Genomic DNA, 112,437 nt, shown 5'->3' with positions numbered 1-112,437 from the left:
GTGCCGGACATAGTTGTCGTAGTCCGGCACCCCGCAACACAGCCGCGCCGTCTGCACCAGCCGTCGCCACACGCGGCGGTAGTTCTGGTACTCGCTGGCAGGAACAAGCGCGGTGCCCATCAGAGGTTCATCTCATGCGGCTTGAGCGCCACGTATGGTGTTTCACGGTCTGTGCGTGCCTCACCGCGGCGCGCCGCCAGGATGGCCTTGACCGAGTACACCAGCACCGCCAGCACAACGAACAGGAACAGCGCCGTGAGGCCCGCATTGACGTAGTTGTTGATCATCACCTGCTGCATCGCCCCCATGCTCTTGGCCGGCGCGATGATCTCGCCCGCGGCGATCGCGGCCTTGTACTTGTTGGCCTGCGCAAGGAAGCCGATGGCCGGGGTCGGGTCGAAGATCTTGATGAAGCCCGCCGCGGTGGTGCAGATCAGCAGCCAGGTGGTCGGGATGATGGTGACCCATGCGTAGCGGTCCTTCTTCATCTTGAACAGCACCACCGTGCACAGCATCAGCGCAATGCCCGCCAGCATCTGGTTGGCAATGCCGAACAGCGGCCACAGCATGTTGATGCCGCCCAGAGGGTCGGTGACGCCTTGGTACAGGAAGTAGCCCCACAGTGTCACGCAGCCGGCGGTGGCCAGCACGTTCGGGCCCCAGGCGTCGGTCTTGCGTAGCGCCGGCACGAAGTTGCCCAGCAGGTCCTGCAGCATGAAACGGCCGGCACGCGTGCCCGCATCCACCGCGGTAAGGATGAAGAGCGCTTCGAACAGGATGGCGAAGTGGTACCAGAACGCCATCATCCCTTCGCCCGGCAGTACCGCGTGCAGGATCTGCGCGATGCCCACCGCCAGCGTCGGCGCACCGCCGGCACGCGACAGGATCGATGCCTCACCGATGTCACTGGCGGTCTGCGACAGCACCTCCGGCGTGACCACGAAGCCCCATTGGGTGATGGTCTGCGCCGCACCCACCGGATCGGTGCCGATCACCGCGGCCGGACTGTTCATGGCGAAGTACACACCCGGATCGATGACCGAGGCCGCCACCATCGCCATGATCGCCACGAACGACTCCATCAGCATGCCGCCGTAACCGATGTAGCGCGCGTGGCCTTCATTCGCCAGCAGCTTGGGCGTGGTGCCCGAGCTGATCAGCGCGTGGAAGCCCGACACCGCGCCGCAGGCGATGGTGATGAACAGGAACGGGAACATGCCGCCCTTCCACACAGGGCCGGTGCCGTCGGTGAATTGGGTCAGCGCCGGCATGCGCAGGTCCGGCATCACGATGAAGATGCCGATGGCCAAGCCGACGATGGTGCCGATCTTGAGGAAGGTGGACAGGTAGTCACGTGGCGCCAGCACCAGCCACACCGGCAGCACCGCGGCGACGAAGCCATAGCCGATCAGCATCCAGGTTATCTGGGTGCCGGTAAAGGTGAACGCCGGACCCCACTCCGGATGCGCGGCGACCTTGCCACCCAACCAGATCGACAGCAGCAGGAGCGCGATGCCGACCACCGAGATCTCACCGATCTTGCCAGGTCGGATGTAGCGCATGTAGACGCCCATCAACACCGCGATCGGAATGGTGGCCATCACGGTGAACATGCCCCATGGGCTTTCGGCCAGCGCCTTCACCACGATCATCGCCAGCACCGCGAGGATGATGATCATGATCAGGAACGCTCCGAAGAGCGCGATCGTGCCGGGCACCTGGCCCATCTCCTCGCGAACCAGGTCACCCAGCGAGCGGCCGTTGCGGCGGCTGGACACGAACAGCACCATGAAGTCCTGCACCGCACCGGCCAGCACCACGCCAGCAATCAGCCACAGCGTGCCGGGCAGGTAGCCCATCTGCGCCGCCAGCACCGGACCGACCAGCGGGCCCGCGCCTGCGATCGCCGCGAAGTGGTGGCCGAACAGCACGTGCTTGTTGGTGGGCACGTAGTCCAGGCCGTCGTTGTTGATCACCGCGGGCGTGGCCCGGGTGGGATCCAGGCCCAGCACCTTGTTGGCGATGAACAGGCTGTAATAGCGGTATGCGACCAGATAGATCGACACCGCCGCCACAACAATCCACAGCGCATTGATCTGTTCGCCGCGTCGCAGTGCGAGCACCCCCAGACACACGGCGCCCAGCACGGCCAAAGCCGCCCAGGCCAACCTGGTGATTCCACCCTTCATGAAAAAGTCTCCGAATTGACTTCGGAAGAGTCACCCCCGGGCCGCGGGGGGTCAATCCGCACTGCGGCATAAACCGTGCAACTTTGGTCTATGCGCCGACCAAGGTCGAAGCCGGCCGCGGGAGGGCACTTACAACCAGCGCGCGCGCTTGAACATCCGGTACAGGACCAGGCAGGTCACCGCCACCACGCCGATCAAGGCCGCGTAGCTCCATTTCCCGGCAAGTTCGGGCATGTGCGTGAAGTTCATGCCATACCAGCTGGCGATCAGCGTCGGCGCGGCCAGCAGCGCCGCCCATGCACCCAGCCGCTTCACCACCTCGCCCTGGTGCACGGTCACCAGCGACAGGTTCACGCTCACGGCCGCGGTCAGCATCTCGCGCAGGGTGTCGGTGCTCTCGTTGAGGCGCACCGCGTGGTCGAGCACGTCGCGCATGTACAACTGGATCTCGTCGTCGATCAGCCCGCCGCGCGAGCGCGCCAGTTGCCCCAGGATGTCCTGCAGCGGCGACACCGCCATGCGCAATCGGGTCAGCTCACGCTTGAGGTCGTAGAGCTCTCGCACCGTGTTGGGGCGGAACTCGTTGGCGAAGATGTCCTGCTCCAGTTCGTTCAGCTCATGGTTGAAGCCATCGACAATCGGCATGAAGTTGTCGACCACCATGTCCAGCACCGCGTACAGGGCCGCGCCAGGGCCGTGGCGGAGGAGCTCCGGCTCGCGCTCCATGCGTGCGCGGGCCGCCTCATAGCTGGACGAAGCGCCGTGGCGCACCGTTACCAGGTAGCGCGGGCCGACGAACAGATGGGTTTCACCGAAGCGGATGCGGCTGTCGACCGTCTGCGCCGTGTGGATGGCGATGAACAGCGAGCTGCCGTATGTCTCCAGCTTCGGCCGCTGGTGCGCCTTGTGCGCGTCCTCGACCGCCAGGTCGTGCAGGTCGAACTCTTCCTGCAGCTTGTCGAGGATGTCCTCGTTGGGTTCGTACATCCCTACCCAGACGAAACTGCCGTCATCGACCGCCAGCACGTCGCTGATTGCATCCAGGGTGATGTCGCGACGCACGCCTTCGCGGTCGTAGGCGACACAGTTGATGACGCACTTGGGCAGGTCGGCGCGGCTCATGAGGGCAGATCGTGATGCGTTAGGGGCGCGCGCACAAGGCGCTCAGGGTCGACGCAGGCCCGCCAGCAGGCCGAGCTGGATCGGCAGGAGCAGGGCGATCCAGTGGGCGTTGCGCTGGGGCGCCAAGGGCAGCCAATGGGCGAACAGGCCGACCACCGCCAGGGCCGCTACCGCCGTCAGCAGTCCATTGAACCAGCCGCCCGGAGCTCGCCCGCGCAGCAGCCGCACCCCGCCGGGCAGCAGCAACCACGCCAGTGGGCTCAGCAGGAACAGGTTGTGGTTGGCCCAAGCGAAGCGGTGCTCGGTGCCCCACCACAGGAAGAGCAGCAATGAGCCCACTGCGCCCGACAACGTCCAGAAGGGCAGGGCGAGCGCCGCCGTGCCCCGCGGGTAGCGACGCCCGGCCCAGGCCAGCGCGCCCCCCAGCCCCAAGCCCCACAGGGCCCACAGCCACCAGCGCTGGCCGCGTTCTTGCGGTTCCGGCGCCAGACGATGCGCGAGTATCTCGTGCTGGCTGCGTACCACTGGGCGACCGTCCGGATGCTTGACGTCCACCAGGGCTGCGGCCAGCCGCATCGGCACGAACGCCTCGTCCCACAATGGCAGCGGGCGGTCGGCCGCCGGACCCAGGCCGACATCGAAGCCCAGCCACATCCAGAACTCCGGCGAGGCCAGGCGCATGGCCTCGCTGCGGTAGGTGTTGCCCTGCGATCGGCCTTCCAGCTGGCTGCGCAAGCGTCCCTGCAGGGCGCGGTCCAACGCGTCGCGGACCCGCGTGGAGCAGTTGTCGAGGAAGTAGTCGTAGCGGTAGCGCGCGTTTTCCGGCCGGGCATTGTCGGCCAGCGTGGCGGCCAGCTGCCGCGCGTCCTCGGCATGCAGGTCGAGCCATTGGATGCTCACGCCCCGGCCCGCGGCGTCGTAGGCGGCCAGGTCCTGGTCAATGGGCAGGGCGACCAGCTGATAGCGCATGTCGCCCCGGACGAAGCGCGACGTGAAGTCCGGTTCGCTCAGGTCGAAGAAGCCGAAGTTGTACGACGTGGCGGCGCGCGTCTCCGGGTCCACGACGACGATCGCGTCGTGGCCGAACCGCTCCCAGAAGATCTCGCCCGGCAGCATGGTCATCACGCCGATGTCCGGTGCGGCGCCGGTGGCGGGCGGGGACGGCGGTCCGGCTTCAGTGGGCGCAGCGGGCGGAGCAGCAGGCGGTCGGGGGGCGGCCGGTCGCCCCGCGGTTCCCTCGCCGGCGGTGGATGCCCCGGGGATGGTCGCAGTGGTCGCGGCCGTGCCAGCGGCCGATGCAGGCGAAATGGCGAAGCTTGTCGCATGCGCCACCGGTGCCGCCGTCGCCGCGGCATGGGTCGCGAAGCCGATGAGCGCCCACCCGAGCGCGCCCCTCGCGCGGGCGAGCCAGCCCATCCGTCGCGCCTGGCCCGTCATGCGGGCGCCACCGTCAGGCGTCACCCAGCACGCCCACGTGGAAGGCATGGATGCGGCGTGCGTCGGCGCTGGCCACGCGGAACACGAAACGGCCCAACGTCAGCTCCTCGCCCGCTTCCGGCAGGTGGCCAATGGCCGCCACGACCAAGCCGCCGATCGTGTCGTATTCGTCGTCGTCGAAGTCGGCCTTGAAGCGCTCGTTGAAATCGTCGATAGGCGTCAGCGCATCGACGACGAACTGGCCATCGGCCTGTGCCGCGATCAGCGCATTGGGGTCTTCGGCGTCGTCATGTTCGTCATCGATTTCGCCCACGATCTGTTCCAGCACGTCTTCGATGGTCACCAGACCCGCCACGCCGCCGTGTTCGTCGATGACGATCGCCATGTGGTTGCGGGACTGGCGGAACTCGCGCAGCAGCACGTCCAGGCGCTTGGACTCGGGAATCAGCACCGCGGGGCGCAGCAACTCGTGGATGGTGCCGGGGCCATGGTCGGCCACCACGCCTCGCAGCAGGTCCTTGGCCAGCAGGATGCCGAGGATCTCGTCCTTTTCCTCGCCGTGGACCGGGAAGCGCGAGTGGCCGGATTCGACCACCAGCTTCATCAGGTCAAGGAACTTGGCCTCGGCGGGCAGGGCGACCATCTGCGAGCGCGGGATCATCACATCGCCCACGGTCAGGTCGGAGACCGCGATGGCGCCTTCCATCATCCGCAGGGTATCGGCGGCGATCAGGCCATCGGCCTGGGCATCGCGCAGCAGCTCGACCAGGTCTTCACGGGTGGTGGGCTCGCCGGACAGCGCGGAGCTGATGCGTTCGAGCCAGGAGCGCCGTTCCGGCGCGTGGGCGTTACTACTGTCGTCCTCGGACATGGGGCATGGTCAAGCGCCCCCTGGGGGATGGGGGCATTCAGGAAGTCTAACGCGGTTGGCGCGCGAAACGGTGAAACCGCAGCGGGGCTGGGGGAGGGGGAACGGCCGCCGGGGGCGCGGGTCAACCTTCGACCGCGTACGGGTCTTCGACACCGAGTGACGCCAGGATTTCGCGCTCCAGTTGCTCCATGCAGTCGGCTTCGCGCTCGTCCTCGTGGTCCCACCCCAACAGGTGCAGCACGCCATGCACCGTCATGTGCGCGTAGTGCGCGGCCAACGCCTTGCCCTGTTCATGCGCTTCGCGGGCGACCACGGGCGCGCAGATCACCAGATCGCCCAGCAGCGGCATCTTGACGCCTTCCGGCAGGCCTTCGGGCATCTCCGCCGGGAAGCTCAGCACATTGGTCGGGTAATCCTTGCCACGGTAGTGGTGGTTCATCGACTGGCCCTCCTTGGCGTCGACGATGCGGATCGCCAGGTCGGCTTCGCGGATGCGCCCCTCCAGTGCCGCGGCCACCCACTTGCGGAAACTCGTGGGCGACGGAATGCCGGCGCGCGGCAGGCCGTAGCTGATGGAGACGTCGAGACGGGTGGGGCCTACAGTCATGGCAAGGGACCGATGATCAGTGGGAGGGCGATTCAGGACGCGACGCCGGTTTGCGCGTTCTTCTCGTCGCGCGTGTCGTAGGCGTCGACGATGCGCGCCACCAGCGGGTGGCGCACCACGTCGCGCGCTTCGAAGAAGGTGAAGCTGATGCCGTTCACCTGGTGCAGCACCTCCAGCGCGTCCTTCAGGCCGGACTTCTGGTGGCGCGGCAGGTCGATCTGGGTCATGTCACCCGTCACCACGGCGGTGCTGCCGTAGCCGATGCGGGTCAGGAACATCTTCATCTGCTCGATCGTGGTGTTCTGCGCTTCGTCGAGGATGACAAACGCATCGTTAAGCGTGCGTCCGCGCATGTACGCCAGCGGCGCGATCTCGATGACGTTCTTCTCCAGCAACTTCACCACCTTCTCCACGCCGAGCATCTCGTACAGCGCGTCGTACAGCGGGCGCAGGTACGGGTCGACCTTCTGCGTGAGGTCGCCGGGCAGGAAGCCGAGCTTCTCGCCAGCTTCCACCGCCGGGCGCACCAGGATCAGGCGTTGCACGCGGCCTTCGTTCAGTGCTTCCACCGCGCTGGCTACGGCGAGGTAGGTTTTGCCCGTTCCGGCGGGGCCGATGCCGAAGTTGATGTCGTGCACCGCGATGGCATGCAGGTACTTCGCCTGGTTGGCGCCGCGCCCGCGGATCGTTCCGCGCTTGGTGCGGATAGACACTTCCTGCGGCTCGATGTCCTCCTCGGCCACGCGGTCGGCGTCGGCCTCGGCCAGGCGCAGGTGGATGGCGGGCTCGTCCAGGGTCTCGTTGGCCGCGTCGGTCCACAGGTCCCGGAGCAGGCGCTCGGCCTTGCCCACGGCGGACTTCGGACCCACGACGCGGAACACGTTGCCGCGGTTGGCGATTTCCACACCGAGGCGCAGCTCGATCATGCGCAGGTGGCCATCGAACGGACCACTGAGGTTGGCGAGGCGCTCGGCCTCGGGTGGGTCGAGGGTGAATTCGGAAGTTGTTCTCGAAGACATGGGGGACTGGGTCGGGGATGGGCGCAATGGGGGTGGGTGCGCAGATTGTCAGCTTGCGCCTGTCGCCGCTTTTTCGCAAAGTGCCGCGACAGTTCATTCAGCAGGATGCCGCAATGCGTGCATACAAGCCTTCACGGATCGTTCTGGTCGCCGCGTTGTCGCTGGTGGCCACGGCGATCCCGGCCCACGCGGCCAAGGTCACCGTGCTTACCGCAGCCCGGATCCACACGATGGACACCGCGCATCCGCGCGCGCAGGCAATGGCCTACGACGACAACGGTGCGATTCTTGCGCTGGGCGATAGCGCTACGTTGCTGGGGAAGTACCCGAATGCAGCTCGCATCGACGTGGGCTCGGCCACCGTAGTGCCTGGCCTGATCGACGCCCACGGCCACGTGGCAGGACTCGGCCTGACGAAGCTGCGTGCCAATCTCGTCGACACCCGCAGCAAGGCCGAGGTGCTGCAGCGGCTGCGCGAATTCGCGAAGGAGCTGCCGCCTGGTGCCTGGCTGCTCGGTCGCGGTTGGGACCAGAACGACTGGCCGGACAAGCAGTTCCCGACGGCTGCCGACCTGGATGCCGTATTCCCGGATCGCCCGGTGTGGCTGCGCCGCGTGGACGGCCACGCAGCCTGGGGCAATACCGCGGCTCTGCGCGTCGTGAAGCGCGACCTGAGGGGTGACTGGCAACCTGACGGCGGCCAGATCCTGCGCGACGCCCATGGTGCCCCGGCGGGCGTGTTCGTCGATGCCGCGATGGATCTCGTCGAGACGGCCATGCCGGCGATGGACGACGCCACCGCCGAGCGGGCGCTGGTCCTGGGGATGCAGTCCGCCGTCGAACACGGCTTGACCGGCGTGCACGACGCTGGCGTGTCGCTGTCTCAGTTGCGTGCCTACCAGCGCCTCGCCGACCGCCGTGCCATGCCGCTTCGTGTGTATGCGATGGCGGACGGCGATGGCGCCGCGCTCGACGCGCTGTGCACGCGCGGGCTGTACCGCCACGCCGGCGGCCGCCTTGAGATGCGTGCTCTGAAGCTCTATGCCGACGGTGCCCTCGGCAGCCGCGGCGCGGCCATGCTCGAACCATACAGCGACGATCACGCCAATCGCGGCCTGCTGCTGATGAAGCCGGAGGAACTGGCCCGCGTCACGGCCAAGGCCCGCGACTGCGGCGTGCAGGTGGCCACCCACGCCATCGGCGACCGCGGCAACCGCGAGGTGATCGATGCCTATGCCCGCGCACTCGGCAGCGTGCGCCCCGATGAGTACCGCTGGCGCATCGAGCATGCGCAGGTGCTGTCCCTCGAGGACCTGCCGCGATTGGCCCCCCTGGGCATCATCGCGTCCATGCAGCCCACGCACGCCACCAGTGACATGCCCTGGGCCGAGGATCGCGTGGGGCCCCAGCGTATCGTCGGCGCGTATGCATGGCGGCAGTTGCGCGACACGGGCACGCGGCTGGCCCTGGGTTCGGATTTTCCGGTCGAGTCGGTGGACCCGCGTTTGGGCCTGTATGCGGCCGCCACCCGCGCCGATACGGAAGGCACGCCCACCGGCGGCTGGCACCCGGAAGAGAAACTGACGGCCTACGAAGCCCTGCGCGGCTTCACCCTGGATGCGGCCTACGCCGGTTTCGCCGAGACGCGGGTGGGCAGCCTGGTGGCCGGTAAACGCGCGGACTTTGTCGTGCTGGCGCAGGACCCGCTGGCCATACCGCCCGCGCAGTTGCGCACGCTGCACGTGCAGGCGACCTATGTCGACGGCCGTTCCGTCTACACGGTCGGCGAGGGAGCGGGCGCGTCGCCCAGGTAAGGGTGGGCTCGTTGCGCGAGTAGGTTTGACGCCCGTTGCGCGCACCATGGGCAGTGCCGCTCGTCGGCTGTGTCTTGCAATTAATTATCTAATCAATTAATTAATCGGCATGGCCACGACCAAGAACCAGCCCAAATCCCGCCGCCGCGCGCCCGGGCGCCCGGCCGCCGACGGGGCGGACCTGCGCGAACGCCTGCTCGATGCGGCCATCGCTTGCTACGTGAGGCAAGGCATCGCCGGCGCGTCGCTGCGGATGATCGCCACCGAAGCCGGCACCACGCCAGCCCTGTTGCATTACTACTTTGGCGACAAGCAACAGCTGCAGGAAGCCGTCGCACACGAGCGCGTCCTGCCCACGCTCGGCATCGTCATTGCCGAAGTGACCGCAGCCGGCGACGACATCGCCGCGGTCATCGCCGCTTTCGTCAGGGGGCTGGGCAAGGCCGTCGCATCGTCACCCTGGCTGCCCCCGCTGTGGGTGCGAGAGGTGCTGTGCGAAGGCGGCGCCCTTCGCGGACTGCTGGTGGACACCATCGCGCCCAGGGTGCCGGCACTGCTGGTCCAGCGATTGGCACAGGCACAACGCCAAGGGGGACTGAATCCCGACCTGGATCCGCGCTTGCTGGTGGTCTCGCTCGTGGGATTGACCCTGTTCCCGGCGGCCAGCGCGGGAATATGGAAATCCGTGTTCGGCGCGGACGACGTGACCCCGGACATGCTCCACCAGCACACCATTGCCCTGCTGGACCGCGGGCTGGAGTTGCGTGATGCGAAGTGACTTGATGATTGCCCGGCTTGCTGGCGCCCTAGTCATGGCGGCGGTCGTCGGTTGCACGCCCACCCAGCCGCAGGCCCTGGGCACGTTGGAATACGACCGCATCACCGTGCCGTCGCCCGCCGCCGAGCGCATCGTCGCCATCGAGGTCAGGGAGGGCGAACGCGTCGCCGAGGGGCAACCCCTGCTACGGCTGGACCGCATCCGGGTGGCCGCCGTCACCGACGCCGCGCGTGCGGACGAGGACCGCGGACGCGCGGCATTGGCCGAACTGGAGGCGGGGCCGCGGCAAGAGGCGATCGACCGTGCTCGTGCCACCCTCGCCGCCGCGGAGGCCCAGGCGCGCGACTCCGAGGCCTACTACCGTCGCGTGCAGCCCTTGGGCGCGCGGCAGCTGGTCGCCGCCGCCGAGGTCGACCGCGCCCGCGCGGCCGCGAGCCAGACGATCGCCCAAGTGGCCGCCGCCCGCGCGGCGCTCGACGAACTGCGCCATGGCACGCGCGCCGAGCAGATTGCGCAGGGCGAAGCCGCCGCCCGTGCGGCCAGCGCGCAGGTCGTGGCGCAGCAGGCGACACTCGACAAACTGGTGGTGGTCGCGCCCCGCGCCGCACGGATCGACAGCCTGCCGTACCGGCTCGGCGACCAGGCTCCCGTGGGCGCGCCGCTCGCCATCCTGCTGGTAGGCGACGCACCGTACGCGCGCATCTACGTGCCCGAGCCGCTGCGTGCCGCCGTGGCCGTCGGCACCCACGTGCGCGTGCACGTTGATGGTCATGCCGAGGCGCTGTCTGGCACCGTCCGCATGATCCGCAGCGAGCCCACCTACACCCCGTACTACGCCCTCGTTGGCGACGACGCCGCGCGCCTGAGCTATCTGGCCGAAGTGGCCCTCGGCACCGATGCCGCCAACCTGCCGGCCGGGGTGCCCGTTCGGGTGTCGTTCGAAGAGTCGCCTCCCCGTGATTGAGACCGACGCCCAGGTCGTCATCCGCACCCGCGGCCTGACCAAGCGCTTCGGCGACCTGGTGGCCGTGGATGCGGTGGATCTGGACGTGCCGCGGGGTCATGTCTACGGCTTCCTCGGACCCAACGGCTCGGGCAAGTCCACCACGATCCGCATGCTGTGCGGCCTGCTGACGCCGTCGGCCGGCAACGTCCGCGTGCTCGGACTGGACATTCCGCGCGAAGCCGAGGCCCTCCGGCTGCGCATCGGCTACATGACCCAGCGGTTCTCGCTGTTCGAGGACCTGACCGTGCACGAGAACCTTGAGTTCATGGCCACCGTGCAGGGACTGTCGCGGCACGACGCGCGCCGCCGCATCGACGAGTTGCTGCAGCAATACCACTTCGGCGATCGCAGCCGGCAACTGGCCGGCACCATGAGTGGGGGCCAGAAGCAGCGCCTCGCACTGGCCTGTGCCGTGGTCCATCGGCCGGAGCTGCTTTTCCTTGACGAACCCACCAGCGCCGTCGACCCCGAGTCGCGCCGCGACTTCTGGGAAAAGCTCTTCGAGCTGGCCGACGCCGGAACCACGCTGCTGGTCTCCACCCACTACATGGACGAAGCCGAGCGCTGCCATCGCCTGGCCATCCTTGACCGCGGCGTGCTGGTGGCCGACGGCACGCCCGCCGCGCTCACTGCGGCACTGGCGGCGCGCGTACTGCGCGTGGACGCCGACCAGCCGCGTCGGGCGCAACAGGCGGTGATGGGTGTGCCGGGCGTCGTCAGTGCCGCCCAGATTGGGAACACGGTCCGCGTCCTGCTGTCCGGTGACGCGGTGGGGGAGGGCGCCGGCCGCGTCCGCCATGCACTGCACGGCGAAGGAGTACAGGCCAACGTCACGTCCGCCGAGCCCAACCTCGAGGACGTATTTGTCGCCGCAACGCAACGCGGCCCCACGCGGGAGCTGGCATGAACCTGCGTCGCCTGCTCGCGGTGATGACCAAGGAGCTGCGGCAGATGCGGCGCGACCGCATCACCCTGGCGATGATCATCCTCGTGCCCGTGCTGCAACTGGCGCTGTTCGGCTATGCGATCAACACCAACGTACGCGGGCTGTCCGCAGGCATCGTCGACGAGGCTGGCACCGCAGGCTCGCGGGCGCTGGTCATGGACATGCTCGCCACCGGCGTGGTCGCGCCCGTGGCCGACGCGACCACGCCCGCGCAACTGATGGCGTGGCTGCAGCGCGGCGAGATCGCCGTGGGCATCCACGTGCCACGGGACTTCGAGCGCCGGCGCATGGACGGGCGTGAGGTCGCGCAGGTGCTGGTCGATGGCAGCGACACCGCGGTGCAGGGCGCCGCGGCGCAACTGGCGCAATTGCCCGTGGACGGCATTGCGGTGATGGCCTTGCCGACCGGGGTGACTGGCCCACGAGCCTCCACGCCGCCGACGCGGCCCATCAGCGTGGTCAGCTTCTACAATCCCGAGCGCCGTTCGGCAGTGAACATCGTGCCCGGCCTGATCGGGGTGATTCTCACGATGACCATGGTGCTGTTCACCGGCGTGGCCATCGTGCGCGAACGCGAGCGGGGCAACATGGAACTGCTCATCGCCACGCCCATCACCAGCGCGGAACTGATGATCGGCAAGGTGCTGCCGTACGTGGCGATCGGCTTGGTGCAGACCACGGTCGTGCTCGCACTGGGCGTGTGGCTGTTCAAGGTGCCCGTGCGCGGCAGCCTGTTGGACGTCTACCTCGCGGCAGGCCTGCTGATCGTCGCCAACCTCACCCTGGGCCTGCTGATCTCGACCAAGGCCAGATCGCAGTTCCAGGCGATGCAGATGACGTTCTTCGTGTTCCTGCCTTCGATCCTGCTGTCGGGCTTCATGTTCCCGTTCAGTGGCATGCCGAAGGCGGTGCAGTGGTTGGCCGAGGTGCTGCCGCTGACCCATTTCCTGCGCCTGATCCGCGGTGTGATGCTGCGCGGCGCCGCCCTGCCGGACCTGTGGCCCGACGTACTCGCGCTGCTGGCCTTCACCGCCGTGATGATGACGCTCGCGATCGCACGTTTCCGCAAACGCCTGGATTGACCTCAGTCCGACCCCACCACCCGCCCACGCAGCGAATTGCTCAGCGCCTCGGTGATCACCACATCCACGAACTGCCCCACCAGCCGCGCCGGCGCCGGGAAGTTCACCGAGCGCATGTTCTCGGTCTTGCCGGTCAACTCATTCGGGTTCTTTTTCGACGGCCCTTCCACCAGCACCTTCTGCGTGCTGCCCACCATCGCTGCCGAGATCTTCGCGGCATTGGCGTTGATCGTCGCCTGCAGGCGCGACAGGCGCGCATGCTTCTCCTCGCTGGTCACCGTGTCTTCAAGGTCGGCGGCCGGCGTACCCGGGCGCCGTGAGTAGATGAACGAGAACGACTGATCGAAGCCCACGTCCTCGATCAGCTTCATCGTCTTCTCGAAGTCCGCGTCGGTCTCGCCCGGGAAGCCCACGATGAAGTCCGACGAGATCGAGATGTCCGGCCGCACCGCACGCAGCTTGCGGATCTTCTGCTTGAACTCCAGCGCCGTGTAGCCGCGCTTCATCGCCGACAGGATGCGGTCGCTGCCGGCCTGCACCGGCAGGTGCAGGAAGTTGGCCAGCTTGGACACGTCGCGGTAGGCCTCGATCAGCGAGTCGCTGAACTCCAGCGGGTGCGAAGTGGTGAAACGGATGCGGTCGATCCCGTCGATCTCGGCGATGGCGCGGATCAGCAGGCCCAGGTCGGCCAGCTCGGACTCGGCGCCTTCTTCGGTCGCGATGGGACCCCGGTAAGCGTTGACGTTCTGGCCCAGCAGCGTCACCTCGCGTACGCCCTGCGCGGCCAGCTCCGCCACTTCCACCAGCACATCCTCGAACGGCCGGCTGATCTCCTCGCCGCGGGTATACGGCACCACGCAGAACGAGCAGTACTTGCTGCAACCCTCCATGATCGACACGAACGCGCTCGGACCGTCGGCACGTGGCTCGGGCAGGCGGTCGAACTTCTCGATCTCGGGGAAGGAGATGTCCACCTGCGGCTTGCCGGTCTCGCGCTTGGCCTGGATCAGCTCCGGCAGGCGGTGCAGGGTCTGTGGGCCAAATACCAGGTCGACGTACGGCGCGCGCTTGACGATGGCCTCGCCTTCCTGCGACGCCACGCAGCCGCCCACGCCAATCAGCACCGGCTTGTCGCCCTGCTTGAGCTGCTTCCACCGGCCGAGCAGGCTGAACACCTTGTCCTGCGCCTTTTCGCGGATGGAGCAGGTGTTGACCAGCACCACGTCGGCCTCGGCCGGGTTGTCGGTCAGCTCCAGGCCCTCCGCGGCGGCCAGCACGTCGGCCATGCGCGCCGAGTCGTACTCGTTCATCTGGCAGCCGTGGGTTTCGATGAACAGCTTGCCGCGGGCCGGCAGGGCGGGAGCGGAAGCAGTCGTGGCGGCGGCAGCCGACGGCTGCGCGGGGAGGGCGGTATCGGTCATGATCGTGTCCGGGAGGGGCGGCGGTTAATCCGCGCCGGAGGGCCGCACAGTTTACCGGCTTGTCCTGATCGTTGCGGCAAGGCCGGAACCGGCTCTCCGTCCCGTTTCGGGATCAATGACTTGGCAAATGCCCTCGGGAAGGGAGACACTCGGGCCGATGAAGGGGAGCATCCTGACTCTGGGGGCCATCGCGCTGCTCGCCACCGCCTCCGCGGTGGCCGGGACCGTGTACCGCTGCGAGACCGCCGATGGGGGCCGCAGCTATGTCAGCAAGCGGGTTCCCGGGGCCAAGTGCACTGCGGTGAGCGCCTACTCTGGCGCGCCGCGAGGCCGTCGGGCGTCGACCCCGGCACCTGTCTCCGTGGGCTCTGCGACACCCGCCAATCCGGTGGTCGGTTCGCCCGCCAGTGGCTCCACCAAGGTCGAAACCGCCGCCGCCACGTCCAGCCTGTCGACCCCGGTGGCCCCGGCGGCCCCGCAGCGGACTCCGTCCGGTAGCGGCCGTGTGGTGCGCGGGCAGGTCTACTCCTACATGAAGGATGGCGTCCGCCACTACTCCAGTCGCCCCCCTAGTGGCGGCGCGCGCGCGATGGCGGTCCGCACCATCAAGTACAGCTATATCGAGACCTGCTTCGCCTGCAGCGCCAAGCCCGGAGTGAATTTCGGCTCGGTCCGGCTCAACACCCACGCCTATCGCGACGAAATCCGTGCGGCGGCCAGCAAGTTCGGGGTGGACGAGGCGATCGTCCGCGCGATCATCCATGCCGAGTCCGCGTACAACCCGAACGCCCTGTCGCGGGTGGGGGCCCAGGGGCTGATGCAACTGATGCCGGCGACCGCGCGCCGCTTTGGCGTGGGCAACGCCTTCGACGCGTCGCAGAACATCCACGGCGGCGTCCAGTACCTGGCGTGGCTGCTCAAGCGCTTCAAGGGGGACCTGACCCTGGCGGCCGCTGGCTACAACGCCGGCGAGGGCGCGGTCGACAAGTACCGCGGCGTGCCGCCGTACAGCGAGACCCAGCGCTATGTGCAGCGCGTTGGCGTCCTCGCCGATCGCTACCGCAGCGCTGCCGGCGGGATGCAGTAGCCACGCGCCCGGCGACCCGTCCGGGCTAGCGATGTGTGACGCGGTTCGCCTCCGGACCGCAACCGACGGATACCGCGGATTGTCCTGCCGTTCACCGTTCCGTTACACTTCCCCGTCTTTTGAGCCGCGAGCCGTCGCCAGTGGCGGCGGCTTTGTGGTGAAACTTCGTTACTAAGCTTTGCGGAGTGCCGAATGGCCAACCAAGGGGTCAACGATCCTGTAAACACGGGACGCCGCCGCTTCCTGACCGCGACCACGGCTGTGGTCGGTGCGGTCGGGGCCGGCTTTGCGGCTGTGCCGTTCATCAAGTCCTGGAATCCGAGTGCCCGTGCCAAGCTGGCCGGCGCCCCGGTGACCGCCGACATCAGCGCCCTGGCCGAAGGCCAGCGCCTGATCTTCGAATGGCGCGGCCAGCCGATCTGGATCGTCAAGCGCTCCAAGGCGGTCCTGGATGCGCTTCCGACCCTGGACGGCATGCTGCGCGATCCCAAGTCCGACAACCCGGAGCAGCAGCCGGCGTACATCAAGGGCGAGCTGCGCTCGATCAAGCCGGATATCTCCGTGCTGGTCGGCCTGTGCACGCACCTGGGCTGCTCGCCGGAAATGAAGGCCGAGATCCGGCCGGAACCGTTCGACACCGAGTGGAAGGGTGGTTACTTCTGCCCGTGCCACAAGTCGAAGTTCGACATGGCTGGCCGCGTCTACCAGGGCGTGCCCGCGCCGACCAACCTGGTCGTGCCGCCCCACCACTATGCCGACGACAACACCATCATCATCGGCGTCGATCCGCAGGGGGCTGCGTAAGCCATGGCGAACATCCTTACCCGTACCGCCAATGGCGTGATGGACTGGGTCAACGAGCGTGCACCGGGCATGATGCCGATGTACCGCAAGCACATGACCGAGTACTACGCGCCGAAGAACTTCAACCTCTGGTACTACTTCGGCTCGCTGGCGATGCTGGTGCTGGTCAACCAGATCGTCACCGGCATCTTCCTGACGATGCACTTCAAGCCGTCCGCGGCTGAGGCGTTCTCGTCGGTCGAATACATCATGCGTGACGTGGAGTGGGGCTGGCTGATCCGCTACATGCACAGCACCGGCGCCTCGATGTTCTTCATCGTGGTGTACCTGCACATGTTCCGCGGCCTGATGTACGGCTCGTACCAGAAGCCGCGCGAGCTGGTGTGGATCCTCGGCATGCTGATCTACCTGGTGCTGATGGCCGAAGCCTTCATGGGCTACGTGCTGCCGTGGGGCCAGATGTCGTTCTGGGGCGCCAAGGTGATCATCTCGCTGTTCGGCGCGATCCCGGTCATCGGCAACGGCCTGGTCGAGTGGATCATGGGCGACTACCTGCCCGGCGATGCCACCCTGAACCGCTTCTTCGCACTGCACGTCATCGCGCTGCCGCTGGTCCTGCTGCTGCTGGTCGTGCTCCACCTGGGCGCGCTGCACGAAGTGGGTTCCAACAACCCGGACGGCGTGGACATCAAGAAGGGTCCGAAGGGCAACCGTTGGGATGCCAACAAGCCCAAGGACGGCATTCCGTTCCACCCGTACTACACGGTGAAGGACCTGGTGGGCGTTGGCTTCTTCCTGATGCTGGCCGCGTTCGTCATCTTCTTCGCGCCGGCATTCGGCGGCTGGTTCCTGGAGCATGACAACTTCACCGAGGCCAACCGCCTCGTGACGCCAGCCCACATCAAGCCGGTGTGGTACTACACCCCGTACTACGCGATGCTCCGCGTGATCCCGGACAAGCTGGGCGGCGTGATCGTGATGTTCTCGGCGATCGCCATCCTGTTCGCGGTGCCGTGGCTGGACCGCTCCAAGGTCAAGTCCTACCGCTACCGTGGCCTGCTGTCGTGGGGCCTGCTGCTGGCCTTCGCCGCGAGCTTCATCTGGCTGGGCAAGATCGGCGCCGGCCCGGGTACCGACCCGGTGGAAACCCAGATCGGCCGCGTGCTGACCTTCTACTACTTCGCTTTCTTCATCACGATGCCGCTGTGGACCAAGCTCGACAAGACCAAGCCGGTGCCGGAACGGGTGACGATGCATGACTAACGCAACTGTTTCGAAGCGGGTGTCCCGCTTCCAGAAGCTGGCGGTGTTCGCCGCCGGCCTGCTGGTCTCGGTCTCGGCCTTCGCGGCCGCGGGCGGCGACGTGCAGCAGGCGGGGACCGACCTCAATGACCGTGCCTCGCTGCAGCGTGGCGCCCAGCTGTACATGAACTACTGCTCGGGCTGCCACTCGCTGAAGTACCTGCGCTACTCGCGCATGGCCGAGGACCTGGGCCTCACCGAAGACGAGGTGATGAAGAACCTCAACTTCACCGGCGCCAAGGTCGGCGAGCAGATCCAGGTCAGCATGACCGAGGCGCAGGGCAACCAGTGGTTCGGCAAGCAACCGCCGGACCTGAGCCTGATCAGCCGCGTGCGTGGCAGCGACTGGGTCTACACCTACCTGAAGTCGTTCTACCTGGACGAGACCCGTCCGCTGGGCTGGAACAACAAGCTGTTCCCCAACGCCTCCATGCCGAACGTGCTGTGGGAGCTGCAGGGCCTGCAGCACGCCGAATTCGGCAAGCCCGACGCCACCGGTGAGCGCCCCGTGCTGGGTCTGACCGTGACCCAGGCGGGCGTGCAGAACGCTGAGCAGTTCGACCAGACCGCCCGCGACATCAGCGCGTTCCTCGAGTACGCCGGTGAGCCGGCTGCCCTCAAGCGCGAGAAGATCGGCGTCTGGGTGATCCTGTTCCTGGCCTTCCTGACGTTCCTGGCCTGGTTGCTGAAGCAGGAATACTGGCGCGACGTCGAACACTGACACCGTCCCAGCGCAAAGGCCCGCCTCGAGCGGGCCTTTGCACATCTGGCCCCGGCTGAGGGGGGATGTGGCAAATGTGGAAAAAGCGTTAGGCTCGGATGTTGGTGACTGCCCACACGGGGTGGGTGGCGTCCAGCGGCCGGCGGAATCCGGTCCACAGCGAGGTCGATGATGGCGGCTAGCCCACGAATGCGTAATGCCCTCACCCTGTTCTCCGCGACGGATTGCGTGTTGTCCCACCGCGTCCGCCTGGTCCTGGCCGCCAAGGGCGTCAGCTACGATCTGGTGCCGGTCGACCCGCAGAACCCGCCCGAAGACCTCGTCGACCTGAACCCCTACCACTCGGTGCCCACGCTGGTGGAGCGCGAGCTGGTGCTGTACGCCGCCAGCGTGGTCAGCGAGTACCTGGACGAGCGTTACCCGCACCCCCCGCTGATGCCCGTCGATCCGCTGTCACGCGCGCGCCTGCGCCTGGCGATGCTGCGCCTGGAAATCGACTGGGTGCCGCAGGTTCAAGCCATCCAGCTGGGCAACAAGGCGCAGGCCGATGCCGGTCGCAAGCGTTTGAAGGAACTGCTCACGGCTTCGGTGCCGCTGTTCAAGGCCTCGAAGTTCTTCCTCAATCCGGAAATGAGCCTGGCCGATTGCGCCATGGCACCGATCATCTGGCGCCTCAATGCGCTCGGCGTACCGTTGCCCAAGGATGGCAAGGCCATCGAGGATTATGGCAACCGCATCTTCCGTAGCCCTGGGTTCGCCCGCAGCCTGACCGAGCAGGAGCGGCGCCTGCGCGACCTGCCGGGCTGATTTACGCCCCATGCGGTGCATGATGGCGTCGCCGTGAACCGGTCGGCGACGCTACACTGCACCCATGACAGACCAGTTTCCGCCGATGACCAGCCATCGCCCGTACCTGCTCCGGGCACTTTACGAATGGATCGCGGACAACGGCATGACCCCGCACCTGCTGGTGGACGCGATGCGTTCGGGCGTGCAGGTGCCGCTGCATGCGGTCAAGGACGGGCGCATCGTGCTCAACGTCGCCGAGCGCGCCGTCGCGCGGCTGGAGATGACCAACGAGTCGATCCGGTTCAGCGCGCGATTTGGTGGCGTCAGCCATACGGTGTCGGTGCCGATAAGCGCCGTGCTCGCCATCTATGCGCGTGAAACCGGGCAGGGTATGGCCCTGCCCGAGGACATGGTGCCGGGCGACGCCGATGCGGACGCAGATGACGTTGTCAGCGGCGAAGAGGAAGTGCCTTCGGTCGCCCCGGCAGCCGGCCGCCCCACCCTCAGCGCCGTACCGGATGCCGCGGATGCGGACGATGGCGACGAAGGGGGCGACGACCCCGCCGGCCCCGATTCGCCCCGCCCTCGTCCCGGCGGTCCATTCCTGCGTGTGGTGAAGTAACCCGCGCTCAGCCGCCCGGCGGATTCAGCGTCACCGGCGCAGCATTCACCGGGCCGGTGAACGACACGAGTCGCTCGCCGCGCAGCACCATGCGTCCCACATGGCGATCGTCGCCGTGGATGGAGTAATCGAAGCGGAACGTGCGCTCCATGCCCAGCCAGCCGGTGTCGCGGCGGTACAGTCGCCAGGCGATGGCATGCACGCTCTGGTCCAGCCATTGCACGCCCGCGGCCCGGCACGCATCGCGGCCTACCGCCTCGGCCCGTTCGGCGGCCGCGCGATTCGCATTCCATAGTGAGACGACAATCGCAGTCGCGATCATCAGGATGATTAGAGTCGGCATGGGACTAATGTGCGGCCGCGGCGACACCGTCGCAAGCGGCGCATCCGTAATCGTCAGCAAGGGGGCTGCGAATCGATGAAGCTGGTCTTTCCAGGTGGTGAGCATCCGCAGGTGTTGTTGGGGCCCGGGGTCAATCGGGTGGGGTCGGATCCCGAAGCCAACGTGGTGATCAACCACCCGGGGGTGCAGCCGCAGCACTGCCTTCTGCATGTCACCCCAACCGGGGTCATGCTGGAGGTGCCCCAATCGGCCGAGGTCAGCGTCAACGGCCGGCCGGTGGACGGACTCATCTCCTTGCGTGCCGGCGATTCGGTGGCTTTCAAGGACGTGCAGGCGCGGCTGGCCGCGATCGAGCCGGCGGCCGCGGTGAAGAAACTGTCGGATCCGTGGCAGACCGATTCCTCGGCCAATGACGATCCGAGTGTGACGGCGGTGCGGCCGGTGGCGCCCAAGTTCGTGTTGCGCGGCACCGCAGGCCGCGCCTTTGGGCGCAGCATCCCGCTGTCGGGCGCCTTGACGGTTGGCCGCGGGCCCGAGTGCTCGCTGCGATTGGACGAGCCGGGGCTTTCGCGAGCGCATGCGCGGCTGCTGGCGACCGATAAAGGCGTTCAGGTCGAGGACGTAGGGTCCACCAATGGAACCTTCATCAATGGCAATCGGGTGCTACGCGGGGAAGCGCGCGTGGGCGACGAGATCGGCTTCGATACGATGCGCTTCCAGGTGTTGGCCTACGGCCAACCGGAACCGGGCAAGCGGCCGGGGCGCGGGTCGTCGGCCGAACCTTCGCGTCGCGCTTGGCTGATCGGAACGGCCGTGGCCATCGTGGCGGCAGCCGTAGTGGTGTTCGCGCTCATGTGAGTGCGAGCGCCCGGCCGATCAGGCGGGATCGGCGGGCGGCGGCCCCAGCTTGAGCGACAGGTCGATCGCGCGGACATGCTTGGTCAGCGCGCCGATCGAGATGCAATCCACCCCGTCCTCGGCGATCGCGCGCAGGCCGTCCAGGCCGACCCCGCCCGATACCTCCAGCGGAATGCGGCCGGCGGTGATGCGCACCGCCTCGCGCCGCGTGGCCGCGTCGAAGTCGTCGATGAGGATGCGATCGCAGCCCACCGCGAGCGCCTCTTCCAACTGTCCGAGGGTTTCGACCTCAACGATCAGCGGCAGCGCGGGATGGAGGGCGCGCGCGGCATGGACGGCACCGCTGAGCGACCCCGCCGCACGGATGTGGTTTTCCTTCAGCATCACCGCGTCGTACAGCCCCATGCGGTGGTTGACGCCACCGCCCACGCGCACGGCGTATTTCTGCGCCTGGCGCAGGCCGGGGATGGTTTTGCGGGTGTCGAGGATGTGGGCGCGCGTGCCGCGCACGGCTTCCACATAGTGCGCAGTGGTCGTGGCGGTGCCGGACAACGTCTGCAGGAAGTTGAGTGACGCGCGTTCGGCACTGACCAGCGAGCGGGCGCGACCCTGCAGCGTGGCCAGTACCGTGCCCGCGCGCACGCGGTCGCCTTCGGCCACGCGCCAGTCGATGCGAATGTCCGGGTCGAGCGCGCGATGGCAGGCATCGAACCAGGCACGCCCGCACACGACGGCGTCTTCCTTGCACAGCAGATATGCGCTGTCGGCCACGTCTGGCAGCAGGGCGGCAGTGGCATCGCCATCGCCCACGTCTTCGGCCAGGGCGGCGGCCACGTCGGATTCCACCACGCCCGCCGGCGGCGGGGCGATGACGGCGGGACCTGCCTGGCCACCCCCGGCCGGGCCGGCGACAGTCTCCGCGTCGTGGTCAGGCTGGCCCATGCTCATGCCCCGGGGAAATCGGCGATCTGCCCGGTCGCCATCGACTCTTCCACCAGCAATACCGGAATGCCGTCGTCCACGCGGTAGACGGTCTTACGGTCGCGGGTGACCAGGGCCTCACGCACGACTTCGGCCTGGGGGCTGCCGTCGCCGCGTAGGACGCCGCCGGCCTGGATGCCGGCATTCAGGGCCTCCAGGCCGCGGCTGTCGAGCAGGGCGAGCGGCTGGCGGGTGGCCGGGCAGACGAGCAGGTCGAGCAGTTTGCGGTCCATACGGTGAAGCTCTGGCGGAAGGCCGGTAGAATACCGTTTTGACGCAAGGGCCAGCCATGACCCCCCCTGACAACGCTTCCCCGCCGCTGGTCGGCATCGTGATGGGTTCGCGCTCCGACTGGGAGACGATGCAGCACGCGGCGGCCAAGCTCGAAGCGCTTGGCGTGCCACACGAGGTCCGCGTGGTGTCCGCGCACCGCACGCCGGACGTGCTGTTCTCCTACGCGGAAACCGCCGCCAATCGCGGCCTGCGGGCCATCATCGCCGGCGCCGGTGGCGCCGCCCACCTGCCGGGCATGCTGGCGTCCAAGACCGCGGTGCCGGTGCTGGGCGTACCGGTGCAGAGCAAGGCGCTCAATGGCATGGATTCGTTGCTGTCGATCGTGCAGATGCCGGCGGGCATCCCGGTGGGCACCTTTGCCATTGGCAACGCCGGCGCCGCCAATGCGGCGCTGTTCGCCGCCGCGATGCTGGCGCATGACCACCCGGCGATCGGCACCGCCCTGGCGGCGTTCCGCCAGAAGCAGACCGATGACGTCGCCAGCAACGACGATCCGCGTCGTTGATCCCGTCCGACGGCACCGCCGACGAGCAAGACCCAGAGCAAGACGTGATGAGCACTCCTGATTCCCCCATGACCACCGTCGGCATCCTGGGCGGCGGCCAGTTGGCGCGCATGATGGCGTTGGCCGGCGCACCGCTGGGCCTGCGCTTCCTCGTGATGGACAACGTCGCCGATGCCTGCGCCGGCCAGTTCGCGCCGATGGTGGTGGGTGATTACACCGACGAAGCCGCGTTGGCCGAGTTCGCCTCGCGCGTGGACGTGGCCACCTTCGACTTCGAAAACGTGCCGGCTGAATCGGCGCAGTGGCTGACCGATCGCGTGCAGGTGTTCCCCAAGCCGCGCGCGCTGGCCACCGCGCAGGACCGGCTCGCGGAGAAGACGCTGTTTCGCGAACTGGGCATTCCGGTGCCGCCGTTCGCATCGATCGATACCCGCGAGCAGCTGGACGCGGCGGTGGCTGTGATCGGCACGCCGTGCATCCTCAAGACCCGCCGCCTGGGGTACGACGGCAAGGGGCAGTTCCGCATCAAGTCCGCGGCCGATGTCCCCGCGGCGTGGGACGCGCTGGGCGCGCAGGCGGGCAAGGTCGGACTGATCCTGGAAGGCTTCGTGGCGTTCCAGCGCGAATTGAGCGTGGTGGCCGTGCGCGGTCGCGACGGTGAGTTCCGCGCCTGGCCGCTGACCGAGAACTGGCACGTGGATGGCGTGCTGTCCGCCAGCCTCGCCCCCGCCCAGGTCGATGACGCGGTGGCCGCCACCGCCATTGACCATGCGCGAAAGCTGGCGGAGGCGCTGGACTACGTTGGCGTGTTCGCACTGGAGCTTTTCTGCCGTGACCGCGAGCTGCTGGCCAACGAGCTGGCGCCGCGCGTCCACAACTCAGGTCACTGGACCATCGAAGGCAGCGAGACCAGCCAGTTCCAGAATCACCTGCGTGCCGTGCTCGGGCTGCCGCTGGGCGATACCCGCATGGTCGGCGTGGCCTGCATGCTCAACTGGATCGGCGCCATGCCCGACGCCACCCCCGTCCTGGCCGAGGCCGGTGGCCATTGGCACGACTACGGCAAACAGTCGCGCGAGGGCCGCAAGGTGGGCCACGCGACGCTGCGGGCGGACTCGGCTGAAGAGCTTGCGGCCGCGCTGGTTCGGGTGGGTGGGGCGCTGAAGCGTGAGTCCCAGGTAATGCCCGTGGTCCGCGCGCTCGACGGTCAGCTGGCGGCCACTTCAGTTCACGCTGCGCGTTGATCCGCGCCGCCCTCGTCCCAAGCAAACGGCCGGGTTTCCCCGGCCGTTTGTGCGTCGGGCAAGCGCCGTCGCTTATTTCATCTGCGAAGCGACGAAGTCCCAGTTGACCAGGTTCCAGAAGGCCTCGACGTACTTCGGACGGGCGTTGCGGTAGTCGATGTAGTAGGCGTGTTCCCACACGTCGCAGGTCAGCAGCGGGGTGTCGTCGCCGGTCAGCGGGGTGGCGGCGTTGGAGGTGCTCACCAGCGCGAGCGAACCGTCCGGGCGCTGCACCAGCCAGCCCCAACCCGAGCCGAAGGTGCCAACGCTGACCTTGGTGAACTCTTCCTTGAACTTGGCGAAGTCGCCGAAGGCCTTGTTGATGGCATCGGCCAGCTTGCCCACCGGCTCGCCGCCGCCATTGGGCGACAGGCAGTTCCAGTAGAAAGTGTGGTTCCACACCTGGGCGGCGTTGTTGAACATGCCGCCCTGCGACTTGCGGATGATGTCCTCCAGCGACATGTCGGCGAACTCGGTGCCCGCGATCATGTTGTTGAGGTTGGTCACGTAGGTCTGGTGGTGCTTGCCGTAATGGAAGTCGATCGTCTCGGCCGAGATGTGCGGCTCAAGCGCGGTGCGATCGTAGGGGAGGGCAGGCAGTTCAATGGCCATGAGAGGCTTGCTCCTTGCAGCAGGGGCTGGCGGTTGGGGGCGCGGGGTGGGCAGAACCCGGGTCCGCGGGGGGGATAACGATTAGAATGGGCATTCTATCCCCATGCGTCGTTGCCTGAACGTCAATTGGGGGCAACGCACCTTTGCAGGAGTCGCACCATGTCCGTGATGGACCGGATCAAGGCCGAGGTTGAGGGCCATCCCATCGTTCTTTTCATGAAGGGCACTGCGCAGTTCCCGATGTGCGGGTTCTCCAGCCGCTCCGTACAGGCACTGAAGGCGGCCGGCGCCACCCAGCTGCACACCGTCAACGTGCTGGAAGACCCGGAGATCCGCGCCAACCTGCCGCGCTACTCCAACTGGCCGACCTTCCCCCAGCTCTTCATCAACGGCGAGTTGATCGGGGGCTGCGACATCACCCTGGAGCTGTTCGAGTCGGGTGAGCTGGGACGCATGGTCAGCGAAACGCAGGCGCAGTGAGCACTGCGCCGATGACGGAAGCCGCATTGGCCGGCCGCGTTGTGCTGGTGGCCGGCGCGCACGGTGGCCTTGGAAGCGCCGCCTCGCTGGCCTGCGCGCGCGCGGGCGCCACGGTGGTGCTGCTGGGGCGCAAGCTGCCCAAGCTCAACCGCTTGTACGACGCGCTGGCCAACGAAGGCCCGGAACCCCTGCTGTATCCCTTGGACCTGGAAGGCGCGTCCCCCGATGACTATGCCGAGATGGCCGAACGCATCGAGGCGGAGCTGGGTCGGCTGGACGGGGTGCTGCACTGCGCCGCCGAGTTCCGTGGGCTGACCCCTCTGCTGCAGACCGATCCGGCAGCCTTTGCACGTGCGCTGCATGTCAACCTGACCGCGCGCTGGTGGTTGTCGCAGGCCTGCCTGCCCCTGCTCGCCAAGGCGTCAGACGCGGCACTGGTGTTCACCGTGGACGACCTGTCCCGGGTGGGCCAGGCCTATTGGGGCGGATACGGCCTTGCCCAGCACGGCCTGTCCGCGATGGTGGGCATGCTGCACGCCGAGCTGGCCAACTCCCGCGTGCGGGTGGCGGGCCTGCAGCCCGGGCCGATGCGCACCCCGCTGCGCAGCAAGGCCTATGTCGAGGCGAACGACCGCCAGGCCCGGGATCCCGCCGCGTACGCGGGCGCCTGTGTCACCCTGTTGTCGTCCGAGGGCGCGACCCATCGCGGCACAGTCTGGGCCCCCCAGCCCTGACCGTAATGCTGGTCCGCCTGGTCGCATCCGACGGATCCCCTCTCGCTGTTTCCTGATCTGCCAGCACGAGCCATCCACCGATGACGATTGCGTCCGCCGCATTGCTGCTGTTCCTGATCCTGGACCCGTTGGGCAACGTGCCGGTGTTCCTGAGCCTGCTGCGCGGGCTGCCGCCGCGGCGCCAGCGGATCATCGTGGCCCGCGAGCTGCTGATCGCGCTGGGCGTACTGATGGTGTTCCTGTGGGGCGGCAAGTACGCACTCGAACTGATGCACCTGCGTCAGGAATCCGTCTCCATCGCCGGTGGCATCGTGCTGTTCCTGATCGGCATCCGGATGATCTTCCCGCCGCCCGAAGGGCTGATGGGCGAGATCCCGGAAGGGGAGCCATTCATCGTGCCGATGGCCATCCCGCTGGTGGCCGGCCCCTCCGGCATGGCAGCGGTGATGCTGATGGGCAGTAACGAGCCCGCCCGTCTGGGGGACTGGAGCCTGGCCCTGGTCATCGCATGGGGTGCCACGGCGGCCATCCTGCTGTCGGCGACGTATCTCTACAAATGGCTGGGCTCCCGCGTCCTGACCGCCGTCGAGCGGCTCATGGGCATGCTCCTGGTGGCGATCTCAGTGCAGATGTTCCTGGATGGGCTGGGCACGTATCTGCAGATATCGGCTCCGTAACCAGTTGATTTAGAAACGAAATGTTAGCGAAGCGCGTGACTCGGCAGCCAGTCCGGCGGTCACTGCGCGGGTGCACTGACAGGACCATGCCGTTTTTTTGACGGCGGTCATGAATCGGAAACACATCCGGGTCAGTATGTTAATCTGTCATTAACCCGGCGCGGATTGCTCGGGGGTGGGGCAGCTGAATCGTCTATGGGCCGTGCGCGATTTCGGGGGCGCGGGCCGTGCTTTGTCGAACTCAATAAATGCATCGAGGCCAGTTTTCATGACCGACAAGAACCGTGTTCGTATTTCCAGACTCACCCTTGGGCTCCTTGCGGCGCTCGCTGCTGCCCCCGCGTTTGCACAAAGCACTTCCGCCGGCGTTGGTGGCCAGGTCGTGGGTGCCGACGGTCAGCCGGTTGCCGGCGCCGAGGTCACCATCGTTCACACCGAATCCGGCACGGTCAGTCGCACCACTACGGATGCCAGCGGCCGGTACACCGCGCGCGGCCTCCGCGTGGGCGGCCCCTACACCATCACCATCACCAAGGCCGGTGCGGGTGCGAACTCCAAGGACGACGTATATCTCAACCTCGACAAGGTCAATACCGTCGATATTGGGTTGAACAATGACGTGACGACCGTCGAGTCGATCCAAGCTGTGTACGCGGGCGGTTCCGAGGTGTTCAGCGCCACCAAGATGGGCGCCGGCTCCAACGTGACCCGGGAGCAGATCGAGGCGTTCCCGTCCATCGAACGCAACCTTCAGGATTACGCGCGCCTTGATCCGCGCGTCAGCCAGACCGATAAGTCGCGCAACGAGATCTCCGTTGGCGGCCAGAACCCGCGTTTCAATGCCATCCGCGTGGATGGCATTAGCACAAACGACGCTTTCGGCCTGGAGTCAAACGGCCTGCCGACCCCGCGCCAGCCCTTCTCGATGGACGCCATCGATGAAATCTCGGTGGACGTGGCCAACTACGACGTCACCATCTCGGGTGGTACCGGCGGCGTCATCAACGCCGTCACCAAGTCGGGCACCAACCAGTTCCGCGGCTCGGTCTACGGCCTGTACCGCGACAACAGCATGGTGCGCGAGAACGAGAACGGCACCGACTACTCCGGCTTCGAGGACGAAACCACCTACGGCATGACCTTCGGCGGCCCCCTGCTCAAGGACAAGTTGTTCTTCTTCGTGAATTACGAGAAGTATGAGCAGAGCGCGGGCGGCCCCACTTCGGGTCCCGTGGGTTCCGGTGCCACCAACATCGTCAACATCACCCAGACCCAGATTGACGAGATTCGAGATATTTCGCGGACGGTGTATGGGTTCGACCCGGGTCCGTACGCGGCCAGCGGTGCCGACACGACCGGCGAGGAATATGGCATCAAGCTGGACTGGAACATCACCGATGACCAGCGCTTCAGCCTCCGCTACGGCACCTCGGACCAGAGCGTCGCGGTGTTCCCCGGCTTTGGCACGCGCAGCATCGCGCTTGACTCGTACGCCTACCAGCGTGACTACAAGTTCGACACCTACACCGCCCAGTTGTTCAGTGACTGGACCGACAGCTTCACGACTGAAGCCAAGGTGTCGTACCGCGAATATTCGGCTGTCCGCGCCCCCAATTCCTTCCTGCCGGCCATTTCGGTAGCGGTGCCGACCGGTCCGACCTCGGATGCGACGATCAATTTCGGCACCGAGGAGAACACCCACGCCAACATCCTCGAAACTGAGACGTTGAACGCGTTCTTTGCCGGCAACCTGTTCGTGGGCGACCACACTCTGAAATTCGGCTTCGACTACGAAGACAACGACATCTACAACCTGTTCGGACGCCGCACCAACGGTGTCTACAGTTTCACCAATGTCGCCAACTACCGTAACGGCCGTCCGAGTTCGTATCGCCTGTTCTACCCGGCGGCCGGCAACATGGACAACATGGCTGCCGTCTGGGGCCTGAAGAACGTCGGCGTGTTCGTGCAGGATACGTGGGCGGTGAACAACAACCTGACCTTGACGTTCGGCCTTCGTTGGGACAAGCCGATGGTCGATTCCGAGCCCACCTACAACGCGGCGGCGGAGGCGGCGTTCGGATTCGACAACAGCGCCACGATCGACGGCAATGACCTCGTGCAACCGCGCTTTGGCTTCAACTACACCTTCGACAGCGACCGTCCCACGCAGCTCCGCGGTGGTATCGGCCTGTTCCAAGGCGCGGCGGCCAACGTGTGGCTGTCCAACCCGTTCACCAACACGGGCTTCGGCTATATCGACTACAACCTGTCCAGCGGCTTCCCGCTGACCGCGGCCTGCATGCAGGTCGGCCAGCGTTGCTTCGATGCCGACCCCGCTGACCAGATCAACCTGATTCCCGCCGGTTCGCGCCAAGGCACGCAGTCAATCGACTTCGTGGACCCCGAGATGGGCCAGCCGTCCGTGTGGAAGGCCAACCTCGCGTTCGACCACGAGTTGCCGTGGTGGGGCGTGGTTGGTTCGGCGGAGCTGATCCTCACCCAGGTCAAGGAAGGTCTCTACTACCAGCACCTCAACCTGGGCGCCCCGACCAAGGTTGGCCAAGACGGTCGCCTGATGTATTGGAATACCGCCGGGTATGACCGGACCAACTGGAACCAGTTCGGTGCCCAGCCCACGGGCCGCCGCGTGACCAACCGAGCGGGGGCGAATTCGGCATTCAGCGACGCCATCATCGCCAGGCCGACCAACAAGGGTGAGTCCCAGCAGCTGACCGTTTCCTTGAACAAGCCGTTCAATGAAAGTGACTGGATGTGGATGCTGTCCTACACCTACACCAACGCCGACGAGGTCAGTCCGCTGACCAGTTCGACGTCGGGCTCGCAGTGGGGCAACAACTCGGTCTTCAATCCGAACGAGGCAGTCGCCGCAACCTCAAGCTACGAGATTCGTGACCGCTTCACCGCGGCGATCAGCTGGAGGCACTCGTTCTTCGGCAACTACTTTACCAACGTCTCGATGTTCTACGAGGGCCGTTCCGGTCGTCCCTACAGCTACGTGTTCGACAATGATGCCAATGGCGATGGCCGCTTCGGCAACGACCTGCTCTACATCCCGTCGGCTCCTGGCGACGTGCTGTTTGGCTCGGCAGCCGAGGAAGCGGCGTTCTGGAACTTCGTTGCCAGCGACGAGTACCTGAGCGCCAACCGTGGCCGCGTGGCCGAGCGCAACGGTGCGCGTTCGACCTGGGTCAACCAGTTCGACATCCGCGTGTCGCAGGAACTGCCGGGCTTCTGGGACGGCCACAAGTCCGAGATCTGGCTGGACGTGCTTAACGTCGGCAACCTGCTCAACAAGGACTGGGGGCGCATCGAGGAAGTGCCATTCCCGGCTGCTCGGGGCGTGGTTGAGTACGGTGGTGTAGATCCGACCACGGGCAAGTACATCTACCGGTTCAACACCCCGGATGCGTTGAACATCTACGACGATCGCGCCATCTCGCGCTGGTCGCTGCAGGTGGGCTTCCGCTACAAGTTCTGATCGGCTAGCCGACAGTCGGTTCAACGAAGCGGCCGGGGGAAACCCCGGCCGTTTTCTTTTGGCAACCCGCCTGCGCTACATTCACTGCATGAACAACGACAGCCAACCCGTTACCGCATCCCGCCCCACCGTCCTCCCTACCGAAAGTACCCGCATCTACCCCCGCGGCGGTCTCGACGTGCTCTCCCGTGAAGAAGTCGCCCGGTTCCGGGATGCCTCGACCGGCATGCATGACCTGCTGCGGCGCTGCGCCCTGGCGGTGCTGACGACGGGCAGCACGTCCGATGACCCGCGTGCAGCGCAGGAGCTGTACCCGGAGTTCGACATCGAGGTGCACCAGCAGGACCGAGGCCTGCGCATCGACCTGCACAACGCGCCCGCCACCGCCTTCGTGGATGGCGAGTTGATCCGCGGCGTGGCGGAGCTGCTGTTCGCGGTCGTGCGTGACCTTGCCTATACCGCCATCGAACTGGTCGAAGAAGGTGGGCGTGACCTCGGCTCGAGCACGGGCCTGACGGATGCCGTGTTCGACCTGCTGCGCAACGCGCGCACGCTGTTCCCGACCGACCCGAACCTGGTCGTCTGCTGGGGTGGCCACTCGATCTCGCGCGACGAGTACGTGTACACCAAGCAGGTAGGCTATGAGCTGGGCCTGCGCGGGCTGGACATCTGCACCGGTTGCGGTCCAGGAGCGATGAAGGGGCCCATGAAGGGCGCGACCATCGCCCACGCAAAACAGCGCAAGCACCGCCCACGCTACATCGGGATCACCGAGCCGGGCATCATCGCCGCGGAGTCTCCCAACCCGATCGTCAACCACCTGGTGATCATGCCCGATATCGAGAAGCGCCTTGAGGCCTTCGTTCGCATCGGCCACGGCATCATCGTGTTCCCAGGCGGGGTGGGCACGGCGGAGGAGATCCTGTACCTGTTGGGCATCCTGCTGCGGGAAGAAAATGCGCATGTCCCGTTCCCGCTGATCCTGACCGGACCGACCGCGTCGGCGCCGTACTTTGAGCAGATCGACAGGTTCCTGCGGCTGACCTTGGGGGAGGCCGCCACTTCACGTTACGAGATCATCATCGCCGACCCGGGTGCGGTCGCGAAGCGGATGATGGCCGGCATCCGCAAGGTGCGCGACCACCGCATCACGCAGAAGGATTCCTTCTTCTTCAACTGGTCGCTGGACATCCCGTTGGCGTTCCAGCAGCCGTTTGTGCCCAGTCACGAGGCAATGGCGGGTCTGGACCTGCACCGCGGTCGCAAGGCGCATGAGCTCGCGGCCGACTTGCGACGCGCGTTCTCCGGCATCGTGGCTGGCAATGTGAAGGAGGACGGGATGCGCCGCATCGAGGCGCACGGGCCGTTCGAGATCCATGGCGACAGCGAAATGATGCATTCGCTGGATGCGCTGCTCCGGGCGTTCGTGGAGCAGCGCAGGATGAAGATCGCTGGGGACTACCGGCCGTGTTATCGGGTGGTGGCGTAAGCCATCACCAGCAATTGGTCGGCGTCTTGGAAATGGCGCCGGCCGCGTTGACCAGGCTCAGCGTCCCACACTTGTCGTTGGCTTGGTCCCCTTGGGGGGCGGCCTGCAAGGTGTAGCCGGTAGGGCCAGTGCCGGTCAGCGTGAACGTGTAATGGCCGTTGTCGAGCCCGGACGGTAGTGAATAGGTCGCAAAGGACGCGTGGTCCACGCGATAGCGTTCCATCGCAAGTTGCTGGTTCTGGAGCGTCGTAAGCGCCTCCGTGCGTCGGCTCTTGCGAATCTGACCGCTATAAAGTGGGACCGCGATCGCAGCCAGAATGCCAACAATGGCCACAACCACCATCAACTCGATTAGCGTGAAGCCCCTGATCTTCATGTGGTGCATTGGCGAGCCCTGCGTGTTGGTACTGATTTGAGATGGTAGACGGTGGCAGCCCTGAGCATAAGTGGGGTACTGGTCGTTCGTCCCGCTACAGGCGCCGCCCGTCCGGACTTCGTTGCCCCCCCCTAATCGGGGGCGCTAGATTCAGCTGGCGGCGCTGTGCCTACCGACGCAGGGCGCAATGGAGTGGCAGATGCGATTTCGTTCTAATGGTTTCACCCTGGTCGAGTTGATGGTGACGATCGCGGTGCTGGCGATCCTCTTGGCCATTGCTGCGCCATCTTTCAGCGACACCGCCGAGCGGCGTGCCTTGCAGGGCACCGCAGACAGTGTGGTCGCTGTGATCGGGGCCGCGAAGTCAGAGGCCGTCAAGCGCAATGCGCTCGTCAAGGTTGACTTCAAGGCGGTGGGTACCGGCTTCTGTGTTGGGGCGGGGATAGTCGCGACTGCGTCTGCCGCGGGCTGCGATTGCTCTACCACCACGTGCCCCTTGGGCAGGTTTCCGTCCAATGGCAATGAGTTGCGCACCGTGAAGCTCACCGAAGCGGCCAAGTTTGGTTCGGCAACTTCGTTCGTGATTGACCCACGCACCGGAATGCTGGCCGATGATAGCTCAGCGGGCAGCGTCAAGCTGGAGGTTCCGCGGGGCTATGGATTGGAGATCAAAGTGAATTCGATGGGCCGCGCCAGCCAATGCGCCCCGAGCGGGAAGAAGGCGCTGCCGGGCATGGGGGCATGCTGAACATGCGCAAGAGCAACCACAAAGACGTCCGGGGTTTCTCCCTCATCGAGATGATGGTGGCGCTGGTCGCCGGCATGATTGTCATTGGTGCCGTTTTGGCCTTCACGGTTTCCATGCTTCGGTCCTACAACGAGAATATTCGCTCCACGCGCCTGACCCAGGACCTGCGGGCGGCCATGGGGCTTGCTGTGCGCGAGGCCAGGCGAGCTGGCTACGATCGTTCGTCGGTACAGCGTGTCATGACTGACAATGCTCCCTTGCCGAATCTTGGGGCGCTGGCGGTTTCGTCAACCGGAAACTGCTTCACCTATCTGTACGACCGAGGCAACAGCACGGCGTCGCGCCAGAACCGTGCGATCCGCTGGAACTCCACCGCCGGAACGTTGCAGATGAAGACGGCTGACGCCGCGGTGACGTGCACTGACACGAGCGGCTGGGAGGATGTCTCAGACCCCGCAGTCGTCAATATCACCGGATTCAAGGTGGTGGAGCGCAAGAGCCCGTTCTGCGTCGACATCCATAAGACCAAGGACCCGGTGAGCGGTAGTGACGTTTACCTACGCGCTGAAGGTCTTGTGCGAAATCTTTCGTTCTGCGTGCGAGGCACCCTCCGCAGCGACGCGACCATTGTGCGATCGATTGCCGATTCCGGCCGCACCCGCGCAGAGGTCGTCAATTTCCTCAAGAACCAGGCTACCGGGTGTCCAACGACGCCTGCCGTGCCCGACACCATGAAAACTTCCGCGGAACTGATTTCTGACTGTGGGGTGAGCCCATGAATTCGATCCAGCTGACTCCCCGTCGGCGCCAGCGTGGTGTATCCACCCTGCTGATCGCGATGCTGCTGTTGGCGATACTGACAGTCATCGCCATCTTTTCGGTCAATGTAGGTCTTTTCGAGCAACGTACGTCGGGTAATGAGTACCGATACAAACTCGCTTTCCAGACGGCTGAAACCGGCATCAACCAGTCGATCGAGTACCTGCGCGGCAACACTCGGTCGATGCTCTCTACTGCGTCCGGGGGTTGGCTGCCGCCCGCCACTACTGCGCGCTGGCAAAGCTGCACCGATCCACTTCCCACAGGAATGGCGCTGGACCCTTGTCTGGCCGAATCCGACAGTACTCGCCGCGCCAACATGTTCCGCTATGTCGGTAGCACCAATGGCGTGCTGCCTGTTTCGAGCATGATGAGCGGTGCCGCCTCGATCACAACGTCGGGCGGCGCGGCGAACTTCGCGACGAGCTACCAGTCGTTCGCCACCCTCTGTCGTCTCGACATGACGATCCCCGAGAAGCCCGTGTGTTCGTCGGCGCCGACCAATGAGGGCACGTTCTACGTCACCATTGTGTCTCGTGGCCAGTTGACTGACGAAAGTGCGGAGGCCGTCGTCAAGCAGTCGTTCGGAACCTTCCGCTTGCTGGGTGCCGTGCCTGCCGCACCGCTAATCGCGGCGGGTACCGCGACCGGACTTGGCAACGCGCAGATTGTTCCTAACCCTGACGCCGGTGGGTTCAGTGTGCCGGTATCGATCTGGTCGTCCGGTAACGCAAAGATTGACCAGGCCAGCTTTGCCTCCTGCCAACTCGGTGAGTGGCTGGCGAACTATGGCACTCCGGCACCAACGTCCGCGGATCTTCTGGATGGGGTCTGCAAGTCCTGTACCTGCAATGGACTTTGTCCCGGTTACGGACTGCTCAGTGGTGATGCCAAGTCCTGCGCGATCGCCAAGGACAAGATCGAGGGCGAGGACATCCTGGACAAGGATTCGCATTACAGCGACGCCAGCCCCAAAGTGCGCGACAGCACCAACTTCCCCACGGACTTGTTTGAGTACGTCTTCGACGTTCCGTCCGCCCAGGCTGATGACTACCTTGCGAAGTACGCCAAGCCATTAGCCGATTGCGCTTCGTTGAATGCGACGAGCGAGGGTCTGTACTGGTACAAGGGAACGGATTGCAAGCTCGGCACCGATGTAGGCAGTCTGCAGTATCCCGTCGTACTGGTTAGCGACGGGGTTGTGACCCTTTCGGCCAATAGCACCTACTTCGGAATTCTTTTCGTACGAAGCAAGGCGGGTACGGGTGAGCTGCTCAAGGCCAGTGGCGGTGGCCAGGTGTACGGATCGGTGATTCTGGAGGGCGAGGCGAGCATCGCAGGCAATCCCACCATCGTTTACAACAAGGCAGTTCTACAGAATATCTCCAACTCTCCGGCCTTCGTCCGCTATGGGCCAATCCCGGGCTCCTGGTCGGATCGCTACCAAGACGCGAGCGCAACGCCATGAAGAACATGCTAAGTGGACCGCGTGGCCGAAAGGGTTTCAGCCTGATTGAGGTCATGGTTGCGGTTGTCATTCTCTCGTTCGGCCTTCTAGCCTTGGCAGCGCTTCAGGCGAGCCTGTTTCGCGCCGGTGCTGAATCGAAAGCGCGTGAGAGCGCGAGTGCGATTGCTCAACAGGTAGTTGAGGACGCTCGGACGTTCGCATTTGTGACGCCACCGACCGGGTATTCGGGCTATACCTACCAGGGGCTCGATACCGCGAATCTGGGGACGACCACTGTCGGCGGCGTGGAGTTCACGACCACCAGGACAGTGTCGCGGTGGGTAAACGCAACCGGTACCACCACGTTCCAGGCGAATTCCGCGACAACGGGTGCAGTCACTTCGGGTATCCCGGAGTTCAAGATGGTTACGGTTTCCGTCTCTTGGGCGGATGAGGCAGGCACTACCAAGTCGGTGGAAATCAAGGACGCGATCGCCGCGATTGCCCCGTCTGACGCCGCCCAGGTGGCCAAGAAGCCCGGTGATGGCCCTGAAGCACCCCAGGTGCGGATCGAGCCGCCCAACAAGGACAACCCGCAGGTCGTTCCCATTGCCGTCGGTGGCGATCAGTCGTCCGCGAGCTCAAACCCGAAGCCGCAGCAGTTCGTGCAGGACGTTTCGGCGGCCACGGTGTTCAGTGTGATGACGTTCACCGGGAGTTCTTCCGCGCAAGAGGTGTTGCTCAACCGCAAGCTTGACGTCGCCGCGGTGAGTTGTGTCTGTTCGGCCGGGGGCGTCAGTACGACCGCCAGTCCCAAGTACCAGCCAACCGTGTGGAGTGGCCTGCAACTGGCCTATTTGCAGCCGAAGACGGCTCCGGTTGGGTCGAAGGTAGGCACCCCAGTCGTGTCGAACTCGACGCCTGAAATCAAGGAAATGTGCACCGTTTGCTGCCGCGACCACCACGATGGGGCGTTGAATGATGCACCTACGCGGAGCAACCCACGCACGGATCCCTGGCGTCTCTATACAGCCGCTGAAATCGCCGCCAAGGAAGAGCATTACGGCTATCCTCCGAGCTCCGGCAATGGATTCCAGCTGGAAGTGCTGCGCCCGCTGGGCGAAGAAACCTCGAACCGCTACATCGACTCGTGCCAGTTGATTCGCGTGGGCGGACGTATGCGACTAGCGGTCGATCCGCAGCAAAGCAATCTGCTCGTAACGCCGATCAGTGGCACCAGTTATGTCGTCCCCAGCTTTGTGGACAATTATTCCAAGTTCGTGACGGCCTCGGTCGCGGCGGGGATCACCCAGATCGCTCCGACGACGTCCAAGTACCCCTCGCCAGCCCAAGCATTCCCGGTGTTCACTGTGGGCTCCAGCGATGGCTTGCGACTTGCTTCACCCATTACCTTGAGTAATCCGGGCACCACACCGGATCGCCAGAGCCTGATCGCGTTCGGCCTGTATGTGGATTACCTGACTCCCGAAACGTTGGCGGCATACAAGTGTGCCTACGGTACGAAGCAGGATCCGGAACCAACTGGTTGCGAGGGGCAGACCCAGCGCAATCCGCTTGAAACAATTCCCTTCTATGCGGTGAACGTGGCGAACCTCGGGGAGTGGCGCTCACGCGTTCCCGAGGCCATCAGGGCCCAGAACACGCTCTACACCGCGCGCGGCCTCGTGGCTTCGGATGGTGGTCTTGTGCGGTCCAACGCTGCGGCGGCCGGTAGCACGATCCCCGTCACCTTGCGCATGAGTGCCAGTGCGTCCGGCCTGGCGAGCACCTTCCCGGTCGATCCAGACGACGCGCGTAGCGCGAATTTCCGGGAAGACTCGCAGGATTTCTCACGCAGCGGCGGCGACACCGGTGTCAAGGCGTACTCCGTGGTCATGAAGGTGGAGATCGCGGACAGCACCAATCTGTCCAAGTACAACTTCGACCAGCCCAACTCGTCCAAGGTCACGTGTGAAGGCCGCTTCAGTGTCGTCTGCACAGTGAGTTACAACGCTTCGAAGCCCATCACCTCAGAGATCCAGATCAGCAATTACAACTCTGAGGCGGCAAATGATGCCGTGATCAACCGTAGGGTCTGCATCTCCAACAGCCAGCCAGGTGTCCTGGCGAGCGTAACGGGTGACGGCACCATCGGCGAGGGCGTCACCCTCACGATCCCGAGCACCTTTGACACACTGGGATTGGCGGTAGTCGACGGGAGTTCCTGTCCGACCGGCTACTACTGATCCACGTGTCGAGCGAGGGGTGGGTATGCCGCCCCTCAGCGTCTCCCTCGGGATGCGCAATGCTTCTGGAAGCACAAAAAAAGCCTGCATCGCTGCAGGCTTTCTTCTTGAATCTTGGCGCCCGAAGTTGGACTCGAACCAACGACCCCCTGATTAACAGTCAAGTGCTCTAACCGGCTGAGCTATTCGGGCGGGGACGCATATCCTAGGAGGACCGGGGCGACAGGTCAATAGGCTTTCAAACGCCATAGGCGCACTGTTGGGCCGCCGCTGCCGTCGGGCGACCCCAACGCATCCGGCCATCATTGGCCAGCACGAAGGTGACGGCCTTGTTGGCGCCGCGTTCGTCGCACAGGGTAAAGGTGACGTTCGAACCGGCATTGCTGCCATTGGGCTGGAAGATGAGCCGGGTCCGCCCCCCCGTGGTCCATAGCCTCACGCCCCCCGCGAGCGCCCGTTGGCGATGGATCACCGGCTCATTGGCGTCCCGCCGCCGGTTGCCATTAAGGTCCGCAAACAGCGCCCATCCTCCGCTCCAGTTGGTGGTGTCGGAGCAACCTTCCACCGTCTCGCCGAGGGGACGGCAAAGGACCACCTCGGTCCCGGCCAACGCCGAGTGGCGGACCGCCGCCATGATCGTTTCCAGCATTTCCGTCCGGGCTGCGCTGGCATGGGCGGAGGCGCGTGCCGCCTGCCAGGACGGAATTGCGACGCCCGCAACCACGGCCACCACTGCCATCGCGACCATCGCCTCCACCAGTGTGAATCCCCTCGCTTCCTTGCGCATTGCCATCTCCTTTTGACTGGCGACAGCTTCCCGGCTGGCGTGGCTGATAGGTATCGGGCATGAACGCATCCCGAGGTAAGAAAGTTCCGACCGGCACCCTCGGAATCCGTCGCGTTACACTCATCGGTCGCCACCATGTATCGCCACATGAACGATCGCACCACCCTCGATTCCCGCCTGGAAGGCCAGTTCCAGCTGGTGGCGCCCTACGAGCCAGCAGGCGACCAGCCGCCGGCCATCGATCGCCTGGTAGCTGGTTTCGAGTCGGGACTGGCGCACCAGACCCTGTTGGGGGTGACCGGCTCGGGCAAGACCTACACCATCGCCAACGTGATCCAGCAGGTGCAGAAGCCCACTCTGGTGATGGCACCCAACAAGACCCTGGCGGCGCAGCTTTACGGTGAGTTCAAGGCGTTCTTCCCGCATAACGCGGTGGAGTATTTCGTCAGCTACTACGACTATTACCAGCCCGAGGCATACGTGCCGTCGTCGGACACCTTCATCGAGAAGGACAGTTCGGTGAACGAGCACATCGAGCAGATGCGCTTGTCGGCAACCAAGGCGCTGCTGGAGCGCCGCGACGCGATCATCGTGTGCACCGTGTCGGCCATCTATGGCCTGGGCGATCCCAACGAATACTTCCGCATGGTGTTGCACATGGTGCGCGGAGAGCGCATCGACCAGCGCGAGTTGATCCGCCGACTGACCGAGATGCAGTACGCCCGCAACGACACCGAGCTTCGGCGCGGCACGTACCGCGTGCGTGGCGAGGTGATCGACGTGCACCCCGCCGAAAGCGACAGCGAAGCCGTGCGCATCGAGCTTTTCGATGGCGAGATCGAGTCGGTGACCGCGTTCGACCCGCTCACCGGCGAGACGCTGCGCAAGCTGCCGCGCTACACCATCTACCCGAAGTCACACTACGTGACAACGCGCCGCACCGTGCTCGACGCGATCGAGGCGATCAAGGAGGAGTTGCGGGTCCGGCTGGAGCAGTTGTACGCCGCCAACAAGCTGGTGGAAGCGCAACGGTTGGCCCAGCGCACCCAGTTCGACCTCGAAATGCTGGCGGAAGTGGGCTACTGCAACGGCGTGGAAAACTACAGCCGCCATCTCACCGGCCATATGCCGGGTGAGCCGCCACCCTGCCTGTTCGACTACCTGCCGCCCGACGCGTTGTTGGTGGTCGATGAGTCGCACGTGACCGTGCCGCAGATCGGCGCCATGTACAAAGGCGACCGCTCGCGCAAGGAGACCCTGGTTGAGTTCGGTTTCCGCTTGCCGTCGGCGCTGGACAACCGCCCGCTGAAGTTCGAGGAGTGGGAGGGACGCTCCCCGCGCGCGATCTTCGTGTCCGCCACGCCCAGTCAATACGAGCTTGAAAAGTCCCAGGGTGAAGTGGTTGAGCTGGTGGTGCGCCCGACCGGTCTCGTCGACCCCGAGGTCGAGATCCGGCCGGTCGGAACGCAGGTCGACGACGTACTGGGCGAGATCAATCTCCGCGTGGCGCAGGGCGATCGCGTCCTGATCACCACGCTGACCAAGCGCATGGCGGAGAACCTTACCGAGTACCTGGGCGAGCACGGGGTAAAGGTGCGCTACCTGCACTCCGACGTGGACACCGTGGAGCGTGTGGAGATCATCCGCGACCTGCGACTGGGCAAGTTCGACGTGCTGGTGGGCATCAACCTGCTGCGCGAGGGCCTGGACATGCCGGAAGTCTCACTGGTGGCGATCCTGGACGCCGACAAGGAGGGCTTCCTGCGCTCTACCGGCTCGCTCATCCAGACCATCGGTCGCGCGGCCCGCAACGTGCGCGGCAAGGCCATCCTGTACGCCGACAAGATCACGCGTTCGATGCAGGCGGCGATCGACGAGACCGACCGCCGCCGCGCGAAGCAGGTCGAGCACAATCTGGAGCACGGGATCACCCCCAAGTCCGTGCACCGACCGGTGGTGGACATCATGGAAGGCGCGCGCGCCGAGCCGGATGCCGCCAAGACCCGCGGCAGGGGGCGCAGGGTGGCAGAGGAGACGCTCGACTACGCCACCTTGCCGCCGGCCCAGATCGCTGCCCGCATCAGGGAGCTGGAGCAGAAAATGTACCAGCATGCCCGCGATCTGGAGTTCGAGCAGGCGGCCGCGGTGCGGGACGAGCTGCGCAAGCTCAAGGACGCCGAACTGGGCGCCTGAGCCGGCATCCCGGCGCTCGAGCATTGCGCTTGGCGCGTGGTCACGTTACACTGCGCGCCCTCTCGCCGGGTTGTTGTGGCGACGGGCGGTTAGCTCAGCGGTAGAGCACTACCTTGACATGGTAGGGGTCACAGGTTCGAACCCTGTACCGCCCACCAATTTGGTGACGGAACGGCGTGATCCCTCGGGGTCGCGCCGTTCTGCTTTGGGGTGCGGCCCTTCGACCTGCGCTTGTTCTGCGGGCACGGCGGATCAAGGGGAGGGGCTGACAGGGCCCGCCCGTTGACTTGCTGCCAGCGCTGCCCAACCATAGCTACATCCCGACCGTGCAGGTCGCTGCAGCAGTCCAGGTGGCCCGCGCCAACCCGCCGGCCGAGCGTGTGACATGAGCACTACCACCGCCCATCGCTGACGTTCGCGAGGCCCCGCATCCCAGCAGGCGCCCTCGTGGCGCTTTTTTGTTGCGGCGCCGCGTTTGCTTCACGCGCGATGCCGCCGCCGCGCGCCTTCGCGCTGGCACCTTCCTACTTACGCTTCCCAGAGTTGCAAATCATGATTGCCATTACCCTTCCCGACGGCAGCCGCCGTGAATTCGACCATCCCGTATCGGTGGGCGAGGTCGCAGCCTCCATTGGCGCCGGACTGGCCAAGGCCGCCCTAGCCGGCAAGGTCGACGGCCAGCTGGTGGACACCAGCTTCCGCATCGACCGCGACGCCGAGCTCGCCATCATCACCGACAAGTCGCCCGAGGCGCTGGACGTGCTGCGCCACTCCACAGCCCACCTGCTGGCCCAGGCCGTACAGCGCCTGTTCCCGGGCGCGCAGGTCACCATCGGCCCGGTGATCGACAACGGCTTCTATTACGACTTCGCCTACGAGCGCCCGTTCACGCCCGAGGATCTGCCGGCCATCGAGGCTGAGATGCAGAAGATCGTGAAGGAGGCCCTGCCGGTCAGCCGCAGCGTGAAGTCGCGCGATGACGCGGTCGCGTTCTTCAAGGACATGGGCGAGGCGTACAAGGCCGAGATCATCGAGTCGATCCCGGCCAACGAGGACCTGTCGCTGTACACGCAGGGCGAGTTCACCGACCTGTGCCGCGGCCCGCACGTCCCAGGCACCGAGAAGTTGCGCGCGTTCAAGCTGATGAAGGTGGCCGGCGCGTATTGGCGCGGCGACCATAACAACCAGATGCTCAGCCGCATCTACGGCACCGCGTGGCTCAATGACAAGGACCTCAAGGCCTACCTCCACCAGTTGGAGGAGGCCGAGAAGCGCGACCACCGCAAGATCGGCAAGGCCCAGGACCTGTTCCACCTGCAGGAAGAGGGCCCTGGCCTGATCTTCTGGCACCCCAAGGGTTGGTCCATCTGGCAGGTGGTCGAGCAGTACATGCGCAAGGTCTACCGCGACAGCGGCTACCAGGAAGTGCGCTGCCCGCAGATCCTCGACGTGTCGCTCTGGAAGGCCTCCGGCCACTGGGACAACTACAAGGACAACATGTTCTTCACCGAGTCCGAGAAGCGGACCTACGCGGTGAAGCCCATGAACTGCCCGGGCCACGTGCAGGTATTCAACTCCGGCCTGCACAGCTACCGCGATCTGCCGATCCGCTACGGGGAGTTCGGCGCCTGCCACCGCAACGAGCCCTCGGGCGCGCTGCACGGCATCCTGCGCGTGCGCGGCTTCACCCAGGATGACGGGCACATCTTCTGCACCGAGGACCAGATCGAGCCCGAGGTCCGCGCCTTCCACCAGCAGGCGCTGGGCGTATACGCGGCGTTCGGCTTCAGCGACATCCAGATCAAGATCGCCCTGCGCCCCGACTCGCGCCTGGGTGACGACGCCACTTGGGACAAGGCCGAGGACGCGTTGCGTTCGGCCCTGCGTGCCGCCGGCGTGGAGTGGGAGGAGCTGCCGGGCGAGGGTGCCTTCTACGGCCCCAAGATCGAGTACCACCTGAAGGACGCCATCGGCCGTACCTGGCAGCTGGGTACCATGCAGGTCGACTTCATGATGCCGGGCCGACTGGGCGCGGAATACGTGGATGAGCACAGCCAGCGCCGGCACCCGGTAATGCTGCACCGGGCCATCGTCGGCTCGATGGAGCGCTTCATCGGTATCCTGATCGAGCACCACGCCGGTCATTTCCCGGCTTGGCTGGCCCCGATCCAGGCCGTGGCCATGAACATCACCGACGCCCAGGCCGATTATGTGGCTGAGGTCAGGAAAACCCTTGCAAATCAAGGCTTCCGGGTCGAGGCCGATTTGCGGAACGAAAAGATCGGCTATAAGATTCGCGAGCACACCCTGCAGCGAGTGCCGTATCTGCTGGTCGTTGGCGACCGCGAGCGGGACAATGGCGAGGTGTCCGTGCGCACGCGGGGAGGGGAGGATCTGGGGACGATGTCCGTTGCCGATTTCGCCTCGCGTTTGCAGGGTGAAGGCGCGTACTAGGCGCCGTGTGTAAGCTATAGGCCCGTCCCGCCGGAGTGCGGGGCGTTACGATCCATTCCGGAGATTGCAACATCAGTACCCCCGAAAAGCCCAACCGCAAGAACCAGGAGATCCGCGTACCGCGCGTACGCGTGATTGGTAGCGATGGCGAAATGATCGGCGTGCTCTCGCGCGACGAAGCGCTGCGCATGGCCGAGGAAGAGGGTTTGGACCTCGTCGAGATCCAGCCCAACGCGGATCCGCCGGTCTGCAAGATCATGGACTTCGGCAAGTTCAAGTTCGAGATGCAGAAGAAGGCGAACGAGGCCAAGAAGAAGACCAAGCAGGTCGAGATCAAGGAACTCAAGTTCCGGCCCGTGACCGACGAGGGTGACTACCAGATCAAGCTGCGCAACATGCGCCGCTTCCTGGAGGAAGGCGACAAGGTCAAGGTCAACATCCGCTTCCGTGGCCGAGAAATGAGCCACCAGGAACTGGGTCGCGAGATGGCATCGCGGATCGAGGCGGATCTGGGCGAGGACATCGTGGTCGAGTCGCGGCCGCGGTTGGAAGGTCGCCAGATGGTCATGATGATTGCGCCGAAGAAGAAGCAGTAACCCTTCAAGGGGGAGGGCGGCGGCTACCGGGTGTTCCGGGCAGTCGCTCCCCGATACTCGCTTGGTGCCCGAAACACCCGGTAGCCGCCTCCAAGCGCTCCGGGTGTTTCTGCTTTTTCTCCGGTATTGGGGAGAGGGTGTTTGCTGCTCTCGGGCGCACAGTCGTCCGGATTGGGTGAGGGTGGGCGTCAAACACAAGTGCATACGGCCGAGGGCTGGTTTGCGTGGCTTTGCTCTCCCCCCGCCAGCTTGGCGATTGCAGTCTTTCTTGCCCTTGCCCTTGCCCTTGCCCTTGCCCTGCTTAGGCTCTTGCTCGCCCATCAGTCGCGGGTAGGGGTGGGGGCGCCCCTCGGGTGTTTCGGGCACCAAGCGGATATCGGGCCGCGACTGCCCGGAATACCCGAGGGGCGCCGCCCTCAGCCCGCCCGGCCGAGACGCCTTTGATTTCAAAGGGAAAGATTGCAATCCCCCACCACCCCCGCCATAATGTGCGGCCCGCTAACCCGGGATTGTTGTACGCAGTAGCACGGACCCGTCGGGGTCTTCCTTGGAAGATCAACGACTTATAGCCGGCAAGGGCAGGACGGAAAGCGTGGCGAAGGCCACCGCCCAGGCCAGTGACCAACATCCGAAAGGACATCGCAATGCCCAAGATCAAGAGCAGCCGTGCGGCAGGCAAGCGCTTCCGCAAGACGGCATCCGGCAAGTTCAAGTGCGGCCACGCCAACCGCAGCCACATTCTCACCAAGAAGGCGACCAAGCGTAAGCGCAACCTGCGCCAGACGAACCACGTCCGTGCGGAAGACGCCGGTCGTATCACTCGCATGCTGCCGTACGCCTGAGGAGAACTGAGAAATGGCACGAGTCAAGCGTGGCGTGCAAGCGCGCCGTCGTCACAAGAAGATCCTGAAGGCCGCGAAGGGCTACTACAACGCCCGTCGCAAGGTTTTCCGCGTCGCCAAGCAGGCGGTCACCAAGGCGTTGCAGTACGCCTACATCGGCCGCAAGCAGAAGAAGCGCAATTTCCGTTCGCTGTGGATCACCCGCATCAATGCGGCTGCCCGCATCAACGGCATGAGCTACAGCCGCTTCATGAACGGCCTGATGAAGGCCGGCATCACCCTGGACCGCAAGGTGCTGGCGGACATCGCCGTGCACGACGCCGACGGCTTTGCCGCCCTGGCGGAGAAGGCGAAGGGCGCGCTCGCGGCGTAATTTGTCGCAGGCCGCGGACGGTGGTGCACTCCGGTGCCGGTCCGGCCGCAGGTCGAAGACAATGAGGTACACGCATGGGGAAGGGCGCAAGTCCTTCCCCATTGCTTTTTGGGGCGCCGTGAACTGGCGCTGCCGACCGCGGTGCTGTCCCGTGGTTGGGCCCGCGCACTGGCGCGGGGCGGGCGAACGCCCGCAACGGGCAGCAGGAATTACTTGAGGTTCGATGGGACATGAGTGGAATCGAATCACTGACGCAGCAGGCACTGGCCGACATCGCCGCCGCTTCTTCGCCCGACGCGATCGAGGCGTTGCGCGTGGCGTTGCTGGGCAAGTCCGGCAGCGTGACCGCGCAACTCAAGGCGCTGGGCGCATTGCCGGCCGACCAGCGCAAGGCCGCTGGCGAGGCGATCAACAAGGCGCGTGACCTGCTGGGTGATGCGCTGGCGCAGCGCAAGACCGCGCTGGACGACGCCGCGCTCGATGCGCGCCTGGCCAGCGAGACCATCGACGTGACCCTGCCGGGCATCGACGGCGCGCGCGGTGGCCTGCATCCGGTGAGCCGCACGCTGGAACGCATCGTCGACATCTTCGGCCGCCTCGGCTTCGAGCTGTCCACCGGCCCCGAGATCGAGGACGACTGGCACAACTTCGAGGCGCTGAACTTCCCACCGCACCACCCGGCGCGCGCGATGCACGACACGTTCTACTTCGAGGATGGCCGCCTGCTGCGCACCCATACCTCGGGCGTGCAGGTGCGTTACATGCTCGACGCGGTGGCTGCCAAGAGCGGGCCGCCGCTGCGCATGATTGCCGCCGGCAAGGTGTACCGCAGCGACAGCGACCAGACGCATACGCCGATGTTCCACCAGGTCGAAGGACTGCTGGTGGACGAGCATGCGAGCTTCGCCGACCTCAAGGGCACGCTGGCCGAGTTCGTGCGCGCGTTCTTCGAGCGCGATTTCGAGATGCGTTTCCGGCCGAGCTATTTCCCGTTCACCGAGCCTTCGGCGGAGGTGGACATCGCGTGGCAGCAGGCCGATGGCAGCACGCGCTGGCTGGAGGTGTTGGGCTGCGGCATGGTCCATCCCAACGTGCTGCGCAATGTAGGCATCGACCCGGAGAAGTACACCGGTTATGCCTTTGGCTTGGGCGTGGAGCGCTTCACGATGCTGCGCTACGGCGTGGACGACCTGCGCAGCTTCTTCGAGAGCGACGTGCGCTTCCTGAAGCAGTTTGCGTAACGGCCAAAGGCCGCGTGGCGCGTCAACGCGCGATGCAGCCCGCCGCGCTGGGATGCACGGCCCCGGACCAGGTTGAAAGGTTGGCGGCTTCGGCTGCCGGACGGGCGCGGTAACCGCCGCGCCTTCGACGGAACCAGATGGATTCACGATGAAATTCTCCGAAAACTGGCTGCGCCACCATGTGCCGACCACCGCGACGCGCGATGAACTCGCCGCGACGCTGACCGCGATCGGGCTGGAGGTGGAAGAGGTCACGCCGCTGGGCGAATCGCTGGACGGCGTGGTCGTGGCGCAGATCGTCAGCGCCGAGAGGCACCCGGAAGCCGACCGGCTGCAGGTGTGCCAAGTCGACACTGGCAACGGTACGGTGCAGATCGTGTGCGGCGCGCCGAATGCGCGTGCGGGCCTGAGGGCGCCGCTGGCGCAGGTTGGCGCGGTGCTGCCGGGCGGGATCAACATCAAGGCAGCCAAGCTGCGCGGCGTGGAATCGGCCGGCATGCTGTGCTCGGCCAAGGAACTGGGCATCGATGCTGACGCGTCGGGGCTGCTGGAACTGCCGGCCGATGCGCCGGTGGGCACGCCGCTGGCCGACTACCTCGGCCTGCCGGATGCCAGCATCGAGATCAAGCTCACGCCCAACCGTGCCGACTGCTTCGGCGTGCGCGGCATCGCCTATGACGTGGCGGCCGCGTGCGGCGGCGAAGTCGCGCATTTCGACGCGACGCCGATGCCGGCGCTCAACAACGAAGCACTGGCGATCGAGCTCAATGCCGGCGCGGATGCACCGCGCTATGTGGGTAGGGTGATCGAGGGAGTCAACGCCGCGGTCAGCACGCCGGTGTGGATGGCCGAGCGCCTGCGCCGCAGCGGCATCCGCCCCGTCTCGTTCCTGGTGGACGTGACCCAGTACGTGATGATTGAACTCGGCCAGCCGATGCATGCCTTCGATCGCGACCTGCTGCAGGGCCCGGTGGGCGTGCGGCGTTCGCGCGCGGGCGAGGCGCTGAAGCTGCTCGATGGTCGTGACGTGACCCTGGATGATCAGTTCGTGGTCATCACCGATGCCGACCGCGCGGTGGCGCTGGCTGGCGTGATGGGCGGCTTCGATACGCGCGTCACCGATACGACGAAGAACGTGTTCCTCGAATCGGCGCACTTCGCCCCTGCGGCGATCATCGGCCGCGGCCGCAAGCTGGGCCTGCACACCGATGCCGGCCACCGCTTCGAACGCGGCGTGGACCCGGAGCTCCCGCGCATCGCGATGGAGTATGCGACGCGCCTGATCGTGGAAGTCGCCGGCGGTGCGCCGGGCCCGGTGGTCGAAGCGACGCTGGCCCAGCACCTGCCGCGGCCGCAGCCCATCGTGTTGCGGCGTGCGCGTCTGGCGCGCGTGCTGGGTCTGCAGGTTTCCGATGCCGAGGTGGAGCGCATATTGCGCGCGCTTGGCCTGACGGTGGAGCGGCTGGCCGCGCTCGACGGCGCTGCCGCGATCCCGAGCGGAGTCGGCGTTGCTGACGGGGCTGGCGACGCGGACGCCACGGCGAGCCGGATGGCGGGCGACACTGACACGACCCAGGCTGTGCAGGGCTGGCGCGTCACTGCGCCGACCCGCCGCTTCGACATCGCCATCGAAGAAGACCTGATCGAAGAGATCGCCCGCATCCACGGTTACGACCGCATCCCGACCACGCTGCCGGCCGGTGCCGCGCGGCTGGTGGCGCCCACCGAGACCCGCGTGGATGAGCCGACGGTGCGCCGCCAGGTCGCCGCGCGTGATTTTCTGGAGGCCATCAACTACGCGTTCGTCGACGAGGCGCTGCTGGCCCGCTGGGGTCTGGTCGAAGGCGTGGTGCCGCTGGCCAACCCCCTCAGCGCCGAGCTAGGCGTGATGCGCCCCTCACTGCTGCCGGGCCTGGTCGCTGCACTGGGCCGCAACGTGGCGCGCCAACAGGGCCGCGTGCGCCTGTTCGAGCTGGGCAACGTATTCACCGCCGACGGGGCGACGCCGTGGGTCGGCGGCCCGACCGCGCACGGCCACAGCGCCGGCGGGGGCGCGCCGCTGCATACCCAGCGCGTCGCCGCCGTGGCCTGCGGTGCGGCCGGCACCGAGCAGTGGGCCGCAAAGGCGCAACCGGTCGGCTTCCATGACCTGAAGGGTGACCTGGAAAGCCTCGCTGCGGTGGCGGGCGCACGGCTGGAATACCGCGCGTCCCAGCCGGGTTGGGCGCACCCCGGCCGCTCGGCCGATGTGCACCGCGTCGGCAACGATGGCGCCGCGGTCAAGCTGGGCTGGATCGGCCAGCTGCACCCGCGCCTCCAGCGCGCCCTGGACCTGGACGTGGACGTGGTCGCCTTCGAGCTGGACCTGGAGCCGCTGCTGGCCCGCGCCCTGCCGCGCGCCGGCGGCCAGTCGCGCTTCCCGTCCGTCCGCCGCGACCTCGCGTTCGTCGTGCCGGAAACGGTGGAATGGGGGGCGATTGCCGCCACCGTGAAGACCGCTGCAGGCCCGTCGTTGCGCGATCTGGTGCTGTTTGACCGCTACCAGGGCAAGGGCGTCGAAACCGGCTTCAAGAGTCTGGCTATGGGCTTGATTCTGCAGGAAGAATCGCGCACGCTCACCGATCAGGACGTGGACGCGGTGGTGTCGTCGGTGACCCAGGCCATCGATGCCGCCCACGGCGCCAGGATCCGCGGCTGACCGCCGCACGCAGCTGCAACACCGGTGGCCAGGCCCACGGCCGGGCCACCGTACACAGGGGAACGATGTGGCTTTGACCAAGGCTGAAATGGCCGAACGCCTGTTCGACGAAGTCGGACTGAACAAGCGCGAGGCGAAGGAGTTCGTCGATGCCTTCTTCGATGCGCTCCGCGAGGCGCTGGAGCAGGGCCGGCAGGTGAAACTGTCGGGCTTCGGCAACTTCGACCTGCGTCGCAAGAACCAGCGGCCGGGCCGGAACCCGAAGACCGGAGAGGAAATTCCGATTTCGGCGCGCACGGTGGTGACGTTCCGTCCGGGGCAGAAGCTCAAGGAACGCGTCGAAGCCTACTCTGGAGGTGTGAATGCTTGATCCCGGCAGCAACCGCGAACTCCCGCCGATCCCGGCCAAGCGCTACTTCACCATCGGTGAGGTCAGCGAGCTGTGCGACGTCAAGCCGCACGTGCTGCGCTACTGGGAGACGGAGTTCCCGTCGCTGAATCCGGTCAAGCGCCGCGGCAACCGCCGCTACTACCAGCGCCACGAGGTGCTGATGGTGCGCCAGATCCGCGGACTGCTGTACGAGCAGGGCTACACCATCGGTGGCGCCCGCCTGCGTCTGGAAGGTGAGTCGGCGAAGGACGAGTCCGCGCTGAGCTCGCAGATCATCAAGCAGGTGCGGATGGAGCTGGAAGAAGTCCTGCAGTTGCTCAAGCGCTGAGCAAAAGCGGTTATACTTTCCGGCCGTCGCAAGACGGCACATTGCAGGTTCAGTCGGGGCGTAGCGCAGCCTGGTAGCGCATCTGCCTGGGGGGCAGAGGGTCGTCGGTTCAAATCCGGCCGTCCCGACCAACTTGCACATCGCAAACAGCGGCCTTCGGAGCGATCCGGGCCGCTGTTTTCGTTTGCGCGTTCAGGTCTGGGCAGGGGTGGCTCGCGGGGGCAAGAGCGTGGAGGTCCGTGGGTTGAACTTTCACACCGACCGGCGTGTCAGACCGGGCTTCATGGATAGAAACAAGGAGTTCTCATGCGGACCATCGGATGTTTGGTGTTGTTCTGCATAATTCTGGCGTCGGGGGCCGCGGTGGCACAGTCAAGGACCGCGCAGCCGGACTCCCCGACCGCAACGAACTCGCCGTTGCCGATCGTGGACGCGGCCCCTGTGCCGGTGAATGGCCTCAAGGCCGGACCGGGACTGTGGCAGGTGCGCAACGGTGACAACACGCTGTGGATCTTCGGCACCGTGTCGCCCATACCCAAGGGGCTGGAGTGGTATTCGCCGCAGGCCGAGCGCGCACTGGCGCGCAGCACGCAGATCATCGGCGCGCCCAGCGTGGGCGTGTCGGTGGGTATGGGGGGCATGTTCCGCGCGGCGTTCGCCATGCCGACGCTGCTCAAGGCCCGCAAGAACCCCGACGGCAAGACGTTGCGCGAGGTGTTGCCCACGCCGCTGTATGCGCGCTGGTCGCAGTTGCGCCAGCAATACCTGCCGAACGACGACGACATCGAGGAGTTCCGCCCGTCCTTTGCCGCGAGCAAGCTGTATGTGGCGGCGTTGGAGCGCGCGGGCCTGGTCAGCGCCGGGGCGGTGTACGAACGCATCGGCGAGGTGGTCAAGAAGCACGACGTGGAACGCGTCAGCACGTCAGTGAAGACCGAGGTGCGTGACGTCAAGGGGGCGGCCAAGACCGTCATCCGCTCCCAGGTCGACGAGACCGGCTGCTTCCGCGAGGTGCTGGATGCGCTGGAAACCGACGTGGCACAGGCGACGCTCCGCGCCAACGCCTGGGCCGAGGGCGACGTGGCCACGCTGACGGCGCTGAGCGAACGCAGTGCGCGCCGGGAATGCGATGAGACGTTCTTCGCCAGCGAGCTTGCCGCGGAACTCGGACTTGCCGATGGCCGGGCCCGCACGGAGGCGCAATGGCTGAAAGCCGTGGACACCGCGCTGGCGCGCAACCGCGATACCTTCGCGGTGTTACCGGTGGGCTCGATGCTGGGTGACACCGGTTGGTTGACGCGCCTGCGTGCGCGGGGCTACGAGGTGGTCGCGCCGGAGTGAGCGCGAGGCGTCCACGACCCGCCGCGGGTGCCAGGTCCGGTCACAGGCCTCGAGCCTGTGCTGACGGATCGAAACACAGCGGCGCCCTGTAGTGGGCCGCCCGTGCGCCCGTCGCGCGGTCAGCCCGCCGCGCTAAGGCTGGAGGTCGTGAGATGCGGCCAGCGCGCCCGGATGGACGCGCGAATGCCTGCCGCGTCGAGGCCAGCCTCGGCAAGCAACTGTTCGCGGCTGGCGTGGTGCTGGAACGCATCCGGCAGGCCCAGATGCAGGATCGGCAGGGTGACGCCTTCGGCCGCCAGCAACTCGGCGACGCCGCTGCCGGCACCACCGGCCACCACGTTGTCTTCCAGGGTGACGAAGCCGTCGTGGGTCTTCGCCAGCGACAGGATCATGTCGCGGTCCAGCGGCTTGACGAAGCGCATGTTGACCACGGTCAGGCCGAGGTCCGCACCGACCTGTTCGGCCGCCGGGACGATGGCGCCGAAGGCGAGGAGGGCGACGCCCTGGCCGTTGCGGCGCACCTGCGCCTTGCCGATGGGCAGCGGCTGCAGTTCCGCCTCCACCGCCACGCCGGGACCGGTGCCACGCGGATAGCGTACCGCCGCCGGGCCCGGGTACAGGTGGCCGGTGGTGAGCATCTGCCGGCATTCGTTCTCGTCGGCGGGCGCCATCACCAGCATGTTGGGCACGCAGCGCAGGTAGCTCAGGTCAAGGTTGCCGGCATGGGTGGCGCCGTCCGGGCCGACGACGCCACCGCGATCGATCGCGAACAGCACGTCCAGTTCCTGGATCGCGACGTCGTGCACCAGCTGGTCATAGCCGCGCTGCAGGAAGGTGGAGTAGATGGCGACGACGGGCTTGGCGCCCTCGCAGGCCATGCCCGCCGCCAGCGTCACCGCATGCTGCTCGGCGATGGCCACGTCGAAATAGCGCTGCGGGTATTCCTTGCTGAAGCGCACCAGCCCGGAGCCCTCGCGCATCGCAGGGGTGATGCCCATCAGCTTGGCGTCGGCGGCGGCCATGTCGCACAACCAGTCGCCGAACACGTCGGTGTAGGTGGGCTTCTTCGCGCCACTCTTGCTGACCATGCCCTCCGCGGGGTCGAAGGGGCTGACCGCGTGGTAGCCGATCTGGTCGCCTTCGGCGAGCTCGTAGCCCTTGCCCTTGGTGGTGATGATGTGCAGCAACTGTGGGCCTTTGAGGCCCTTCAGCGTCTTCAGCGCTCCAACCAGCGCGCCCATGTCATGACCATCGATGGGGCCGGTGTAGTGGAAGCCCAGTTCCTCGAAGAAGGTGGACGGCAGGACCATGCCCTTCCACTGCTCCTCCCAGCGCTTGACGAAGCGCGCCGGTGCGCCGTGCTTGTCGCCCAGCAGCTTCTTTCCGCCCTCGCGGATGGCGTTGAGCGTGCGGCTGCCCGACAGGCGCCCCAACATGCGGGTGACGCCGCCGACGTTCTCCGAGATCGACATCTGGTTGTCGTTGAGGATCACCAGCAGGTTTGGCTCGATGCCGCCGGGCTCGTCGCCCATGCCGCCGCCGTGGGCGAGTGCCTCGAAGGCCATGCCACCGGTGATCGCGCCGTCGCCGATCACTGCCACCACCTTGCGCTCGTCACCCATGCGCTGCAGCGCGATCGCCATGCCCAGCGCCGCGGAGATGGAAGTGGAGGAATGCCCCACGCCGAAGGTGTCGTACTCCGACTCCTCGCGCTTGGGGAACGGCGCCACGCCGTCCTTCTGCTTGACCGTGTGGATGGTGTCGCGGCGACCGGTCAGGATCTTGTGCGGGTAGGACTGGTGGCCGACGTCCCAGACCAGGCGGTCGACGGGTGTCTCATACAACCAGTGGAGGGCCACGGTCAGCTCGATCACGCCCAGGCCGGCGCCGAAGTGGCCCCCAACTTTGGCGACCTGCTCGATCAGATAGGCACGCAGTTCATCGGCGATCGCCGGCAGTTCCGATTCGGGGAACTGGCGCAGGTCGGCAGGCAGGGCAATGCGCGACAGGCGCGGGTAGCGTTGCGGATCGATCATCACGTCGCAGTTTGACGGTTAGCCTGTCATTGTCCCGCGACGCCGGAGGTCGAGCAAGGCGTACCGCCCCGTATGTCGGGGCGGTGGACGGATCAGCGTCCGCGCAGGCGCCCGAACAGCCCGCCGGACTTGCCCAGGTCGGGCTCCGGCTCCGGCTCGCGGTAGGGCTCGGCGAAGCCGGTGGCCAGGCTGGCGTTGACGAAGTCGTTCACTTCCTGGCGGGTGACGCCGCTGGCGTCGGTGATCTCGGCCAGCGTCGCGGGACCCTTCATCATCACCGTGGCGATGCGGAAGTGCTTGGGGAACTCGCGCTCGGTCTGCGGCCACTTGGTCAGGCGATAGCGGTCGCCGGGGTCGAAGCCGGACATCAACGTGCCGTTGCCGGACAGCAGGCCGCCAAACCACACCAGGCGCGACAGGGGCTGTGCGCCACCCTGGGCGGCGGTGTCGTGCTCCCAGGCGGCATCGTTGACGGGTTCGAAGCTGTCCCGGCCCATGCGCTGGCCGAACAGTTCCGCCAGCGGCTTGAGGGATGCCGGCCCGTAGTAGGTTTGCAGGTCGTTGTCGATCAGCACCGACAGGTGGCCGCTGCGGACCCGGCAGCGCCCCCGGAGCTCCCCGGACGCGAGCCAGCCGGCGAGCGTGGTGGGCGCTGAGGCGGCTGCAGGAGTGGCGGTGTTCGTGGCGGCAGCAGGGCCGCCAGCCGATGGTGCCGCAGTCGCAGTCGCAGTCGCCCCCGGGGCGGCTGCGGGAGTGATCCAGGCCTGTGGCAATTCCTGCGCGACAGCTCCCGCGGCGACCGGAGCCTCGACGGCCGCATCCGCGATCGCCACGGACGGGGGTGCGGCGGCGGCTGGCTGGGCCGGGTGCGCCGAGGGAATCGACGATGCCAGATCGGTGAAGAATTCCGGCGACGCCTCGTTCAGCGGGCCGCGCGGGGCGGCTTCCCGCGGGGCTTCCACGGGTGGCGCAGCTTCGATCGGCTGGCCATTCGCCGCGGCGATTTCGCATAGCACCGCACGCAGGCTATCGGCGGTGAACGGCCGCTCCAACCGGAAATCCGCCTGGGTGCGCGCGGAGGTGGTCAACCCGATGACGGACTTGTCCGCGGCATGCAGGCGCAGCCAGCTCATCGGCCCGTACAGGGTGTCCATGTCGACGAGGACGAAAGCCGCTTCCTGCTCCGGCACGAGTTGCCAAGCCGCGCCGATATCCGCAGTGGCGGCGGAGAACGCGCTCTTCAGTGCGGTTTCGGTGTCCGGGTCCATCCCGGTCAGGCCGAGGGTCAGCAACATCGTTTCACCCGTTACGGATTGATTCAGGCGAGTGTTGCGGAGGCAGTCGCAATCGTCAACGCGCGCGTAGCGTCGCAAATGTGCCCGGGTGGGCACTTTGCCCGGTCACTGTCACATTTGGGACCGCGCGTTGCGCGGAAGCTGGTTCTTCAGGAAGGCCATCTGGTCGGCCAGGATGTTGCGGTTGGACAGGATCAGGTGCTCGATCCAGCTGGGTCGATAGGGCACCGCCAACAACGGCATGTTGGCCTGTTGCGGGGTGCGGTTGCCCTTGCGCGAGTTGCACTGGAAACACGCGGCTACCACGTTTTCCCAGATGTCGCGGCCGCCCTTGGATACCGGCATCACGTGGTCGCGGGTCAGGTGCGCTCGGCCGAAGCCACTGCCGCAGTACAGGCACAAGTAGCCGTCGCGGGCGAACAGGGCGGGGTTGGTCAGTGCCGGGCTCGGCGAGAGGGCGCGCGCGTGGGCATGCCCTCGCGCAGCCACGATGGGATGGAGGGCGATGACGCTTCGCTCGCCGCTGAGACGACAGATGCCGCCATGCACTTCCATGCACGGATCGCCCAGCGTCCAGGCGACCGCGTCGCGGGCATACAGGCACGCGGCGTCCTGCCAGTTGATCCAGTCGAGTGCGCGGCCGTGCGCGTCCAGCGAGAGCAGGCGGACGGCGTTGAGTTGTTCGAGGGGGTTGCGCGGGACAATGCGCGGAGTGAAGCGAGGACCATCCGGATCACGCCAGCCGTGGTCGGCCAAGGTGCCGGATTGGACAAGGCGCAGTATCGCTCTGTCGGTCTCCATTGGAGATCAAGGATATACGCCTTTGGTGACGATTTCGCTACCCCCGGATTACGGCGGGCGCAGGTTCGTTACGGCGGCGCGGAACAGAGAGACCCTGATCCGCGCCGCTTGCAAGCGCGCTCAGGCGTCGAACGCCTCGGCGGCGAGCGTCGTCAGCGTTTCGGCACCGCTTTCGATGGCGGCGGCATGGGTGAGCGTGCGCGGCAGGATGCGCCCGAAATAGAAGCGGGCGGTTTCACGCTTGCCGGCCTTGAACGCCTCAGACTGTGAAGATGCCTCGCTGGCGGCCACGCTGCGCGCCCACCAGTAGGCCAAGGCCACGTAGCCTGAATACATCAGGTAGTCATAGGCGGCCGCACCGATCTCCTCCGGGTTGGTGGCGGCCCGCTGGCCCACCTGCAGGGTGAGCTGCTGCCACTGCGCCGCCTTCTCGCGCAGCGGGCCGATGTACTCCGCCACGGCGGCGTTGGCTTCATTGTCCTTGCAGAACTGCTCGACCAAGCCAAGGAAGGCACACAGGCCGGTACCCTTGAGCTGCATCACCTTGCGGCCCAACAGGTCGAGCGCCTGGATCCCGGTGGTGCCTTCGTACAGGGTGGTGATGCGCGCATCGCGCGCCAACTGCTCCATGCCATGCTCGGCGATGTAGCCGTGGCCACCGAAGCACTGCACCGCGTGGTAGGTGCACTCCACGCCCCACTCGGTCAGGCAGGCCTTGACGATGGGAGTGAGGAACCCGGCAAGCGCATCCGCCTGCTCGCGCTCCGCGGGATCGGTGGCGGCGTGTGCGATGTCCAGCTGCAAGCCTGCGTGGTACGACATCACGCGGCCACCTTCGATCAGCGCCTTGCAGGTCAGCAGCATGCGGCGCACGTCGGGGTGGACGATGATCGGGTCGGCTGGCTTGTCCGGGAATTGCGGACCCGAGAGGGCGCGCATCTGCAGGCGTTCACGCGCGTAGCGCAACGCGTTCTGCTGCGCGCGCTCGGACAGGCCCAGGCCTTGCAGGCCCACGCCCAGGCGCGCGGAATTCATCATGGCGAACATGGCCACCAGGCCCTTGTTCGGTTGGCCGACCAGGTAGCCCTCGGCGCCGTCGAAGTTCATCACGCACGTGGCCGAGCCGTGGATGCCCATCTTGTGTTCCAGGCTGCCGCAGCGCACCGCGTTGCGGTCGCCTTGGGCGCCATCGCGCGCGACCTTGAACTTGGGCACCACGAACAGCGAGATGCCCTTCACGCCCGCCGGGGCATCGGGCAGGCGTGCCAGGACCAGGTGGACGATGTTGTCGGTCAGCGCGTGCTCGCCGGCGGTGATGAAGATCTTGGTGCCGGTGATGGCGTAAACACCTTCACCAGTCGGATCGGCCTTGGTCTTGAGCAGGCCGAGGTCGCTGCCGCAATGCGGCTCGGTCAGGCACATGGTGCCGGTCCAGCGGCCGTCGACCAGCGGCTTGAGGAACACCTCGCGCTGCCAGTCCTCGCCAAAATGCAGCAGCGCTTCAGTGGCGCCGTGCGAGAGCAGCGGGAAGTTGCCCCACGCCAGGTTGGCGGAGTTGATCATCTCCTTGAGCGGGAAGCCGAGCGTCTGGGGCATGGCCTGGCCGCCGAACTCGACGGGCGAGGTGAGGCCGGTCCAGCCTCCTTCGACGAACTGGTCGAAGGCCGGCTTGAAGCCCGTGGGCACGGTGACCTCCGCAGTGGCCTGGTCGAGCTTGCAGCCCTCGCGGTCACCAACGGCATTGAGCGGGGCGAGCACGGTTTCGGTGAATCGGGCGGCCTCCTCGAGGATCGCGTCGATCACGTCGCGGGAGGCCTCGTCGAACCCAAGGCGCGCGAACTGCGCATCGGCCCCGATCACGTCGAACAGGGCGAAGCGGATGTCGTTGAGGGGGGCTTTGTAGCTGCTCATGTCGGGCCCGATGGTCCAAGTGGTGTATGGCGGCGAAGGATCAGCGCAGCACGCCGGGCAGGCCCGGGGCGGGGCTCAGCGCGCTGCTGCGGTCGATCTTGAAGTTGCGTTGCCTGGCCTCGTCGGGCGTGGCGTCGACGGTGCCTTTGAGTGTGTATTCCACGCCGCGGCCAGCGGCGAGCGCATCGGCCACGGCAAGCTTGGCGGCGGCGCTGGGGGCGAGGGTGACGCTGACCACGTCGGCCGACTCCTTGCCGATCGACAGCGCCGGCTGCGCGGTCAGGCGGCCCGCATCCTGCCCGGCGACCGTCAGCGCCAGGTCGACGCGATCAAAGCGCATCCCGATGCTGCTGAAGTTCTCCAGGCGGAGGTCGGTGGCCCACTGGCCATCGGCCCGGACGGTGAGCTGCTGGATGCGCGCGGATGGCTCGGAAACGCGGCGCACGGGGCCGCTCGCGCAACTGGCCAACAGGGTGGCGCACAAGGCCACGCCGGTCCATCGCATCACCTTCATTCACTCGCTCCGCGGTCGGGGAAGTCGAGCATACTACGGCGCATGGTGCGCGCGGAGCAGGACCCACAGCTTGAACGGGGTCAGTCCAGCAGGCCCTTGCGCAGGGCGTAACGCACGAGTTCGGCGGTGTTGCGCACGCCGACCTTGTCCAGCACGCGGGCGCGGTGGTTCTCCGCGGTCTTGGCGCTGATGTCGAGCTTGCGCGCGATTTCCTTGGTGGTCAGGCCTTCGGCGATCAGATGGAAGACCTCGCGTTCGCGGGCCGTGAGCCGGCCGTAGGGGTCGTCGACGCCGCGGTCGGGGTTCTGCAACTGTTCGGCAAGGATCCGGGCGGCCTGCGGACCAAAGTGGCCGCGGCCGGCCTGCAGGTTGCGCACGGCCGCGAGCAGCTCGGCGGCGGCGCTGTCCTTGACCAGGTAACCGCTGGCGCCCGCGCGCACGGCCTGGAGCACGTACTCGTCCTCCTGGTGCATGGTCAGCACCAGCACGCGGGTGTTGGGCAGTGCTTCCTTGAGCCGGCGGACTACTTCGATGCCGTTGAGCCGGGGCATCGACAGGTCGGCGACGACGATGTCCGGGCGGCTGGCGAGGGCCTTCTCCACCGTTTCGATACCATCGGCCGCCTGGGCCACGACCTGTACGTCGCCCTCGGCCTGCAGCAGGCCGACGAGGCTCTCCCGGACCAGGGTGTGGTCGTCGGCGATCAGGATGCGGATGGGCCCCAGTGGCATGCCGCCACCCTGCGCGGGGTGCGGCGCGGCGTCAAGCGGCGGGTGGCGCCGCCAAGGGAACCGAGACGCGCACGCGGGTGCCGTGGCCGGGGGCGGACTGCACGTCGAACTGGCCTTCGTACAGGCGCACGCGCTCGCGCATGCCGCCCAGGCCGCTGCCGCCCGACTGCAGTGCAGCCGCGACGTCGAAGCCGTCGCCATCGTCGATGACCTGCAACTGGGCGCGGCCGCTGCGTTCCAGCAGCCGCACCAGCACGCTGGGGGCGTGGGCGTGCTTGATCGCGTTGTTCAGTGCTTCCTGCGCGACGCGGAACAGCAGGGTCTGCACCTCGTCGGCAAGTGGCGGCAGGGGAGCGAGGTCGAGGACGACGTCGACGCCGCTGGCCTCGGACTGCGCGCGTACCAGCCAGCGCAAGGCGGCCTCCAACCCCAGGTCGTCGAGGATCGGCGGGCGTAGCAGGCGCGAGAGGTTTCGGGTGTCCTCCAGCGTGTCGCCACACAGCGCGATGGCGGCGTCGAGTTGGGCGCGTGCGCCAGTGTCGTCGGCTGGCAGCGTGGTGGCCACCTGTGCCAGGCGATGCTTGAGGGCGGTGAGGTTCTGGCCGAGGCCGTCGTGCAGCTCCCGCGCCAGGCGGCGACGCTCGTCTTCCTGCACGCGCCAGACCGCCCGGCCAAGGCGGCGGAACTCACGCTCGTTGCGTTGCAGGCGGTCGAGCAGATCCTGGTACTGCAGCCTCAGTTGCGCGATGTCATCCATGGGGCGGCTCCTTGCCCGGTGCTGGCGGGAATGCCCCGCGAACGCCGGTTTCAAAGCTCGTGCGTAGCGCCGGGGTCAGGTGTTCGCGTCGCGCGGCCCAGGCGGCCTCTGCGTTTCGCGCCGCGCTCGCGGCGTCGGAGTCATCGATGGCGGTGAGCGCGGCGGCGCCCAGCGTGTGCAGCGGCGCGGCTTCGACATGGTCGCCCCTCCGCATTGCGGGGACCAGCTCGCGATAGATCGCCGCCGCCTGCCCGTGCTGCCGACGTGCTATCGCCTGTTGCATCGCCAGCCGCGCCCACTGCAGACGAAGCGGCAGGTGGCCCAGGGACGCCGAGCTGGCATCCAGCGAGGCGGCCAGCGGCGCATGGTGCGCCCCCTGCAGGGCGGCCTGCAGGATGAGGCTGCGAACGCCTGAGGCCTTTGCCAGTCGAGCCGCCTCCTGCAAGGCCTGGGTTTCATCGCGGTGGTCGCCACGACGATGAGACAGCTCCGCGCGCAGAACGGCGGCGATGCCGCGTTGTTCGGTGGATGCGGTGGCCAGGGATTCCGCCAGCGCAGCAAGCGTCGCGTGTGCTTCCTCATCGGCATACGCCGACAGTTGCGTCTGCACGCGCAGTAATCCGATGTCCACCAAGCCGCGGGCATCTTCTCGCTGGCGGAACAGGGCGCTGGCTTTGTCGGCATGCGCGACAGCATCATCGACATGGCCCTGCAGCAACGACAACTCTGCGAGGTTGCGCTCGCTGACTGCAGCCTCTTCCAGCATCTGCTGCTGCTCTGCCGTGTCCCGGGTCTGCTCGAACAGCCTGCGGGCCTCTGGCCACTGGCCGCGCGCCATGGCAACCAGACCCTGGTTCTGTTGGGCGCGGATGCGGCCGGTGTCATCACCCAGCGTGGTGCTGGCCGTCGCGGACTGCGCCAGGTAGGCCTGCGCGTCGTCGTAGTTGCCCAACTGGAAATGCGCAAAGCCAATATCGTTGAGCACCATGGCGGTGCCGCGCGGGTCGCCTACACTTTGCCATGTCTGCAGGGAGCGCCGGAACGCAGCCAACGCGGCGGGGTAGTCGCCGCGCTCTTCGGCGAGCAGGCCCAGTTCCTGCTCGACGGCGGCGAGGCCAGCCTGGTCGCCTAGCGCTTCATGCAGCTGGCGCGCCTGCTGCAGGTGCGTGGTTGCGTCCGCGAACTCGCCTCGCTGGCTGAGCGCTGAACCGAGGTTGCGCAGGCTGGTGGCCAAGCCACGCCGATTTCCCACGGTGCGCCGAAGTTCGACGGCCTTGCGATATTGCTCTTCGGCGTCGGCGTGTTGGCCCAGCCGCGCGTAGCCGATGCCCATGGCGTTGACGGTTTCGCCTTCGCCGAAACGGTTGCCGCTGCGCTTGTACAGCACCAGCGCGCGGACCAGGTAGTCGTCGACCGCACGCCGCGCGTCGCCCTGCAGGATGGAGAACTTGCCCAGTTCGAACCAGGCGCGCGGGTCATTGGGGTCGCGCGCGGTCAGGCGCTGCAGGCGCTCGGTCGCCGCCTTGAAGTCGCCGCCACCGCCGAGCGCGCGCGCCCATTGCAGTTCGGCATAGGTGTCGTCGGGCGTCGCCTGCAGGTGTGTTCGCCACAGGGAAGCGGCTGCCGGCGCATCGCCGTCGAGCATGGCGCGGTCTGCCTTGAGCCGTCGCGACACTGCAGTGGGCGCGGCGCCCAGCGCGGACTGGCCACGCTCAATGGCTTCGTAAGCCGTGTCCTGCTCGCCAATGAGCTGCGCCACTTCGGCTTGGGCCAGCCAGGCGGCAGTGAAACCAGGCGCCACTGCGGTGGCCTCGCGCCACCGCGCCAGAGCGTCGCCCGGAAGGCCCTGTTGCCACGCCGCGAGCCCGTCGCCGTACAAGTGCAGAGCGCGCGGATCGCCAGGCGCGGTCCACGCCACGGTCCCGGCTCCCAAGGCGGAAGCGAGCGAGCGATCTGCCAGCAGCGACTGCACTGCGGCGGCGGCACTGTTGCCTTTCGCCGTCGCCCGCACGGGCGTACCGCTGGTTCTGGTCAAGGTGGCGGTGGCTTGCCACGCTGTTTCCCGGCCGGTCACACCCACCTGCAGCGTCCGGTCTGCTCCGATGATTCGCTGCAGTGCCAGTGGGTCCAGGCGCGCGGTGCCGGCCGGGTCGAGCTGGCGCAGGGCCTGCTGGGTGCGATCCTCGTCAACCACGGCGACACCCGGGTTCGAGGCCAGCGCCAGGCGCAGCAGCGCGGCGAGCGCAGTGCGCTGCGCGGCATCCACCGTGCCGTCGGCGGATGCGACCGGCAGCACCAGCAGGCGGTGCAACGGTGCGATCGTGGCCACGCCCGCTGGCGCGGCACGTTGCGGCCACTGCCACACCGCGACGGTGCCCACGGCAGCGGCCACTACCGCCCACAGCACGATCCATCCCCCCCGGCCCAGACGCCACTCGCGCGGCACCTCGCGGCGGTCGATGGCGCGGATCACGTCGTCGGCCCGCTGCAGGCGGTGTCCGGGTTGGGGGCGCAGCAAGCGGTCCACCAGCCGCGCCAGCCATGGCGGCGTGTCGGGACGGTGGCGCGTGACGGGAGCGGGCGGCCGCACCATGCGCTGTGCCAGCGCCTCACTGACGGTGGCCCCCGCAAAGGGCATCCGACCCGTGAGCATTTCGTACAGGATGAGCCCGAGTGCGTACAGGTCGCTTCGCGCGTCGACGGTCTCGCCGCGCGCCTGTTCGGGAGACAGGTAGTCGGGCGTGCCGACCACGGCACCGGTCTGGGTCAAGCCTTGGCTGGCCAGTGAACGGGCCACGCCGAAATCGCTGATGTACGCGTTTCCCGCACCGTCCACGAGTACGTTGGCGGGCTTGAGGTCGCGGTGGATGACTCCGCGCGCATGGGCGGCGGACAGGCCTTCGGCAAGCTGGCGCGCGACCTTGATGGTGCGTTCGAGAGGCAGCGGACCCTCGCGATCGATCAGGTGGTCGAGGCCTTCGCCCTCGACGAGATCCATGCTGATCATCCACTGGCCATCGTGCCGGGCCAGGTCATGGATGCGGACCACGCGTGGGCTGGAAACCTGCCGCGCCATCAGCAGTTCCTGCCGGAAACGCTCGAAGGCGTCGGGGCGGCTCGCCAGCTCGGGGCGCAGTAATTTGAGCGCGACCGGCACGTCCAGTGCGGTGTCGGTGGCGCGGTACACCACGCCCATGCCCCCGATGCCGAGCATGGCCTCGACGCGGAATCGCCCGGCCAGCAGCGTGCCCGGCGACAGGTGCTGCAACGTCTGGATGCTGGTGGCGGTCGGCTGCGCCGGGTCGGTCATGGCGCCGCCTCCGCGTCATTGCGGTGCAGGACAGTGCCCCAGCGCGGGGCGCCCTCCAACGACTGCATGGCGCGGCGCGCGAGCAGCCACAGGGTCGCGCTTTCGGCGAAGGCAACCAGAACCTCGAGGTCGAAGTCGGTGATGGGTTCACCGGGCTCGCGACGGTCGGCGTAGATCGCGCCAACGGTGCGGCCATGGTCCAGCAGGGGGAGGCAGACCACGCTGTTCAATCCGCTGCCGGCCACCGAACGGCGGCGGGCGAGCCACGGCTCCAGATCCACGTGGTTGACCACCACGGGCTGGCCGCTGTCGAGGACCCGCTGGACTGCGCCCACGCTGCCGTGGAACGCGCTGGGATCCATCGCCGCCGCGGACAGCAGCAGGCTGGCGCACACGGCGAAATCGCCGTCGCTGGCCAGCAGCATGAAGCCGCGCGAGCAGCCGGCCAGCTCCACCACGCCGCGCAGCACGTCATCCAGCAGGGAGTCCGCGTCGTGCCGGGCGGCGATGCGGCGCGTGGCGGCCATCGACAGCGCACGCCGCTCCTGCTGGCGCTCGCGCATCCCGCGTGCCTGGGCATCGTCGAATATCTCGAACTCGCAGTGCACGTCGCCCAATCGCAGCCATGCGCTGCGCGGTAACGCCTGGCCGAGGGTGACAATGCCGTCGATGAACGTGCCGTTCTTGCTGCCCAGGTCATTGATTTGCCATTGGCCCGCGTCATCGACCAGCTCGGCATGCGCCCGCGACACCGACGGGTGGGCGAGCACCAGATCGCAGTCAGCGCCGCGGCCAATGCGCAGGCGTTGCCCCGGCTCGACCCAGCGGGTCAGGGCGGCGGCATCGGGCGGATAGACGATCAGGCGGACCGGCATGGCCCCATCTTATATCCGGATGGGGCCATCGCACGGGCGCGGTGTTACTGGCCGAAGTCGCGGAGGTAGGCCACGCTGAAACGCAGGGTGGCGGCGCCCGCGACCAGTTCGCCCGCGTGGTTGGTGACATCGCGGGTGGCGCGCCACTCATTGGCGAGGAAGTTGCCGGCACGCGCAACCGCGCGCGCGCGGAAGTCGTCAATGGCGCCGATCGCGGTTGGATAATCCGCGGCGGCAATCGCGGCCTGGGCAATGTCCAGCTTGGTCGAGAACGGCTGGCGTTCGCTGAGCGGCAAAGCGCTCACCCGGTCACGCAGATAGCCGATCTTCTCGTTGATCACCACCCCGGTCGGGCGCAGGTCGGTGACGATCAGGAACTGCGAGAAGCCGCCGTAGGTGGTGCGCGCACGCACGCTGCCCTGGGCGATTTCGTCGCTGACGTCGCGGAAGTTGCCACCCAACGGAGCCTTCAGTACGCGGAAGGCACTGCCGGGCGCGTAGGCCAGGGCGTGGGTGTGGATCTCCAGCCGGCCGGTATTGCGGAAGCGCAGGCCGCCATCGGCCGGAGGCTCGATGGTGATCAGCAACGGCAGGGCGGCCGGCAGCGCCGTCAGGCTGGCATCGGGTAGCCGGGCAAGCAGCGAGGCATCGCTCAGGCTGACCTGTTGTACCGACACGCCCAGACTGGCCGGGCTCAGACCCGTCGCATCCTGGAAGGCGAGGGTGACGTCGGCCAGCGGGTTGAGCGGGTCGCCGATGACGATGCTGGCGTCATTGCCGGAGGCATCCACCAGCACGGGCAAGGTGGCCTGCGCGCTGGCCAGGGCGCTCGCGACGCACAGGGCGCCTGCAACCACCAACTTCGAAGCCAAGTGAAGGATCGTCATGGCGCCACTCCCAGCCAATCGCCCCCGGGTGGTTGGAGAAATCCGTTCCGGCGCGTCCGGGGGCAGTGCGGGCGGGCCACGCCGTTCCTGGCGGCGCAGGCCAAGATTAACCGTCCGATGTGAAGGCCGTCTGTAGGGGGTTTCACCCAGCGGCAACCGTCATTCAGCCTCCAGACGGGCGCTGAGGGTATTCCCCCAGCACCTTTAGGGGCCATTCCGGATGGGCGATGGCGCGGCCGCTTTCCATGCTGGCCCCGTGCCCAGTCCCGGGCGAAGCCCACCGGAGTACCTGATCATGTCGCGCCACAGACTCCCCCGTAATGCTTGCCGTCTTTCCGCCATTGCAATCGGCCTGCTCGCCAGTGGCGTCGCCCTGGCGGATGCCCACCTCGACCCGCAACTGGTCTCGCTGATGCAGGCGGCCAGCCCGGCGGAAGAATTGCAGATCGTGGTCAGCTACGAACAATCCGGCCCCGTGACCGCTGCCCAGACTGCCGCCCTGCAGCAACTTGGCATCACCAAGGGCATCACCATGCGCACCCTGCCCATCGCGGGCGCGCTGGCCACCCCGGCCGAGATCCGCGCGCTGGCCCAGCGCGACGACGTGGCCTCGATCTACTTCAACGCGCCGCTGCGCTACTTCAACAAGGAGGCGCGTGAAATGTCCGGCGCCGCGCGCACCGTGCAGAACCCCGGTGATTTCGGGCGGCCAGTGCCCTACAGCGGCAAAGGCGTGGCGGTGCTGGTCAACGACTCCGGCGTCGACGGCACCCACGACGACATCAAGTTCGGCGACCACCTCGTGCAGAACACCCAGGGCGTGACCAACCTGGCCGCGGTCGACAGCATGCTGCCCATCACCTACCTCGAAGGCATCCCCAACACCGACTGGGGTTCGGGCCACGGCACGCACTGCGCCGGCACCATTGGTGGGACCGGGGCCAAGTCCAACGGCCTGTACCGCGGCGTGGCGCCAGGTGCTGACCTGGTCGGTTACGGCTCCGGTGCGGTGCTGCTCATCCTCGACGCGGTCGGCGGCCTGGACTACGCGGCCACCAACCAGTTCACCTATGCCAACACCATCCGCGTGACCAGCAACTCGTGGGGTTCCTCCGGCAAGTTCGACCCGATGAACCCGGTCAACATCTCCACCTACGAGTTGTACAAGCGCGGCATCGTCAGCGTGTTCGCTGCCGGCAACGACGGTCCAGGCGAGGACACCCACAATCCGTACGCGCAGGCGCCCTGGGTGATCTCGGTCGGAGCCGGCGAGAAGGACGGCGTGCTCACCTCGTTCTCCTCGCGCGGCAAGCGCGGCGAAACCGGAACCTTCACCATGCCCGACGGCCGCACCTGGACCTACAGCAACGAGCCGACCATCGTCGCCACCGGAGTGGACATCGTGTCCACCCGCACCCTGGGCGGTGCCCTGCACCTGCTGGCCGACGATTCGACCCTGGATCCCGCGCACCAGCCCTACTACAGCCACATGAGCGGCACCTCGATGGCCACCCCGCACGTGGCAGGCATCGTGGCCCTGATGCTGGAGGCCAACCCGTACCTCAACCCGGCGCAGATCAAGGACATCATCGAGCGCACCGCGACCAACATGACCGGCCGCCTCTACTGGGAAGCCGGCACTGGCCACGTCAATGCCTACGAGGCCGTCGCGGCGGCCGCGGGCCTGCGCAACGACCATGGCGCCACCGTCAACGCGCTGCGTGAATTCAACGCCAACGCAGTGCTCGCTGGTGGTGTGCCCAACCAGCCGTTCTCCGTGTTCTTTTCACCGGTGGGCGAAGTGGAGGAGTACTCCTTCACCGTGGGCAGCGACATCGCGTGGGTCTCCGCGCGCGCCACCATCGGCGAGAACACGCTGGCCCTGGTGCTGACCGACCCGGATGGCGTCAAGTACGGCTCGTCGATCGCATTGCCGGTGCTGGGTGACACCGTGACCACCGGTGCGCCAGGAAAGCCCGGTGTGTGGAAGGTGAGCGTGCGGGGCATCGGCTCGGTGTCGGGCACGGACGTCGATCCGCTCAACGTCACCAACGGATACGGCGCACCCGGCACGGTGAGTGGCGAGGTCAGCTTCCTCAAGAGCGGGGGCTACACCGGGATGGATGACGTGGCCCACCATGCAGCGCGCCAGGCGATCGAATACGCCGTCGCCAACCGCCTGGTCGACGGCTACTCGGACAAGAAGTTCCGTCCCGACCAGACCCTCAAGCGCAGCGAACTGGCGCAGTACCTGGTGATGGGCGCAAGCGTCCGCCAGCACCTGCCGCTGGACGGCCAGCGAACCGTCAGCGACGTCGATACCAGCAACCCGGCGTATGCCTACGTGGAGTCGGTGGTTGCCCGCGGTGGCGCCCTGCGCGACCTCAGCCAGGCGCAGGACGCGGTGATGGGCACGGTCAACGGCGCCTTCCGCCCCACCGACAGCGTGACCCGCGTGAGCCTGGCCTACTCGTTGGTGCAAGCGCTGGCCCTGCAGTCGCAGGCGCAGGGTTTCACCGGCGAGCTGACCGTGTTCCATGACGGGCGCCGCATCCCGGTGGAGGATGCTGCCAGCATCCCGGCCAGCCTGCGCGGTTATGTGCAGCTCGCGCTGGACCATGGCCTGATCAACGCGCGCTTCGCCCTGACGCAGGGTCCGTTCGACCTGCAGCCCACGTTGCATGCCTACTTCGACCCGGGCAAGACTGTGACCCGCGCAGCTTACGCCGTCGCAGCGGGTCGCTACATGAGCCACTACCAGAGCGCGGAAGACTGAGCGCAGGCTCAAGCTCCAACCCCTTGGGCCCGGCATTGCCGGGCCCTTTCTTTCCTGCGTCGGCCATGGGCGGGCAGGGGCCGCGCGTGCAGCATCGTTAAGATGGTGTCCGGTGGAGTCTCAAGGACAAGTCGATGCGGATCCTGGTGGTGGGTGCAGGTGGCGTGGGCGGCTATTTCGGTGGCCGTCTGGCCGCGGCCGATCGTGATGTCACCTTCCTGGTGCGCGACGCCCGCGCCGCATTGTTGTCGCGGGAAGGCTTGCGCATCCGCAGCCCCTTCGGCGACGTCACTCTTGCCAACCCGCAGACCCTTACCCGCGAGGGCCTGGCGACGCCCTTCGACCTGGTGATCATCGGCTGCAAGGCCTACGACCTCGCCCCCGTCATCGAGGATGTGGCCCCCGCAGTGGGGCCGGCCACCGCCGTCCTGCCGCTACTCAACGGCATGGCGCACCTGGACGCGCTGGACGCGCGTTTCGGTGGAGCGCAGGTGCTCGGCGGGCAATGCCACATCGCCGCAACGCTGGATGGCGAAGGCGTGATCCGCCACCTCAACCGCACCCACAGCCTGACCTTTGGCGAACGCGACGGCAGTGCTTCCGCGCGCATGCAGCGGATCACCGCAGTTCTGTCCGACGCCGGCTTCGAGGCACGCCCCAGCGTGCGCATCGTCCAGGACATGTGGGACAAGTGGGTGTTCCTCGCCACGCTTGCCGGCATCACCTGCCTCATGCGTGCCCCAGTGGGCGACATCATGGCCTCCCCGGGTGGGCGCGAGATCACGCTGGAACTGCTGGGCAACTGCGTTGCCGTCGCCGCAGAGGCGGGGCATCCGCCGGACGAAGCCACCGTCGAGCGTACGCGACAGTCCCTGACCGACCCGGGCTCAACCCTGACCGCGTCGATGCTGCGTGACATCCAGCGCGGTGGCCCAATCGAGGCCGATCACATCGTCGGCGACATGATCGAACGCGCGGGGCGCCAACGCGCGAGCATTCCATTGCTGCACATCGCCTACGCGCACTTGAAGGCGTACGAAGCCTGCAGGGTGCGCGCCAGCTGATTGCGGCGATCGTAGATCCGCACCTCCACGTCGGTGGCCTGCACCGCGGCCATGGCGTTGGCCTCCACCTGCGCAATGCGTGAGGCATCCAGCAGAGTGGGAAAGCGGCAATGACTGACGCGATGGTCAATGGTGCGCGGCGCAGGCATCCTGGCTCGGAACTCGACTCGGTAACCCATGGTGTTCTCCCCGCTGCGAAGTGGGTCCCGCGCGACATGGACGCGGGAATGGAACTAGGGTCACGTTTTGCCGGGCCGTTGTATGTCGGGAGATGCCGCGCTGGGGGGTAGGAAAATTCCTACAAGGTGGTACCAAGGCATCCAGCGGTGCCAGAAACGAAAAACCCCGCAGGGCATGACGCCGTGCAGGGCCTACGTTTCACGCTAACCACCAAAATGGTGGCCGGGGAGGGAATCGAACCCCCGACACGGGGATTTTCAATCCCCTGCTCTACCAACTGAGCTACCCGGCCAACAACTCGCCGGTAACGCGAGAGGCGGCATGATAAGCGTAGCCGCGCCGGCTGGCAAGCCTCACGGTGGCTGAATGCCGTTTCGCCGTGAGCTTCGTGTTGCACGGGAAGGCGCATCATGGCGACGGATCCCCATTGGCCGCCCGGTGCGGAGAGGAGGCGATGATGAGAACGATGCTGCTGATGGCCTTCGCGGCCACGCTGGCGCTCACTGGCTGCGCCACCAACCGGATCAGCGACGCCGAACGGCTGGGCATCTACCGCGCCCACGCCGGCGCCCCGGTGCCCAGTTTCCGCTACTTCACGGCGCTCAATGGCTGGACGCCGCTGGGTGACTCCGCGGTTGCGGTGTGGGCGCGACACAACGACGTCTACCTGCTGGAGCTCAATGGCCGTTGTCCGGATCTGGATTTCGCGCAGGCCATCAGCGTGACCAGCCAGATGGGCACCGTCCATGCCCGCTTCGACAAGGTGATGGTGCTCGATAGCAACATGGTGACCATGCCTTGCCAGATCCGCGAGATCCGCCCGGTCGACATCAAGGCCATCCGCCACGCCGAAAGCGACCGCCGGGCGTTGGCTCAGCCTTCCGGCGGAACGTAGCCCGCCGGTTTGTCCGCGCCGCCGCCGAACAGGAACTTCTGCATCTCGACTTCGAGGAAGGCGCGGTGCTTGGGGTCCATGGGCGAGAGGCGGTTCTCGTTGATCAGCATGGTCTGATGGGCCAGCCATTTGCCCCACGCGGCCTTGCCCACGCCGGCGAACACGCGCTTGCCCAACTCACCTGGCCAGGGAATGAAATCCAGGCCTTCGGTGTCGCGTTGTTCGTACTGGCAGAAGACGGTGCGGGGCATGGCGGATCCGTGCGCGGGAGCAAAGTAGAGGATGCGGTGACCGGGGTGTCCGGGCCTTGATCGCTGTCAGGCGCCCGTCAACAACCGGCGAATGGGTGCGGGGATGCCCAGCGAGGTCAACTCGCCGCGTGCGACCCAGCGCAGGTCGTCATTGTCGCCCACGCGTGCGCGCAGGGCGACCGGGCGCACGCGCAGCGGCTGCAATTCCAGCTTGTAGTGGCTGAAGGCGTGCGCGACGGGCGCGAGGCCTTCGGTGCTGGCGAAATCACCTTCCACGTGGCTGCGGAACCACTCCCGGGCCGCGGCGTCGTCGTCGGCCTGCGGCAGCGTCCACAACGAGGCCCAGATGCCGGTGGGCGGGCGTCGTTGCAGCAGGATGCGGCCGGCGGCGTCTTCCAGCCACAGGACTTGGGCATGACGCTGCGGCAGCGGTTTGCCCGGCTTGGGGGTAGGCAGTTCGGCGGTGCGGCCTTCGCGGCGGGCCATGCAATCGTCCTGCAGCGGACACAGTACGCACGCAGGGTCGCTGCGCGTGCACAGTGTCGCGCCCAGGTCCATTTGCGCCTGGGTGTAGTCGGCCATGCGTGTGGCAGGCAGGTGCGCCTCGGCGAAGGCCCACAGCCGCTTCTCCACCGCGGGCTGGCCGGGCCACCCGTCGACGCCGTGGTAGCGGCTGAGCACGCGCTTCACGTTGCCGTCCAGGATCGCGTGGCGGTCACCCCACGCCTGCGACAGGATCGCCGCGGCCGTGCTGCGACCGATGCCGGGCAGGGCGGTGAGGGCCTCGATGTCGCGGGGCAGGTCGCCACCGTGCAGCTCCACGCAGCGCTGGGCGGCGGCATGCAGGTTGCGCGCGCGGGCGTAGTAGCCCAGTCCGGACCACAGCGCGAGCACGTCATCCAGCGGTGCGGCGGCCAGTGCCTGCAACGACGGCAGCGCGGCGACGAAGCGCTCGAAATACGGCGTCGCGGTCTTGACCTGGGTCTGCTGCAGCATGATCTCCGACAGCCACACCCGGTACGGCGTGCGCGGATGCTGCCAGGGCAGGTCGTGGCGGCCGGACACGTCGAACCAGCCCAGCAGGCGTTTGGCGAAGGCGTCCTGGGTCATGGCGATGGGGTGGGTGATGCAGCCGTGCTGGCGTCCACGCCGTCGCCTTCGAATTCGACTTCCACCCCTTGCAGCTGCGCGCCAGCGATTTCGAGTTGCGGCGTGCTGAGGGTGCCATCCAGTGGCGGCAGTGGATTGCCGGCCGTCGCCGCGCGTGTCCATTCCAGTACTGCCGGAACGCGGAAGCGCCCGTCAAAGCGCGTGGCGTCGCGGCGCAGGCTGAGTGCCGTGGTATCGGTGAGGTCGGTGGCACCTTCGTAGGCAAGGCCGAAGGGCAGCGGCGAGGTGGACTGACCGATGGGCGGGGGCAGTGTCGGCCATGCAGCAGGCCAGCGGGGGATCGTGCCGCCCAGCAGCAACGACAGGCGCCCGCCCAATGCCAGCCGGCCGCGTGCGTCTAGATCGGGAACGATCGACGGCTCCGGTTTGGCGCCCGGCGTCGCGGGGCGGGGGCGCAGCACCACGTGTGCGGGTGACAGCCTCCAGCTTGCGTCTTCGAACGCCAGGGGCCCATGCAGGCCCAACGCGAACGGGATGCGCTGCTCCTTGCTCACGTATTGCGTGTCGATGCCGATGCGCGCCGGTGTCAGGCGAATCGCGTCCTCGCCGAAATCAAGCGGGCCGGACACGATGATCGACGACGGCATCGACCAGTCGCCATGGTCCAGGGTGAGCTCGCCCTGTGCGCGCAGGTCCGCGCGGCGCGCGGGGCGCGAAAGCGCGAGATCCAGGTCAAAGGGGATGTGGAGGGGCGCATCCACGTAGCGACCACGCACGCGTGCATGCGCTGGTCGGTCTGGATGGACGGAGGGCAGCGTGGCGTCGATCCCATCGAGGGACCAGCCGGCGGCGATGACGGTGCCGTTGTTGATCGCCAGCCCATCGGTGAGGGTGGGAATGCGTTCCTCGCCGGGTGGACGCGTCGACAGCCAGTGCTGCAGCGCGGCCAGGTCCAGGCGAGGGCTGTCGAGCTCGATGCAGCGGATCGACAGCGTCTTGCCGCGGCTGCGTACGGTTGACCACGGTACGGAGACATGGATGCGGTCGGCACGCAGCAAAGGCGTGGCTGCTCCCGGTTCACGCACGACCACGTCGCGCACCACAAGCACGGGCGCACCCCGCAGGCGGTATTCGCTGGCGCCGCCGACCGTTATCTCCAGGCCGAGCGAGCGCCCCAAGGTGCCGGTGACCAGCGATGCGAACTGCGGCGGCCGGCTGGTCCAGAACAGCAGCGCGGCGATACCTGCCACCACCAGGGCCAGCACCGCGATCAGGATGAGCCTGCGCTTCGCCATCATCCTGCGGCGGCCCCGGGCAGCAACGTCATGCTGCGGCGCCTATGCGCCCAGCGCCTCGGGCAGCAGCGCGTCGATGAAGGCCTCGGCGTCGAACACGCGCAGGTCTTCAGGGCGCTCACCGATGCCGGCGAATCGGATGGGGATGCCAAACTCGCGGGCCAGCGCGAACACCACGCCGCCCTTGGCCGTGCCATCGAGCTTTGTCACCACCAGGCCGGTCACGCCCACTGCGGCGTGGAATTGGCGCAACTGCGACAGCGCGTTCTGGCCGGTGGTGCCGTCGATCACCATCAGCACCTCGTGCGGCGCGGTGGGGTCGAGCTTGGCCAGCACGCGCTTGATCTTGCCCAGTTCGGCCATCAGACCCTGTTGCGTGTGCAGACGGCCGGCGGTGTCGGCGATCAGTACCTCGGTGCCGCGCGCCTTGGCGGCCTGCAGGGCATCGAATGCCACCGAGGCGGCGTCGGCGTTCTGGCCCTGTGCAACCACGGGCACGCCATTGCGATCGCCCCAGGCCTGCAACTGCGCCACCGCCGCCGCGCGGAAGGTGTCGCCGGCGGCCAGCATCAGCGGGCGACCTTCGTCCTTGAAACGCTTGGCTAGCTTGCCGATGGTCGTGGTCTTGCCGACTCCGTTGACCCCTACCGTCAGCAACACGAAGGGCTTGGCAGTGGTGTCGATCTGCAGCGGTACGGCCACGGGGCGCAGCATCGCCAGCAGGTCGGCGCGCAGCGCAGCCAGCAGCGCGTGGGCGTCGGCGAACTCGCGCGCCTTCATGCGCTTGCGCAGGCTTTCCACCAGTTGGGTAGTGGCGGCTACGCCCACGTCGGCGGTGAGCAGGGCGGTCTCGACCTCGTCCAGCAAGTCGTCGTCGAGTTTGGGATTGCGCGAGAACAGGCCGCCGAAGGCGCGCGCGAACGCGGTACCACGCAGGCGGTCGCGCCAGCCCTTCTTGCCATCGGAGGCGTCAACCGCCGTGGTATTCGGGGTGGCGACGGGGCGCGGTTGGTCGCCTGACACGGTGTCGGGAGTTGGGTGCCCAGGCGCGGAGTCGGTTTCGAGCGCGGCTGCGATCACCTCGGCCGGAACGGGCTCCGCCGGGGCGGCGATGGTCAGGCCCGGATCCAGGCCCGGGCCAACTACGGCACTGGTCGCCTCAAGGGGCGGCTCGGCCCCCGTGGTGGGCGTCGAATTGTGGGCCGGCGCATCGGTTGGGGTTGGGGTGTCGGCGTGGGGGAAGGCCGCGGCCAACTCTTCCACGCTGAGGCGCTTGCTGGCATCGGTGGGGGCCGCTTCGGGCTTCTTGCGGCGGAAAAAACTGAGCATCGCGTGGTGACATTCCGTGAATGCGCGAGAATGTGCACATGCTAGCACCGGCCCCCGCGAGCCCCCGATGAAACCTCCCCGTTCCCCCCGGCCCTCAGCCCCCCGTCCGCCCGCGAACGGCGCGCCCGGGCGTGTGCGGCTGATCGGCGGCAAGTGGCGTGGCACGCGGCTCGACGTGCCGGAGTCACCGGGCCTGCGCCCCACCGCGGACCGGGTGCGCGAGACCCTGTTCAACTGGCTGATGCCGATGCTGCCGGGCGCCCGGGTCCTGGACCTGTTCGCCGGCAGTGGCGCGCTGGGCCTGGAGGCGCTGTCGCGGGGTGCCGCTTCGGCGGTCCTGGTCGAACGCGACCGCGCCCTGGCCACGGCGCTGACGCGCACCTTGGCCCGCCTGGAGGGCGGGGATGCGGCGCAGGTGGTCAATACCGACGCCATGGCATGGCTGGCCACGGATGGCGGGGATCCATTCGACCTGGCCTTCCTGGACCCGCCCTTCGCGGCGGAGATGTGGTCCACGGTGATGCCGCGGCTCACCGCCCGGCTGGCGCCCACGGCCTTGCTGTACGTGGAATCCCCGGCTGACCAGGCTCCGGAGCTGCCCGCGGACTGGCACCTGCACCGCGAGGGCCGCACCCGCGAAGTCCGCTACGCGCTGTACCGGCGGCGCCCGGCGGCCACTGATACACTGGCGTGAACGCGGCCGGTCCGGCCGACACTTTCCGTTGCGCCACCTCCAGCGAATGACCTACGCATGACCGCGGCCCGACAACGCATCGCCGTTTATCCCGGCACGTTCGACCCGATCACCAATGGCCATGTCGACCTCGTCGACCGCGCGGCGCCGCTGTTCGAGCGGCTGATCATTGGCGTGGCCGAAAGCCCCGGCAAGGGCCCCGCGCTGCCGCTGGAGCTGCGCGTGGAGCTGGCGCGCCAGGCGGTGGCCCACCACGCCAACGTGGAAGTCCGTGGCTTCAATTGCCTGCTGGCGCATTTCGTGGCCGAGGTGGGCGGCGGTGTGTTGCTGCGCGGCCTGCGCGCCGTGTCGGACTTCGAGTACGAGTTCCAGCTCGCCAGCATGAACCGCCACCTCATTCCGGAGGTGGAAACGCTGTTCCTGACGCCGGCCGAACAATATGGCTTCATCTCCTCGTCGCTGGTGCGCGAAATCTCGCGCTTGGGCGGCGACGTCTCCGGCTTCGTGCCGCCCGCCGTGGCCGCCGCGCTGCAGGCGCAGTGGCGCCGTGCGGCAGACTGACTCCTTTCCATCCGCAACACCCACCACAACAGGGGCTCCCCGATGAAGACCACCACCCGCCTGATGCTCACCGCCTGCCTTGTGCTGCCGCTGCTGGCCGCGTGCAAGAAGGAAGAGGCTGCCAAGCCGGAAGCCGTCGTCGAGGCGCCGCTGGTCGCGCCGACCACCAATGACGAGAACGCGTGGGGCACCTACCTGCAGGAAGTCGTCAAGCGCAACCTCGATGGCGTGACCGGCCAGCCGTACCTGTACTTCCTGCCGGCCGAGGAAACCCCGGACTTCCAGGGCTACTACGACCGCCTGCTGGAGCAGGCCTCCACCGACCTGCAGCGCGGCATCCTCGAGGGCAACCTGGTGGCCTACGGATCGCCGTCCTCGGCCAAGATGGCTGACCTCGTGGTCGCCTCGTTCGGCCAGGTACAGGCCGGTTCGATGAAGGGCGTGAAGATCCTGTTCCTGGGCAAGGCCGAGGACAACGAGCGGGTCAAGGCTGCCGTCGCCCCGGCCGGCGTCGACTACAAGTTCATCGAGACCAAGTAACCGGCCTCGCTCCTGCCGCGCCCGCAATGGGCGCGGCAGGACCAGCCGGCGTACTGGCGCCCCACCGCCATGTCGCTGAAAATCAACGAACTCTGCGTCAATTGCGACGTCTGTGAACCCGCCTGCCCCAACCAGGCCATTTCGCAGGGCGAGACCATCTATGTGATCGATCCGGCGCGCTGCACCGAATGCGTCGGTCACTTCGACGAACCACAGTGCGTGGTCGTCTGTCCGGTCGAGTGCATCGACCCCGATCCAGACCATCCCGAATCCCAGGAGCAACTGCTCGCCAAGCTGGCGAGGTTGCAGCAGGAGTGACTTTGCATGCCCATTGATCTGCGCGCACGGACCGCGTTGGTGTTGTTGGCGGTCGGCCTGTCGTTTGCGCCGGTCATGGTCGTGCGTGCCGCTGCGGTGGATGTCGCGACGGAGAAAACAGAGAGCACACCGGGGCGCGCGGCCAGGGATTCGGCGTCGACCCGGCCGTCGAAGGCCACTCCGCCGGGTGCGGTGATCGCCAGCGCCCACGCGCTGTCCACCGATGCCGGCCTGGAGATCATCCGCGCCGGGGGCAACGCCTTCGATGCGGCGATCGCGGTGTCGGCGGTGTTGTCGGTGGTCGAGCCGATCAGTTCGGGCATCGGCGGCGGCGGCTTCTTCCTCCTGCACGACGCGCGCAGCGGCCGGGACGTCTTCGTGGATGCACGTGAGACGGCGCCCGAATCCGCCACGCCGGAAGCGTTCCTCGATGCCAAGGGCGAGCTCAACCGCGATCGTTCGGTCAACGGCCCGTGGTCGGCTGGCATTCCCGGCCTGCCCGCGGCACTGGTGCACCTCGCCGAACGCTACGGTCGACTGCCATTGAAGGCTTCACTGGCACCGGCCATTCGCATCGCCCGCGCGGGGTTCCCGATCTACGCGCGCCTGGAGCGGGGCTATGGCGCCCGCCGCGAGGTGATGGAACGCTATCGCGGTACCCGCGCGGTGTTCCTCGCCGACGGCACGCCGCCGCAGGTGGGCGAAGTGCTCAGGCAGTCCGACCTGGCACGCACGCTGGAACTGCTGGGTGAAAAGGGCTTCGACGGCTTCTACCGCGGCGAGGTGGCGAAGAAGCTGCTCGCCTCGGTTAAGGAGGAGGGTGGCAAGTGGCGTGCCGACGAGCTCGCCGGCTACCGCGTCAAGGAGCGCGAGCCGTTGCGCTTCAAGTACCGCGGCTGGGATGTCACCACCGCGCCGCCGCCGTCGTCGGGTGGCGTGGCGATGGCGCAGATCCTGCAGATCCTCGAGGGCTGGGATCTGTCCAAGCTCGATGCCGCGCAACGCACCCACCTGGTCACCGAGGCGATGCGTCGGGCCTATCGGGACCGCACCATCTATCTTGGCGATCCAGACTTCGTGAAGGTGCCGGTGGCGCGCCTCACCAGCCGCGAGTACGCGGCGGGCCAGCGTGCGTCGATCCATCCGGAAAAGGCGCTGCCCAGCGAATTGCTTTCGGGCCGGCCGGCGCCGCTGGAGGATGATGAAACCACCCACTTCTCGATCATCGACGCCGAAGGCAACCGCGTTTCGGCGACGCAGACGGTGAACCTGCTTTATGGCTCTGGCATGGTGGCGCCGGGCACCGGGGTGCTGCTCAACAACGAAATGGACGACTTCGCGCTGCGCCCCGGCACGCCCAACGCCTTCGGAGTGATGGGCTTCGAAGCCAACGCACCGAAGGCTGGCAAACGCATGCTCAGCTCGATGACACCGAGCTTCATCGAGTCCAAGGACAAGGTGGCGGCGATTGGTGCCCCCGGCGGCAGCCGCATCATTACCGAAGTGCTGCTTGGCATCCTGGGCTACGACGATGGCCTGAGCTCGCAGCAGGTCGCGGCGCTGCCACGAATCCACCACCAGTGGATGCCGGACGTGATTTCCGCCGAAGCCGGCGCGTTGGCACCGGAAACCGTCAAGGCGCTGGAAGCGATGGGCCACAAGGTCAATGCCGCCGAACAGCCGTGGGGCAACCTGCAGACGGTGGCTTGGGACAAGGCGCAGAACACGCTGGAAGGTGGCACCGATCCGCGCAATCCGGTTGGCAAAGCCGACGTGCTGCTGGCGCCCGCGCAGAAGTAGGTGCCTGCGGGTCACCTGCTGGTGACGGCGGTATCATGGGCCAGTCATCGGGATGTGCGCGTGAGGTGGTGGGACATGAAACTCTGGTCGCTGCTGGGAAACAGCCAGAAGCTCGACGGCGGCGCGATGTTTGGCAACGCGCCGCGCGCGATGTGGTCCAAGTGGGCGCCGCCGGACGAACAGAACCGGATCGAGCTCGCGTGCCGGGCGTTGCTGGCCAGTCCGCTCGCCGGCAAGACCGTGCTGTTCGAAGCGGGCATCGGTGCCTTCTTCGAGCCCAAGTTGCGAGAGCGTTATGGCGTGGTCGAAGAGCGTCATGTACTGCTCGACTCGCTCGCCGCCGCCGGGTTCAAGCCGGAAGACATCGACGTGGTCGTGCTTTCGCACCTGCACTTCGACCATGCGGGCGGCCTGCTCGCGCAGTGGGAGGAAGGCCAGCCTCCGCGGCTGGTGTTCCCGAACGCAACCTACGTCGTGGGGCGCGAGCATTGGGAGCGCGCCTTGCAGCCGCACGCGCGCGACCGGGCCAGCTTCATTCCGGAACTGCCTGCCCTGATCGAAGCCACCGGCCGTCTGGAATTGGTGGATGGCCCGCACAGCCGCACGCTGGGCGATAGCGTCCGCTTCCATTTCAGCAGCGGCCATACGCCCGGCCTGATGCTGTCGGAGATCGTTGGCCCGGAAACCGTGGAGGGCCAGCCGCACGGCGGGGTGGTGTTCTGCGCCGACCTGATCCCAGGGCGGCCCTGGGTGCACGTGCCGATCACGATGGGTTACGACCGCAATGCGGAATTGCTGATCGACGAGAAGAAGTCATTCCTTGCCGACAAGCTGACCCGCAATGTGCATCTGTTCTTCACCCATGACCCGGGTTGCGCGCTGGCCCAGGTGACGCGCGATGAAAAGGGCAAGTTCGGCACCACCCACGAGGTCGCCGAACTGCACGCCAGGGCACTGGCGGCATGAGGTTTGCGCTGGCCGTGCTGGCGTTGCTGCTGGCAGGGCAGGAGGTACGGGCGCAGGAGGTGCCGGAGCTGGTGCCGCGCGCAGGCCGCGCCATTCGCGACCCCGATTTCCGGGTGGAGACACGGCAGTTCGGCCTCGACCGCAAGGTCGAGATGCTGCAGTGGCGCAGTGATGCTGCAGGCTACGCGCGGGCGTGGAATGCCGGGCCGATTGATTCGACCGACTTTGGCCCGGCGCACAGAAACCCCGGCGAGCTGCCGATTGGCAGCGAACGATGGTGGGCGACCGACGCGACACTCAACGGCAAGCCTCTGGCGCCGGAGGTGTTGCGCACGTTGGGTGAGTGGCGCGAGTTCCGGCCCAGCTACAGCCGCCTGCCCGCCAACCTGTCGGCCACGTTCCAGCCTGACGGCGACGGGCTGAGCAGCAGTGAGAATCCGCTGGATCCGCAGATCGGCGATCTACGGATCACCTGGAGGGAACTGACGCTGCCTCCGCTGTTGGGCAAGGTTGAGCTCCGCGATGGAGTTTGGCATCCGCTGCCGGCAGCCACAGTGCCGGCCATGCCCGCGCCCGGCCCAGAGGAGCCGCTCGAGCCGGCTGACGACGGCGACGGAATCCCCTGGCTGTGGTGGCTATGGGGTGCAGGCGGCCTGGTGGGCCTCGCGCTGGTTACCCTGGTGACCCTTCGCAGGCGCCGCGGCACCTCGAAAGACGCGCGACACTAGACCAGGTCGGTTCCGAACAACTTGTCGCCTGCGTCGCCGAGGCCGGGGAGGATGTATCCGACGTCGTTGAGCCGCTCATCGATCGCGGCGGTATAGACCTCGAAGTCAGGATGCGCCGCTTCCACCGCGCGCAGGCCCTCTGGCGCGGCGACCAGGAACAGGCCCTTGATCCGCGTGCAGCCGTGCGCCTTGAGCTGGTCGATGGCGGCGATGGTGCTGCCGCCCGTGGCGAGCATGGGGTCCACGATGATCGCCACGCGCTCGGCCATGTGGGCTGGGAGGTTGAGGTAATAGCGGTCAGGGCGCAGCGTCTGCTCGTTGCGCTTCAGGCCCACCACGCCAATGCGCGCGGTGGGAAGCGCCACCAGCACTCCCTGCAGCATGCCCAGGCCCGCACGCAGGATCGGGACCAGCGTGACCTTGGCGGCCAGGCGCCGCACGTGCGTCGGCCCGGCCCAACCTTCGATGACGGCGTCCTCGGTCGCCAGGTCGCGCGTGGCCTCGAAGGCCACCAGCGTGCCGACCTCGGCCACCAGTTCGCGGAACTCCTTGTTGCTGATGTCCTTGCGGCGCATCAGTCCCATCTTGTGCTGGACGAGGGGGTGCTGGACTTCGACAGTCTTCATGCGACAGGCCGGGCAGGGGACGCCGACAGCCTAGCTGACCACGGCACGGTTGGCACAACGGACGAGGCCGGGACATGCCCGGCCTCGTCGTTGCCCATCACGATGGAGCGTGCGCTCAGGCAGCCACGGCCTGCGTGGCGCGGGGACCTTCCTTCAGGGCGCGCCCGACCATCGCCACCAGCAGGTCGATCTCCTCGCTGGTGATGGTGAAGGTGGGGGTGAAGCGGAGCGAGTTGGCCCCACCGTGGATCACGCCGATACCGTGCTCGCGCAGCCACTCCTCGGTGGAGCGGGCGCCGTAACACTTGAACTCGGGCGCGAGCTCGCAGGAGAACAGCAGGCCGGTGCCCTGCACCTTGGTGATCGCGCCGCCCAGCTGGCCCTTCAACGCTTCCAGTTTCTGCAAGGCCTCGGTGCCGCGCGTACGGATGTTGTCGCGCACGGCCGGAGTGACCTGCTTCAGCACCGCGCAGGCCACGTCCAGTGCGCGCGGATTGGTGGTCATGGTGTTGCCGTACAGGCCCTTCCGGTAGGTCTCCGCGGCCTGCTTGCTGACGGCGAGCACCGACAGCGGGTACTGGCCGGCATTGAGCGCCTTGGAGTAGGTCTCCATGTCCGGCGCTTCCACGCCTTCGAAGCCGGGGTAGTCCACGATCGACAGCACGCCGTTGGCACGCAGGCCGGCCTGGATCGAGTCGACCAGCAGCATCGCGCCGTGCGCCTTGGTAAGCGCGCGGGCGGCGTTGTAGAACTCCACCGGCACGCTGCGGCCCGGATCGCCTTCGCCCATCACCGGCTCCAGGAACATCGCCTCGATGAACCAGCCGTTGGCGTCGGCATCGGCGAAGATCTGCTTCAGCGCGGCCACGTCGTAGGGTTCCACGGCCAGCACGCTGTCCTCGCCGCGGAAGCTGGCCAGGTGCTGCAGGTAGGTCTTGCGGCTGGAGTCCGAATACAGCGCCGGGCGCTCCGTGCGGCCGTGGAAGCTGCCCTTGACCACCAGGCGCTTGATGGCGCGGCCGGCGTGGCGGGCGCCCGCATCCGTCATCAGCTTGGCATTGGTGTCGACGATGCGCGACGCCAGCGACACCGACTCCGAGCCGGAGTTCAGGCACAGGAACTTGTCGTACGGGCAGCCGCCCCGCGTGGTGCCGATGGCCGCGCGCAGGGCGCGCTCGAAGCGCAGGTGCGAGAGTGACGGGGTCATGATGTTGGCCATCGCCTGCGGCTTGGCCATTGCCTCGATCACCGCCTTGGGTGCGTGGCCGAAACCGAGCATGCCGTAGCCGCCGGAGTCGTGCAGCACCGCGCCCTTGAGGGTCACGATCCACGGGCCGCGGGCGGTCAGCGCGACGTAGGGGTTGACCGCATCGTCAGCATAGAAATTGACGTAGCCGGCCTGCAGGGCGTGGATCTGCGCGTCCTCGTCCAGGTCCAGCAGGTCGGCGACGTCGGCCTTGACCCGCGCGTACTCGGCGGCGGCGGCTTCGATGGCCTCGCCCAACTCCGGGTGGGTCGCGGCAAAGCGCAGGACGGTGGCGTCATCCAGGCCGAGGGTGCGCCGCGCGCCGCCGTGGGCGCGCAGCGGCGCGAGGTTGTCGAGGATGGTCATGGGCGCCCTCCCGGGGTCGTTCATATGGGTATCGATTCATTATCCAGATTGATTCGTCGATAGACAGCGTGAATGCGCGCGGAATAAACTGACCTTTCGTCGAAATGACGAGCAGGATTGGGCAGAATGAAGATCACCGCGGCCGACCAGCAGCTTTTGTCCGTGCTTCGCGAGAACGCGCGCGCCTCCACGGCCGAAATCGCCCGCCGCCTCAAGCTGTCGCGGACCACGGTGCAGAGCCGGATCGAGCGGCTGGAGCGGCAGGGTCTGATTGCCGGCTACACGGTTCGCGTGGACGACGAGGCCGAACGCGGCTGGATCCGCGCGCACATCATGATCACCGTGCTGCCCAAGCAGGCCCCCGCGGTCGTGAAGGCGCTTCACGCCATGCCTGAGGTGCGCACCCTGCACTCGGTCAGCGGACCGTTCGACCTGGTGGCCCTGGGCGTGACGCCCACGGTGTCGGTCATGGACGAACTGACCGACCGCATCGGCGCCATCGAGGGCGTGGAGCGGACCACGTCGTCGATCATCCTGTCGGCCAAGTTCGAGCGCTAGCGCGGGGGCGGTGGGCAGGGGCCTATACAATGTGCGGTTCCCGCCGCATCCACCACCCGCTTGAAGAAGTCCGACTTCCACTACGACCTGCCCCCGGAGCTGATCGCCCAGGCGCCGCTGGCCGAGCGTTCCGCCAGCCGCCTGCTGGTGGTGCCGCCCACGCCCGCGCCGCTGCGGGATGGCCACTTCCGCGACCTGCTCGACCTGCTGGCACCCGGTGACCTGCTGGTGTTCAACGACACCCGGGTGATCCCTGCCCGACTCTTCGGGCAGAAAGCCACGGGCGGCCGGGTCGAGATCCTGATCGAGCGCCTGCTGGGCGGTAACCAGGCGCGCGCGCAACTGGGCGTCAGCAAATCGCCCAAGGCGGGTGCCCGGATCGCGCTGGACGCCGGCGGCGAAGCCGAAGTGCTGGGTCGCGAAGGCGAGTTTTACGTGCTGCAGTTCCACGTGCCCGAATCGCTGGAGAGCTGGCTGCTGCACGCCGGCCGCCTGCCGTTGCCGCCCTACATCCAGCGGGTGCCTGGCCAGGATGACACCGAGCGCTACCAGACCGTGTTCGCCCGCGAGGTGGGCGCGGTGGCGGCACCCACGGCCGGATTGCATTTCGACGAAGCGCTGCTCGCGGCGTTGCAGGCCAAGGGCGTGCACTTCGGCCACGTGACGCTCCACGTCGGGGCAGGGACCTTCCAGCCGGTGCGCGTGGACGACCTGGACCAGCACGTGATGCACAGCGAATGGCTCAACGTCGGTGCCGAACTGGTCGAAGCCATCCGCGATACCCGTGCCGCGGGAGGTCGGGTCATTGGCGTTGGCACGACCGTGGTGCGCGCGCTCGAAAGCGCGACGCGCACCAACGATGCCGGACAGCGGGAACTGCAGCCCTACTCGGGCGAAACCCGGTTGTTCATCCTGCCCGGCTACCGCATCACCTCGGTTGACGCGTTGGTCACCAATTTCCATCTGCCGGAGAGCACCCTGTTGATGATGGTCTCGGCGTTCGCCGGCAAGGAGCGCGTATTCGAGGCCTATGCCCACGCGATCCGCGAGGCGTACCGCTTCTTCTCCTATGGCGATGCGATGCTCCTGTTTCCCGCGGCGCCCCTGCCGGAGGTGCGCGCATGAGCCGCATGGCATTCGAACTGCTGGGCACCGACGGCGCCGCGCGCCGTGGCCGCCTGACCTTCCCGCGGGGCACTGTGGAGACGCCGGCCTTCATGCCAGTGGGCACCTACGGCTCGGTCAAGGGCGTGATGCCGGAGCAGGTGCGCGAGCTGGGCGCCGAGATCATCCTCGGCAACACCTTCCACCTGTACCTGCGCCCCGGCCTGGACGTGATCGCCGACCATGGCGGCCTGCACGGCTTTGGCCGCTGGGATGGGCCGATCCTGACCGACTCGGGCGGTTTCCAGGTGTTCTCGCTGGCACACAAGCGCAAGATCACCGAGCAGGGCGTGACCTTCGCCGCGCCCACCGACGGGCGCAAGGTGTTCCTCGGGCCCGAGGAGAGCATGCACATCCAGAAGGTGCTCGACTCGGACATTGTGATGATCTTCGACGAGTGCACGCCGTACCTCGTGGATGGCCAGCCGGCCAGCGAACAGGTGGCGCGCAAGTCGATGGAACTGAGCCTGCGATGGGCCGAGCGCAGCAAGAAGGCGCATGAGGGCAATGACGCGGCGCTGTTTGGCATCGTGCAGGGCGGCATGTATGCGGAACTGCGCACGCGCTCGGCCGAGGGGCTGAAGCAGATCGGTTTTGACGGGTACGCCATCGGCGGACTGGCCGTGGGCGAACCGGAAGCGGTCCGCAACCACACCCTGGACCACATCGCCCCACAGTTGCCGGAGGACCGCCCGCGCTACCTCATGGGCGTGGGACGGCCGGAGGACCTGGTCGAGGCGGTGGCACGCGGCGTGGACATGTTCGACTGCGTGATGCCCACGCGCAACGCGCGCAACGGCCATTACTTCACCTCCTTCGGCACGGTAAGGGTGCGTAACGCCAAGTACGAGCGCGACCTTCGGCCGATCGAGGAGGGTTGCGACTGCTACTCCTGCTCGCGCGGGTTCAGCCGGTCGTACCTGCGGCACCTGGACCGCTGCAACGAGATGCTGGCACCGATGCTGGGAACGCTGCACAACCTGCGCTACTACCAGCGGTTGATGGCTCAGATGCGGGCGGCGATCGAGCAGGGCGCATTCCAGGCCTTCCGGGAGGCCTTCTATGCCGCCCGCGCCGGTGGCGGGGACTGAGCGGCGGGGAACTGTCCGTCCCCGCGCCGGTCAGACCCGCCGGTCTTCCCTGGCCGGATGTCGCTCCCGCTGTGCCGCCGCTGGCCGCGGCACGCGGCAGGCCAATGCCCGCTTGAAACCGGGCGTACCGGAACCCATGGCATAATCCCCCGCTTATTTGTACCGACGGAAGAACGACATGAACCTGCTCGACCTCGTGATCGCCCCCGCGTATGCCCAGGCCGCTCCGGCCCCGGGTGGCGGCATGGGCACCCTGCTGTTCCCGATCGTCCTGATCGCGATCATGTACTTCCTGATGATCCGCCCCCAGATGAAGCGCGCCAAGGAACACAAGGCGATGCTGGAGAAGCTGTCCAAGGGCGATGAGGTGCTGACCAACGGCGGCATCGCCGGCCGCGTCACCGACATCGGTGAGAATTTCATCACGGTTGAAATCGCCGACAACGTGCAGATCCGCGTGCAGAAGGGCGCAATCGCCAACGTCCTGCCCAAGGGCAGCTTGAAGTCGGCCTGAGCCGGCTCCAACACCCGCTGACGCCAACCTTACGCCGATAGACGGCGGCCCAAGCGCCGCCGTGGGGTCCAATCGATGCTGACTTACGCACGCTGGAAGTACTTCGTCATCCTGGTCGTACTCGTGCTGAGCACGCTGTATGCGTTGCCCAACATGTACCCGCAGGACAGTTCCGTGCAGGTCACCGCCAACCGCGGCGCGGTGGTGGACGAGGCATTGAAGACGCGCGTCTCGGCCGACCTGACCAAGGCCGGCATCGCCCCCAAGCAGGTCGAGATCGACAAGGGCAACCTGCTGGTGCGCCTGAACGACCCCGACGCGCAGGGCAAGGCGGCCGACGTGCTGCGTCCGGCGCTGGGCAATGACTACACGGTCGCGCTGAACCTGGCCTCCACCGTGCCTGATTGGCTGGAAAAGATCGGGGCCCGCGCGATGGTGCTCGGCCTGGACCTCCAGGGTGGCGTGCACTTCACCATGCAGGTGGACCAGAAGGCGACGATCGAGAAGCGGCTGGATGCCACCGCCGAAGGCATCCGTGCGCAGCTTCGTGACAGCCGCGTTCGCTATGAATCGGTCGAGCGGCGCACCAACAACACCGTCGTGGCGACCCTGTCCAACCCGGCCGACGCCGAGAAGGCGCGCGAGCTGCTGCTGACCAGCCAGCAGGGCATGCAGGTGGATGCGGAAGGCAACGTCGTGACCGTGCTGTTGCCGCAGGCCGAGATCAAGCGCCTGGCCATCGAGGCTATCGAGCAGAACGTCGGCACCTTGCGCAACCGCATCAATTCGCTCGGCGTGTCCGAGCCGATCATCCAGCGCCAGGGCGAGGACCGCATCGTCGTCCAGTTGCCCGGCGTGCAGGACACCGCGCAGGCCAAGCGCGTGCTCGGCGCCACCGCCACGCTGGAATACCGCGCCGCGCTCGAAGGCAGTGCCTACGACGCTGTCGCCAGCGGCATCATCCCGCCCGATGCCAAGCTCTATTACCGCACCGAGAAGGGACCGGACGGCAAGCCCATGCCGATCCTGCTCAGCAAGCGCGTGATTGCCACCGGTGACCAGCTGGTGCGCGCCACCTCGATGTTTGATTCGCAATCCGGCTCGCCGGCGGTGTCGGTCACGCTGAACAGCGCCGGCGGCCAGCGCATGTTCGACTTCACCTCCAACAATGTCGGCAAGCCGATGGCGGTGGTGTACATCGAGCGCATCCCCGAGGTGCGCATGGTCGACGGCCAGGAAGTCCGCTCCACACGCGTCAGCGAGGAGGTGATCTCGGTCGCCACCATCAACGGCGTGTTCGGCAAGGAGTTCCAGACCACCGGTCTGGAGAGCGCCCAGTTCGCCACCGACCTGGCCCGCCAGATCCGCTCCGGTTCGCTGGCCGCCCCGATGGATTTCATCGAAGAGCGCGTGGTTGGTCCGAGCCTGGGCCGCGAGAACGTGGAGCGCGGCATGCGCGCCGTGGCGTTCTCGTTCCTGTTCGCGCTTGGCTTCTTCCTGGTCTATTACCGCATGTTCGGCGTGATCACCTGCCTGGCGCTGCTGATCAACATGCTGGCGCTGATCGCGGTGATGTCCTGGTTCGGTGCCACGCTGACGTTGCCGGGCCTGGCGGGCATCGCCCTGACGGTGGGCATGTCGGTGGACGCCAACGTGCTGATCAACGAGCGCATACGTGAGGAGTTGCGGGCGGGCATGCCACCCCACGCCGCCATTGCCACCGGTTACGAGAAGGCCTCCGGCACGATCGCCGACGCCAACCTGACCGCGATCCTGGCAGGCGTGGCGCTGTTCGCCTTCGGCACCGGCCCGGTCAAGGGCTTCGCCATCTCCACCATCGTCGGCATCCTGACCTCGATGTACACCGCGGTCTCGGTCTCGCGCGGCATTGCCACGCTGATCTACGGCCGCCGCCGCAAGCTCAAGTCCATCGCTATCTGACGGGAAGCGCACGACCATGAAACCGTTCAATGTTTTCCCGTACGACAGCAAGTTTGACTTCATGCGCCTGCGCTGGGTGTCGCTGGGGCTGGCGCTGGCGTTGCTGGTGGTCTCCATCGGTGCGATGGCGTTCAAGGGCTTCAACTTCGCCCTGGACTTCACCGGCGGCACCGTCACCGAGCTGCGTTTCGAGCGCCCGGTGGACATCGATGACGTACGCACGCGACTGGACCGCGCCGGCTTTGCCGGCGCCCAGGTGCAGACGTTCGGTTCGGGCAACGACCTGCTGATCCGCCTGCAACCCAAGGAAGGCGGCGAGCCGGGCGCTGACGAGCAGCACAACACCGCGCAGGCCGTGCAGCAGGCGCTGGCTTTCGAGGGCAATCCAGGCAAGGTGATGCGCAGCGAGTTCGTCGGCCCGCAGGTCGGCAAGGACCTGGCGCAGAACGGCGTTTGGGCGCTGATCTTCGTGGTCGTCGGCTTCCTGATGTACATCTCGTTCCGGTTCGAGAAGAAGTTCGCCGTCTCGGCCGTTCTGACCACTCTGCATGACGTGGTGGTCGTGCTGGGCTGGTTCGCGATCACCGGCCGCGAGTTCGACCTCACCGTGCTGGCCGGCGTGCTGTCGGTGATGGGTTTCTCGATCAACGACACCATCGTGGTGTTCGACCGCGTGCGCGAGAACTTCCGCTCGATGCGTGCTGATCCGGTGTCGATCCTCAACACTTCGATCAACCAGACCCTGTCGCGTACGGTGATCACCTCGGTGGTGGCGCTGCTGACGGTGGTCGCGCTGTACGTTTACGGCGGTGGTTCGCTGGAAGGCATGGCCGAGGCGATGATCGTCGGTATCGTGTTGGGTACCATTTCGTCGATCTTCGTGGCCGCACCGCTGCTGACCCTGGGGCCGTTGAAGGTCACCAAGCAGGATCTGTTGCCAAAGGCGAAGGACGAGGCGGAGTTGGCGCGCCGTCCGTAACGGATTGCTGCACCGTGTTCCCGGGAGAGGCCGCCTTGTGCGGCCTCTTTCCGTTGTAGTGGTCATGCCCGGAGGGAGTGGCCACCATGAGCCTGTCGATCCTGCCCGCAAGCCTCAACCGTTTCGCCGCTGCCGTTGTCTGCGGGGCCGGTCTGGCGCTTGCAGTGTGGCCTGCCGCCGCACAACCCTACCGGTTCAGCAACGTGGATCGCGTGGTTGCCATTGGTGATGTTCACGGCGCGTATCCCGAGTTCGTTCAGGTACTGAAGGGCACCGGCCTGGTTGATGCCAACCTGCGCTGGCAGGGCGGGCGCACGCACCTGGTGTCGAACGGCGACCTGTTCAGTCGCGGTGACGAGGCGCTGAAGGTGGTCGAACTGCTGATGCGACTCCAGGACGAGGCCGCGGCCGCGGGCGGTGCGGTGCATCCGTTGCTGGGCAATCATGAGGTGATGTCGCTGACCGGCGATCTGCGTTACGTCAGTCCCGGCGAATTTGCCACGTACGCGACAGCGGAAGGCAAGGCCCGCGACGCGGCCCTCGGCGCACGCCCGGGCTATCTCGAGCGGATGGCGGCGTTGGCGCCGGATGGACGCATCGGGCAATGGCTGCTGCAAAGGCCCGTGATGATCGTGATCAACGACGAGTTGTTCGTTCACGGAGGGCTCTCGGACAAGCTGGCCGGGCAGACGCTGGAGCAGGTCAACACGAGCGCCATCCGCGACGTACGCGCCTTTGCGGACGGTTGGCACGCGCTGATCAAGGGTGGTGCGCTCAAGCCCACCGACGATTTCGACCGAATCCTCGCGGTGGCGAACGCACTGGCCGCCGTGCCGGCATCCGCAACCGAGCCGCCTTCGCCGCTGCAGCCCTCGGCGCAAGCCATCGTGGCCGCGGTGAAAGGGCTGCCGTTCCAGTCCAATGGGCCGGTCTGGTACCGCGGCAGCTCGGTCTGCCATCCGTACACGGAGTCCGAGGTGGCCAAGGCAGCCCTGCGCTCGTTGGGGGCGCGTCGCATGGTGGTGGGGCATACCCCCACCCTGGACCACCGGATCAGTCTTCGCCTGGAAGGACAGGTCGCGCGCATAGACACTGGCATGAACAAGGCCGCATACGACGGCATTCCCGCGGCATTGGTGATCGAGCGAGGCCGAACGCAGGCGTTCCATCTTGGGGACGGACTGGCCGCGCCTCGTGCCGAGTCCAACCGCGAGTGGGCGCGCCCGCATGGCATGAGCGACGCGCAGTTGGAGGACTTCCTGCTCAACGCTCCGATCACCCAGGACGAAACTCTGGACCTGGGGGTAACCAAGCCGCGGCGCCTGACGCTGGAACGCGACGCCACGCGCATCCGAGCGGTATTCAAGAACTACGACAGCGATCCGGAGATCCGTCCCAACGGGCGCTGGGAGCGCCGCTACGACAAGGCGGACCGCTACCTGTATGAAATTGCCGCGTACAAGCTCGATCGCATCCTCGGCCTGCAGATGGTGCCGGTGGCGGTGGAGCGCCGCGTGGGGGGTGAGCGCGGCCTGGTGCAGTACTGGGTGGAAGGCGCCCACAACGAGACCGATCGCATCCAGCAGAAGCTGCAGTACGATAGCGACTGCAGCTTCCTCCGGCAGCAACAGCTGATCAACGTCTTCGACGTGCTGGTGCACAACCTGGACCGCAACACCGGCAACATCCTCTACGACCGGGACTGGCAGGTGTGGATGATCGACCACACCCGCGCATTCAGCACTGAACAAGGTCGGCCTCCGGAACTGCGCAACGCACCCATCGTCGTCTCCCCGCAGATGCGGGCGGCGCTGGCCAACGTCACCGAGTCGCGGCTGGCGACCCTGGCGCCGTACCTGCACATCCGGCAGATCCGGGCGCTGGTCGCCCGTGCGCAGGCGCTGCGAACCTCGCGCTGACCGTCACCCACGCCGTCCCGCGGCGCGGGCGACCGCGTGGCGCAGCGGTCGGACGGGTTTCGATGTGCGTTTTCCAGCACGTGCATCCGCCGCACGTGCATGTTCACGGCCGATCAGCAGCGACACGGCCAGCCCGACCAGCGCCAAGCCCAGGTTGAACAGCATGATCCGGCCAATCTCCACCTGCAGCCACTGCGCGGCGACGAAGATCGTCAGTGCATGCAGCAGGTCGCCGAAGCGCCAGAAGAAGGTGTCGATGGTGGTCTTGCCAACGTATTTCTGCTCGCGTGTCAGCGGCAGGAACAGCGAATGGCAGCTGGTGCCATGCAGCGAGTAGTTCATGCCGTTTTCCGCGATCATGGTCACGCGGACGAGGGCGAAAACCGGCATCCAGGCCATCAGTCCATAGTTGGCCACCATCACCAGCGGCAGCATCACCAGTGCAGCCCGCATGCCAAGGTACTTGAGCACGCGCGAGACCACGAACATCTGCAGGAACAGCTGCAACAGCGTGATCCAGGCGAAATAATCAGCGTAGAACCGGCCGATGATCTCGCGCTCACCGGCAACGTCGCCGCTGGCCACCCGCTGCGCGGCGTAATCCTCCACGAAGCTGGCGAGGATGAACCCACCCGTGGAGTTGATCCAGTTGATCAGCGCCACGAACACCGCGATCAACAACAGGTAGCGGCTGCGCAACACCACGTCGAAGCCGGAACGCAGCTCTCCAAGCCCGCGCAGCGGTGGGGTGCGGGACAGTCCATCGTCTTTGGCACGCGAGCGCTCGGGCACGCTGCGCTCCACGAACATGCTCAGGCACAGGGCCGTGGCCAGCAACAGCGCAGCCACCAGCATCAGCGGAAACGGGCCGACTGCCGAGATCAGCCAACCGGACAGGCGGCTGCCACACCAGGCTCCCAGCGCTGCTCCCACGGCAATGATGGCGAACAGGCGTTGGCCGCTGCGGATGTTGAACAGGTCCGCGGCGAATGCCCAGAACTGTGCCAGCAGCATCACGCTGAACACACCCACCCAGATGAAGAAGGGGACACCGATCGGCACCCCGGCCGCCCCGAGCGCGCAGAACACCAGCAGGTTGGTGATGAAGAATCCCATCACCCAGCGCAGCACCGTGGACTTGCCGCCATGCCCGTCCAGGTGGTCGAACAGCAGCTTGTACAGCGGGATCAGGAAGATCAGCGTCAGCGCCACCGCCCCGATCGCATAGCTGCGCACCACCGACGTGCCTTCGGCGAGGATCAGGGCCTCCCGCAGCGGTCGGATCAGGTAGTAGGCGAGCAGCAGGAGATAAACCTGCGTGACCATCAGCAGGATGCTGCGGCCTTCGCCAGGCCTCACCGTGGCCAGTAAGTGCAGGGCGCGTTCCAGTGGCGAGAGATCGGCGGTGCGCATGGTTCCACCCGGGCAGGCAAGGGCTGCAAGGGTGCGTACAGGAAAGGGCGGCGGCGATGACGCCGCGGCCCTCCCGTCAGGCGCATCCGGCCGTCTTGAACCCGGCGCGGGAGGGTAGGGGCCGGGTTAACCCGGCACCTGGCATCAATCGAATGCGGCGGCGTAGCCAGTGTTGACGATGCGCTGCTGCAGCAGCTCGGAGACCCGGATGTTGCCAGCCACCAGGGGGCGCGGGTTGATGCCGCGCACGTCCATCGGGCCCGTGGCACGGCCGCGGAAGTCGCACACCTTGCCGCCGGCCTCGCGGACCATCAGCGCGCCGGCCGCAATGTCCCACGGCTTAACGCCGGCCTCGAAGTAGGCATCGGCGCGGCCGCAGGCCACGTAGGCCAGGTCCAGTGCGGCCGAACCGGTGCGCCGGATGTCCTCGGCCTCGGTCAGCAGGCTGTCCACGCACTTGAGCTGCGCACTGGCGCGGGCGCGCTCGCGCGGCGGGAAGCCGGTGATGAGCATGGCGCCGGTGAGGTCCTTGCGGTCGGCAACACGCACGCGCTTTTCATTGAGCACGCAGCCACTGCCGCGGCTGGCGGTGAACAGCTCGTTGCGCAAGGGATCGAAGATGACGCCGTGGATCGGCTCGCCCGCTTCGAGCAGCGCGATGGACACGCAGAAGTGCGGGATGCCGCGCAGATAATTGCTGGTGCCGTCCAGGGGGTCGATGACCCACACGTAACGGGCCCTGCCCTCGGCGCCGTTGAGCGGGCCGCTTTCTTCCCCGAGGATGCCGTAGTCCGGCGTGGATCGGCGGAATTCCTTGATGATCTCTTTTTCCGCCAGGGCATCCACTTCGCTGGCGAAGTCCATGCGGTCCTTTTCCACGACGTTCAGCGCGTCCAGCTTGTACATATGGCGCAACAGCACGTTGCCGGCGGCGCGGGCGGCCTTGACCATGAGGGTGACGGCGGGTTTCTGCATGGCAACGGGCCTCTCGTGGCTGAGGTGGGGGTCGGGCTGGCGGCGATAAAGAACGTTCCGGCTCTGGGCCGGCCGACCAGTTTACCATTACCGGCGATGAGTACCGACTCCAACCTTTCCTCTGGCCACCTGCGCATCGTCCTGGTCGGCACCCAGCACCCCGGCAACATTGGCTCCGCGGCCCGGGCCATCAAGACCATGGGCCTGTCCCGCCTGGTGCTGGTGGCCCCGGAAAAGGCCCCCAACGCCGAATCCTATTCGCTGGCCGCGGGCGCCGACGACGTGCTGGCCGCCGCCGTGACCCATGCCACCCTGGCCGAAGCCGTGGCGGACTGCCACTTCGTACTGGGCTGTACCGCCCGCAGCCGCCGGGTGGCCCTGGATGAGCTGATGCCGGCTGACGCGGCCGCGCGCGCCGTCGCCCGCGCCACCGAGGGCGGCGAGGTCGCGCTGGTGTTCGGGCGCGAGCGGACCGGCCTGGACAATGACGAACTGCAACTGTGCCACGCGGCGGTGCACATCCCGGCCAACCCCGAGTACAGCTCGCTCAACCTGGCAATGGCGGTACAGGTGCTGTCCTACGAGTTGCGGCTGGCCCTGCTCGGTCGTGCGGGCAGCGCGCCCGGTGCGGCCCCGCGCAGCGTCGAAGCCGCGTCGGCCGAGCGCGTCGATCCCCCCGCGTCCCATGCCCAGTTGGAGGGCTTCTTCGGCCAACTCGGCGACGTGCTGGACCTGATCGACTTCCACAAGGGACGGGTGCCGGAATCGGCGATGCGCAAGCTGCGCCGCCTGTTCCTGCGTGCGGATATGGACGAGCGCGAGGTCCGCCTGCTGCGCGGCATCCTGGCCGACGTGGAGCGGACCGCGCGGCTTGGCCCCAAACAGGGCTGATTACGCGAGATGGCAGCGGGGCGCTATACCCGCGCGCACCGCTTTCGTTTAGTCTGCCAGACGGTCTGACATCCGGATGTGCTCCTTGATCGCTCAGCTTCGCAGCCTCGCCCTGGTCCTGCTCGGATTTGCCTGTGGCGCGCTGTTCCCGGTCAAGGCTGCCTCGGACGACGGCGTGCTGGTGCTCGGCCGTATCAGTGACAACCCGCAGGAACACTACGAGCAGCTCAAGCCGCTGCTGGACTACGTGGTGCCGCGAATGGCCGACGTCGGAATTCGCGAAGGCCATATCCTCATGGCCAAGGACGCGCAGCAGATGGCCAGCTACCTGCGCCGTGGGCGTGTGGACTGGGTCACCGAAACCGCGGCGTCGGCGGTGTTGCTGCAGGAACGTGCCGACGCCCAGCCCATCCTGTTGACCGAGCGCGACGGCACCAGTTACTACCACAGTGTGTTCTTCGCCCGCCGCGACAGCGGCATCCGCTCCCTGGGGGATCTGCGCGGCCACAACGTGGCCTTCCAACGATCGTCCTCGACCAGTGCCTACTACGTGCCGGCTGCCGAGCTGCTGGAACGTGGCATGCGCCTGGAGATCCTGCTGGCGCCGACGGACGGCGTTGCATCCCACGAGGTGGGCTACCTATTCGCCCGCTCCGAGCTGAACATCTCCACGTGGGTGCACAAGCGCCTCGTGGATGCGGGCGTCATGAGCAACCTCGATTGGGACAATCCGCGGCACATGCCCCCCAGCTTTGCGCGCGACTTCGTCATCATCGGCAAGTCGGAGCCCTATCCGCGCGCATTGGAGCTGGTGCGCGGTGACCTGGACGCGCGCGTGCGCGAGCGTCTGGCGCAGGTGCTTACCGATGCCGCGGCCGACCCGGACGCCAGCGAAGCCCTGCTGAAATTCTTCAAGACCACCCGCTTCCTGCCGCTGGACCCGCAGACCAGTGAATCGCTTCGTCGTCTCTCCACCGGCATCGATCGCGTGCGTCGGGAGGTCGAATGACCCCGTGGCACGGCCTGCAGGCCCGCTTCGTCATGTTGATGGGGCTGGTGCTGGTGCTCGTGCTGTCGGTGCTGGCGGTGCTTTGGCACCGGCAGGAGCGCATGCAGGCGCAGGTGGAGACCACCAGCCGCGTGGCCATGCAGGAGATGGCCAATGACACCCTTCGGCGCAACGCCGAAGGCATGGTGGGCGAATTGGCCCGGGCGATGGCCAACCCCCTCTACTACTTCGACCTGGATGCGATCGGTCGGCTGGGGCAGACCACGCTGCGGCAGCCGGGCACCCGCTACGTCAAGGTGTTCGACGCGCAGGGGCGCATCGTCCACGACGGTAGCGAGGACATCCCCGACTACGGCCAGGCCATGGACGATCCGATGGCATACGAGGCCGTTGCCGCGCGTGGCGTCCATACGCAGGTCTCGGGGGACACGATGGACGTGTCGGCGCCCATCACCATCGGCAACCAGCGGATCGGCGGCGTCCGCGCGGGCTACGACCTCAACGTCATCCGCCAGCACCAGGAGCGCGCCAGTGCCGGGCTGCGCAGCCAGCTGCAGGCCCTGGGACAAGAACACCTGTTGTGGATCGGGTTGTTGAGCGCGGTCCTCACCGCGCTGGGGGTGGCGATGGCCTGGCTGATCCAGCGCTCCCTGGTACGGCCGATCCGCCAGTTGGCCGATGCGGCACGCGCGATCGAGGCAGGCCACTACGACACGCCCATGCCGTCGAACGGGCGCCGCGACGAAATCGGCGACCTGATGAACGCCTTTTCGCGAATGGGCACCAGCGTGGCGCGCCACGACCGCGAGATCCGGCGCATGGCCTACACCGATGCGCTGACCGGTCTGCACAACCGCCTGGCCTTCCGCGAGGCACTCGACCAGCGGCTGCTGACCCTGCATGGCGCGGGTCGCCAACTGGCATTACTGTTCGCCGACATCGACGATTTCAAGCGCGTCAACGACACGCTTGGCCATGAAGCCGGCGACGACGTGCTGGTGCAGTTCGCCAACCGGATCCAGGACCTTGTCCAGCGCCTCGGCGGCGACGCTGCCCTGCTTGCCCGGTTCGGCGGGGATGAGTTCGTGATCCTGGTCGAGTCGGGCGCGGCCTACGGCGACGAGATCCGATCCGTGGCGACGCGCCTGGCCGATGCGCTGGTCGAAGAGCTGGGCCACCCGATCACCATCGAAGGCCGACAGGTGTTCCTCGGTACATCGGTGGGCATCACCCTGTTCCCCGAGGATGCCTCGGGCGCGACCGCGCTGATGAAGAACGGCGACATCGCGATGTACCAGGCCAAGGTGGCGGGCAAGAACTGCTACCGCTTCTACAGCCGTGCGATGGACCAGGCGGTGGAGCGCCGCGTGCACCTGGAACACGAGTTGCGTGGCGCATGGGATCGCGGCGAACTGAGCCTGGCCTACCAGCCGGTCTTCCGTTTGGCCGACGGGGCGATGATCGGCGCTGAAGCGCTGCTGCGCTGGCGCCATCCCAAGCACGGGCTGGTCGCGCCTTCGGTGTTCATCGAAGTGGCCGAGGAGAGCGGCCTGATCGAAACCCTGGGGCCGCAGGTACTGCGTTCCGCCTGCCGCGACGCGGTGCGCTGGAACGCGCGCGCGCCCAATCGCCAACCGCTGTTCGTGTCGGTCAACGTGTCACCACGGCAACTGCGCAGCGGCGACTTGCCGCGCGTGGTGGCCGCAACGCTGGCCGAGAGTGGCCTGTCGCCGCAGCAGCTGCACCTGGAACTGACCGAGACCGCGGTGATCGGCGACGAGATCCACGCCGGTAACCTGCTCTCGCGCCTGCGCGAGACCGGGGTGAAGGTGTGGCTGGATGATTTCGGCACCGGTTTCTCCGGCCTCAGCCACCTGCGCCGCGTACCGGTGGACGGGGTCAAGATCGACCGCAGCTTCATCGCCGACATCCTGCGCGACCCCGACGACCTCGCTTTGACCACGGCCATCATCGCGATGGCGCACTCGCTGGGCATCATCGTGGTGGCCGAGGGCGTCGAGAAGGAAGGCCAGTACGCGCTGCTGCGCGAGCGTGGCTGCGACCTCGCGCAGGGCTACTGGATCGGCCACCCGGTGGCGATCGACGAGTTCATGTCCCTGTTGGGTTGAGCCTTCAGCTGGCGCGCCGGCTCAGATCGCCAGGTCGATCCAGCGCGTGGCGGCGCTGGCGAGGCTACCCGAGAGCACGCCAAACACCCCGATTGCGACGAGTCCGGCGGCCCACGCCACCAGCATCAGCCAGCCATCGCGCTCGAGCAGGGCCAGCGCGAACAGCATCAGCAGCACGCCGAACACGTAGTTGGTGAAGGGGATGGGCAGCGACAACAACAGGCCCAGCAGCACCAGCAGCAGCCCGCTGAAACAACTGGCGATGCGCACGTCGAGTACGCCCTCGCCACGCGGCCGCACCACGCGTTCAAGGCGATCGAGCCAGGGCGCCAGGCGGTCACGGAAGCGCACCAGCGCATGTCGATGCGGCCCACGGTTGGCCACGGCGCGTGGCAGCCACGGCCGACGTAGCCCGATCAGCAGTTGCAGGCCCACCAGCATGACCAGGGGGCCGCTGATCGCACCCGCCACGCCCGGAATGGGAATGAAGGCGGGCAGGGTGGCGATGAACAACATCATCCCGAAGGAGCGGTTGCCCAGGCCCGCGAGCACGTCACCCAGCCGCAGGCGCTCGGCCGGGTCACCGCTGGCCATCAGGTCCAGCAGCGCACGGGTGCCGACGCCGTGTGGGCGGCGATCATGCCGCGGCGGTGTCATCGGCGTCTCCCTCCGGTGCCACCTGGCGTTGGAGCAGCAGCTTGTCGATGCGCGGGCCGTCCAGGTCGACCACCTCGATCCGCCACTTCCCCCATTCGAAGTGTTCACCCACGTGCGGGATGCGGCCAAAGTGTGCGATCACCATGCCGGCGGCGGTATGGAAATCGTGTTCGTCCTCGTCGGGCAGGCGGCCGCCCCCGACCAACTCGCGCAGGTCCTCCAGCGGCAGGGCGCCGTCCAAGAGGTACGAGCCGTCTGCACGCTGCACCACTGGCGCGGTGGCTTCGGAGTCGACTTCCACCGGCTGAAGGCGGCCGATCACCGCGCCCATCAGGTCGTTGATCGTGACCAGCCCCGCGACGTCCCCATACTCATCAACCACTAGCGCAATGGACTGCTGCTCCTCGCGGAAGATCTCGAGCAGCTTGAGCGCGTGGGTGGATTCGGAGACGAACAGCGGCTCGCGCAGTTCGCCAAACAGGTCCAGCGGCACCCCAGGCTTCAGCGCGCGCAGGAGCGACTTGGCCTCGAGGATGCCAACCACGTCCTGGTCACTGTCGCGGTACACCGGGAAGCGCGAGAACGGGCTGTCCTGCATCGCGGCGAGGTTCTCCTCCAGCGACGCGGTGGCATCCAACCAGGTGATGCGCATGCGCGGCGTCATCAGGCTTTCCGCGGTGCGATCGCCCAGGCTGAGCACGCGGTTCATCATCTTGCGCTCGTCGGCGTCGATCACGCCCTGCTCGTGGCTCTCGGTCACCAGCATGCGGATCTCTTCTTCGCTGATCTCGCTACGCGCGTCGTCGCCGAAGCCGAGCAGGCGCAGTACCCCTCGGTTGATGGCGCCAAGGGCGGCCACTATGGGCCGCGCGGCGCGGGCCAACCAGTCCAACGGGATGGCCACGGCCGCGGCGATGCCCTCTGGGTTGGTCAAGGCGAGGCGCTTGGGGATCAGCTCACCGAAGATCACCTGGGCGGCGGTGATCAGACCGACCGCGGTACCGATGCCGATGGGGCGGGCGTACTCGCGGGCATCGGGCCACAGGCCTTCCAGCCAGCCGGCGATGATCAGCCCGATGGCGTCGCCACCGAACACGCCGGTCAGCACGCCGATCAGGGTGATGCCCACCTGCACGGTGGACAACAGGTTGTCGGGGTGTTCCGCCAGGGCCAGTGCGGTGCGGGCGCCCCGACTGGTCTCCGCCAGTTGCTTGAGGCGGAGCTTTCGCGAGGTCATCAGTGCCATCTCCGACATCGCGAAGAAGGCATTGAGCACGATCAGAAAGAGGACGATCAGCAGCTCCAGCATCGTTTCCACTCCGTAGCGCCCGGGGGGCGAAGCACGGTCATCGAAGCTGGCGGGATGGCGCGGGGAAGCGCCGGATCAGGGTCATCGTCCATGGAGAGGGCAGGCAAACGGCAGGGGGCGCCGCGGTCCGATGTTAGCAGGCCGGCCCTTCACGCCGCCTTGAGGGCAGCGCGGGCGTCGCGAAACCGTCATAATTCCGCCCGCTTACCCTTAACCCGGCTCCCGAGCCCCGGCACCCAGAGGCCCCGCATGTTCTCCCTGCAAACCATTTTCGGCCAAGGCAACCAGTTCTACACGCTGCTTGAGGAAGCCGCGGCGGCCGGGCACGAGAGCGCCAAGGCGCTGCATGCCATGCTCAAGGCCGCCGACCGGGAGCCCGCGCTGAACGCGTTCAAGCTGGCCCGCCAGCGCGAGCGGACGGCGTCGGAGAAGATCAGCCAGGAGCTGGTCAACAGCTTCATCACCCCGATCGAGCGCGAAGACATCGAAGCGCTGGGGTCGGCGCTGTACAAGATCCCCAAGCAGATCGAGAAGTTCGCCGACCGCTACTCGCTGGCCACCCAGCACCTGGGCCACATCGACTTCGCGCCGCGCGCGGCCATGCTGGAGCAGGCCTCGGGCGTGGTGGTGGAGATGGTCAAGACGCTGCGCAGCATGAAGCTGGAGCCAATGAAGGAGCTCAACGACAAGCTCCGCGCCATCGAGAACGAGGCCGACCGGCTGATGCTCGAGCTGTACCGCGACATCTACTCCGGCAAACTCGATCACCTGCAGATGTTCCTGCTCAAGGAGTTCTTCGAGATCCTGGAGAAGGCCATCGACCGCTGCCGCGAGGCTGGCGTGGTGGCGTACGAGATCGTACTGAAGAATTCGTGACGGGAGCGGGACCATGCTGACCCTCGTTCTCGTCGTCGTCGCGGCGGCGTTGATCTTCGAGTACATCAATGGTTTCCACGACACCGCGAACTCCATCGCGACCGTCGTGGCGACCAAGGTGCTCTCACCCATGCAGGCGGTGATGCTGGCCGCCAGCACCAACCTCGTCGGCGCCCTGTGGGGCACGGCGGTGGCAAAAACCGTGGCCTCGGGCATCATCGACGCCGGGGTGGTGGACGTCTCTTCCCAGCTGATCCTGTGCGCCCTGCTGGGCGCCATCGTCTGGAACCTGATCACCTGGTGGCTGGGACTGCCGTCCTCGTCCTCGCACGCCCTGATCGGTGGCCTGTGCGGTGCCGCGTTTGCCGCGGCCATGAACAATGTCGACGCGATCGTCTGGTCGGAGCCCAAGGAGCCGATCTGGAAGAGTGCCGGCGTGCTGTGGAAGGTGATCGTGCCGATGTTCACCTCACCACTGTTGGGCTTCATGGCCGGATTCGTGGTGATGGGGATATTGTTCGCGATCATCTCCGGCATGGCGTCCAGCGGCGGCATGCTGGCGCGCCTGGCCCGGCCGCGCTGGGTCAACAGCCTGTTCGGCAAGATGCAGCTGGCCAGCGCCGCGACCATGGGCTTTGCACACGGGTCCAATGACGCGCAGAAGACCATGGGCATCATCGCGCTGACCCTGGTGGCGGCGCAGGCCGACGGCACGCTCAACAACCTGCCGTCGTGGCTGGCGTTCCTGCATCCTTCGCCGGGTGCGATCGAGAACAACGACATCGATACCTGGATCAAGATCACCTGCGCCATCGTGATGGCGGCCGGTACCGCGGCCGGTGGTTGGCGCATCATCAAGACGCTGGGCCACAAGCTGGTGAAGCTGCACCCGATCCACGGCTTCGCGGCCGAGACCAGCGCCGCATCGGTGATCCTGCTGGCATCGTCGCTGGGCATCCCGGTGTCGACCACGCACAACATCTCGTCGGCCATCATGGGCGTCGGCGTGGCCAAGCGCTTCAACTCGATCAAGTGGACCGTGGTCGAGAAGATGATCTGGGCATGGATCCTCACCATCCCGGCGGCCGGTTTCATGGCCTGGCTGTGCTATGAGATGTTCCTGCTGATGGGCTGGGTCTGACGCGGTTCCGCGCCGATCCAATCCCGACCCGACGAAAAAGGCCCGCGCGAGCGGGCCTTTTTCTTGCTTGGCGTGTTGCGGAACTGGCGGGACGCGGGGCGCCGTCCAGCGCGAACGGTCAGAGCAGGTCACCCCCGGCGGACATCATCCGCTCCATGCGGTCGCCCAGCCCCCCGATCTCCAGCACCAGGCGGTCGACTTCCGACGGATCCAGACCGTCGTACGGGCGGTTCTCACACAGTTGCAGGTACGGTACGCCGTCCAGGTCGCCGATGCCCAGGTAGCCGACCCGGCTTTCCCAGTTGAACACCAGCGCCCGGCGCGCATCCAGGCCGGTGGTGGGCGCCACGGCGGTACTGACCCGCAGATAGGGGCGGCCGTCGTCGTCGTCCAGTTCGGACAGGAAGATGGCCTGGTGCCGCGTACCCTGTTCCAGCGACAACTCAATGCAGATGACGTCCTCGTCCTCCATCCTGACCTGGAAACCGGACGTCTTGATGTGGCGGCGGATCGATTCGAAGTTGCGCACGGGCGGCTCCATTCGCGGGCTTGCGGCTATGCTACCGCGATGCGCGCGAAGACCAAGGTCACCCCTGCAGAAGATGCGACCCGGCGGATCCTGGCCGCGGTGCGCGCCATCCCCCCGGGCGAGGTCGCGGGCTACGGCGAGGTGGCCCGCCGCGCCGGGTTGCCCGGGCGTGCCAGGCTGGTGGCCAAGCTGCTCAGCAACAACGACGATGCCGACTTGCCGTGGCATCGGGTTTTGCGATCGGATGGCCGCATTGCGTTCCCGGACGGCTCGGACGGCTTCCTGGAGCAAAGCGCGCGTCTGCGTGGCGAAGGCGTGGCGGTTGAACGCGGGCGGGTGCGTGGCCTGCGTGCGGCGCCCACGGTTGATGACCAGATCTGGGGGCCGATGGCAGGCTGAACAGGGGCTGCCGGATCTGCCGGCGTAGACTTTTTGACGGCCTTTCGCCCGCTGCCAGCGGCTAACATGTGCGGACACGAAGGAGTCTAGATGTTCGCCAACCTGCCGCCCGTAACCCGGGCCCTGCTGATCGCCAACGGACTGGTCTTCCTGCTGCAATGGGTGGTGGGCGACGCGTCGATGGCGTCGTTCATGCTCTGGCCGCTGGAGTCGGGCAGTGACCCCTATGCACAGGGCGGTTTCCTGCCGTGGCAGGTGCTGACATACGGTTTCATGCACGGGGGCTTCGTGCACCTGGCATTCAACATGCTGGCGCTGGTGATGTTCGGCGCGCCGCTGGAACACACTTGGGGCGAGAAGCGCTTCTTGACCTATTACGTGGCCTGCATCGTGGGCGCGGCGGTGTTCCAGCTGGCCGTGGGCTGGTGGACCATGGCCCAGGGTGGCGAGGCGTATCCCACGGTGGGCGCGTCAGGCGGCATCTTCGGGCTGTTGTTGGCATACGGCATGCTGTTTCCCAACCAGCGGGTAATGCTGTTGATCCCGCCGATTCCGATGAAGGCGCGCACGCTGGTGATCGTCTATGGCGTGATCGAGCTGCTGATGGGCATCACCAACACCATGCCCGGCGTGGCGCACTTCGCCCACTTGGGCGGCATGGTGTTCGGCTGGCTGCTGATCCGCTACTGGCGCGGGCAACCGCCGTTTGGCCGCCGCGGGCCACCGCGCATGCGCATCGTGCGCTGAAGGCGATTGCCGCCCGCGACGCACCTCCCGAGGAGGATCCGGGACGCGCCGCGGCCGGACTGCTCACTTCCAGATCGTGATCCGCTCCGCGGCGGTGGCCTGCATGGGCTGGCCCGCCTTGCACCCATAGACAGTGCCGAAGTCGGGCAGGTTGGCAAGCGGTGCGTTGGTACGCACCGGACCGGGTGCGTGCGCGCTGTGTTGCGCGCGCTCGCGGGCGACGTCTGCGGTGAGTTGTTCCGCCCAGAGGCCGGCCCAGCCTTTGAAGAACCCCTGCTGGGCCTCCTTGCCCGCGGCCGGTTGCGCGCTGCGGAAGGCCGCCCAGGCCAGTTCCACGCCCGCTTGATCGGCCACGGCGATGTCCCGGATGCGCGGGCCATTGAGCCGGATGCCGTCCACGCCAGGGTAGCTTCGCAAGCCGAGCTGCGCCGCCAGTCGGTTGCCGACATCGGCCCAGGCGTTGGCTTCGGTGCTGGTCCACCAGTCGCGCACTTCGCCCTTCGCGTCGACCATGCGGCCACGCGGGTCGATGGCGTGGCTGAGCTCGTGGCCCACCAGTGCACCGAAGGCGCCGTACTGAGTGCCGATGTCGCGATTGGGATCGAGCACGGGCGGCTGGAGCATTGCGGCAGTGACGATCAGGCGGTTCTGTGCCACGTCGTAGGTGAGCGCGGGCTGCTGCGGCAGCACGTTCCAGCGCCGGTCAGCGTTGCCCCGCCCGATGCGCTTCATTTCCTCACGGTGGTGCCAGGTCGACGCAATCAGCATGTTTCCGCCGAAGCTGCCCCGACCCATGGGTTGCACGGTGTAATCAAGGTCACGGCGCGGTGCGCCCACCTCGACCTTCAGCGCTGCCAGTTTTGCTTTGGCCTCGGCGCGGGCGGCGGGACTGAACCGGGCGTCGCGCTCAACGGCCGCCCCCAACGCGTCGCGCACGCGGGTCGCGATGTCGGTGGCGCGTTCGCGCGTCGTCGCCGGCAGGTAGGTCTGCACGTATTGCCGACCCAGCATCGGGCCTGCGGCGAGGTTGATCGCCTCCAGCACCCGCTGCGGGCGCGGCGCGGGTCGGTCCTGGCCGGCGAGGAGGCGGCCGCGGAAATCGAAGCTGGCGTCCTGGAACGCCTTCGACAGATAGGGCGCCATGGTGTCGGCCACTCGCCAGCGCAGGTAGGTCTTCCATTGCGCGGGTTTGAGGCTGGCAACCAGGGCATCGACTTGTGAGAAAAGTTGCGGATTTGCCAGTGACACCCGATCGTCGCTCACGCCCTGGGCCTTGAGGAAGGCATCCAGCTGCAGGCGGGGGTACTGCTTGCCCAGGGACGCCGTGGGCACAGGTGCGAACAGGTTGCGCGGGTTGACCAGCGTGGAGGCGGGCGGGTGCAGGCGGGCGAGGCGCGTTTCCAGGTCGATGACCTGCTGGGTCTCCTCGGCCAGGCGCTTGGCCGGGGTGCCGGTGAGGGTGAGCAGTTTTTGCACGTACTCGCGATAGCGCGCCATGACCTGGACAGTGGCGGCATCCGTGCGGGTGTAGAAGGCGGGGTCAGCCAGCCCGAGTCCGCCTTGGCTGAGATAGCCGATGTGGCGATCGAGGTCGGCGAGGTCGATATCGGCACCAAAATCGAAGGCGACCGGAATGCCCACCTGGTGCAGTGCGGCGATGGAGGGGGCTACGTCCTTCGCCTTGCGGATGGCATTGATGCGTGCGAGCAGGGGCTGGATGGGGGTGGAGCCGTCGCGCTCGACCGCGGCTTCGTCCAGACCGCTGGCCCAGAAATCGCCCAGGAGTCTCTGGACGTCGTCCTGTGGCTGGCGCATCGCGGAGTTGAGAAGGTCAATCTGCTGCTGCGCAGCGCGGGCGTTGAGTTCTCCCAGCGCGGTGATCGCGCCGACGCCCATGGGCAATGGATGCGCCTTCAACCAGTCCGCATTGGCAAAGGCATGGAAGTCGTTGCAGGCCGCACTGATGGCGGGGGGCTGGGGTTTGCTGCTGCGCTTTCTGGCGGCATCCGCGGGCAGGGCGTGGGTGGCGAGTAGGCCAAGCGCCAGGGCGCAGGCAAGCGGGCGCAGGGTCATTCGCAGGTCCTTGCTACGGAATGGTCGGAGTCTAGCAATGCGCTTTGCGCCGACGCTCAACGCCATCGTCACGTCGCTCGTGGCCCAAACAAACAGAGGCCCGGGTCACCCCGGGCCTCCGCCGTTGGCCGACGAGAAAAGGCCAAACGCGTGCGAGTGGAAGCCTCGCGTCAACTCACCAGATCACGACCTGCTTGTCGCCGGCCTGGACCATCGGCTGGCCCGGCTTGCACGAGAACGCCGCGGCGAACGCCGGCAGGTTGGAGGGCGCGCCGATTGCGCGGAAGTTGGCCGGCGCGTGCGGGTCGGTGGTCAGGCGCACGTTGAGCTCTTCCGGCGTGAAGTTGCGGCGCCACACCGTGGCCCAGTTGGCGAAGAAGCGCTGGTCGCGGGTCAGGCCATCGATCTTCGGATCCGGCTGGCCGGCAGTGGCACGCTGCAGTGCGTCGTACGCGGTCGCCAGGCCGCCCAGGTCGGCGATGTTCTCGCCCAAGGTCAGCTTGCCGTTGACGAACTTGCCCGCCACGGCTTCGTATCCGTTGAACTGGGTGATGAGCTTGTCGGTCCGACCGGCGAAACCCTTGGCGTCGGCGTCGGTCCACCAGTTCTCGAACTTGCCGGTCGCGTCGAAACGGCTGCCCTGGTCGTCGTAGCCGTGGATCATCTCGTGGCCGATCACCGCGCCGATGCCGCCATAGTTGAGGGCGTCGTCGGCGTTCGCGTCGAAGAACGGCGGCTGCAGGATCGCTGCCGGGAAAACGATCTCGTTCTGCAGCGGGTTGTAGTAGGCATTCACCATCTGCGGCGGCATGCCCCACTCGGTGCGGTCGACCGGCTTGCCGATCTTGCCCATCTGCCACTTGTAGTTGAATTCATTGGCGGCCAGCACGTTGCCGATGTAGCTGTCACGGGTGGTGTCCAGCCCGTCCCACGGGCGCCACTTGTCCGGGTAGCCGATCTTCGGGGTGAAGCTGGCCCACTTCTCCATGGCCTTCTTCTTGGTCTCGTCGCCCATCCAGTCCAGGTTCTCGATACGGGCCTTGAGCGCCGCGCTGAGGTTCTTGACCAGTTCCTCCATCCGCGCCTTGGACTCCGGCGAGAACGCCACCTTGACGTACATCTGGCCCAGCGCTTCGCCGGCCTCGCCCTCGATGGTGTCGAGCACGCGCTTGCCGCGCTCCTTCATCTCCTTCTGGCCGCGCAGGGCCTTGTTGTAGAAGTTGAAGTGCTCCTCGGCGAAGGCATCGGCCAGGTACGGCGATGCGCCGTCAACGGTGTGGAAGCGCAGATAGCTCTGCCACTGCGCGGCCGGCACGTCCGCCAGCATCTTGCTGACTTCCTGGTGGAAGGCCGGGATGGCCAGGGAGAACATCTTCGGCACGGCGACGCCCTGCGACTCGAAGAACTTCGTCCACGCGAAGTTCGGGGTCAGCTTGTCGGCGTCAGCCGGGGAAACGGGGTTGTAGTACAGCGCGACGTCACGCGACATCTCTTCGCTGGACTTGGAGACCTTGGCCAGGCGGGTCTCGAAAGCGATCACGTCCTTGGCCTGCTTGGCGGCATCGGCGGCGGCGACGCCGCTCAGCTCCAGCACCTTGGCGACGTGGGCCTCGTAGGCGGCCAGCTTGTCCTTCTTGTCGGCGTCGAAATAGTAGCCCTTGTCCGGCAGGCCCAAGCCACCCTGCATGGCGTAGGCGATGTTCATCTTCGAGTCCTTGAAATCCGCCTCCGGACCGAAGCCGAACAGGAAATTCTCGCCCTTGGCCGCGCTGGTGCGCAGGTAGTCGGCGATCTTCTCCTGGCTGTCCAGGCCGGCGATGGCGTCGAGATGGCCCTTCAGCGGCTCAAGCCCCTGGGCGTTGATCTTGGCCGCGTCCATGCCGGTGGACCAGAAGTCGCCGACGATCTTCTCCACGCCAGAGGGGTCCTTCATCGCCGCGGCCTGTTCGGCCAGCTGGCGCTGGATGGCCTGTGACCGCTCGTCCAGCATTTCGAAGGCGCCCCACGAGGTGCGGTCGCCCGGGATGGTGTTGGCGGCCAGCCACTTGCCGTTGACGTAGCCACCGAAGTCGGTGCACGCGTCCTTGGAGGTGTCCAGGTCGCTCAGCTGGAAGCGGTTCACGCCGGGCAGCTTGCTCTCGTCAAGGGTCAGGGTGGCCGCATTGGCCGGCTGGGCGGCATCGGCCGTGGTGGCGTCTTCCTTCTTGGCGCACGCGGTCAGGCCGGTGGCGATGGCGAGGGACAACAGCAGGACTTTGGGTTGGTTCACGTGTGGCTCCGGCCGGACAGGCAAGTGGAATGCGGCCCCCACGGGGCCACCGCAGACCTTAGCCCGGATTCGCTCCCGGCACGGGTGTCATTGGTCACGGGGGGGTGTGCTAGCGTGGATCCAGGCCATTCAGGAGCAGGGCATGCGCGTACATTTCCACGGTGCCGCGGGCGAGGTCACGGGGTCGCTGCATGAGGTCGAGGTGGCAGGACAGCGGGTGCTGCTGGACTGCGGCATGATCCAGGGCAGCGTGGAGGCCGAGCGGCGCAACAGCGAGCCCTTCCCGTTCGAGCCAGCGGCCATGGAGGCCCTGGTGCTGAGCCACGCGCACATCGACCACATCGGTCGCGTGCCCCTGCTGGTCCATCGCGGATTCCGTGGGCCCATCTACGCGCAGGCGGCCACCGCTGACCTGATGCCGGTGATGCTGCTGGATGCCGCCTCGCTGGCCGAGAGTGATGCCGAGCGCGCCAACCGCAACCGCCGTCACGGCGAGCCGATGGCGGTGCCGCTGTACACGAAGCACGACGTGCATGCGGCGATGAAGCTGGTGCGGCCGCTGCCGTACGACCGGCGCGAACAGATCCTGCCGGGCGTGGAGATCTGCTTCCGCGAGGCCGGGCATATTCTGGGCTCGACCGTCGTGGAGCTGTGGGGCGACGGGCGCAAGCTCGTGTTCTCGGGCGACATCGGACCCAAGGGCTCGCCGATCCTGCGCGATCCCGCGGTGATTACCGAGGCGGACCTGGTCCTGATGGAGTCGACCTACGGCGACCGCAACCATCGCGAACGCCTGGCGACGGTGGAAGAGATTGGCGAGCTCTTCGAGCGCGCCTGGCAGGACCGCGGCAACGTGCTGATCCCCGCCTTCGCGGTGGGGCGCAGCCAGGAGTTGCTGTACTGGTTTGCCAAGTACTGGGACCAGTGGGGGCTGTCGCGCTGGAAGATCTTCCTCGACAGCCCGATGGCCGCAAAGGTGATTGAGGTATACGGCCGGCACGAGGACCTTTTCGATGCGGAGGCCAGCAAGGTGTGGCGCTCCAAGCCCCATCCGTTCCGCATGCCCAACCTGCGCATCACCCAGACCCCTGAAGAATCGATGGCGATCAACCGGATGGACGGCGGTGCGATCATCATCGCCGGCAGCGGCATGGCCAATGGCGGACGCATCGTCCATCACCTCAAGCGCAACCTCGGCCGTCGCCATGCCCATGTGCTGTTCGTGGGGTTCCAGGCTGCAGGCACGTTGGGGCGGCGGCTGGTCGAGGGGGCCAAATGGGTGCGTATCCACGGCAAGGATTACCGGGTGGCGGCGCAGGTGCACACCGTGGGCGGTCTGTCCGCGCACACTGACCAGCAGGGGCTGTTGGGGTGGTATGGACAGTTCGAGCCGCGTCCGCCGCTGGTGCTGGTGCACGGCGAGGACAAGGCGCGCGAGGCGCTGGCCGGTGAGGTGTGGGAGCGGTTCAAGGTTGACGTAACCCTGGCCCGTCCCGGCATGCACGCCGACGCATAGACGGGCGGGCGATCGCGCGCTGACCTGAACGGCGGGTGCGCATTGGCTGGCCAAGCGTGCCGGCTTAGCGTAAAGTCCGCCCTGTTCAGCGCACGGCTGCCTCCCGCAAGGGTACGTTTCCCAGGTATGCCCGCCGCCCTCGCAGGCCTTGTGCCTCATGCGACCGCGGCTTTTATCCCGCACGTCTTTCGTCGCGCAGACACGGTCCGGAGCTTTCCGGTGCCGTCACATCCGATCACCCGTAGCGCGGTTCAAGGGAACGCTTGGGTCATCACGCAACCGTTCTCCGGTCCGTGGCCGTGCGCGTGGCGCATGGCTGCCCCGCGCGTTTGCGGCGAAATGGAGTTGTATCGATGTCCTTCGAATCCCTGGGCCTTGCGCCCGCGTTGCTGCGCGCGCTTGTTGAGCAGAATTACACCACCCCCACCCAGATCCAGTCCGAGGCGATTCCGCTGGCGCTGGCGGGCCATGACGTGCTGGGTGGCGCCCAGACCGGCACCGGCAAGACGGCCGCGTTCGGCCTGCCGCTGCTCAACCGTTTGTCCAAGCAGACCCCGGTCAAGGGTTCCCGTCGCCCGCGCGCGCTGATCCTGACCCCGACCCGCGAACTGGCCGTGCAGGTCAGTGACAGCCTGCGTGGCTACGGCAAGCACCTCCGCATGAACACCATCGCCATCTTTGGTGGCGCGGGCATGGGCCCGCAGGTCGACGCGTTCCGCCGTGGCGTGGACGTACTGGTGGCCACCCCCGGCCGCTTGATCGACCATCTGGAGCGCGGCAGCGTCAAGCTGGACGAGATCGAGATCCTGGTCATGGACGAAGCCGACCGCATGCTCGACATGGGCTTCCTGCCGGCGATCAAGCGCATCCTCGGCAAGCTGCCCAAGGACCGCCAGACGATGCTGTTCTCGGCGACCTTCGAGGCGCAGATCAAGCAGCTGGCGCTGGAGTTCATGCGCAACCCGCAGCAGGTGCAGGTTGCGGCGCAGAACACCATCGCCGAAACCATCGCGCATCGTGCGCACCCGGTGGACGGCGCGCTCAAGCGCGACCTGCTGATCGACATCCTGGCCAAGCGCCATGGGGAACAGGCGATCGTGTTCGGCCGCACCAAGCACGGCTGCAACCGCCTGGCCGAACAGCTGGAAGACGCGGGCCTGAAGGCCTCGGCGATCCACGGCAACAAGAGCCAGGCCCAGCGCCAGAAGGCACTGAACGACTTCAAGGCCAGCCGGGTGCGCATCCTGGTGGCCACGGACGTGGCCGCGCGTGGCCTCGACATCCCCAACCTGCCGCTGGTCATCAACTACGACCTGCCGATGGTGGCCGAGGACTACGTGCACCGCATCGGCCGCACCGGCCGCAACGGCAGCACGGGTGAAGCGCTGTCGCTGGTGTCGCACGACGAGGGCGGCCTGCTGCGCCAGATCCAGCGTCTGCTGAAGGCGGACATCGAGCTGGTCGAAGTGGAGGGCTACGCGCCGAGCCGCCCGATCCGCCTGGACACCGCGATCCCGAACCCGCGCCGTGGCAACGGTGGCAACCAGCCGCCGCGCAAGCCGGGTAATCGTCCGCATGGCAAGCCGGCGGCACGACACGCTCATGCGGGCCAGAAGCAGCATCGTGGTGCGCAGGGGCGGGGTGCGACCGGGGGCGGCCAGCGCCGCGACTCGCGCGCCTGATCGAGCCGCACAGTGTGTCCAAAGGGGCCGGCATTGCCGGCCCCTTTGCTTTTGGGGGGGTGGCACAGCAGCCGGCCCGGCCATCGGGCGGGGTGGGCCGGATGCTGCACTGCAAAATGCATTGCCCCGGCTGGACGGTATGCTGACAGCGCTGTCATCCGGCGATGTCCTGCAGTATCCGGATGAAGTGTTCGCCGACAGCGGACGGGGGAAGGGGCCGCGGGTGCGCCCGTTCACTGCCATCGCGCCCATTGGGGTGCCGATGGCACTGACGGAGTGCGCGCGCATCAGTGCACGACTTCCGGTTCCGCCACCTCCAACCAGGAGCTTTACGTGGGACTTTCCGCTCTCGATATCACCATCGTGCTGGCCTACCTGGCCGGCATCTTCGTCCTCGCGCAATGGGTGTCGCGCGAGAAGGGCGGCCACCAGAAATCCGCCAAGGACTACTTCCTCGCCAGTAAGGCGCTGCCATGGTGGGCGGTGGGCGCGTCACTGATCGCGGCCAATATCTCAGCCGAGCAGATCATCGGCATGTCCGGCTCCGGCTATGCCATCGGCCTGGCGATCGCGTCGTACGAGTGGATGGCAGCGTTGACGCTGCTGATCGTCGGCAAGTTCTTCCTGCCGGTGTTCCTGCGCAATGGCATCTACACCATGCCGCAGTTCCTGGAGGAACGATACGGCCACCGCATCCGCACATTGATGGCGGTGTTCTGGCTGGGTCTGTACGTTTTCGTCAACCTGACCTCGATCCTCTGGCTGGGTTCGATCGCGGTGAACCAGGTCACGGGCATGGACCAGATGCTGGCGCTGGCACTGCTGGGCGCGTTCGCGCTGGCGTACCAGTTGTACGGTGGGCTGAAGGCGGTGGCGTTGACCGACATCGTGCAGGTGTCGCTGCTGGTGCTGGGTGGCCTGCTGGTCGCGGGCCTGACGCTGGCGAAGATCGGTGACGGCGCGGGCGTCGTGGCCGGCTTCAACAAGCTGTGGGCGACCAGCCCTGAGCACTTCCACATGATCCTGTCGAAGGACAACCCGTTCTACAAGGACCTGCCGGGAATCAGCGTGCTGGTCGGCGGCATGTGGATCATGAATGTCAGCTACTGGGGCTTCAACCAGTACATCATCCAGCGCGCGCTGGCGGCCAAGGACATCCACGAGGCGCAGAAGGGCGTGGTGTTTGCCGCATTCCTCAAGCTGCTGATGCCGGTGATCGTGGTGCTGCCGGGCATCGCCGCAGTGATGCTGGCGCCCGAGCTGGCACGCCCGGACCAGGCCTATCCGACGATGATGGGCCTGCTGCCGAGCGGGGTGCTGGGGCTGGTGTTCGCGGCGCTAGTGGCGGCGATCGTGGCGTCGCTGGCGTCCAAGATCAACTCGGTGGCGACCATTTTCACCCTCGATTTCTACGCCAAGTGGCGCAAGGACACCGATGAGGTCGGGCTGGTGCGCATTGGTCGCATCGCAGCGGCCATCGCCATCGTGCTGGCGATCGCGACGGCGCGTCCGCTGATCGGCGGGTTCGACCAGGGATTCCAGTACATCCAGGAATACACCGGCTTCTTCACCCCGGGAATCGTGGTGATCTTCATGCTCGGCCTGTTCTGGAAGCGCGCCAATGAAGCCGGTGCGCTGGCCGCGGCGATCGGCTCGTTCGGCCTTTCGATCGTGCTCAAGCTGGCGTGGCCGGCGCTGCCGTTCATGGATCGCGTGGGCCTGGTCTTCCTGCTGGCCCTTGCCCTGGCGGTGGTGGTGTCGCTGGTCGGCAAGCCCACCGGTGACGGCAATCTCATCCGCGTGGACGACGTCAGCTATCGCACCGACGTGTCGTTCAACATGGCCAGCTTGGCGGTCGTCGCGATCCTGGTGGCGCTGTACGCCGTCTTCTGGTGACGGCCTAGCGGCGGCTGCGGTGAGGTCCGGTCGACTCCCGCAGCTGCAGCGCGTAGTCCATCTTCACCATGTCGCCGGTTTCGGGGTCGCGGATCGCCTTGAGCAGTTCCTCGGTGGCGACGCGACCCATGTCATTGGTGGGCTGCCGCACCGTGGTGAGCGACGGGAAGATCTGCCGTGACAGGGGCGTGTCGTCGAAGCCGCAGACCGAAAGGTCGCGCGGCACCGACAGTCCGCGTTCGCCTGCCACGCGCAGCACGCCGGCCGCCATGTCGTCGTTGGCGGCGAAGATGGCGGTGGGAGGATCGGGAAGGTCGAGCAGGCGCCTAGCGCCTTCCACGCCCGATTCGAAGGTGAACTCGCCCTTGACCACCAACACGGTGTCGTAAGGGATGCCCGCGAGCTTGAGCGCCTCGCGGTAACCCGAGTGGCGCCACGTGGCCGCGCCGTGCTGTGGCGGCCCCTTGATGTGGCCGATGCGGCGGTGGCCGAGCTGGATCAGGTGGGCCATGAGCTCGCGCACCGCCCCGCGTTCGTCGAGGGTGACGCCGAAGCGTCCCTCGGGCGTGCGCGGGGAGATGGAGGCGAAGGGCAGTTGGCGTTCCTGCAGTGCGTCCAGCAATCGGGTGTCGTCGGTGAGAGGCGGCACCAGTACGACCCCGTCGGCGCGCGAGTGGTCGATGAGGTCGACCAGCTCGGGCACGTAGTTGCGGTCGTCGGGGTCCACGGGCGCCAGCACCAGGCTGAAGTGTCGGGCGCGACAGGCTTCCAGCACGCCGCCCTGGATCTCGGTGAGGTAGTTGCGCGAAGGGTTGTCGTAGACCAGCACGATCACGTACGCGCGCTGGCCCGCCAGACTGCGGGCGGAGAGGTTGGGCTTGTACTGCAACTGTGCAACGGCCTGCTCCACGCGCTGGCGCGTCTCGTCGCGGACGTTGGGCTCGTGGTTGAGCACGCGCGACACGGTCTTGATCGAGACGCCGGCTGCTTCGGCCACGTCTTCGATGCGCGCGCGCGTTCCGTTGGTTTCCTTCATCTTGGCCGTCATCGGTCCCTGTGGCGTCTTCGGATGCGTTCCCCAGTTGCCTATCCTACCGCGCCGCGCGGGCGAGCCCGGCGGCCGGGGATCAGCGGCCGGCAGATGGCGGCGATCCGGCCCAGGTGAGGGTGATCAGGCTGCGCGGTGGTGCGGTGTAGTGGAACACCTTGCCGCGGTGGCCAACGGAAAAGCGACGAGGCGCCGTTTCGGAGTTGGTGACGAGCATCACCAGTGAGCCATCGTCGGCGTTTTCGAACACCACGTTGTCGATGCCGTCGCCGCCCGCGCTCGAGCCAACGCGCCACGCGCCCTGGCGGACGAAGCGGCTGGCGTGGGCGAGGGCGTAGTACTCGTCGTTGCGGGTGATGCTGCCATCGGCGCTGTTGATGGTGACCACGCCGCGGCAGGTCTTGCAGCCGCCTGCGAACGGGCCCTTGCGTTCGTCCAGCGCGAGGTTCCACAGCAGTGCACCACGTGCCCAATGGCGAGCAGTGCGGATGATCTGTTCGCGCGCCAGGAACGTCAGCCCGCCACTCTTGACTGGCTCCCAGTCGCCGCCCGAGCATTCGGTAAGGTAGGCGTCCTTGTCCGGGAAGGCGTCGTGCACCTTGCTTTGCGCGGCCACATCCCCGCCGTAGCAATGCCACGCGACGGCGGCGACGTAGCGCGACGCGACCGGATCGCGCAGCACCTCCAGCGGGTGCTCGGGTTTGTCCCAGTTGTGGTCCCAGTCGAAGATCAGCGTGGACGACCCGCGCGCCGCCAGCATCGGGCCCAGGTGGCGACCGATCAAGCGGGCGCGCTGGGCGGCACTCAGGCGCATGCCGGGATAGTCGGCAGGTTCGTAATCGGGCTCGTTCTGCACCGTCAGTGCGAAAATCGGAATGCCTGCGTCGGCGTAGGCCTCGGTGTACTGCACCAGGTAGCGGGCGAAAGCGTCAAAATGTGCGTCGGCCAGCGTGCCTTTGACGAGGCTGCCACTCGTCTTCATCCAGCCCGGAGCGCTCCAAGGCGATGCCATCACCTTCAGGTGCGGGTTGATGGCCAGTGCGGCACGCGCCACGGGGATCACATCGCCGCGGTTGGGGGCGATGGAGAAATGTCGCAGCTCCGGATCGGTCTGGCCGCGCGGCATGTCGTCGAGGGTGTAGTGGCTCAACGAGAAATCCGAGCTGCCGATGGTGAGGCGGGTGAAGTCCAGGCCGATGCCCTGTCCCTCACGCCCGAACAATTCCTGGAGCAGGGCATCGCGCTGCGTGGCGCTGAGCCTGTGGGTGATCAGCCAGGCGGAGGAATCGGTCAGGGCGGCACCGAAACCAACCATGCGCTGATAGTGCGTGCCGTCCACATCAATGTGGATCGGCAGGCGTGACCGGGTACCAAACGCAGTGGTGTCCGCGGGCGACAGCGCACGGCTGTGGTCGGCCGTGGTGACCCAAGATGCCACCGCATTCGATGTCAGCGTGCCGCCAGCCACGGACCTGGATGCGAAGCCCAGCGCCAGCACCATGCACAAGCCGATCCTGCCCAACGTGTCGATGCAACGGTCCTGCATGTTCATTTCGTAGTTCCCCCCTTCATGGAATGTCCCGGAACGGTGCGCA

100 protein-coding genes and 4 tRNA genes (1 of these 104 cut by a window edge) are annotated in these 112,437 nt (G+C 66.9%); 62 read left to right on the top strand and 42 right to left on the bottom strand.

Annotated features, from left to right (window positions below; all coding sequences use genetic code 11):
* The 7 genes from AC3ARF_RS11140 to AC3ARF_RS11110 all read right to left on the bottom strand — a co-directional run.
* On the bottom strand, positions 1-120 hold the 5' portion of the coding sequence (locus AC3ARF_RS11140) for a YbdD/YjiX family protein (protein WP_498927926.1). The gene continues 102 nt to the left of window position 1, outside the view; the window shows 120 of its 222 coding nt (coding positions 1-120); it begins with the start codon at positions 118-120; its stop codon lies off the left edge, out of view.
* On the bottom strand, positions 120-2,189 hold the full coding sequence (locus AC3ARF_RS11135) for a carbon starvation CstA family protein (protein WP_498927924.1): 2,070 nt from the start codon (positions 2,187-2,189) through the stop codon (positions 120-122). The genes AC3ARF_RS11140 and AC3ARF_RS11135 overlap by 1 nt, the downstream gene beginning before the upstream one ends.
* A gap of 129 nt (positions 2,190-2,318) precedes the next feature.
* Positions 2,319-3,311, bottom strand: coding sequence for a magnesium and cobalt transport protein CorA (locus AC3ARF_RS11130; protein ID WP_498927922.1), 993 nt, complete (start codon positions 3,309-3,311; stop codon positions 2,319-2,321).
* A gap of 42 nt (positions 3,312-3,353) precedes the next feature.
* On the bottom strand, positions 3,354-4,727 hold the full coding sequence (locus AC3ARF_RS11125) for a lipoprotein N-acyltransferase Lnb domain-containing protein (RefSeq protein WP_498927921.1): 1,374 nt from the start codon (positions 4,725-4,727) through the stop codon (positions 3,354-3,356).
* 34 nt (positions 4,728-4,761) lie between these two features.
* Entirely contained in the window at positions 4,762-5,619 is an 858-nt protein-coding gene (locus AC3ARF_RS11120; protein WP_498927919.1) for a CorC family transporter, read from the bottom strand.
* 121 nt (positions 5,620-5,740) lie between these two features.
* On the bottom strand, positions 5,741-6,226 hold the full coding sequence (ybeY, locus tag AC3ARF_RS11115) for an rRNA maturation RNase YbeY (RefSeq protein WP_498927917.1): 486 nt from the start codon (positions 6,224-6,226) through the stop codon (positions 5,741-5,743).
* A gap of 32 nt (positions 6,227-6,258) precedes the next feature.
* The gene (locus AC3ARF_RS11110; protein ID WP_498927915.1) at positions 6,259-7,245 is read right to left on the bottom strand and encodes a PhoH family protein; all 987 of its coding nucleotides are present in this window, start codon (positions 7,243-7,245) and stop codon (positions 6,259-6,261) included.
* Positions 7,246-7,358: 113 nt separating this feature from the next.
* Between AC3ARF_RS11110 and AC3ARF_RS11105 the strand changes: the two genes are divergently transcribed.
* The 5 genes from AC3ARF_RS11105 to AC3ARF_RS11085 all read left to right on the top strand — a co-directional run bounded on the left by AC3ARF_RS11105 (position 7,359) and on the right by AC3ARF_RS11085 (position 12,871).
* Positions 7,359-9,059, top strand: a complete 1,701-nt coding sequence (locus tag AC3ARF_RS11105; RefSeq protein WP_498927913.1) for an amidohydrolase — start codon at positions 7,359-7,361, stop codon at positions 9,057-9,059.
* A 109-nt stretch (positions 9,060-9,168) separates the two neighbouring features.
* On the top strand, positions 9,169-9,837 hold the full coding sequence (locus AC3ARF_RS11100) for a TetR/AcrR family transcriptional regulator (protein ID WP_498927911.1): 669 nt from the start codon (positions 9,169-9,171) through the stop codon (positions 9,835-9,837).
* Complete coding sequence (locus tag AC3ARF_RS11095; RefSeq protein WP_498927909.1) at positions 9,827-10,801, top strand: HlyD family secretion protein; 975 nt, start codon at positions 9,827-9,829, stop codon at positions 10,799-10,801. Before AC3ARF_RS11100 ends, AC3ARF_RS11095 begins: the two co-directional genes overlap by 11 nt.
* Before the next feature lie 19 nt (positions 10,802-10,820).
* Positions 10,821-11,750 carry an ABC transporter ATP-binding protein gene (locus AC3ARF_RS11090; RefSeq protein ID WP_498931843.1) on the top strand — a complete coding sequence of 310 codons (930 nt, stop codon included), beginning with the start codon at positions 10,821-10,823 and terminating at the stop codon, positions 11,748-11,750.
* Positions 11,747-12,871, top strand: a complete 1,125-nt coding sequence (locus AC3ARF_RS11085) for an ABC transporter permease (RefSeq protein WP_498927907.1) — start codon at positions 11,747-11,749, stop codon at positions 12,869-12,871. The genes AC3ARF_RS11090 and AC3ARF_RS11085 overlap by 4 nt, the downstream gene beginning before the upstream one ends.
* 2 nt (positions 12,872-12,873) lie before the next feature.
* Here AC3ARF_RS11085 and miaB read toward each other — a convergent pair whose 3' ends face one another.
* Positions 12,874-14,292 (bottom strand): tRNA (N6-isopentenyl adenosine(37)-C2)-methylthiotransferase MiaB, encoded by a 1,419-nt coding sequence (miaB, locus tag AC3ARF_RS11080; RefSeq protein ID WP_498927905.1) that lies wholly within the window; start codon positions 14,290-14,292, stop codon positions 12,874-12,876.
* Positions 14,293-14,449: 157 nt separating this feature from the next.
* Here miaB and AC3ARF_RS11075 point away from each other — a divergent pair, with 157 nt between their 5' ends.
* The 6 genes from AC3ARF_RS11075 to AC3ARF_RS11050 all read left to right on the top strand — a co-directional run bounded on the left by AC3ARF_RS11075 (position 14,450) and on the right by AC3ARF_RS11050 (position 19,617).
* A complete protein-coding gene (locus AC3ARF_RS11075) occupies positions 14,450-15,379 on the top strand; it encodes a lytic transglycosylase domain-containing protein (protein WP_498927903.1) in 930 nt (309 codons plus the stop codon).
* A gap of 192 nt (positions 15,380-15,571) precedes the next feature.
* On the top strand, positions 15,572-16,183 hold the full coding sequence (gene petA, locus AC3ARF_RS11070; RefSeq protein WP_498927901.1) for a ubiquinol-cytochrome c reductase iron-sulfur subunit: 612 nt from the start codon (positions 15,572-15,574) through the stop codon (positions 16,181-16,183).
* A gap of 3 nt (positions 16,184-16,186) precedes the next feature.
* Positions 16,187-17,446: a cytochrome b gene (locus tag AC3ARF_RS11065; protein WP_498927900.1), complete on the top strand. Its 1,260-nt coding sequence runs from the start codon at positions 16,187-16,189 to the stop codon at positions 17,444-17,446.
* Entirely contained in the window at positions 17,439-18,206 is a 768-nt protein-coding gene (locus AC3ARF_RS11060; RefSeq protein WP_498927898.1) for a cytochrome c1, read from the top strand. Before AC3ARF_RS11065 ends, AC3ARF_RS11060 begins: the two co-directional genes overlap by 8 nt.
* Before the next feature lie 171 nt (positions 18,207-18,377).
* On the top strand, positions 18,378-19,013 hold the full coding sequence (locus AC3ARF_RS11055; RefSeq protein WP_498927896.1) for a glutathione S-transferase N-terminal domain-containing protein: 636 nt from the start codon (positions 18,378-18,380) through the stop codon (positions 19,011-19,013).
* 64 nt (positions 19,014-19,077) lie between these two features.
* Positions 19,078-19,617, top strand: a complete 540-nt coding sequence (locus AC3ARF_RS11050) for a ClpXP protease specificity-enhancing factor (protein WP_498927894.1) — start codon at positions 19,078-19,080, stop codon at positions 19,615-19,617.
* A 7-nt stretch (positions 19,618-19,624) separates the two neighbouring features.
* On the opposite strand, the gene AC3ARF_RS11045 is transcribed toward AC3ARF_RS11050, so the two are convergent.
* The gene (locus AC3ARF_RS11045) at positions 19,625-19,960 is read right to left on the bottom strand and encodes a DUF3301 domain-containing protein (protein ID WP_498927892.1); all 336 of its coding nucleotides are present in this window, start codon (positions 19,958-19,960) and stop codon (positions 19,625-19,627) included.
* 75 nt (positions 19,961-20,035) lie between these two features.
* Here AC3ARF_RS11045 and AC3ARF_RS11040 point away from each other — a divergent pair, with 75 nt between their 5' ends.
* Positions 20,036-20,818, top strand: coding sequence for an FHA domain-containing protein (locus AC3ARF_RS11040; RefSeq protein ID WP_498927890.1), 783 nt, complete (start codon positions 20,036-20,038; stop codon positions 20,816-20,818).
* 18 nt (positions 20,819-20,836) lie between these two features.
* Here the strand turns inward: AC3ARF_RS11040 and nadC are convergent, their stop codons facing one another.
* Positions 20,837-21,760: a carboxylating nicotinate-nucleotide diphosphorylase gene (gene nadC / locus AC3ARF_RS11035; RefSeq protein ID WP_498927889.1), complete on the bottom strand. Its 924-nt coding sequence runs from the start codon at positions 21,758-21,760 to the stop codon at positions 20,837-20,839.
* A 2-nt stretch (positions 21,761-21,762) separates the two neighbouring features.
* Complete coding sequence (locus AC3ARF_RS11030) at positions 21,763-22,032, bottom strand: Trm112 family protein (RefSeq protein ID WP_498927887.1); 270 nt, start codon at positions 22,030-22,032, stop codon at positions 21,763-21,765.
* Between the two features lie 56 nt (positions 22,033-22,088).
* Between AC3ARF_RS11030 and purE the strand changes: the two genes are divergently transcribed.
* A complete protein-coding gene (gene purE, locus AC3ARF_RS11025) occupies positions 22,089-22,598 on the top strand; it encodes a 5-(carboxyamino)imidazole ribonucleotide mutase (protein ID WP_498927885.1) in 510 nt (169 codons plus the stop codon).
* A gap of 68 nt (positions 22,599-22,666) precedes the next feature.
* Positions 22,667-23,842 carry a 5-(carboxyamino)imidazole ribonucleotide synthase gene (locus AC3ARF_RS11020; protein WP_498927883.1) on the top strand — a complete coding sequence of 392 codons (1,176 nt, stop codon included), beginning with the start codon at positions 22,667-22,669 and terminating at the stop codon, positions 23,840-23,842.
* 72 nt (positions 23,843-23,914) lie between these two features.
* On the opposite strand, the gene sodB is transcribed toward AC3ARF_RS11020, so the two are convergent.
* A complete protein-coding gene (sodB, locus tag AC3ARF_RS11015) occupies positions 23,915-24,493 on the bottom strand; it encodes a superoxide dismutase [Fe] (RefSeq protein ID WP_498927881.1) in 579 nt (192 codons plus the stop codon).
* Positions 24,494-24,652: 159 nt separating this feature from the next.
* Between sodB and grxD the strand changes: the two genes are divergently transcribed.
* From grxD to ppnN, 5 genes are all read left to right on the top strand, one after another.
* Complete coding sequence (grxD, locus tag AC3ARF_RS11010; protein WP_498927879.1) at positions 24,653-24,973, top strand: Grx4 family monothiol glutaredoxin; 321 nt, start codon at positions 24,653-24,655, stop codon at positions 24,971-24,973.
* 11 nt (positions 24,974-24,984) lie between these two features.
* On the top strand, positions 24,985-25,707 hold the full coding sequence (locus AC3ARF_RS11005) for an SDR family NAD(P)-dependent oxidoreductase (RefSeq protein WP_498927877.1): 723 nt from the start codon (positions 24,985-24,987) through the stop codon (positions 25,705-25,707).
* An 80-nt stretch (positions 25,708-25,787) separates the two neighbouring features.
* Positions 25,788-26,384 carry a YhgN family NAAT transporter gene (locus tag AC3ARF_RS11000; RefSeq protein WP_498927875.1) on the top strand — a complete coding sequence of 199 codons (597 nt, stop codon included), beginning with the start codon at positions 25,788-25,790 and terminating at the stop codon, positions 26,382-26,384.
* A 268-nt stretch (positions 26,385-26,652) separates the two neighbouring features.
* A complete protein-coding gene (locus tag AC3ARF_RS10995) occupies positions 26,653-29,886 on the top strand; it encodes a TonB-dependent receptor (protein ID WP_498927873.1) in 3,234 nt (1,077 codons plus the stop codon).
* Positions 29,887-29,974: 88 nt separating this feature from the next.
* Positions 29,975-31,375 carry a nucleotide 5'-monophosphate nucleosidase PpnN gene (ppnN, locus tag AC3ARF_RS10990; RefSeq protein WP_498927872.1) on the top strand — a complete coding sequence of 467 codons (1,401 nt, stop codon included), beginning with the start codon at positions 29,975-29,977 and terminating at the stop codon, positions 31,373-31,375.
* Between the two features lie 4 nt (positions 31,376-31,379).
* Here ppnN and AC3ARF_RS10985 read toward each other — a convergent pair whose 3' ends face one another.
* The gene (locus tag AC3ARF_RS10985) at positions 31,380-31,751 is read right to left on the bottom strand and encodes a type IV pilin protein (protein WP_498927869.1); all 372 of its coding nucleotides are present in this window, start codon (positions 31,749-31,751) and stop codon (positions 31,380-31,382) included.
* Positions 31,752-31,950: 199 nt separating this feature from the next.
* Here AC3ARF_RS10985 and AC3ARF_RS10980 point away from each other — a divergent pair, with 199 nt between their 5' ends.
* Genes AC3ARF_RS10980 through AC3ARF_RS10965 form a run of 4 tightly spaced genes read left to right on the top strand, consistent with a single transcriptional unit; the run spans position 31,951 to position 37,011 of the window.
* Positions 31,951-32,499, top strand: a complete 549-nt coding sequence (locus AC3ARF_RS10980) for a GspH/FimT family pseudopilin (protein ID WP_498927867.1) — start codon at positions 31,951-31,953, stop codon at positions 32,497-32,499.
* Positions 32,493-33,278 carry a PilW family protein gene (locus tag AC3ARF_RS10975; protein ID WP_498927866.1) on the top strand — a complete coding sequence of 262 codons (786 nt, stop codon included), beginning with the start codon at positions 32,493-32,495 and terminating at the stop codon, positions 33,276-33,278. Before AC3ARF_RS10980 ends, AC3ARF_RS10975 begins: the two co-directional genes overlap by 7 nt.
* A complete protein-coding gene (locus AC3ARF_RS10970; RefSeq protein WP_498927864.1) occupies positions 33,275-34,786 on the top strand; it encodes a PilX N-terminal domain-containing pilus assembly protein in 1,512 nt (503 codons plus the stop codon). Before AC3ARF_RS10975 ends, AC3ARF_RS10970 begins: the two co-directional genes overlap by 4 nt.
* The gene (locus AC3ARF_RS10965; protein ID WP_498927862.1) at positions 34,783-37,011 is read left to right on the top strand and encodes a type IV pilus modification PilV family protein; all 2,229 of its coding nucleotides are present in this window, start codon (positions 34,783-34,785) and stop codon (positions 37,009-37,011) included. The genes AC3ARF_RS10970 and AC3ARF_RS10965 overlap by 4 nt, the downstream gene beginning before the upstream one ends.
* 115 nt (positions 37,012-37,126) lie before the next feature.
* Here the strand turns inward: AC3ARF_RS10965 and AC3ARF_RS10960 are convergent.
* A tRNA-Asn gene (locus AC3ARF_RS10960) sits at positions 37,127-37,203 on the bottom strand.
* A 46-nt stretch (positions 37,204-37,249) separates the two neighbouring features.
* The gene (locus AC3ARF_RS10955) at positions 37,250-37,798 is read right to left on the bottom strand and encodes a GspH/FimT family protein (RefSeq protein WP_498927860.1); all 549 of its coding nucleotides are present in this window, start codon (positions 37,796-37,798) and stop codon (positions 37,250-37,252) included.
* A gap of 177 nt (positions 37,799-37,975) precedes the next feature.
* Here AC3ARF_RS10955 and uvrB point away from each other — a divergent pair, with 177 nt between their 5' ends.
* From uvrB to AC3ARF_RS10895, 12 genes are all read left to right on the top strand, one after another.
* Positions 37,976-39,991 (top strand): excinuclease ABC subunit UvrB, encoded by a 2,016-nt coding sequence (gene uvrB, locus AC3ARF_RS10950; protein ID WP_498931841.1) that lies wholly within the window; start codon positions 37,976-37,978, stop codon positions 39,989-39,991.
* Between the two features lie 83 nt (positions 39,992-40,074).
* A tRNA-Val gene (locus tag AC3ARF_RS10945) sits at positions 40,075-40,149 on the top strand.
* Between the two features lie 394 nt (positions 40,150-40,543).
* Complete coding sequence (gene thrS, locus AC3ARF_RS10940; protein WP_498927859.1) at positions 40,544-42,445, top strand: threonine--tRNA ligase; 1,902 nt, start codon at positions 40,544-40,546, stop codon at positions 42,443-42,445.
* A 71-nt stretch (positions 42,446-42,516) separates the two neighbouring features.
* Positions 42,517-43,041: a translation initiation factor IF-3 gene (gene infC / locus AC3ARF_RS10935; RefSeq protein ID WP_498931839.1), complete on the top strand. Its 525-nt coding sequence runs from the start codon at positions 42,517-42,519 to the stop codon at positions 43,039-43,041.
* A 644-nt stretch (positions 43,042-43,685) separates the two neighbouring features.
* Positions 43,686-43,883: a 50S ribosomal protein L35 gene (gene rpmI / locus AC3ARF_RS10930; RefSeq protein ID WP_036133974.1), complete on the top strand. Its 198-nt coding sequence runs from the start codon at positions 43,686-43,688 to the stop codon at positions 43,881-43,883.
* Positions 43,884-43,896: 13 nt separating this feature from the next.
* Positions 43,897-44,256: a 50S ribosomal protein L20 gene (gene rplT / locus AC3ARF_RS10925; RefSeq protein WP_144814634.1), complete on the top strand. Its 360-nt coding sequence runs from the start codon at positions 43,897-43,899 to the stop codon at positions 44,254-44,256.
* Positions 44,257-44,486: 230 nt separating this feature from the next.
* Positions 44,487-45,497, top strand: a complete 1,011-nt coding sequence (pheS, locus tag AC3ARF_RS10920; protein WP_498927858.1) for a phenylalanine--tRNA ligase subunit alpha — start codon at positions 44,487-44,489, stop codon at positions 45,495-45,497.
* A gap of 148 nt (positions 45,498-45,645) precedes the next feature.
* The gene (gene pheT / locus AC3ARF_RS10915) at positions 45,646-48,195 is read left to right on the top strand and encodes a phenylalanine--tRNA ligase subunit beta (RefSeq protein ID WP_498927857.1); all 2,550 of its coding nucleotides are present in this window, start codon (positions 45,646-45,648) and stop codon (positions 48,193-48,195) included.
* Between the two features lie 67 nt (positions 48,196-48,262).
* On the top strand, positions 48,263-48,565 hold the full coding sequence (locus AC3ARF_RS10910; protein WP_498927855.1) for an integration host factor subunit alpha: 303 nt from the start codon (positions 48,263-48,265) through the stop codon (positions 48,563-48,565).
* Positions 48,558-48,914, top strand: a complete 357-nt coding sequence (locus AC3ARF_RS10905; protein ID WP_036133984.1) for a MerR family transcriptional regulator — start codon at positions 48,558-48,560, stop codon at positions 48,912-48,914. The genes AC3ARF_RS10910 and AC3ARF_RS10905 overlap by 8 nt, the downstream gene beginning before the upstream one ends.
* Positions 48,915-48,968: 54 nt before the next feature.
* Positions 48,969-49,045, top strand: a tRNA-Pro gene (locus AC3ARF_RS10900).
* A 295-nt stretch (positions 49,046-49,340) separates the two neighbouring features.
* Positions 49,341-50,255: a TraB/GumN family protein gene (locus AC3ARF_RS10895; protein WP_498927853.1), complete on the top strand. Its 915-nt coding sequence runs from the start codon at positions 49,341-49,343 to the stop codon at positions 50,253-50,255.
* A gap of 119 nt (positions 50,256-50,374) precedes the next feature.
* On the opposite strand, the gene dxs is transcribed toward AC3ARF_RS10895, so the two are convergent.
* The 10 genes from dxs to AC3ARF_RS10845 all read right to left on the bottom strand — a co-directional run bounded on the left by dxs (position 50,375) and on the right by AC3ARF_RS10845 (position 63,372).
* Complete coding sequence (dxs, locus tag AC3ARF_RS10890) at positions 50,375-52,291, bottom strand: 1-deoxy-D-xylulose-5-phosphate synthase (protein ID WP_498927852.1); 1,917 nt, start codon at positions 52,289-52,291, stop codon at positions 50,375-50,377.
* Between the two features lie 92 nt (positions 52,292-52,383).
* Positions 52,384-53,586 (bottom strand): hypothetical protein, encoded by a 1,203-nt coding sequence (locus AC3ARF_RS10885; RefSeq protein WP_498927850.1) that lies wholly within the window; start codon positions 53,584-53,586, stop codon positions 52,384-52,386.
* 111 nt (positions 53,587-53,697) lie between these two features.
* Positions 53,698-54,387, bottom strand: a complete 690-nt coding sequence (locus AC3ARF_RS10880) for an HNH endonuclease (RefSeq protein ID WP_498927849.1) — start codon at positions 54,385-54,387, stop codon at positions 53,698-53,700.
* Positions 54,388-54,507: 120 nt separating this feature from the next.
* The gene (locus tag AC3ARF_RS10875; RefSeq protein ID WP_498927847.1) at positions 54,508-56,298 is read right to left on the bottom strand and encodes an acyl-CoA dehydrogenase C-terminal domain-containing protein; all 1,791 of its coding nucleotides are present in this window, start codon (positions 56,296-56,298) and stop codon (positions 54,508-54,510) included.
* 40 nt (positions 56,299-56,338) lie between these two features.
* Entirely contained in the window at positions 56,339-56,812 is a 474-nt protein-coding gene (locus AC3ARF_RS10870) for an LEA/WHy family protein (protein ID WP_498927845.1), read from the bottom strand.
* An 80-nt stretch (positions 56,813-56,892) separates the two neighbouring features.
* Positions 56,893-57,543, bottom strand: a complete 651-nt coding sequence (locus AC3ARF_RS10865) for a response regulator (protein ID WP_498927844.1) — start codon at positions 57,541-57,543, stop codon at positions 56,893-56,895.
* 31 nt (positions 57,544-57,574) lie between these two features.
* Entirely contained in the window at positions 57,575-58,300 is a 726-nt protein-coding gene (locus AC3ARF_RS10860; protein ID WP_498927841.1) for a sensor histidine kinase, read from the bottom strand.
* Complete coding sequence (locus AC3ARF_RS10855) at positions 58,293-61,610, bottom strand: protein kinase domain-containing protein (protein ID WP_498927839.1); 3,318 nt, start codon at positions 61,608-61,610, stop codon at positions 58,293-58,295. Before AC3ARF_RS10855 ends, AC3ARF_RS10860 begins: the two co-directional genes overlap by 8 nt.
* Positions 61,607-62,485 carry an FHA domain-containing protein gene (locus AC3ARF_RS10850; RefSeq protein WP_498927837.1) on the bottom strand — a complete coding sequence of 293 codons (879 nt, stop codon included), beginning with the start codon at positions 62,483-62,485 and terminating at the stop codon, positions 61,607-61,609. Before AC3ARF_RS10850 ends, AC3ARF_RS10855 begins: the two co-directional genes overlap by 4 nt.
* Positions 62,486-62,529: 44 nt before the next feature.
* Entirely contained in the window at positions 62,530-63,372 is an 843-nt protein-coding gene (locus AC3ARF_RS10845) for a DUF6689 family protein (RefSeq protein WP_498927835.1), read from the bottom strand.
* Positions 63,373-63,667: 295 nt separating this feature from the next.
* Between AC3ARF_RS10845 and AC3ARF_RS10840 the strand changes: the two genes are divergently transcribed.
* Both AC3ARF_RS10840 and panE read left to right on the top strand, forming a co-directional pair.
* Positions 63,668-66,148: a S8 family serine peptidase gene (locus tag AC3ARF_RS10840; RefSeq protein WP_498927834.1), complete on the top strand. Its 2,481-nt coding sequence runs from the start codon at positions 63,668-63,670 to the stop codon at positions 66,146-66,148.
* Between the two features lie 134 nt (positions 66,149-66,282).
* Positions 66,283-67,212 carry a 2-dehydropantoate 2-reductase gene (gene panE / locus AC3ARF_RS10835; protein ID WP_498927832.1) on the top strand — a complete coding sequence of 310 codons (930 nt, stop codon included), beginning with the start codon at positions 66,283-66,285 and terminating at the stop codon, positions 67,210-67,212.
* Here panE and AC3ARF_RS10830 read toward each other — a convergent pair.
* Entirely contained in the window at positions 67,164-67,391 is a 228-nt protein-coding gene (locus tag AC3ARF_RS10830) for a hypothetical protein (RefSeq protein ID WP_498927831.1), read from the bottom strand. The genes panE and AC3ARF_RS10830 overlap by 49 nt on opposite strands.
* Positions 67,392-67,608: 217 nt before the next feature.
* Positions 67,609-67,684: transfer RNA gene (locus AC3ARF_RS10825), tRNA-Phe, on the bottom strand.
* Positions 67,685-67,849: 165 nt separating this feature from the next.
* Here AC3ARF_RS10825 and AC3ARF_RS10820 point away from each other — a divergent pair.
* On the top strand, positions 67,850-68,287 hold the full coding sequence (locus AC3ARF_RS10820) for a DUF6491 family protein (protein ID WP_498927829.1): 438 nt from the start codon (positions 67,850-67,852) through the stop codon (positions 68,285-68,287).
* Here the strand turns inward: AC3ARF_RS10820 and AC3ARF_RS10815 are convergent.
* From AC3ARF_RS10815 to ftsY, 4 genes are all read right to left on the bottom strand, one after another.
* Positions 68,266-68,538: an oxidative damage protection protein gene (locus AC3ARF_RS10815; protein WP_498927827.1), complete on the bottom strand. Its 273-nt coding sequence runs from the start codon at positions 68,536-68,538 to the stop codon at positions 68,266-68,268. The genes AC3ARF_RS10820 and AC3ARF_RS10815 overlap by 22 nt on opposite strands.
* 66 nt (positions 68,539-68,604) lie before the next feature.
* Positions 68,605-69,648, bottom strand: a complete 1,044-nt coding sequence (gene mutY, locus AC3ARF_RS10810) for an A/G-specific adenine glycosylase (protein ID WP_498927826.1) — start codon at positions 69,646-69,648, stop codon at positions 68,605-68,607.
* Entirely contained in the window at positions 69,645-70,943 is a 1,299-nt protein-coding gene (locus AC3ARF_RS10805; protein WP_498927824.1) for an AsmA family protein, read from the bottom strand. Before AC3ARF_RS10805 ends, mutY begins: the two co-directional genes overlap by 4 nt.
* Before the next feature lie 42 nt (positions 70,944-70,985).
* The gene (gene ftsY / locus AC3ARF_RS10800) at positions 70,986-72,272 is read right to left on the bottom strand and encodes a signal recognition particle-docking protein FtsY (RefSeq protein ID WP_498927822.1); all 1,287 of its coding nucleotides are present in this window, start codon (positions 72,270-72,272) and stop codon (positions 70,986-70,988) included.
* Positions 72,273-72,339: 67 nt separating this feature from the next.
* On the opposite strand from ftsY, the gene rsmD reads away from it, so the two are divergent.
* From rsmD to AC3ARF_RS10765, 7 genes are all read left to right on the top strand, one after another.
* Positions 72,340-72,966 carry a 16S rRNA (guanine(966)-N(2))-methyltransferase RsmD gene (rsmD, locus tag AC3ARF_RS10795; RefSeq protein ID WP_498927820.1) on the top strand — a complete coding sequence of 209 codons (627 nt, stop codon included), beginning with the start codon at positions 72,340-72,342 and terminating at the stop codon, positions 72,964-72,966.
* Positions 72,967-73,023: 57 nt separating this feature from the next.
* Entirely contained in the window at positions 73,024-73,527 is a 504-nt protein-coding gene (gene coaD / locus AC3ARF_RS10790) for a pantetheine-phosphate adenylyltransferase (protein WP_498927818.1), read from the top strand.
* Between the two features lie 42 nt (positions 73,528-73,569).
* The gene (locus AC3ARF_RS10785; RefSeq protein WP_498927817.1) at positions 73,570-74,067 is read left to right on the top strand and encodes a hypothetical protein; all 498 of its coding nucleotides are present in this window, start codon (positions 73,570-73,572) and stop codon (positions 74,065-74,067) included.
* Between the two features lie 69 nt (positions 74,068-74,136).
* Entirely contained in the window at positions 74,137-74,385 is a 249-nt protein-coding gene (locus AC3ARF_RS10780) for a YfhL family 4Fe-4S dicluster ferredoxin (RefSeq protein WP_498927815.1), read from the top strand.
* Between the two features lie 6 nt (positions 74,386-74,391).
* Positions 74,392-76,185 carry a gamma-glutamyltransferase gene (gene ggt, locus AC3ARF_RS10775; RefSeq protein WP_498927813.1) on the top strand — a complete coding sequence of 598 codons (1,794 nt, stop codon included), beginning with the start codon at positions 74,392-74,394 and terminating at the stop codon, positions 76,183-76,185.
* Between the two features lie 75 nt (positions 76,186-76,260).
* Entirely contained in the window at positions 76,261-77,151 is an 891-nt protein-coding gene (locus AC3ARF_RS10770) for an MBL fold metallo-hydrolase (protein WP_498927811.1), read from the top strand.
* Complete coding sequence (locus tag AC3ARF_RS10765) at positions 77,148-77,879, top strand: TMEM43 family protein (RefSeq protein ID WP_498927809.1); 732 nt, start codon at positions 77,148-77,150, stop codon at positions 77,877-77,879. Before AC3ARF_RS10770 ends, AC3ARF_RS10765 begins: the two co-directional genes overlap by 4 nt.
* On the opposite strand, the gene upp is transcribed toward AC3ARF_RS10765, so the two are convergent.
* Together upp and AC3ARF_RS10755 are read right to left on the bottom strand one after the other, a co-directional pair.
* Positions 77,876-78,505 (bottom strand): uracil phosphoribosyltransferase, encoded by a 630-nt coding sequence (gene upp, locus AC3ARF_RS10760; RefSeq protein WP_498927808.1) that lies wholly within the window; start codon positions 78,503-78,505, stop codon positions 77,876-77,878. The genes AC3ARF_RS10765 and upp overlap by 4 nt on opposite strands.
* Before the next feature lie 115 nt (positions 78,506-78,620).
* Positions 78,621-80,117, bottom strand: coding sequence for an aminotransferase class III-fold pyridoxal phosphate-dependent enzyme (locus AC3ARF_RS10755; protein ID WP_498927806.1), 1,497 nt, complete (start codon positions 80,115-80,117; stop codon positions 78,621-78,623).
* A 126-nt stretch (positions 80,118-80,243) separates the two neighbouring features.
* Here AC3ARF_RS10755 and AC3ARF_RS10750 point away from each other — a divergent pair, with 126 nt between their 5' ends.
* From AC3ARF_RS10750 to AC3ARF_RS10720, 7 genes are all read left to right on the top strand, one after another.
* Positions 80,244-80,675 carry an Lrp/AsnC family transcriptional regulator gene (locus AC3ARF_RS10750; protein WP_498927804.1) on the top strand — a complete coding sequence of 144 codons (432 nt, stop codon included), beginning with the start codon at positions 80,244-80,246 and terminating at the stop codon, positions 80,673-80,675.
* A 60-nt stretch (positions 80,676-80,735) separates the two neighbouring features.
* On the top strand, positions 80,736-81,800 hold the full coding sequence (gene queA / locus AC3ARF_RS10745) for a tRNA preQ1(34) S-adenosylmethionine ribosyltransferase-isomerase QueA (protein WP_498927801.1): 1,065 nt from the start codon (positions 80,736-80,738) through the stop codon (positions 81,798-81,800).
* Positions 81,797-82,930, top strand: a complete 1,134-nt coding sequence (tgt, locus tag AC3ARF_RS10740) for a tRNA guanosine(34) transglycosylase Tgt (protein ID WP_498927799.1) — start codon at positions 81,797-81,799, stop codon at positions 82,928-82,930. The genes queA and tgt overlap by 4 nt, the downstream gene beginning before the upstream one ends.
* 178 nt (positions 82,931-83,108) lie before the next feature.
* A complete protein-coding gene (yajC, locus tag AC3ARF_RS10735) occupies positions 83,109-83,444 on the top strand; it encodes a preprotein translocase subunit YajC (RefSeq protein ID WP_498927797.1) in 336 nt (111 codons plus the stop codon).
* A gap of 75 nt (positions 83,445-83,519) precedes the next feature.
* Positions 83,520-85,385 carry a protein translocase subunit SecD gene (secD, locus tag AC3ARF_RS10730; RefSeq protein ID WP_498927796.1) on the top strand — a complete coding sequence of 622 codons (1,866 nt, stop codon included), beginning with the start codon at positions 83,520-83,522 and terminating at the stop codon, positions 85,383-85,385.
* A 16-nt stretch (positions 85,386-85,401) separates the two neighbouring features.
* Entirely contained in the window at positions 85,402-86,364 is a 963-nt protein-coding gene (gene secF / locus AC3ARF_RS10725) for a protein translocase subunit SecF (protein WP_498927794.1), read from the top strand.
* A gap of 86 nt (positions 86,365-86,450) precedes the next feature.
* A complete protein-coding gene (locus AC3ARF_RS10720) occupies positions 86,451-88,283 on the top strand; it encodes a metallophosphoesterase (RefSeq protein ID WP_498927792.1) in 1,833 nt (610 codons plus the stop codon).
* A 3-nt stretch (positions 88,284-88,286) separates the two neighbouring features.
* On the opposite strand, the gene AC3ARF_RS10715 is transcribed toward AC3ARF_RS10720, so the two are convergent.
* Both AC3ARF_RS10715 and AC3ARF_RS10710 read right to left on the bottom strand, forming a co-directional pair.
* Entirely contained in the window at positions 88,287-89,696 is a 1,410-nt protein-coding gene (locus tag AC3ARF_RS10715; protein ID WP_498927790.1) for an NTP/NDP exchange transporter, read from the bottom strand.
* 144 nt (positions 89,697-89,840) lie between these two features.
* The gene (locus AC3ARF_RS10710) at positions 89,841-90,671 is read right to left on the bottom strand and encodes an inositol monophosphatase family protein (RefSeq protein WP_498927788.1); all 831 of its coding nucleotides are present in this window, start codon (positions 90,669-90,671) and stop codon (positions 89,841-89,843) included.
* 96 nt (positions 90,672-90,767) lie between these two features.
* On the opposite strand from AC3ARF_RS10710, the gene AC3ARF_RS10705 reads away from it, so the two are divergent.
* From AC3ARF_RS10705 to AC3ARF_RS10695, 3 genes are all read left to right on the top strand, one after another.
* Entirely contained in the window at positions 90,768-91,562 is a 795-nt protein-coding gene (locus AC3ARF_RS10705; RefSeq protein ID WP_498927786.1) for an RNA methyltransferase, read from the top strand.
* Between the two features lie 76 nt (positions 91,563-91,638).
* Positions 91,639-92,571 carry a phosphate/phosphite/phosphonate ABC transporter substrate-binding protein gene (locus AC3ARF_RS10700; RefSeq protein WP_498927784.1) on the top strand — a complete coding sequence of 311 codons (933 nt, stop codon included), beginning with the start codon at positions 91,639-91,641 and terminating at the stop codon, positions 92,569-92,571.
* Positions 92,568-94,700, top strand: a complete 2,133-nt coding sequence (locus AC3ARF_RS10695; RefSeq protein ID WP_498927782.1) for a putative bifunctional diguanylate cyclase/phosphodiesterase — start codon at positions 92,568-92,570, stop codon at positions 94,698-94,700. The genes AC3ARF_RS10700 and AC3ARF_RS10695 overlap by 4 nt, the downstream gene beginning before the upstream one ends.
* Before the next feature lie 21 nt (positions 94,701-94,721).
* Here the strand turns inward: AC3ARF_RS10695 and AC3ARF_RS10690 are convergent, their stop codons facing one another.
* Together AC3ARF_RS10690 and AC3ARF_RS10685 are read right to left on the bottom strand one after the other, a co-directional pair.
* Positions 94,722-95,357 carry an exopolysaccharide biosynthesis protein gene (locus AC3ARF_RS10690; RefSeq protein ID WP_498927780.1) on the bottom strand — a complete coding sequence of 212 codons (636 nt, stop codon included), beginning with the start codon at positions 95,355-95,357 and terminating at the stop codon, positions 94,722-94,724.
* Entirely contained in the window at positions 95,338-96,666 is a 1,329-nt protein-coding gene (locus AC3ARF_RS10685; protein WP_498927778.1) for a hemolysin family protein, read from the bottom strand. The genes AC3ARF_RS10690 and AC3ARF_RS10685 overlap by 20 nt, the downstream gene beginning before the upstream one ends.
* A 249-nt stretch (positions 96,667-96,915) precedes the next feature.
* Between AC3ARF_RS10685 and AC3ARF_RS10680 the strand changes: the two genes are divergently transcribed.
* Complete coding sequence (locus tag AC3ARF_RS10680; protein ID WP_036134080.1) at positions 96,916-97,542, top strand: DUF47 domain-containing protein; 627 nt, start codon at positions 96,916-96,918, stop codon at positions 97,540-97,542.
* Between the two features lie 13 nt (positions 97,543-97,555).
* Positions 97,556-98,683 (top strand): inorganic phosphate transporter, encoded by a 1,128-nt coding sequence (locus AC3ARF_RS10675; protein WP_498927776.1) that lies wholly within the window; start codon positions 97,556-97,558, stop codon positions 98,681-98,683.
* Between the two features lie 118 nt (positions 98,684-98,801).
* On the opposite strand, the gene AC3ARF_RS10670 is transcribed toward AC3ARF_RS10675, so the two are convergent.
* Positions 98,802-99,212, bottom strand: a complete 411-nt coding sequence (locus AC3ARF_RS10670; protein ID WP_498927774.1) for a hypothetical protein — start codon at positions 99,210-99,212, stop codon at positions 98,802-98,804.
* Between the two features lie 39 nt (positions 99,213-99,251).
* Here AC3ARF_RS10670 and AC3ARF_RS10665 point away from each other — a divergent pair, with 39 nt between their 5' ends.
* Both AC3ARF_RS10665 and AC3ARF_RS10660 read left to right on the top strand, forming a co-directional pair.
* The gene (locus tag AC3ARF_RS10665; protein WP_498927772.1) at positions 99,252-99,611 is read left to right on the top strand and encodes an MGMT family protein; all 360 of its coding nucleotides are present in this window, start codon (positions 99,252-99,254) and stop codon (positions 99,609-99,611) included.
* A 90-nt stretch (positions 99,612-99,701) separates the two neighbouring features.
* Positions 99,702-100,358 (top strand): rhomboid family intramembrane serine protease, encoded by a 657-nt coding sequence (locus tag AC3ARF_RS10660; protein WP_498927770.1) that lies wholly within the window; start codon positions 99,702-99,704, stop codon positions 100,356-100,358.
* 63 nt (positions 100,359-100,421) lie between these two features.
* Here AC3ARF_RS10660 and AC3ARF_RS10655 read toward each other — a convergent pair whose 3' ends face one another.
* The gene (locus tag AC3ARF_RS10655; RefSeq protein ID WP_498927768.1) at positions 100,422-102,431 is read right to left on the bottom strand and encodes a M13-type metalloendopeptidase; all 2,010 of its coding nucleotides are present in this window, start codon (positions 102,429-102,431) and stop codon (positions 100,422-100,424) included.
* A 175-nt stretch (positions 102,432-102,606) separates the two neighbouring features.
* Positions 102,607-104,700, bottom strand: a complete 2,094-nt coding sequence (locus AC3ARF_RS10650) for a M13 family metallopeptidase (protein ID WP_498927766.1) — start codon at positions 104,698-104,700, stop codon at positions 102,607-102,609.
* A gap of 142 nt (positions 104,701-104,842) precedes the next feature.
* Here AC3ARF_RS10650 and AC3ARF_RS10645 point away from each other — a divergent pair, with 142 nt between their 5' ends.
* The 3 genes from AC3ARF_RS10645 to AC3ARF_RS10635 all read left to right on the top strand — a co-directional run bounded on the left by AC3ARF_RS10645 (position 104,843) and on the right by AC3ARF_RS10635 (position 109,794).
* Complete coding sequence (locus tag AC3ARF_RS10645) at positions 104,843-106,216, top strand: MBL fold metallo-hydrolase RNA specificity domain-containing protein (RefSeq protein WP_498927764.1); 1,374 nt, start codon at positions 104,843-104,845, stop codon at positions 106,214-106,216.
* A 353-nt stretch (positions 106,217-106,569) separates the two neighbouring features.
* Entirely contained in the window at positions 106,570-107,898 is a 1,329-nt protein-coding gene (locus AC3ARF_RS10640; protein WP_498927762.1) for a DEAD/DEAH box helicase, read from the top strand.
* A 333-nt stretch (positions 107,899-108,231) separates the two neighbouring features.
* Entirely contained in the window at positions 108,232-109,794 is a 1,563-nt protein-coding gene (locus tag AC3ARF_RS10635; protein ID WP_498927760.1) for a sodium/sugar symporter, read from the top strand.
* 4 nt (positions 109,795-109,798) lie between these two features.
* On the opposite strand, the gene AC3ARF_RS10630 is transcribed toward AC3ARF_RS10635, so the two are convergent.
* Together AC3ARF_RS10630 and AC3ARF_RS10625 are read right to left on the bottom strand one after the other, a co-directional pair.
* A complete protein-coding gene (locus AC3ARF_RS10630) occupies positions 109,799-110,842 on the bottom strand; it encodes a LacI family DNA-binding transcriptional regulator (protein ID WP_498927758.1) in 1,044 nt (347 codons plus the stop codon).
* A 79-nt stretch (positions 110,843-110,921) separates the two neighbouring features.
* Complete coding sequence (locus AC3ARF_RS10625; RefSeq protein ID WP_498927756.1) at positions 110,922-112,388, bottom strand: glycoside hydrolase family 30 protein; 1,467 nt, start codon at positions 112,386-112,388, stop codon at positions 110,922-110,924.
* Positions 112,389-112,437 lie beyond the last annotated feature (49 nt).

This window comes from Lysobacter sp. KACC 24251 (genome assembly GCF_057747755.1).
This window is presented reverse-complemented; position numbering and strand designations above follow the sequence as displayed.

Excerpts from the sequence above, each read along its gene's own strand:
- AC3ARF_RS11135 (WP_498927924.1), bottom strand. The coding sequence starts at position 2,189 with ATGAAGGGTGGAATCACCAGGTTGGCCTGGGCGGCTTTGGCCGTGCTG.
- AC3ARF_RS11130 (WP_498927922.1), bottom strand. The coding sequence starts at position 3,311 with ATGAGCCGCGCCGACCTGCCCAAGTGCGTCATCAACTGTGTCGCCTAC.
- AC3ARF_RS11125 (WP_498927921.1), bottom strand. The coding sequence starts at position 4,727 with ATGGGCTGGCTCGCCCGCGCGAGGGGCGCGCTCGGGTGGGCGCTCATC.
- AC3ARF_RS11120 (WP_498927919.1), bottom strand. The coding sequence starts at position 5,619 with ATGTCCGAGGACGACAGTAGTAACGCCCACGCGCCGGAACGGCGCTCC.
- ybeY (WP_498927917.1), bottom strand. The coding sequence starts at position 6,226 with ATGACTGTAGGCCCCACCCGTCTCGACGTCTCCATCAGCTACGGCCTG.
- AC3ARF_RS11110 (WP_498927915.1), bottom strand. The coding sequence starts at position 7,245 with ATGTCTTCGAGAACAACTTCCGAATTCACCCTCGACCCACCCGAGGCC.
- AC3ARF_RS11105 (WP_498927913.1), top strand. The coding sequence starts at position 7,359 with ATGCGTGCATACAAGCCTTCACGGATCGTTCTGGTCGCCGCGTTGTCG.
- AC3ARF_RS11100 (WP_498927911.1), top strand. The coding sequence starts at position 9,169 with ATGGCCACGACCAAGAACCAGCCCAAATCCCGCCGCCGCGCGCCCGGG.
- AC3ARF_RS11095 (WP_498927909.1), top strand. The coding sequence starts at position 9,827 with ATGCGAAGTGACTTGATGATTGCCCGGCTTGCTGGCGCCCTAGTCATG.
- AC3ARF_RS11085 (WP_498927907.1), top strand. The coding sequence starts at position 11,747 with ATGAACCTGCGTCGCCTGCTCGCGGTGATGACCAAGGAGCTGCGGCAG.
- miaB (WP_498927905.1), bottom strand. The coding sequence starts at position 14,292 with ATGACCGATACCGCCCTCCCCGCGCAGCCGTCGGCTGCCGCCGCCACG.
- AC3ARF_RS11075 (WP_498927903.1), top strand. The coding sequence starts at position 14,450 with ATGAAGGGGAGCATCCTGACTCTGGGGGCCATCGCGCTGCTCGCCACC.
- petA (WP_498927901.1), top strand. The coding sequence starts at position 15,572 with ATGGCCAACCAAGGGGTCAACGATCCTGTAAACACGGGACGCCGCCGC.
- AC3ARF_RS11065 (WP_498927900.1), top strand. The coding sequence starts at position 16,187 with ATGGCGAACATCCTTACCCGTACCGCCAATGGCGTGATGGACTGGGTC.
- AC3ARF_RS11060 (WP_498927898.1), top strand. The coding sequence starts at position 17,439 with ATGACTAACGCAACTGTTTCGAAGCGGGTGTCCCGCTTCCAGAAGCTG.
- AC3ARF_RS11055 (WP_498927896.1), top strand. The coding sequence starts at position 18,378 with ATGGCGGCTAGCCCACGAATGCGTAATGCCCTCACCCTGTTCTCCGCG.
- AC3ARF_RS11050 (WP_498927894.1), top strand. The coding sequence starts at position 19,078 with ATGACAGACCAGTTTCCGCCGATGACCAGCCATCGCCCGTACCTGCTC.
- AC3ARF_RS11045 (WP_498927892.1), bottom strand. The coding sequence starts at position 19,960 with ATGCCGACTCTAATCATCCTGATGATCGCGACTGCGATTGTCGTCTCA.
- AC3ARF_RS11040 (WP_498927890.1), top strand. The coding sequence starts at position 20,036 with ATGAAGCTGGTCTTTCCAGGTGGTGAGCATCCGCAGGTGTTGTTGGGG.
- nadC (WP_498927889.1), bottom strand. The coding sequence starts at position 21,760 with ATGGGCCAGCCTGACCACGACGCGGAGACTGTCGCCGGCCCGGCCGGG.
- AC3ARF_RS11030 (WP_498927887.1), bottom strand. The coding sequence starts at position 22,032 with ATGGACCGCAAACTGCTCGACCTGCTCGTCTGCCCGGCCACCCGCCAG.
- purE (WP_498927885.1), top strand. The coding sequence starts at position 22,089 with ATGACCCCCCCTGACAACGCTTCCCCGCCGCTGGTCGGCATCGTGATG.
- AC3ARF_RS11020 (WP_498927883.1), top strand. The coding sequence starts at position 22,667 with ATGACCACCGTCGGCATCCTGGGCGGCGGCCAGTTGGCGCGCATGATG.
- sodB (WP_498927881.1), bottom strand. The coding sequence starts at position 24,493 with ATGGCCATTGAACTGCCTGCCCTCCCCTACGATCGCACCGCGCTTGAG.
- grxD (WP_498927879.1), top strand. The coding sequence starts at position 24,653 with ATGTCCGTGATGGACCGGATCAAGGCCGAGGTTGAGGGCCATCCCATC.
- AC3ARF_RS11005 (WP_498927877.1), top strand. The coding sequence starts at position 24,985 with ATGACGGAAGCCGCATTGGCCGGCCGCGTTGTGCTGGTGGCCGGCGCG.
- AC3ARF_RS11000 (WP_498927875.1), top strand. The coding sequence starts at position 25,788 with ATGACGATTGCGTCCGCCGCATTGCTGCTGTTCCTGATCCTGGACCCG.
- AC3ARF_RS10995 (WP_498927873.1), top strand. The coding sequence starts at position 26,653 with ATGACCGACAAGAACCGTGTTCGTATTTCCAGACTCACCCTTGGGCTC.
- ppnN (WP_498927872.1), top strand. The coding sequence starts at position 29,975 with ATGAACAACGACAGCCAACCCGTTACCGCATCCCGCCCCACCGTCCTC.
- AC3ARF_RS10985 (WP_498927869.1), bottom strand. The coding sequence starts at position 31,751 with ATGAAGATCAGGGGCTTCACGCTAATCGAGTTGATGGTGGTTGTGGCC.
- AC3ARF_RS10980 (WP_498927867.1), top strand. The coding sequence starts at position 31,951 with ATGCGATTTCGTTCTAATGGTTTCACCCTGGTCGAGTTGATGGTGACG.
- AC3ARF_RS10975 (WP_498927866.1), top strand. The coding sequence starts at position 32,493 with ATGCTGAACATGCGCAAGAGCAACCACAAAGACGTCCGGGGTTTCTCC.
- AC3ARF_RS10970 (WP_498927864.1), top strand. The coding sequence starts at position 33,275 with ATGAATTCGATCCAGCTGACTCCCCGTCGGCGCCAGCGTGGTGTATCC.
- AC3ARF_RS10965 (WP_498927862.1), top strand. The coding sequence starts at position 34,783 with ATGAAGAACATGCTAAGTGGACCGCGTGGCCGAAAGGGTTTCAGCCTG.
- AC3ARF_RS10955 (WP_498927860.1), bottom strand. The coding sequence starts at position 37,798 with ATGCGCAAGGAAGCGAGGGGATTCACACTGGTGGAGGCGATGGTCGCG.
- thrS (WP_498927859.1), top strand. The coding sequence starts at position 40,544 with ATGATTGCCATTACCCTTCCCGACGGCAGCCGCCGTGAATTCGACCAT.
- rpmI (WP_036133974.1), top strand. The coding sequence starts at position 43,686 with ATGCCCAAGATCAAGAGCAGCCGTGCGGCAGGCAAGCGCTTCCGCAAG.
- rplT (WP_144814634.1), top strand. The coding sequence starts at position 43,897 with ATGGCACGAGTCAAGCGTGGCGTGCAAGCGCGCCGTCGTCACAAGAAG.
- pheS (WP_498927858.1), top strand. The coding sequence starts at position 44,487 with ATGAGTGGAATCGAATCACTGACGCAGCAGGCACTGGCCGACATCGCC.
- pheT (WP_498927857.1), top strand. The coding sequence starts at position 45,646 with ATGAAATTCTCCGAAAACTGGCTGCGCCACCATGTGCCGACCACCGCG.
- AC3ARF_RS10905 (WP_036133984.1), top strand. The coding sequence starts at position 48,558 with ATGCTTGATCCCGGCAGCAACCGCGAACTCCCGCCGATCCCGGCCAAG.
- dxs (WP_498927852.1), bottom strand. The coding sequence starts at position 52,291 with ATGATCGATCCGCAACGCTACCCGCGCCTGTCGCGCATTGCCCTGCCT.
- AC3ARF_RS10885 (WP_498927850.1), bottom strand. The coding sequence starts at position 53,586 with ATGTTGCTGACCCTCGGCCTGACCGGGATGGACCCGGACACCGAAACC.
- AC3ARF_RS10880 (WP_498927849.1), bottom strand. The coding sequence starts at position 54,387 with ATGGAGACCGACAGAGCGATACTGCGCCTTGTCCAATCCGGCACCTTG.
- AC3ARF_RS10875 (WP_498927847.1), bottom strand. The coding sequence starts at position 56,298 with ATGAGCAGCTACAAAGCCCCCCTCAACGACATCCGCTTCGCCCTGTTC.
- AC3ARF_RS10870 (WP_498927845.1), bottom strand. The coding sequence starts at position 56,812 with ATGAAGGTGATGCGATGGACCGGCGTGGCCTTGTGCGCCACCCTGTTG.
- AC3ARF_RS10865 (WP_498927844.1), bottom strand. The coding sequence starts at position 57,543 with ATGCCACTGGGGCCCATCCGCATCCTGATCGCCGACGACCACACCCTG.
- AC3ARF_RS10860 (WP_498927841.1), bottom strand. The coding sequence starts at position 58,300 with ATGGATGACATCGCGCAACTGAGGCTGCAGTACCAGGATCTGCTCGAC.
- AC3ARF_RS10855 (WP_498927839.1), bottom strand. The coding sequence starts at position 61,610 with ATGACCGACCCGGCGCAGCCGACCGCCACCAGCATCCAGACGTTGCAG.
- AC3ARF_RS10850 (WP_498927837.1), bottom strand. The coding sequence starts at position 62,485 with ATGCCGGTCCGCCTGATCGTCTATCCGCCCGATGCCGCCGCCCTGACC.
- AC3ARF_RS10845 (WP_498927835.1), bottom strand. The coding sequence starts at position 63,372 with ATGACGATCCTTCACTTGGCTTCGAAGTTGGTGGTTGCAGGCGCCCTG.
- AC3ARF_RS10840 (WP_498927834.1), top strand. The coding sequence starts at position 63,668 with ATGTCGCGCCACAGACTCCCCCGTAATGCTTGCCGTCTTTCCGCCATT.
- panE (WP_498927832.1), top strand. The coding sequence starts at position 66,283 with ATGCGGATCCTGGTGGTGGGTGCAGGTGGCGTGGGCGGCTATTTCGGT.
- AC3ARF_RS10830 (WP_498927831.1), bottom strand. The coding sequence starts at position 67,391 with ATGGGTTACCGAGTCGAGTTCCGAGCCAGGATGCCTGCGCCGCGCACC.
- AC3ARF_RS10820 (WP_498927829.1), top strand. The coding sequence starts at position 67,850 with ATGAGAACGATGCTGCTGATGGCCTTCGCGGCCACGCTGGCGCTCACT.
- AC3ARF_RS10815 (WP_498927827.1), bottom strand. The coding sequence starts at position 68,538 with ATGCCCCGCACCGTCTTCTGCCAGTACGAACAACGCGACACCGAAGGC.
- mutY (WP_498927826.1), bottom strand. The coding sequence starts at position 69,648 with ATGACCCAGGACGCCTTCGCCAAACGCCTGCTGGGCTGGTTCGACGTG.
- AC3ARF_RS10805 (WP_498927824.1), bottom strand. The coding sequence starts at position 70,943 with ATGGCGAAGCGCAGGCTCATCCTGATCGCGGTGCTGGCCCTGGTGGTG.
- ftsY (WP_498927822.1), bottom strand. The coding sequence starts at position 72,272 with ATGCTCAGTTTTTTCCGCCGCAAGAAGCCCGAAGCGGCCCCCACCGAT.
- rsmD (WP_498927820.1), top strand. The coding sequence starts at position 72,340 with ATGAAACCTCCCCGTTCCCCCCGGCCCTCAGCCCCCCGTCCGCCCGCG.
- coaD (WP_498927818.1), top strand. The coding sequence starts at position 73,024 with ATGACCGCGGCCCGACAACGCATCGCCGTTTATCCCGGCACGTTCGAC.
- AC3ARF_RS10785 (WP_498927817.1), top strand. The coding sequence starts at position 73,570 with ATGAAGACCACCACCCGCCTGATGCTCACCGCCTGCCTTGTGCTGCCG.
- AC3ARF_RS10780 (WP_498927815.1), top strand. The coding sequence starts at position 74,137 with ATGTCGCTGAAAATCAACGAACTCTGCGTCAATTGCGACGTCTGTGAA.
- ggt (WP_498927813.1), top strand. The coding sequence starts at position 74,392 with ATGCCCATTGATCTGCGCGCACGGACCGCGTTGGTGTTGTTGGCGGTC.
- AC3ARF_RS10770 (WP_498927811.1), top strand. The coding sequence starts at position 76,261 with ATGAAACTCTGGTCGCTGCTGGGAAACAGCCAGAAGCTCGACGGCGGC.
- AC3ARF_RS10765 (WP_498927809.1), top strand. The coding sequence starts at position 77,148 with ATGAGGTTTGCGCTGGCCGTGCTGGCGTTGCTGCTGGCAGGGCAGGAG.
- upp (WP_498927808.1), bottom strand. The coding sequence starts at position 78,505 with ATGAAGACTGTCGAAGTCCAGCACCCCCTCGTCCAGCACAAGATGGGA.
- AC3ARF_RS10755 (WP_498927806.1), bottom strand. The coding sequence starts at position 80,117 with ATGACCATCCTCGACAACCTCGCGCCGCTGCGCGCCCACGGCGGCGCG.
- AC3ARF_RS10750 (WP_498927804.1), top strand. The coding sequence starts at position 80,244 with ATGAAGATCACCGCGGCCGACCAGCAGCTTTTGTCCGTGCTTCGCGAG.
- tgt (WP_498927799.1), top strand. The coding sequence starts at position 81,797 with ATGAGCCGCATGGCATTCGAACTGCTGGGCACCGACGGCGCCGCGCGC.
- yajC (WP_498927797.1), top strand. The coding sequence starts at position 83,109 with ATGAACCTGCTCGACCTCGTGATCGCCCCCGCGTATGCCCAGGCCGCT.
- secD (WP_498927796.1), top strand. The coding sequence starts at position 83,520 with ATGCTGACTTACGCACGCTGGAAGTACTTCGTCATCCTGGTCGTACTC.
- secF (WP_498927794.1), top strand. The coding sequence starts at position 85,402 with ATGAAACCGTTCAATGTTTTCCCGTACGACAGCAAGTTTGACTTCATG.
- AC3ARF_RS10720 (WP_498927792.1), top strand. The coding sequence starts at position 86,451 with ATGAGCCTGTCGATCCTGCCCGCAAGCCTCAACCGTTTCGCCGCTGCC.
- AC3ARF_RS10715 (WP_498927790.1), bottom strand. The coding sequence starts at position 89,696 with ATGCGCACCGCCGATCTCTCGCCACTGGAACGCGCCCTGCACTTACTG.
- AC3ARF_RS10710 (WP_498927788.1), bottom strand. The coding sequence starts at position 90,671 with ATGCAGAAACCCGCCGTCACCCTCATGGTCAAGGCCGCCCGCGCCGCC.
- AC3ARF_RS10705 (WP_498927786.1), top strand. The coding sequence starts at position 90,768 with ATGAGTACCGACTCCAACCTTTCCTCTGGCCACCTGCGCATCGTCCTG.
- AC3ARF_RS10700 (WP_498927784.1), top strand. The coding sequence starts at position 91,639 with ATGTGCTCCTTGATCGCTCAGCTTCGCAGCCTCGCCCTGGTCCTGCTC.
- AC3ARF_RS10695 (WP_498927782.1), top strand. The coding sequence starts at position 92,568 with ATGACCCCGTGGCACGGCCTGCAGGCCCGCTTCGTCATGTTGATGGGG.
- AC3ARF_RS10690 (WP_498927780.1), bottom strand. The coding sequence starts at position 95,357 with ATGACACCGCCGCGGCATGATCGCCGCCCACACGGCGTCGGCACCCGT.
- AC3ARF_RS10685 (WP_498927778.1), bottom strand. The coding sequence starts at position 96,666 with ATGCTGGAGCTGCTGATCGTCCTCTTTCTGATCGTGCTCAATGCCTTC.
- AC3ARF_RS10680 (WP_036134080.1), top strand. The coding sequence starts at position 96,916 with ATGTTCTCCCTGCAAACCATTTTCGGCCAAGGCAACCAGTTCTACACG.
- AC3ARF_RS10675 (WP_498927776.1), top strand. The coding sequence starts at position 97,556 with ATGCTGACCCTCGTTCTCGTCGTCGTCGCGGCGGCGTTGATCTTCGAG.
- AC3ARF_RS10665 (WP_498927772.1), top strand. The coding sequence starts at position 99,252 with ATGCGCGCGAAGACCAAGGTCACCCCTGCAGAAGATGCGACCCGGCGG.
- AC3ARF_RS10660 (WP_498927770.1), top strand. The coding sequence starts at position 99,702 with ATGTTCGCCAACCTGCCGCCCGTAACCCGGGCCCTGCTGATCGCCAAC.
- AC3ARF_RS10655 (WP_498927768.1), bottom strand. The coding sequence starts at position 102,431 with ATGACCCTGCGCCCGCTTGCCTGCGCCCTGGCGCTTGGCCTACTCGCC.
- AC3ARF_RS10645 (WP_498927764.1), top strand. The coding sequence starts at position 104,843 with ATGCGCGTACATTTCCACGGTGCCGCGGGCGAGGTCACGGGGTCGCTG.
- AC3ARF_RS10640 (WP_498927762.1), top strand. The coding sequence starts at position 106,570 with ATGTCCTTCGAATCCCTGGGCCTTGCGCCCGCGTTGCTGCGCGCGCTT.
- AC3ARF_RS10630 (WP_498927758.1), bottom strand. The coding sequence starts at position 110,842 with ATGACGGCCAAGATGAAGGAAACCAACGGAACGCGCGCGCGCATCGAA.
- AC3ARF_RS10625 (WP_498927756.1), bottom strand. The coding sequence starts at position 112,388 with ATGCAGGACCGTTGCATCGACACGTTGGGCAGGATCGGCTTGTGCATG.